We start from the raw sequence: 83,647 nt of genomic DNA on the forward strand, positions 1-83,647 counted from the left end.
GGACCGGCTGTACTACGGCGAGCGCGCGCAGCCGTACCAGGTCCTGCGGGCGCTCGCGGGGCGGGTGCGGCAGGTGGTCGATCCGGCCCGGCTGCCGGAGGCGCTGTGCGCGACGGTCGCCGAGGAGCTGCGACTGCCGGGAGTCACCCTCGCCGTCACCACCCGGGCCGGCCGGCGCACGCTCGCCACCGCCGGCCGGCTGGACGGCCGGACGCGGGGCTTCGCGCTGGTGCACAACGGACTGCCGATCGGCGAGCTGACCGTGGGGCTGCGGGCGGGCGAGGAGCGGCTGGAGGCCAGCGACGTCGACATCCTGCGCTCGCTCGCCGACCAGGCCTCGCCCGCCGTCGCGTCGCTGCGGCTCCAGGAGGACCTCCAGGCCAGCCGGGAACAGATCGTCGCCGGGCGGGAGGAGGAGCGGCGGTGGCTGCGGCGGGACATCCACGACGGGCTCGGGCCGGCACTGGCCGGCCTGCGGCTGCGGGTGGACGGCGCGGCCTCCACCGCCGACGAGGAACTGGCCGCAACCCTGCGCGGGATCGCGGAGGGCCTCGGGATGGCCATCACCGAGCTCCGCCGGATCACCGACCGGCTCGGGCCCGCCCCGCTCGGCGAGCTCGGGCTGGCACGGGCGGTCGAGCAGTTGGCGGCCACCTTCAGCGGGACCGGCCTGGCCGTCACCGCGGAGATCGAACCGGAGCCGCTGCCGGAGCTGCCGGCCGCGGTGGAGGTCGCGGCCTACCGGATCACCGCGGAGGCGCTCAACAACGTGCTGCGGCACGCCAGGGCCAGGTCGGCACGGGTGCGGTTGCGGGTCGACGGGGAGGCGCTGGTGCTCACCGTGCAGGACGACGGGGTCGGGTACCGGGAGGGCTCCGCGGGGTCGGGGGATCCGGACGGCGGTCGTGGTGGCGGGGTGGGGCTGCGTTCGATGGCGGACCGGGCGACGGAGATCGGCGGCAGTTGCGTCGTCCGGCCGCTGGCGCGGTCCGGTGGGACGCAGGTGCTGGCGGTGCTGCCGCGCTCGACGGGGACGGGCGGCGGGGAGCAGGCGGCGGACGCGGGCGGCACGACCGGCTGACGGCTTACGGCTGACGGTTGACGGCGGCGGCCGGCGCGGCTGACGCGATCGGCGGCGGCCGACCGCAGTCGGCGCCCCCGGCGCTGGTTGCGCCGGGGGCGGTAGGGGGCGGGTGGGGGGCGGTGGGCGGCGGTGTGGTGGGGCTACTGGTCCGGGTCCGGGACGTCCCTGCAACCGCCGGGCGGGCAGCCGATGTGGCCGTCCGCCGCCTGCGAGCCGCCGCCGGCGCCGGAGTCGGTGCCGGTACCGGAGCCGGACGCAGAGGTGGCACAGGCGTGGCGCAGCACCGTGACGACCGCGATCACACCGGCGATCACGGAGGCCAGGCAGATCGTCCTGGTCACACTGTTCATTGCCATGAGGGGGTCCTCCTGATTCTTCCGAACGGCCGATCCGATCGCTCGATCGCCCTGCCTCAACTCTGCGGACGTCCGAGCCCCGACCGCATGGGCTCGGTGTCCCGGCCCGGTCCCGGAACCGCGTCCAGCAGGGCGATGTCCAGCAGGCCGATCCGGCCGAGGACGGCAGTGACCGGTCCGCCCGCGCCGGCCCGCAGGACGTACCGCTCCCCGGCCCGGACGTACACCAGGTCACCGGGGAGGAGGAGCGCTTCACCGCCGTCACCGCCGAGGAGGCCGCCGGCACCGGAGAGCGGCAGCAGGAAGGCGTCCGCCGCCGGTTCCGCGCACGGCCGGAACTCGGCGCCGGCGGCCAGTCGAACGGTGTCCACGGCGATGCGCCGAACGGGGCCGTACGCCCCCGTGCCACCGCGTTGGGCGGGTACGGCCGCGGCGGACGGGACGGGACGGACGGTGAGCACGGCGGCCGGTGAGCCGGGCAGGGCGGTGAGCCGGTGGCTGCTGCCCGGCGGGTGGTGCAGCAGCTGGCCCGGGAACAGGACCCGACCGGCCGCGGACAGCCGGCCGGAGAGCACCACCGTCGCCGACTCGACGGACTCGCGGGGGCGTTGCGCCAGGTGGAGGCCGGGCGGCAGGGTCTCGACGGTGAGTGCGGCGCGGACACCGGGCCGCCGGTCGGGATCGATCAGCCGTTGGAGGACGGGGGCGGTGCGGGGGACGGCGGCGGGGACGAGGATCACTGGGACCTCCGGGGGGCGTCAGGGGCGGTTGCGGCGCTCGGCGCGGCGTCGGGCGAGGGCGGCGCGGGTCCCGGCGCGGTGCAGGGGCGCCGTCAGGGTGAGGCAGAGCAGCTCCGCGCCGAGCGGTCCGGCCTCCAGGTGCAGGGCGTGGCCGCGCCGGGCCAGCAGCAGGTCCCCGTCCGAGGCCAGGTGGTCCGGTTCGCCGGGGAGTCGGCCGACGACGGCGGCGCCGCGCAGCACGTGGAGGACGGTCTCGGCGTCGGGCCGGCCGGGCAGCTCGTGGCGGGCGCCCGGGCTCAGCCGCAGGTGGTCGAAGGACTCGCAGGCGCTGGTCAGCACGGTGCGGCGGGCCAGCGAGCGGATCCGGACGCGTTCGCCGTTCGGGCCGAGGAGGACCATCGCGGAGCCGGTGTCGGTGGTGACGATCACTTGGGGTCACCCCCTTCGGGCGGGGCCTCGCACCCGCCGGGCGGGGCTCCGGTCAGGGCGGGCGCGGCCAGGACGGCGTGGAAGTACTCCAGCCCGGCCGTCCCGGCGGTGAGCACGGTCCGCGAGCCGAGCGGGAGCACCACGGCGGTGCCCTCGACCAGCGGAAGGCCGGCGTCGGGGTGGTCCGGGTGCACGGCGTCCTCGGGCAGGGCGGCGAGGCCGGAGCCGGCGGTGACGTACAGCGCGTGCTCGACGCCGTCGGCGGTCACCGCGGCGCTGCGGCCCGGTTCGAGCCGCTGCAGGCCGACGGCCCGCAGCGGGCCGGCGAGCAGGCGGCCGGGGTCGACGGCGCCGCGGCGCCGCAGGTCGGTGATGACGGTGCCCGGCATGGCGGGCGCTCCTTCCGGTCGAGGGCGGCTCTGCTGTCCGCCTCTGCGGACCACCGTCCGCGGCCCGGTGTCCCAGTCGCACGGGGGTGCCGTCCCGTCCCGATCCCGGCCGTCCGCCCGGCGCGTCCCGGGCCCTCGGCGGCGGCTGTCCCGGGGCGGGCCGGGGTCGGCCCCGGGAGGCCGCCCGGCACCGCCGTCGGTCCGTCCCGGCCCCGGCGCGCGCGCCCGGGAGCGGCGTACCGGATCGGCGTACGGTGGAACTCGGAGGCCGTGTCATGCCCGTCACCGGAACCCGCTTCACCGACCGCACCGACGCCGGCCGCCGGCTGGCCGCCCGGCTCGGCCCGTCGGGCGGCGCCGACACCGTCGTGGTGGCGCTGCCGCGCGGCGGGGTGCCGGTGGCCGCCGAGGTGGCGCGGGCGCTCGGCGCGCCCCTGGACATCTGCGTGATTCGCAAGCTCGGCGTGCCGTACCAGCCCGAGCTGGGCATGGGGGCGATCGGCGAGGACGGCGTACGGGTGCTGAACGAGCAGGTCATCCGGCTCGCCGGGGTCACCGACGACCAGCTGGCCGCGGTGGAGCGGCGGGAGCGGACCGAGCTGGAACGCCGGGCTCGCCGCTACCGGGGCGACCGTCCGCCCGCCGACCTGCGCGGGCGGACGGTGGTCGTGGTGGACGACGGCATCGCCACCGGCTCCACCGCCAAGGCCGCCTGCCGGATCGTCCGGGCGCGCGGGGCGGCCCGGGTGGTGCTGGCCGTCCCGGTGGCGCCCCGGGACTGGACGGACCGCCTGGCCGAGGTCGCCGACGAGCTGGTCTGCGTCGACACGCCGTCCCCGTTCTACGCCATCGGCGAGTTCTACCGGGACTTCTCGCAGACCGGCGACGAGGAGGTGCTGCGGCTGCTGGCCGAGGCCCGCGGCGACGGGCCTGCGGAGGCCGCCGGGGTCGACGGCGAGGTGGAGCTGCCGGCCGCCGGGGTCCGGCTGGCGGGCCGGCTGACCGTCCCGGCCGGGGCGCGCGGCGTCGTGGTCTTCGCCCACGGCAGCGGCAGCGGGCGCCACAGCCCGCGCAACCGGCACGTCGCCCGCCACCTGAACCGTGCGGGGCTGGGCACGCTGCTGTTCGACCTGCTCACCGAGACCGAGGAGCCGGACCGGCGCAAGGTGTTCGACGTCGGCCTGCTGGGCTCGCGGCTGACCGCCGTCGCGGGGCAGCTCGGCGGGCTCCCGCAGACCCGCGGCCTGCCGCTCGGCCTGTTCGGTGCCAGCACCGGCGCCGCCGCCGCGCTGCGCACCGCCGCCGACCTCGGCCCGGCGGTGCGCGCCGTGGTCTCCCGGGGCGGTCGCCCGGACCTCGCCGGGCCGCAGGTGCTGGGCCGGGTGGACGCACCGACGCTGCTGCTGGTCGGCGCGCTGGACACGGTGGTGATCGACCTCAACCGGCAGGCCAGGGCCGGGCTGCGCTGCGCCAGCGAGCTGGTGGTGGTGGAGCACGCGAGCCACCTGTTCGAGGAGCCGGGCACCCTCGACCGGGTCGCCGAGCTGGCCGGGGACTGGTTCCTGCGCCATCTGCCGCCCGCCGGGAGCCCCTGACGCCGACTGCGCAGAATTCAGGCGACCACCCCGCCGGGGCAGCGCATTTTGCGCAGCCACGGCCGGGATTTCCTGATCAGCTTGTACACATTGAGCAGTGAAAAGCCGACCTGTTGCCCAACCACCCCGACAGGAGCAAGCTCAGCGCCAGCCGCACCGCCCACCCGATCGCCGTGCGGCCGCGATCCACGCGATCCAGCGGAAGCCTCAGCGTCGAGGCCCAGAGTGGAGGAACGAGCGATGACCCCGCAGTCCCAGGCCCTTGAGTTGACCCCCGAGGAGCGCGAGGCCGGTCTCGACGCCGACCAGCTGCGCCGCCTCGTCGGCCTCGTCGAGCACGACGCCAGCACCGACCCGTTCCCCGTCACCGCCCAGGACGCGGTCGTCTTCGTGGTCGGCAACGCGACCCAGACGGCCCAGTTCTACCAGGTCGTGTTCGGTATGGAGCTGGTGGCCTACTCCGGCCCGGAGACCGGCCGTCGCGACCGCAAGGCCTACGTGCTCCGCTCCGGCTCGTGCCGCTTCGTGATCAAGGGCGGTGTCCAGCCGGACAGCCCGCTGCTGGACCACCACCGCCGCCACGGCGACGGCGTGGTCGACCTCGCCCTGGAGGTCCCGGACGTCGACCGGTGCATCGAGCACGCCCGGGCGAGCGGCGCCACCGTTCTGGAGGAGCCCAACGACGTCTCCGACGAGAACGGCACCGTCCGCCGCGCGGCCATCGCCACCTACGGCGAGACCCGCCACACCCTGATCGACCGCTCCCGCTACCACGGCCCGTACCTGCCGGGCTACGTCACCGCGCAGAGCAGCGTCACCCACCCCGAGGGCACCCCCAAGCGCCTGTTCCAGGCCCTCGACCACGCCGTGGGCAACGTCGAGCTGGGCCGGATGGACGAGTGGGTCCGGTTCTACAACCGGGTCATGGGCTTCGTGAACATGGCCGAGTTCGTCGGCGACGACATCGCCACCGAGTACTCCGCCCTGATGTCCAAGGTCGTCGCCAGCGGCAACCACCGGGTGAAGTTCCCGCTCAACGAGCCGGCCGTCGCCAAGAAGAAGTCCCAGATCGACGAGTACCTGGAGTTCTACGCCGGCCCCGGCTGCCAGCACATGGCGCTCGCCACCAACGACATCCTCACCACCGTGGACGTGCTGCGCGCCCGCGGCGTGGAGTTCCTCTCCACCCCGGACGCCTACTACGACGACCCGGAGCTGCGCGAGCGGATCGGCAAGGTCCGGGTGCCGATCGAGGAGCTGAAGAAGCGCGGCATCCTGGTCGACCGCGACGAGGACGGCTACCTGCTGCAGATCTTCACCAAGCCGATCGGCGACCGCCCGACGGTCTTCTACGAGTTCATCGAGCGGCACGGTTCGCTGGGCTTCGGCAAGGGCAACTTCAAGGCGCTCTTCGAGTCCATCGAGCGCGAGCAGGACCGCCGCGGCAACCTGTGAGCGTCGGGCTCGAACCCGATCTGACGCCCTGACGGACGGCGAGGAGGAGCACGGAGATGGCGTACTACCGGCAGCTGGGCAGCATCCCGCCCAAGCGGCACACCCAGCACCGCACACCCGAAGGCGGGCTGTACTACGAGGAGTTGATGGGCGAGGAGGGGTTCTCCTCCGACTCGTCGCTGCTCTACCACCGGGGCATCCCCTCGGCGGTGGTCAACGCGGTGCCCTGGGAACTGCCGGACCAGTCCACGGTGCCCAACCATCCCCTGCTCCCCCGCCACCTCAAGCTGCACGAGCTGTTCGCGGACCAGGAGTGGAAGTCCGCGGACGTCGTGGGCAGCCGCCGGCTGGTCCTCGGCAACGGCGACGTGCGGATCTCGTACGTCGCCGCCGGGGCCCCCAGCGAGCTGTACCGCAACGGGCTCGGCGACGAGTGCGTGTACGTAGAGTCCGGCGCGGGCACGGTCGAGACGGTCTTCGGCTCGATCGAGGTCGGCCAGGGCGACTACGTGATCATCCCGCGGGCCACCACCCACCGCTGGGTGCCCTCCGGCGACGAGCCGCTGCGCGCCTACTGCATCGAGGCGAACAGCCACATCACCCCGGTCAAGCGCTACCTCTCCAAGTACGGGCAGCTGCTGGAGCACGCGCCGTACTGCGAGCGGGACTTCCGCGGTCCGGTCGGGCCACTCGTGGTGGACACCCCCGGGGACGTCGACGTGCTGGTCAAGCACCGGGGTCCGGACGGGATCTCGGGCACCCGCTACACGGTGCCGCACCACCCCTTCGACGTGGTCGGCTGGGACGGCTGCCTGTACCCGTACGCCTTCAACATCAGGGACTTCGAGCCGATCACCGGTCGGATCCACCAGCCGCCGCCGGCCCACCAGGTGTTCGAGGGCAACAACTTCGTGATCTGCAACTTCGTCCCGCGCAAGGTGGACTACCACCCGCTGTCCATCCCGGTGCCGTACTACCACGCCAACGTGGACAGCGACGAGGTCATGTTCTACTGCGGCGGCGACTACGCGGCCCGCAAGGGCTCGGGCATCGGCCAGGGCTCGATCTCCCTGCACCCGGGCGGGCACACCCACGGGCCGCAGCCGGGCGCGTACGAGCGCAGCATCGGCGCGGAGTTCTTCGACGAACTGGCGGTCATGGTCGACACCTTCCGGCCGCTGGAGCTCGGCGAGGGCGGGCGGGCCAGCGAGGACGCGGACTACGCCTGGACCTGGGCCGGTCGGGGGCCCGGGCGATGAGCGCACCGGCTTTCCCGGGGGCGGTCCCCGAGCTGTTCCGCGGGCTCTTCGACGACGCGGCGGTGTTCCCCCCGGGGAACCTGCCGGTCGCCGAGGCCGTGCCCGCACACCGGGCCCACCGCGAGGCCTGGTACGCCGAAGCGGTCGGCCCGCTCCTGTGCGGGGCGGGCCGCCTGGACGAGTTGACCGCCGCGGCGAGCGACCGGGCGGCGGGCGGACCGGCGGGTGCCGGGGTGCTCAGGGTCGGGCTCGTACTGCCGGGGGGCAGTGCGGAGCTCGGCCCGGCGCTCGACGCCACCGCGCCGTTCGAGCCGGCCGGCGTCGAACTGGCCGGCGTGGAGCTGGCCACCCGGGACGCCGCCGAGGCCGTCGCCGAGCTGGACCGGCTGCTGCCCCCGCACGTGCCGGCCGCCGTCGAGCTGCCGCGCGAACTCCTGCGCGACGACGCCCTGGACGCGGCGCTGGACGTGCTGGTCGACAGCCCGTACCGGGCGAAGTTCCGCACCGGCGGGCTGGTCGCGGAGGCGTTCCCGGACGAGGACGAGCTGGCCGCCTTCCTCACCGGCTGCGCGCAGCGCGGCCTGCCGTACAAGTGCACGGCCGGGCTGCACAACGCCGTCCGGCACACCGACCGCGGGACCGGTTTCGAGCACCACGGCTTCCTCAACGTGCTGCTGGCCGCCCAGGAGACGGAGCGGGCGGCCGCGGCCGCGGTGCTGGCGGAGCGCGACGGCGAGGTGCTGGCCAAGGCCGTTCGTTCACTGAGCGACCGTCAGGTTACGGTGATCCGCAATTCGTTCACCGCGTTCGGCACCTGCAGCATCGCCGAGCCGCTGGCCGACCTGGCCGCGCTCGGCCTGCTGCCGCCGCCCGACCGACTGCCCCAGGAGGACCGTTGAGCACCACCCCCAGCAGCTGGCTCGCCAGTGCCCAGGACTCGCCGTTCGGCGTGCACAACCTGCCGTACGGCGTCTTCACCGCCGACGACCAGCCCGGGCGGCGCCGGATCGGCGTGCGCGTCGGGGACTTCGTGCTGGACGCCGGGGCGGCCGCCCGCGCCGCCGGGGCGCCGTCCGCACTGCTGGACGCGGACTCGCTCAATCCGCTGATGGCGGCCGGCCGTTCGGCCTGGACCCGGGTGCGCACCGACCTGACCACCTGGCTGACGGACGCCTCCTACCGCGAGGCGCTCTCGCCCGCGCTGCTGCCGGCGGACGAGGTCGGCTTGCACCTGCCGTTCGAGGTCGCGGACTACGTCGACTTCTACGCCTCCGAGCACCACGCCACCAACCTGGGCCGGATCTTCCGCCCGGGCTCGGAACCGCTCACCCCCAACTGGAAGCACCTGCCGATCGGTTACCACGGCCGGGCGGGCACGGTGGTGGTCTCCGGCACGCCGGTGGTGCGCCCGCACGGGCAGCGCAAGGCACCCGCCGACGCCGCGCCGGCCTTCGGGCCGTCGCGCCGGCTGGACATCGAGGCCGAGGTCGGCTTCGTCGTCGGCACGCCGTCGCAGCTGGGGCAGCCCGTCCCGCTGGACGACTTCCGCGAGCACGTCTTCGGCGTCTGCCTGCTCAACGACTGGTCGGCGCGGGACATCCAGGCCTGGGAGTACGTGCCGCTCGGCCCCTTCCTGGGCAAGTCCTTCGCCACGTCGGTCTCGCCGTGGATCGTGCCGCTGGACGCCCTCGAGCACGCCCGGGTCGCGCCGCCGGCGCGCGACGTCGAGCCGCTGCCGTACCTGGACGACCGGGGCGGCGAACCGTGGGGCCTGGACCTGGCGTTGGAGGTCCGGCTGAACGGGCACCTGGTCTCCCGGCCGCCCTTCGCCGCGATGTACTGGACGGCCCAGCAGCAGCTGACCCACATGACCGTCAACGGAGCCTCGCTGCGCACCGGCGACCTGTTCGCCTCGGGCACGGTCAGCGGACCGGAGCCGGACACCCGCGGCGCACTGATCGAGCTGACCTGGAACGGCGAGGAGCCGATCAAGCTGCCGGACGGCACGACCCGGACCTTCCTGGAGGACGGCGACGAGGTCGCCATCACGGCGACGGCCCCGGGACCGGACGGCACGGTGGTCGGCTTCGGCGAGGTCTCGGGCCGGGTCAGCGGCTGAGGACGGCGGCCGGTGACAGCTGACGGATGACGGACGGCGGACGACGGCCGGCAGGCTCCGCGCGACGGAACCTGCCGGCCGTCAGCGCGAGCTGCCGCCCGACGCCCGCCCCGACGCCCTGGCCGGCCCCTTCGCCGCGGCCGTCCAGGACATGTCCCAGCGGGCCCGCGACGGCGCCACCGCCGACGACCCGGCCCTCGTCGCCGACCCGGCCCCGCGCGTCCGGCCGGGCCGGCCCGGGACACCCCGGTGATCACGGCGCCCCCACCCCTCCCGGTACGGTGGACGGCGGAGTCCACATCGATCGGGGCACGGGAGCGGAGCCGATGAGCGCGGAGACGGCGGAGGTCCAGGCCTTCCTGGACGGCGACGGCGGTACCGGCGGCGGGCTCGGACGGCTCGTGCTCAACCGCCCGCGGGCGCTCAACGCGCTGACCCACGGCATGGTCACCGCCCTGCGCGCGACCCTGGACGAGTGGGCCGCCGACGACCGGGTCCGCGCCGTCGTCCTGACCGGCTCCGGCGAGCGCGGTCTCTGCGCCGGCGCCGACCTGCGCGCGATGCACCGGGACGTGACCGCCGGCGGGGCCGGCACCCGCGCCTTCTTCCGCGACGAGTACCGGCTGAACGCGCTGATCGCGGAGTACCCCAAGCCCTACGTCGCGGTGATGGGCGGCATCACCATGGGCGGCGGCGTCGGCCTGTCCGCCCACGGCGCGGTGCGGATCGTCACCGAGCGCTCCGTCGTCGCCATGCCCGAGACGCGGATCGGGCTCGTCCCGGACGTCGGCGGCAGCCGGCTGCTCGCCCGCGCCCCGGGCGAGTCGGGCACCCACCTCGGGCTCACCTCGGCCTCGATGGGCCCCGGCGACGCCCTGCTGTGCGGCTTCGCCGACCACTTCGTGCCGTCCGCGCGCATCCCCGAGCTGCTCGCCGCCCTGGCCCGCAGCACCGATCCGGCCGCCACCGTCGCCGCCCACGCCGAGCCCGCGCCGCCGTCCGCGCTCGGCGCCCACCGCGAGTGGATCGACGCCTGCTACGCGGCCGACACCGTCGAGGAGATCGTCGAGCGCCTGCTCGACTCCGGGGTCCCGGAGGCGAAGGAGGCCTGCGAACTGGTCCTCGGCAACTCCCCGACCGCCGTCAAGGTCACCCTGGCCGCGCTGCGCCGGGCCCGTGCGCTGCCCTCGCTGAGGGCCGTGCTCGACCAGGAGTACCGCGTCTCCTGCGCCGCCCTGGAGGGCCCCGACCTGGTCGAGGGCATCCGCGCCCAGGTCGTCGACAAGGACCGCGATCCGCACTGGTCGCCGCGCACGCTCGCCGAGGTGGCGGAGGCGGACGTCGCCCGCTTCCTCGCCCCGCGCGAGGGCGACGAACTGGGCCTGGGCTGACCCCGACCCGGGCCGAACCCGACCCGGGGCGAACCCGACCCGGGGCGATACCAACCCGGGCCGACCCCGACCGATCGGGCCCGATCGGGACCCGCCGGGTTCCCGCCGGTTCCCGCCCGCTCCACCACTCGTGACCGGCGTCTCGCATGCCAAGACTGGCGCGATCCGGGGCGCGTCGTAGATCGTTGGGTGGTCAGTGCGCCCGCGCGGCGCCGAGCAGCGGAAAGGGAGTCAACGGCGATGACCGAGACCGAGACCTACGAGACGATCCTGGTCGACCGCAAGGGCCGGGTGGGGCTGATCACCCTGAACCGGCCGAAGGCGCTCAACGCGCTGAACACCCGGCTGATGAACGAGGTCGTGGCGGCCGCCACGGCGTTCGACCGGGACCCGGAGATCGGGTGTCTGGTGATCACCGGCTCCGAGAAGGCCTTCGCCGCCGGCGCCGACATCAAGGAGATGCAGGGCAACCGGTTCCCCGACGTGTACCTGGACGACTGGCTGGGCCCCTGGGACCGGCTCGGCCGGCTGCGCAAGCCGGTCGTCGCGGCGGTGGCCGGATTCGCCCTGGGCGGCGGCTGCGAGCTGGCGATGCTGTGCGACATCCTGCTGGCCGCGGACACCGCGAAGTTCGGGCAGCCGGAGATCAAGCTCGGCGTGATCCCGGGCATCGGCGGCTCGCAGCGGCTGACCCGGGCGGTCGGCAAGGCGAAGGCCATGGAGCTGTGCCTGACCGGCCGGATGATGGGCGCCGAGGAGGCCGAGCGGGCCGGCCTGGTCTCCCGGATCGTCCCGGCCGATCAACTGCTCGACGAGGCCCTGGCCACCGCCGAGGCCGTCGCGGCGATGTCCACCCCGGCGGCGATCATGATGAAGGAGAGCGTCAACCGCGCCTTCGAGACCACCCTCGCCGAGGGCGTCCGCTTCGAACGCCGGCTCTTCCACGCCGCCTTCGCCACGGCGGACCAGAAGGAGGGCATGGCGGCCTTCGCCGAGAAGCGGGCGCCGAAGTTCGAGAACCGCTGAGGACCGGCGGCCCAGGTGACGGCTGGCGGCTGGGACGGCCTGGTCAGCCGTTCGCCGTCACCTGTTCCCCGCCGTCCTCGACCAGCACGGTGGTGAGCCGCGCCAGCCCGCTGCGGGTGGCGGCGACCACGATCCGGTCGCCCGGGGCCAGCCGCCGGGTGCGGTCCGGGACGTTCCACTGCAGGTGGCCGGTCCGCGCCGGGCGGACCGCGATCACCCGGACGCCGCCCGGGTCCTCCAGGTCGTGCCGGTTCAGGCCGATCAGCCCGCTGCCGTCCTCCACCGTCAGGTCGGCGATCAGCAGCACGTGCCGGAACACCGAGAGCGTGCCGCGCACCTCACTGCCCATCAGGGCCGCGGCGAAGGCGGGCGCGGCCAGGTAGGAGACCGACCGGGAGGCCGCGTTGTCCAGCGTCCGGTAGACGTGGGCGGCGAAGTCGTCGTCGAACAGCCGCATCACCACCCGCACCTCGGGATTGCCGTGCCGCGCCTCCAGCGCCGCCTCCAGGTTGGTGGCGTCGTCGCCGCTGACCGCGACCACGGCCCGGCTGTGCCTCAGCCGGGCGCGCCGCAGCTGTTCCTCGAACGGCCCGTCGCCGAGCACCACCGGGATGCCGAGCGCCCGGACGGCGGCGATGCCGCGGGCCTGCGGGTCCCGCTCCATGCAGACCACCGGCACGCCCAGTTCGTGCAGTTGGGTCGCGACACGGGTGCCGACGTTGCCGAGCCCGACGACGATCACGTGGTCCCGGGTGCCCGCACCGGGGTTGCGGGGCAGCCCGCGCCGCCCCGAGCCGAGCACCTCCACCGCGATGGCGGTGGCCACCGGCGCGAAGGTGATCCCGCAGATGGTGATGACCACCTGGGCGACCCGCTGCCAGAGGCCGCCCGTCCCCGTGCCGGCGGCGACGTCGGCCCGCTGGTCGGGCTGGGCGGCGCCGGCCAGGTCGAGCAGCGAGGTGTAGACCGTCCAACCGAAGTCCCGGTTGAGGTACCAGAGCACGCCGAAGGACATCAGGACGGCGGCGAGCGCCGTGAGCAGCACCAGCCGCAGCCGGGCACTGGTGAAGAAGCGCAGGGCGTCGAGCACCCGCCAGCGCAGCCGCCGCACCCAGCTGATCGGCTCCCGTGGTTCGACGGGCAGCGCCTGCAGCGCGGCCCTGCCGCCCGGCGGTTCCTCGGGCCCGGCGGGTGGCACCGGCTCGCGGCGTGCCCGACCGGGCAGGACCGGTCCGTCGTCGCCGAACTCGCTGGCGAGGCGGACGAACTCGGCCGAGCCGCCGTCCTCCTCGGGCAGCAGCCGGATCCTGCCGAGGTCCTGCCGGTCGATCCGGTCGGCGACCATGCAGATCCGGTCGGAGGTGATGGCGTCGTCGAAGGCGATGTGCAGGTAACGCCCGTCGACCTCGACGGAGTTGGGCCGACCGAGCGCGGCGGCGGCGAAGGCCGGGGCAGCGGTGGCGGAGCCGGACAGCGCGGCGCCGTTCCTGAGGAACCGCTGGATGTTCTCACCGAGGCGCTGGTTGAACATCCGGAACACGATCCGGATGTCCGGGTTGTGGTTCTGGGCGCTGAGCGCGGCGTGGATGTTCTCCTGATCGCTGCCCTCGACCAGGGCGAGCCCCCGGGCGGTGCCGGCGGAGACCGCGCGCAGCGCCTCGTCGGTGACGCTGGGGTACTCCACCACGGCGGCGACGCCGGGGAGTTGTTCGATCTGCGGCGCGTGGTCGCGGGTCCGGTCGGTGACCAGGACGACGACCGGGACCTCGTAGTGGTCGACGAGTTCCAGGACCAGCCGGTGCGCCAGCGCGTTGCCCCCGCAGACGATGTAGTGCTGGCTGATCGGCTCGACCGGAGGGGTCCCCCACCCTTCAGACGTCATACCGACGGATGCTATCGCCGGCCGGTGACCGGCGGGTGGCGTTCCGGCGACTGCCGGACGTCATTCGAACGGCCGTGCCCGGCGGGCGGGCCGGGGGCGCGGCGACCAGGCTGGGGTTCGTTCTCCGTTCCGAGCCCGTTCCGAGCCCGTCCCGTCCTCCCGGCCGTGCGCCGCTCCCCCGGCCCGCTCCCGGCCCCAGCCCGCTGTCCGCCTCCGCCCCCTCGAGGAGTACTCCACCGTGGCACCTCCGACCATCACTCCCGACGGCTCCCCGGTCCAGGGCCCGCTCGGAACGCTCGCCAAGGCCGCCTGGCAGGTCCTCCTGGCCGCCGGCGTCGCCTCGCTCGCCCTCGGGATCGTGGTCTTCGTCTGGCCCCGGGAGACGCTGCTGGTGGTGGGCGTGCTGTTCGGCCTGTACCTGCTGGTCATCGGCATCGTCCAGCTGGTCGCCGCGTTCGGCACCCACGTGTCCACGGCCATGCGGGTGCTGGCCTTCATCAGCGGCGCGATCTGCGTGCTCCTCGGGCTGCTCTGCTTCCGGAGCGCTGCGCAGTCACTGCTGCTGCTCGCGCTCTGGATCGGCATCGGCTGGCTGTTCCGCGGCATCACGCAGTTCGCCGCCGCGGTCTCCGACCCGCTGATGCCCGCCCGGGGCTGGCAGGCCTTCGCGGGAGCGGCCAACACCCTGGCCGGTGTGCTGCTGATGGTCTGGCCGGTCGGCTCGATCACCGCACTGACCGTGCTGGCCGGGTGCTGGCTGCTGATCCTCGGCGTGGTCGAGATCGCGACGGCCATCCGGGTGCACGCCCACGCCAAGCAGCTCCCGTCGGGGGCCTGACCGGCCGGGCCCGCGCCCGGCCGGGCCGCCGCGACCGGCCGGGCTCACCTCGCCGGCTACCGGACGCGGCACCCCCGCTGCCGCCCCGCCGTCACGGCCGGGGCGCGTAGCCGAGCCGGAAGGTGGCGGCCTCCAGCCGGTCCGGGCCGAGCCGGACGTCCGTCAGCCGCTCGGCGAGGGCGAACGCGGCCTCGGTGTGCAGGTCGCCGTTCTCCCCGTCCAGTTCGAAGCCGCAGGCCGTCAGCAGTTCCGCGGTGCCCGGCGCTTCGGCGTCCGTGCCGTGCCGCTCGCCGGAGAAGAGCGGCTCGAAGTCCAGCCGGCAGGTGCCCTGCTCCCACCAGTGGAAGTGGTCCACCGCGTTGACGTTCCGGAAGTGCGAGACCAGCCGGGTGCCCTCGGCGAGCCGGGGGACGACCTCGTTCAGGCTGCCGAGGTAGCCGTACGGCTCGACCGCGAGGGCCCAGCCGTCGAGTTCGGTGACGGCGACGAGGATGCGCTCCTCGTCCGCGTCGAACAGCTCCTCGGCCTCCTCGTCCTCCCCGTCCTCGAAGGCCTCCCAGGCGGCGAGCACCGCGTCGAGCCCGGTGACCTCCCGGCCGGTCAGGGCGTCGAAGCGGCGGAGCAGTTCGCTCGCGTCGATGCCCTCGACCTGGGTGAGGCAGTAGGCCTCGCCCAGGGCGGGGTAGCGCTTGTCGAACCAGGTGTAGTCGGCGGCGTGTGCGGCGGTCATGCGCAGGATGCTGCCACAGGCCACCGACAGCCCCCGCCGCACCCCCGGACGGCTGTTCCGGGGGAAATTCCGGGCGGCTCTCCCGAGCACCGGACCCGTCGCTCACCCGGGAGCTCGCCCGAGGGCTCGCCCGATCGTCAGTGCCACGCCGGCGCGTCGGTCCCCCAGCGCCCGGGCGGACGGGCCCAGTCGGCGGGGCCGCCTTCGTAGCCGATGGGCGGCAGGGCGTGCCGCAGCCGGCCGTACGCCGAGTCGGTCTCGGCGAGCCAGCGTGACGGGTCGTAGGGTTCGGCGCCGTGCCGCGCCCCGGCGGGCGCGTCCGGCTCGATGCCGTGCAGCAGCCACGAGGCGGTGCCGGCCAGGGAGAAGCGCAGGTGGCGGCCGCCGGGGCGGCGGGTCCGCTGGTCGGTGAGGGCGCGCAGGACGGCGGCGGCGATCAGGTAGCCGGTGCCGTGGTCGAGGGCCTGGGCGGGCAGGACGCCCGGGTGGCCGTCGGGTCCCGCCTCGTGGGCGGCGATGCCGACACCGGCCTGGACCAGGCTGTCGAAGCCCCGGCGGCCGGACCAGGGCCCGGACCAGCCCCAGGCGCAGAGCTGGGGGACGATCAGGTCGGGCCGGCGGGCGAGCAGGGCGTCCGGGGCGAGGCCGTGGGCGTCGAGGGCGCCGGGGCGGTAGGCGGTGACGACGACGTCGGCGGTGGCGAGCAGGCCCTCGAAGACGGCGCGGTCCCCGGGCTCGGCCAGGTCGAGGCAGGTGGAGCGCTTGCCGAAGCCGGTGTCCGCGTGGGCGTCGTCGGCCTCGGGCAGCCGGGGCGAGTCGATCCGCAGGACGTCGGCGCCGAGCAGGGCGAGGGTGCGGGTGGCGACCGGTCCGGCGATGACCCGGGTGAGGTCGAGCACCCGGACGCCGGCGGCGGGCCGGTCCACCGGGGCCGCCCCGAGGGGACGGGCGGTCGCGATGCCGGAATCCCGGGACTCCACCAGGGGGTGCACGGTCGCACTCACCGGCGCGACCGCCACGGCGAGCGCCCCCGCTGCGTACGCGCGCTCCTGCACCTGCTCGGCCGGGAGCTTGCCGAGCACCGCGGCGAGCTGCTCGGGCCCGGCCTCCGGGTCGAGGTCGAGGGCGGCGAGCAGCCGGGCGCGGTGGTGCGGATAGTTCGCGTGGGTGCGGACCCAGCCGTCGGCGGTCCGCCAGAACCCCGAGTGCGGGGCGAAGTTGACGGGTGCGCGGCCGCCGACGGTCAGGTGCCGCTCGCTGACGAACGCGGTGGCGACGGCCCCCTCGTCCACCCGGACGGCCGGGACGGACCCGCCGGAGCGGTACGCGGCCAGCTCGGCGGCGGCCAGCGAGCAGGCGGCCACCGTCGCCCGGGCGAGCCGGCGCACCGGCAGTCCCGAGGGCAGGACGTCCTGCGGGCCGTGGAAGCCCACGCGCGCCAGGAGCTCGGCCGGTCCGCCGAGCGCGGCCCAGGCGTCGGCGGTCGGGCGGTCGGTGGGCTCGGGCTCGCCGGCGGGAACGGAGCCGGTCTCGGGTGCGGGCTCGGACGCGGACGCGTGCTCGGACGGCATCGGACGATCGGTCATGTCCCGCATTCTGCTCCGCTTCCCGGTCCCCCGCCGTGACGCCCGCCACCAGGCCCCCGGCACGAGGCGGTCGGTGGGCGGTCGGTGGGCGGCTCGCTGCCCGCCACCGGGTCACCGTCTCCGTGTGCCGGGTGGGCGCACCTCGGCACGGATCCGGACTGCCCGCGCGGCAGGGGCTCGAAGCCGCACCGGGGTTCGGAACCTGCCCGGGGCCGTGCGGACCGGGTCCCGGGGCCGGGGCTCAGAAGGTGAAGCGCAGCGAGCGGATCCGGTGGTCGAAGCTGGACGGGACGAGGTCCGGCTCTCCGACGGACCGGACCGCGGGCAGCCGGGTGTACAGCTCGCGCAGCAGCACCGCCATCTCCTGTCGGGCCAGGTGGGCGCCGAGGCAGTAGTGCGGTCCGCCCCCGCCGAAGCCGAGGTGGGGGTTGGGGCTGCGGGTGATGTCGAAGGCGTCCGGGTCGGGGAAGACCGTCTCGTCGCGGTTGGCCGAGCCGTAGTAGAGCGCGACCTTCTCCCCGGCCCGCAGCAGCGGGCCGCCCGGGCCGCCCAGCTCGTGGTCCATGGCGAGGGTGCGGCGGAACTGGATGATCGGCGTGGAGTGGCGCACGATCTCGTCCACCGCGCCGTCGAGCCGTCCGTCCAGGTCGCCGAGGAGCAGGGCACGCTGCTCGGGGTGCGCGGTCAGCAGGTGCAGGCCGTGGGACAGCGCGTTGCGGGTGGTCTCCACCCCGGCGACCAGCAGCAGGGTGAAGAAGGCGCCGAGCTCTCGGCCGGTCAGCCGCCGGCCGTCGACGTCGGCGGTGACCAGTGCGGAGATCAGGTCCTCGGCCGGCCGGCGGCGGCGCTCTCGACCGATCCCGGCGACGATGCCCTGCATCCGGGCGAGCGCCGCCAGCCCGCGGCCGGGGACCCGGAGCCGGCGGCGCGGGCGGGCCACTCCGATGTCCGCGGAGCTGCGGTCGACCAGCGCGAGGATGGCCCGGCGCGGCTCCTCGGGGATGCCCATCATGGTGCAGATCACCTGGAACGGGAGCTGGGCGGCGACCGCGCCGACGAAGTCCTCGGGCCGGCTCCGCTCGACCTCGTCCACCAGGGCGGTGGCGATCCGGTGGACGTCCTCCTCGACCCGGCCGAGCAGCCTCGGGGTGAAGGCCTGCGAGACGATCCGGCGCAGCTGCGCGTGGCGGGGCGCGTCCAGGTTGACCATCGAGTCGCCGAAGAGCACCCGTACCCAGCGGGCCGGCTCGGGGGTGGTCACGCCGGGGCCGGAGAGGAAGACGGCGGGGGTGCGGCTGGCCTCGACCACGTCGGCGTGCCGCACGAGCGCGTGGAAGCCCCGGCCGGTGGCGCGTTCGCCGAAGTACGCCGGAGCGGGCCGGCGGCGCAGCTCGGCGAAGGCGGCGGACCGCACGGCGGCGGGCAGCTGCCAGAAGCGGGGGTCGGCGAGGTCGGGACCGGAGCCCGCCGAGCCGGACGCTGCGGGGTTGGGCACCGCGGGGTCGGCGGAGGTCGAGGGGGAAGTCTCCGCCGGGGTGTTCATCAGGTGCCTCCTGCGTCGGTCCGTTGGGCGCCGCCCGGGACGCACATGGCGTGGCGACGTGTGCACAGTTAGTGAGCACGGGGTGTGTGCTGTCAAGCCGCATCGACCGAGCCGCCGAAGGGTGGTATGAGCGGTTGATCGGCTCACCCGCCGTCGCGGGAGGCCGCTGCCCGACCCGGCAGGGCCGCCGCCGAGGGCCCGGTCCGCCGGGCCGCCGCCGAGGGGTCGGGCATGGTCTCACGCGACGGAACCGGCCAATACCGGAGGGTGCGGTCCGAGGCCGACAGGGCGGGTGCGACGATGAGTGCCATCGTGATGACCGACCGGATCCGCCTGCTGCGCGCCGCGGTCTTCGCCGCGCTGTGCGTGGCGATGGCCGCCACGGCGCACGTCGCCATGGGCGGGGCCGGGGTCTCGCCGGCCGTGCTGCTCGGCGCGCTCGCGGCGGTCCTCGGGCTGACCTGGCTGCTGGCCGGGCAGCGGCGCGGGCTCCGGGTGATCAGCGCCTGGATGGTCGTGGCGCAGAGCGCGCTGCACCTGCTGTTCGAGCAGGCCGGGTCGTCCGGCCGCGGGAGCGGTGCCCTCGGCCGGCTCTCCGGCACGGACTGGACGGCCCTGCTGCTCTGCAACCCGGCCCGGGTGCCGGGCGGACTCTCCCCCGTCGAGCTGGCGAGGATGGCCGGGCTCGACCCGGACGCCCCGCCGACGACCGGCGCTCTGCCGCCGATGGCGGGGATGCACCACGGCTACGGGGCGGCGGCCGGCGCGGCCGACGGAACGGCCGCGGACACGGGTGTGTCCGGGATGACGGTCATGTCCGGAACCATGGACATGCCCGGCATGTCGCACGCGATGCCCGCGGGGGCGTCCGGCGGGGTGCCCGACGGCGTGGCCCACGGACTCCCCGGGGGCGTGTCCGACGGCATGGCCCACGGAATGGCCCACGGCATGTCGCCGGGGATGGCCGTCGCCCACGTGCTGGCGGCGCTGGCCTGTGCGCTGCTGCTCTGGCGCGGCGACGTGGCCCTGGTGCGGCTCTTCGAGCTGCTCGGCGCGCTCGGGGGCGTGGTCGCGGGGGCGCTGCTGCTCCCGCTGCTGGCCCTGTTCGCCGGCCCCTTCGGGTACCGTCCGCCGACGCCGCCCCGGCCCGCCGACCGACCGGTCCGGCTGCCCCGGTCGGCGCTGCTCAGCCATGCCCTCGTCCGGCGCGGGCCGCCGGCGTTCGGTCTCGCCTGCTGACGCGCCCGCCGCGCTGACCCTCGACCGGTTCCGGTCGATTCCCGGCTGACCGGCCGATCCCGGCCGACCCCAGCCGATCCCGGCCGTTGCCGGGACTCCCGTGGCGGGCAGGTCGCCCCGCCGTGCCGCACCGCCCGGCCCACCGCCGCAGCGCCTCGTGCCGCTGCGCCGCCGTGGGGCGGGCGCACCGCGCCGTCGGGGCTCGGGCCCGCGTTCGCCGACGCCTCCCGCGCGGGGCGCGCCGTGCCACGCGAACGCCCCTGGACGCCTGCGGCACCGCCCTGCGCGGCTTCGCCGCTCCCGCCTTCTTCTCGGGACCCTGCCATGCCTCACTTCGACGGCGCACCGGCTCTGGCCGGCGCCACCGTCCTACCGCTCCACGCCCCCCGCGAGCCCCGCATCCTGCGGCCCCTGCGGAGCGCGAGCGAACGGGCCTTGCTTCCCCAGCCCGGCCAGCAGCCCGGCCGACCACTCCGGCGACGGCCCCTCGGCGGCGCTCGTCCGCACCCGACCGCGCAGCCGTTCGGCGCGCTCCAGCCACTCCCGGCAGCCGGTGCAGCGCGCGAGGTGCTTGTCCAGCCGGGTGTCCGACAGGCCGCTCGGCTCACCGTCCAGCCGGGCGGACAGAGCGGTACGGAATTGCGCGCATCTCATATGCCCATCGTCCCGCACGGTCGTCACTCCGGGACGGGGGCCCGGTCACGGGCCCGGACGGAGGCCCGGGCAGCGGCCCGGACGGGGACTCGCGCGGGAGGCCGTCGTGGATGACGACCAGCTCACCGCGCTCGCGCTGACCGCCCGCTCCGGCCGCGCGGCGGACGTCGAGGCCTTCGTCCGCGCGACCCAGCGGGACGTGTGGCGCTTCGTCGCCCACCTGACGGACGTCCAGTCCGCGGACGACCTCGCCCAGGAGACCTTCCTGCGGGCACTGCGCAGCCTGCCCGCCTTCGCCGGGCGCTCCTCCGCCCGCACCTGGCTGCTGTCCATCGCCCGGCGCACGGTGATCGACCGGTACCGGACGGCCGCCGCCCGGCCGCGCTGCGCGGCGCTGCCGGACTGGCAGGAGGCGGCGGAGCGGCAGGGGGACAGCCGGACGGCGGGCTTCGAGGACGGGATCGCCCTCGGGGACCTGCTCGACCGGGTGCCGGCGCAGCGCCGGGAGGCCTTCGTGCTGACCCAGGTGGTCGGGCTGAGCTACGCCGAGGCGGCCGAGGTCGCGGGTTGCCCGGTCGGCACCGTCCGCTCCCGAGTGGCCCGGGCCCGCGAGGAACTGGTCGCCCGGCTGCGGGCGGCCGAGGCCGGGGAGCTCGCGGCAGCCTGCTGAGCAGCGCCCCTCACCCCCTCCGTGAAAAATTCCCCCAAGTGTTCGGAACCGGAGCCCCCGCGCCCCCGACTGCTGTATTGGACCCCGCCGCCGAGGCGGTGCCCGGTCCAGCAGCGGGGGAACGGAGGACTCCATGTCGGCACAACCACCATCCACTACGGCCGATCTGACGACGGATCAGTCCGAGCAGGCCGACCGGTGGAGCCTGGTCGTGGCCGCCGGGCTGCTCTCGTTCGTCGCGATGCTCGACATGAACGTGGTCAACCTGGCGCTCACCGACATATCCGCCGGCCTGCACGTCTCCCCCGGGGTCGCCCAGTGGGCCGTCCTCGGTTACCAACTCCCCCTCGTGGCCCTGCTCCTGCCCGCCGGGCGGTGGCTGGACCAGGTCGGCACCCGGTCCGCGCTGCTGCTCGCGGTCGGCTGCTTCGCCGGCTGCAGCGTGCTGGCCGCGCTCGCCCCGTGGGCGGGGTGGCTGATCGCGGCGCGGCTGCTGCAAGGCGCCTTCGGAGCGGTGCTGTTCGTCCTGATGCCGGTCCTGGCGGCGACGTCCGTCCGGCCCGAGCTGCGCGGACGGGCGATGAGCGTGCCCGCGACGCTCGGCCCGCTCGGCGCCGTCACCGGTCCGGTGGTCGGCGGCCTGCTACTGGACCACCTCGGCTGGCGGGCGGTCTTCCTGGTCAAGCTGCCGGTCTGCCTGGCGGCCGTCCTGATCGTGCGGCGGGACGCCCCGCGGCGCGGAGGACTCCGCCCGCCGGACCGCAGGTCGCTCGGGGACGCCACCCTGATCGGCGCCGCGGTGGCCGCCGTCCTGCTCGCCCTCACCCTGGCGCCGCGGGCCCCGCAGTGGCTGCTGCTGGCGCTGCCCGCCGTACCCCTGGCGCTGCTGTGGCTGCGCCGCCCCGGCGGACGGCCGGTGGCCGAGGTGCTGCGGGCAGCCGGGACCGCCGGGGTGAACGCCTCGGTGCTCGCGCTCGCCGCCGGTTTCGCGGCCTGCCAGTACCTGCTGGTGCAGCACCTGCGCGGGCCGCTGGGTGAGAGCGCCACCACCACCGCACTGACCATGCTGGCCTTCCCGCTCGGGATGGTGCTGGCCGGTCGGCTCGGCGGCCGCCTGGCCGACCGCTGGGGTGCCCGGCCGACGGCCCTCACCGGCGCCGCCGTCACCACGGTCGGACTGGCGCTGCTCGTCCCGGTGGGCGCCGACTGGTCCGCGCCCGGCATCGCCGCGCGGCTCGCCGTCGCCGGTGCCGGGATGGGGCTCAACGGCGGCCCCACCCAGGCGCTCGTGATGTCCGCCTCCCCGCCCGCGAAACTGGCCACCGCCGGCTCCACCGTCCAACTCGCCCGCAGCCTCGGCTTCGCCCTCGGCCCGGCCCTGGCCACCGCCGCGGCCCTGGCGGGCGACCGCGCCACCACGGGCACCCGTTCGGGCATCGCCCTCGCCGCCGCGGTCGCCGCCACCGCCGTGCTCCTGCTCGCGCTGCACCGACGCCCGCAGACCGCGGCGGCAGCACCCGTATCCGCACCACCGGAGGAAGTCCACCCATGACCGACACCGTCCACGACCCGGCCACGACCGGGCCCTCCCCCGAGGCACCGCGCTGCCCGTACGGGCACGACCGCGACGCCCCCGGGCCCGTCCCGCTGTACGGCCCGGCCTACAAGAGCGACCCGTACCCGCTCTACCGCCGGCTGCGCGAGACCGGGCCGGTGCACCGGGTGGAGTTCCCCAGCGGCATCCACGCCTGGCTGGTCACCGGCTACCGGGCCGCCCACGCGACCCTCAACGACCCCCGCCTGGGCAAGAACCACCGCCTGGGCAACGAGAACTGGCGCCGGCTGGCGTCGATCATGCCCGAGCCGCAGCACTCCCAGCTCCAGGTCCACCTGCTGCACCAGGACCCGCCCGAGCACACCGCGATGCGCCGGCTGGTCCTGGACGCCTTCGCCCCGCGCCGGGTGGAGGCGCTGCGCCCGCGGCTGCGGGAGCTCGCGGACGCCCTGGTCGACGGGCTGCCCGCCACCGGCGGCGCCGACCTGGTAGCGGGCTTCGCGGCCCACTACCCGTTCCGGGTGCTGGCCGAAGTCATCGGCCTGCCCGAGGACCTGGCGAGCCGGTTCGACCGCGACTGGGGCAAGGTGGTGCAGCCCGTCGGGCCGCAGGACCCGGGCCGGCCCGCGTACGAGGCGCGGCTTCGCGGCCTGCAGACGTACATCGCCGACGTCGTGCAGCGCAAGCGCGCCGACTCCCGGGCCCCCGGCTGGGCGGAGGACGAGGACCTGCTCGGCCGGCTGGTCGCGGCCCACGACGAGGGCGGGCTGAGCCGCGAGGAGCTCGACTCGATGGTGTTCCAGCTGCTGGTCGCCGGGCAGGAGCCGGTCACCAACCAGATCACCACCATGCTGATCACCCTGCTGCGCCACCCCGAGCAGCTCGCCGCACTGCGCGGGAGCCTCGACGAACCCGGCCGGCTCGCCCGCGCGGTGGAGGAACTGCTGCGCCACGACGCCGCGTTCGAGCTCACCACCTGGCGGTTCTTCGCCGAGGACAGCGACCTGTTCGGCACCCGCGTCCCCGCCGGCGACTCGGTGATCGTCTCGCTCTGCGCCGCGAACCGCGACGGACTGCAGTTCCCCGAGGCCGACAGCCTCGACCTCGACCGCACCCCCAACGCCCACCTGGCCTTCGGCCACGGCATCCACTACTGCCCGGGCGCGGCCCTGGCCAGGGCCGAACTCCAGGTCGCCGTCGCCACCCTGCTCAGCCGGCTGCCCGGGCTGCGCCCCGCCGACACGGCCGGGGACGGCCTGGACGAACTCGCCTGGATCCCCGCCGTCCTGGCCCGCGGGGTCAACCGGCTGCCGGTCGCCTACGACCGGCGCGTCTGAGTACCCGGCGTCCGAGTACCCGGCGCCTGCGCCCACGCCCGCGAACCGGGCAGCCCCCCGCCGGCCTCACGCAGCCGGCTCTGCCCGCCCCACGCCCGTACGCCCACCCGCCCGTCCGCCCCAATCCGTGGAGGAGAACCGATCATGCCGCTCGTCGGCACCGCCCCCGCCGGCAGCAGCACCGCCGGCACCACCCCCGCCGTCACCCGCACCGCCGAGCAGCGGTCGACGGCCCAGCTCGCCGCCCGCGTCCTGAGCCTGCTGCTGCCGCACCGCCGCGCCTCCGATCCGGATCTCGACGCCCGGCCCGAACACTTCCCCTTCCAGCTCGCCCAGTTGGCCGACATCATCGACGCCGGCGAGCCGATCGTGTTCACCCTGCCGGGGTTCCCGTGCAAGTCGCCGAACCCGGCGAAGGTGCTGGGCCACCTGCCCGACGAGGGCGAACGGCTGTCGCTGACCTTCCTGGACGACCTGTGCGCCCGGATAGGCCGGATCCACCCGCCCGGCGCGCGGATCCTGATCTGCTCGGACGGGCACGTCTTCGGCGACCTGATCAACGTCTCCGACGAGCACATCGACGAGTACTCGGACGCGTTGACCGCGATGATCGAACGCGAGGGGCTGCGCCACCTCGCCACCTTCGACCTGCGGGCGGTGCTCGGCGACCTGCCGTACGACGAGAAGCGTGCCCTGGTGCACGAGCGGTACGCGCCCGGTGTCGAGGAGTTGCGCGAGCAGGTCCTGACCGAGGAGGAGACGCTGCGGCTCTACCGGGGCATCACCCGCTTCCTCACCGAGGACACCGCCGACTTCCCGGGCACCAGGTCGGCCCTCCAGCGGGAGTGCCGTCGCCGCGCGTACGGGGTGATCCAGCGCAGCCGCGCCTGGGGCGAGTTGATCGCCGAGCAGCACCCGCGGGCGGTCCGGCTGTCCATCCACCCGCAGCCGGCCGGGGCGCCGAAGTTCGGCATCCGGCTGCTGGCGGCGGCCGACGCCTGGATGACGCCCTGGCACTCGGCGGTGCTCCACCGTCCGGACGGGACGTGGGAGTTGCGACGCAACGAGGAGGCGGCGCGGCTCGGCCGGCTGGTCCTGCGCGAGGGCCGGCCGAGCCACTACGAGAGCGACGGCCACGGGAGGCCGCAGAGCGGCGGGAGTCGCTGGAGCCCGTCTCCGGACCGGGCCCTGGACGAGTAGTTCCGATGTCGGGCCGTGGTCGTGGGTGCAGTTTCGGGCCCCGGTAGCCGGGCCGGTCGGGCAGGTGGGGAAGCATCCCGCGCAGATGGGCACGGGCGGGAGCGGATCCAGCGCGCTTCGGAGTGGAACCCGAGCAGGGCCTGGGCCACAGCGAGGCAAAGTAGTTCGGAGTCCGTCAGCCGCGGTGGGCGGCCCAACCACGGTGCTCGGGGCAGGTGATCACCGATCGGCACGTGGAGTGCCGTCAGGAGGGTGTCCAGCTCTTCGGTCGTCACAACCCGGTGCCGGACACCCTTCCTCCACGTCCGGAGCAGAACCCGCAGACCCAGCCGACCTCGGAACTGCTCGTCTAGCCCGGCGCGACGGCGTCCGCAGGGCTGCGGTGGTCGAAGGCGATCAGCGGATCGCCGGTGAGCGGGTGCTCGACCACGGCGGCCCGGACGCCGAAGACCTCGGCCAGCAGGTCGGCGGTCAGCACCTCGCGCGGTGGCCCGGACGCCACCAGGGTGCCCCGGTGCAGGACGTGCAGCCGGTCGCAGACCGAGGCCGCGGCGTTGAGGTCGTGCAGCGCGACCAGGGTGGTGCGGCGCTGCTCCCGGAGCAGGGCGAGGAGTTCGACCTGGTGCCGGACGTCCAGGTGGTTGGTCGGCTCGTCCAGGACCAGGACGTCCGGCTGCTGGGCGAGCGCACGGGCGAGCAGCACCCGCTGCCGTTCGCCGCCGGAGAGTTGGGCGAACCGGCGGTCCGCGGCCTCGGCCATGCCGACCCGGGCCAGCGCCTCGGCGGTGATCCGGTGGTCCTCGGCGTCGTCGGCCGCGAAGGCCCGCTTGTACGGGGTGCGGCCCATCGCGACCACCTCGCGCACGCTCAGCTCGAAGTCGCCGCCGCGCTCCTGGGGCAGCGCGCCGATGTGCCGGGCGGACTGCGCGGGCCGCAGGGCGGCGAGGTCGCGCCCGGCCAGCAGCACCCGGCCGACGCTCGGCCGCAGGTGCCGGTAGACGGTGCGCAGCAGGCTGGACTTGCCGCTGCCGTTGGGCCCGACCAGCCCGGCGATCTCGCCTTCCGCGGCGACCAGGTGGACCCCGGCCAGCACCGTCCGGCCGGCGAGGGCGACGCTCAGGTCCTCGATGGCGATCCTCAACTGCGCTCCAGTCGTCGGTCCAGCAGGTAGAGCAGGGTGGGCGCGCCCAGCACCGCGGTGACGACGCCGATCGGAAGTTCCTGGCCGTCCAGGGCGGTGCGGGCCACGGTGTCGACGACGACCAGCAGCACGGCACCGGTGAGCGCGGAGAGCGGTAGCAGCCGCCGGTGGTCGCCTCCGACGAGCAGCCGGCAGACGTGCGGCACCATGAGCCCGACGAAGCCGATCGCGCCGGAGACGGCGACCAGCACGCCGGTGAGGACGCTGGTGACGACGAACACCTCGCGGCGCAGCCGGGTGACGTCCACGCCGAGTCCGGCGGCGGTCTCGTCGCCCATCAGCATCGCGTTGAGTCCCCGGGCGCGGGCCTGGAGGAGCGCCAGACCGGCGGCCACCGCCACCGCCGGGACCGCGAGTTGGGCCCAGACGGCACCGCCGAGGCTGCCCATGAGCCAGAACAGCACGCCCCGGGTCTGCTGTTCGTCGCGGGTCTGCAGGACGAGGTAGCTGGTGATGCCGCCGAGGAACTGGGCGATGCCGATGCCCGCCAGGACCAACCGCAGCGGGGAGAACCCTCCGCCGCGCCGGGCCATCAGCCAGACCAGGGAGAAGGCGGCGAGCGCGCCGGCGAACGCCGCCAGGGAGACGGTGAGGCCGAGCGCGCTGCCGAAGGAGAGTTCGACGCCGAGGGCGGTGCCGAGGACGATGGTGGCGACCGCCCCGAGGGAGGCCCCGGAGGAGATGCCGAGCAGGTAGGGGTCGGCGAGCGGGTTGCGGACCAGGGCCTGTACGGCGGTGCCGACCAGGCCGAGCCCGGCGCCCACCACGGCGGCCAACAGGGCGCGTGGCACCCGCAGCCGCCACACGATGAGGTCGTGGGTGCCCGGGCCGGGGGCCCGTCCGGTGAGGTGGTGGGCGACCACGGACCAGACGTCGCCGGGCGGGATGTCCACCGAGCCGAGCGAGACGGCGGCGGTCAGCGCGAGCAGCAGGGCGACGGTCAGCACGGCGGCCAGCGGCCCGGCCCGCAGGGTGCGGGCCGGGCGCGGGGCGGCAGCGGCGGCGGCGGTGCCAGTGGCAGCCGCGGTACCGGCGGACGGGGCCGGAGTCACCGTCTACTGACCGTTCTTGACGAGGTCGGGGTGGACGGCGGCGGCGATCTGCCGGACGGCGTCGGCGTTGCGCACCCCGGCGATGGTGGTCACCTCGGAGCCGAGCCGCACGAAGTGGCCCTCCTGGACCGCCTTGAGGTCCTTGGTCGCCGGGAAGCTCCGCAGGAACGCCTCGGCGTCGTCGAAGGCCTTGCGGGTGGCTTCCTCGGTGCCCCGGTTGCGCACGGACAGCTGGATCCAGTCGGGGTTCCTGGCGACGACGTCCTCCCAGGAGCCGGTTTTGAAGTCGGCGTCGCAGTCCGCGAACACGTTGCGGGCCCCGGCCAGGGTGATCACGGCGTTGGCGACCTGCCGGCCGCAGACCGCCACCGGCTGCTTGGTGCCGGCGTCGAAGTCGAAGACGAAGTAGCCGGGCCGCTTGTCCTCGGGCACGCCGGCGAGCGCGGTGCGGACCTCGCCGATCCGCTGCTCCATCCCGCTGACGAGTTCCTCGGCGCGGGCGGCGGTGCCGGTGACCGCCCCGAGCCGACGGAGGTCGTCCTCGATCCCGGCGAGGTCGGTGCGCGGCGCCTTGGCGGCCTTCGGGGTGCCGGCGCAGGCCGTCGACAGCAGGTAGACGTGCTGGATCCCGGCCGCCGCGAACTCCTCCTCGCTGGGCCCGGTGGCGCCGCCGCCCATCACCGGCATCGCGCCGAAGGTGTCGACGTACAGGTCGGCGCCGGAGCCGAGCAGCTTCTCCTTGGGGATGGTCTTGTCGCCGAGCACGGGCACCTTCGCGCCCTGGTCGGCGAGGTCGGCCGGCAGGGTGCCCTTGCCGGGCGGGAAGCCGGTGCCGATGACCCGGTCGCCCGCGCCGAGGCGCAGCAGCATCTCCAGACCGGCCGCGTTGCTGGTGACGATCCGCGCCGGGCTCTTGGCGATCACGGTCTCCTTGCCGGCGCAGTCGGCGACCTTGACGGGGTACCCCCCGGCCGGGGCGGCCTGGGCGGTGACGGAGGCGTTCCCGCCCCCGCCGCCGCTTCCGCAGGCCGTGGCGAACAGGGCGACGGCGGCCGCGATACCGCAGACAACGCGAGGACGCATGACAACTCTCCTGGTCGGTGATCGTGCTGCGGGCCCACGCTGCGGACCCGGACCAGGTAGTCGGACGGTATGCCCGACCGGTTCCCGCCGGATCTCCGCTTTCCGCCACCGACCGGCCTCCCACGACGGCTCGACGTGGCGGGCGGCGCCCGGCGCGTAGGGTGGCCGGATGGCCGAACCCACCGCGCCGCACGACGACCTCGACCTGCCCGTACCGCTCGGACCGCACCCGCCGCGCCGGGTGGTCTCGCTGGTGCCCTCGCTGACCGAGGCGGTCGCCGCCACCGCCCCCGGTCTGCTGGTCGGCGCCACCAACTGGTGCAGCCACCCCGCCGACCTGGCCGTCAGCCGGATCGGCGGCACCAAGAACCCGGACGTACCGGGCGTCCTCGCCCTGGGACCGGACCTGGTGCTGGCCAATGACGAGGAGAACCGGCGCCCCGACCTGGACGCGCTCCGGGCCGCCGGGGTGCCGGTGTGGGTCACCGACATCCGCACCCTGGACGACGCGTTCCGCTCGCTGGACCGGCTGCTCACCACCGCCTGCGGGCTGCCCCGCCCGGCCTGGCTGGACGAGGCGGAGGCGGCCTGGCGCGACGTGCGACCGGTGGCGGACGGTCCGCGGGCCGTCGTGCCGATCTGGCGCCGCCCGTGGATGGTGCTCGGTCGCGACACCTTCGCCGGGGACCTGCTGCGCCGCCTGGGCGTGCGGCTCGTCCACGCCGACCACCCGGAGCGCTACCCCGCCGTGCCGCTGCCCGAACTCCTCGCCGAACGGCCGGACTTGGTGGTGCTGCCGGACGAGCCGTACCGCTTCACCGCCGCGGACGGCCCGGAGGCGTTCCCGGGAGTTCCGGCGGCGCTGGTCAGCGGACGGCACCTGACCTGGTACGGCCCCTCCCTGGTCACCGCTCCGACGGTGCTGCGGGCGGCGCTCGACCACCCGTTCACATCGGGCTCGGTAGGCGCATCGTAGGATGACCGCCACTCGCCGGACCACCGGCGACAAGTGGGGGGAACCACATGAAGCCGAGCACCGTCCGGCGGGCACTGATCCTGGTGTCCGCCACCGCCGTCTCGACCGCCGTCCTCACGGGCTGCGGCACCGAGCACACCGACGGCCGCCAGAACACGGCGGCCGCCCCGCCGACGGCCGCGACCGCCACGCCGGCCGACACGCCCAGCGCGAGCCCGTCCGCGAGCGCCGCCCCGACGCCCACCGACTCGGCGACGGGCGCCCCCAGCGCCTCGCGCAGCGCAAGCGCGAGCCCCGGGGCGGGCAGGTCGGCGAAGGCCTCACCGAGCACCCAGCCGGGCAACGCCAAGCCCGCCGCCGGCAACGCGGCCGCCGCGCCCACCACCCAACCGCCGGTCGCCAAGCCCGTCATCGCCGCGCCCGTGCCGACCGCCAAGCCCGGCGCGGTGGCGCTCCCGCCGCCGCCCGCACCGCCGGCGCCGCACGTCCCGCCGCTGCAGAGCGGCTGCCAGCCCAGCAAGCCGCAGCCCGACGAGCCCAAGGCGGCCGTCGCCGCAGCCCTGACGGCGGCGGCGGGCCAGGCCCGGTCGCTCACCCTCAGCTCGGGCGGCACCGACAAGCTCCCGCCGCTGCCGGTCAACCTGGTCAAGGCGATCGCCTGGCAGGAGAGCGGCTGGCAGTCCGGCATCCTCGCCTGCGACGGCGGGATCGGCACCATGCAGGTCATGCCGAACACGGTCAGCTGGATGAACGGAAAGTTCGGCACCACCTCCGATCCCAAGACCCTCACCGGGAACGTCCAGCTCGGCACCCAGCTGCTCGACTGGCTGGTCGCCTACTACGCCGACTCCTCCTTCGGCGGCAAGTACGACCTCTCCCCCGACCCGGCCACCGGCAAGACGCCGCTGCTCGACCTGGTCATCTCCGCGTACAACGCGGGCGCGGGCAACGTGCACTACAACACCGTCACCGACCCGGCCACGGGCGAGGTCGTCGGCAGCCTGGTCATTCCGAACCCGCAGTACGTGGCCAACGTCAAGGCACTGATGTCCGGCCAGCCGTGGAACAAGGCGGGCTGACGACCTCCGGCGGCAGGGCCCGGGACGCGTGCGCGTCCCGGGCCCTGCCGTGTGCCGTCCGGCGCCGAGGGCGGCTCCGTCGAACTCAGTCGTACTCGGCCGTACTCGGCGATGCTGAGGCGTGCCGAGCCGTGCCGGGGCGTCAGCCGCGCGCGGCGGCGACGGCGGCGCCCAGCGCCTCCTTGATCCGGGGACCGAGGCGGGCGAAGCCCAGCTCCTTCATGGCGGCCCGGAGCAGTTCCTCCTCGCTCCGCTCGGTGCCGTCGCCGTCGATCCAGCGGACGACGGCGAGCAGTTCGTCGGCCGAATAGGCGGTCACCGGGCGGCCGGGGGTGAAGTCCGGCTTCTCGGGACGGCCTGCGGGAGCCTCGGCAGCGGGCTCCGGCTCGACGGACCCGGCCGCATCGGACTCGGGCTCATCGGACTCGGACTCGACGGACTCGGACTCGGACTCGACGGCGGGCGCCTCGACCTCGGCGGTCGCGACCTCGACCGGCTCCGGCTCGACGGACTCGGGCTCGACGACCGCAGCCTCGGCCTCCGGCTCGGCGTCGGCGTCGGCCACCTGCGCCTCGGCGGTCCCTGGCTCGGCGGTCAGGTCGGTCTCCGCCTCGGCCTCCGGCTCGGCGGCGGTGCTGTCCTCCGCCACCTCGGCAACGATCTCGACCTCGGCGGCGGCCTCGTCCGAACCGTCAGCGTCCTCCTCGTCCGCAGCCTCGGACTCGGGAACGGCGGCGGTCGCGGCGGCCACCAGGTCGTCGGCGGCCGGGGATGGTGCCGGGAGGGACACCACGGCGGCCGGGGCCTCCTCCTCCGTCACCTCCGTCACGGCGGCGGCCGACTCGGTCCCGGTGGCTTCGGCCACCGGGTCGGACGGCGCCTCGACTGCCTCCGCACCGGTCCCGGCGTCCGCCTCGTCCTCCACATCCACCGCGTCCTCGGCGTCAGCGTCAGCGTCAGCCTCGGCCTCGGCATCAGCCTCGACCTCGGCATCAGCATGGGCGTCAGCCTCGACGTCGACGACGGCCTCGGCATCGGCATCGGCATCGGCATCGGCATCGGCATCAGCCTCGACCTCGGCATCGGCCTGAGCAGGCACCGCAACCGGCGCTTCCTCCACCAGCCCGTCACGCTGACCGCCGGCCAGGGCCTGACGCGCCGCAGCCTCGGCCTCGGCATCGGCCTCGGCGTCCGACTCCTGACCTCCCTCGTCCTGAACGCCCACGTCGTGGCCGTCCGACTCCTGACCGCTCGCCTCCGGCAGACCCGCCTCGGACACGCCCGCCCCGGACACGCCCGCCTCCGGCCCGTCCGCCTCGACGCCCGTCGGCTCCTCGGCACCGACGGCCCCGGCCGACCCGGTCAGCCCGTCCCGCTGCCCGCCCGCCAGCGCCTGACGCGCCGCGTACGCGGCCTCGGCGGCGCGGCGGTCGGCCTTGGCGGCGGTCAGCTCGGCGAGCAGGTCGCCGAGGCCGGCGGCCTCCAGGGTGGCGCGCAGGCTGCGGATGGTGGGCAGCCGGTACAGGGTGCCCTCGTCGGTGGCGAGGCGCTCGACCAGCTCGACCAGCTCGGCGAAGGCGAGCCCGTCGAGGTCCTGGTCGGGCAGCAGGCGGGCGAGGCCGCGCAAGCCGGTGTTGATGGTCTCGAAGGCCTGGGCGGTGCGGTCGACCAGGGCGCCGTCGGCGGGCACGACCGGGAGGGTGCCCGCCGGGGCGAGGGCGGCCCAGGCGCGGCGCTCCACCTCGGCGGAGGTGAGCGCCTCGTGCAGGTCCTCGCGGCGGATCCGGCGGTCGGTGGCCAGGGCGGCGGCCTGCTTGCGCAGCGAGCGGCCGCGCAGCCAGGAGAGCTTGACGCCGTTCTCGCGGCGCCAGGCGCTGTCCGCGGTGGCGGCGGCCAGGGCGGCGAGGTCGGCGTCGTACGCGGCGGGGGTGAGGGTGGCGGAGGTGCGGTGCACCCGCTGGAGCAGTTCGACCAGCAGCGCGGTCTTGGCGACGGTGTCGGGCTCGTCGAGCTTGACCTCCGCGGCCAGCGCGGTGACGGCCTCCCAGGTCTGCTGGAGGTCGCTTCCGCGCAGTTCGGCGAGGACGGTGGACGCGGCGCGGGCGTCCTCGGGGGTGGCGACGGTGTCGACGGCCGCGTACCAGGCGTGGGTGTCGGCGCTGAGGGTGAAGGCGCCGAGTTCGGCGTAGCGGCCGAGGTCGTCGCGGAGGTCGGGCTCCGCGGCCGCGTCCTGGGGGTCCTTGACGTCTGCGGCGTCGGCGACGTCGGCCGGGTCGGCTGCGTCGGCGTTGCGCGAGTGAAGCACTGTCATGTGTGGTCCGGTTCTGGGCGTCGACGGCGGGGCTGGCGGGGAGGGCGCGACGGACCGGGTGCGCGGGGTGCCCCTGGGGCGGGGCCGGGGGCGCGCGGTCGGGCCGCCGGTTGCGGAGGCCAAGAATACGGGTGCCCGTTCGAGCCTTGCACGCACCCACCGCCGGACGGACCGGTGTCGCGTGCCCTACCGCCCGCCTGGCCGCTACCCGGGAGGGCTGCCCGGGTGGCCCGTGGCTGGTCCGGACGGGTGGCCGCGGTGCTCCGTCCGGGGTGGACGGGGCCTCCGGAGCCCGTCCAGCGGCACCTTGCGGGCGCTGCGGGCCGGTCGGCCGAGGGGCGGTCGGTACCCGGCCCGACCGAGGGTGGGGGTGTCGACCGGCGCGAGGTACTCGTGCAGCGCGGTGCGGTGCCACCACGCGCCGGTTTCCCGCAGTTCGCGCCATCCGGTGAACCGGTAGAGGTAGAGGGTCGCCCGGACGTGGGTCGGCGGGGCGTCGGGGAAGGGGTTGTGGCGCAGCAGGCGGAGGGTCGCCGGGTCGCCGGCCAGCAGACGGGCGACGAAGGGCAGGAACCAGGGGCGTGCGTAGGCGGGTGAGATGCCGGCGAACCACATCAGCCAGTCGAGCCGCAGGTGGTAGGGGGCGTACTGGCGCGGGAGCCGGCGCACGTCGCCGGGCTTGCCCTTGAAGCCGTACTCGCGCCAGACGGTGTGCGGGGTGAGGACGGCCTCGTCGGTGCCCTCGACTACGACCTCCTGGCGCAGCCGGTTGACGCTGCCGAAGGCGCCGTAGGTGTTGACGAGGTGGATCCGGTTGAAGGAGCGGTTCATCGCCTGGCCGCGGGAGACCATGTTGGCCACCGGCCAGTAGCTGAGCACCGCGACGGCGACGGTCACGGCGATCACCAGCGCTTCGTACCAGAGCGGCGCGCCGGGGTAGTGGCGGGCGTGCACGGGCAGGCCGAGGCGGGCGGGTTCGACGGCGGCGAGGGCGAGCACGACGGTCAGCCAGTTGAGCCAGGCGAAGTTGCCGGAGGCGATCAGCCACAGCTGGGTGACGAGCACGGCGCAGGCGGCGTAGCTCGCGATCGGCTGCGGGAGCAGCAGGCAGACGGGTACGACGAGTTGGACCGCGTGGTTGGCGGCGGCCTCGACCCGGTGCAGCGGGTCGGGCAGGTGGTGGAAGAACCAGCTGAGCGGTCCGGGCATGGGCTGGGTCTCGTGGTGGTAGCGCAGGCAGGTCAGGTCCCGCCAGCAGGAGTCGCCGCGCAGTTTGATCAGTCCGGCGCCGAACTCGACCCGGAAGGCCAGCCAGCGCGTCAGCCACAGGACGAGGGTGGGCGGGGCGTTGTCGGCGTTGCCGAGGAAGGCGGCCAGGAAGCCCGCCTCGAGCAGCAGGGACTCCCAGCCGAAGGAGTACCAGGTCTGGCCGACGTTGACGATGGAGAGGTAGAGCGCCCAGAGCGCCGCCCAGAGCAGCACGGAGGCCCAGAGCGGCACGGCGTCGCCGAGCCCGGCGGCGACGGCGGCGGCCAGGGCGGCGCCGGTCCAGGCGACGGCGGCGAAGAAGCGGTCGCTGTAGTGGAGGTGGAACAGGCTCGGGGAGCGGCGGAACGGGACGCGGGCGGTGAAGCGGGGCACCGGCAGCATGCCGTCGGCGCCGATCAGGGCGCGGAACTGCGCGGCGGCGGCCAGGAATCCGATCAGGTAGAGGCCGGCGAGCAGGCGTTGGACGAGCAGTCGGCTCAGCCAGTAGTCGGGGGCGGCGAACCAGTCCATGCGGCCCATGCCTACCATCGGCGGCCCGCCGCCGGGCCCGGCCGGGGTGCGGGGGGGCGGGCGGTTCACCCGCTCGGCCCGGGGGCGGCGGGCGGGTGGTGCGGGGCAGGGGGTCCGGAGCCGCCGCGGCGGCGCCAGCGGTCCCTCGGCGGGGCACCGCCCGGACGGCAGTGTGGCGGGGAGCCTCTCCACGGGGGTGAGAGGCGCCCCGCCACGGGGGGTGGTCGGTGCGGTGGTGGAGCGATCCGCCGGCCGGGTGCGGTGCACCTGCGGGCGGGTGGTCGGCCGTTCAGCTCGGCAGGACGTGTCCGGACCCGCCGTTGACTCCCGGGCGACCGGTCCCGGGGGCGGCGCCCGTCTGCTGGAGCCGGTCGACCAGCAGCGCGGCCAGCGTTCCGAGTTCCTCCTCGGTGCGGGACTGCGCGGTGACGTCCATGCCGACGGTGAGGACGCCGTTGACCTGGCCGGTGCGTACGGCCCGCATCGGGGTGCAGGTGAAGCTGAAGACCTGCTGGATGCGCTGCGCCTCGGGGCGGGCCTGGATCCGGACGTCGTTGAGGACGGTGGTGCGGCCGGTGTGGTACGCCTCGGTGACGGCCTGCTGGAGTCCGGCCGCGCCGAGCTGCGGGTAGGCCGCGCCGACCGAGCCGTAGGCGACCGGGGCGCCGAAGGTCTCGGCGTGCTGGGCGTTGGCGTAGCGGATCTCCTGGCCGGGCCCGTCGGTCAGCATGATCGGGAACGGGGAGCCGTCGAAGGCGGCGAACATCTCCTGCTGCTGGGCGAGCAGGTTGTCGCGCAGCCGGATCTCGGAGAGCAGCGCCTCGGCGAGGTGCTGGATGTCGCGCAGCCGCTCGCGGCCCCACTGGCGCGGTTCCCGGTCGAGGACGCAGACGGTGCCGATGACGGTGTTGGTGTCGTCGACGAGCGGGGCTCCGAGGTAGGCCCGGACGCCGAGTTCGTCCACGACCGGGTTCCCGGCGAACCGGGGGTAGGCGAGGATGTCGTCCAGCGCCAGGGGCGAGCGCTGGGCGACCACGTGCGGGCAGAACCCGTGGCTGAGCGGCATCTGGCGGGTGGGGAGGTCGAAGGCGATGCCCCGGTCCGCCCAGGAGGCGCCGTCCTCGTGCGCGGTTTCCGTCGAAGTTGGCGGGATGTAGAGCCCCCGGAACATCTGGCGCTCGTCGTTGATGAAGTTGACCATCGCGATGGGGGCGCGGGTGATACTGGCTGCCAGGTGGGCGAAGCGGTCGAAGGCCTCGTCCGCGGACGGGTCGTTGAGACCCAGGCTGCGCAGTCTGCGGGTTCGCTCGGACTCCCCGGCGGCACCCGGGAACTGGCCTTGAGTGCTCATCACATCAGTCATGGCGCACATGTAATCAGACATCCGGGCGCTGCGGTGGAACCGGGACCGGCCGGCGGTCACTGCTGATGTTCAGTCAAAACCGCATGTGAGCGGCCGACCGCAGGCTGTGGAGCGGAGGAAGATCACTTCCCCGCGGGCACCGCAGCGAAACTCGCTCGAAAAAGGACGCGCCGAATCCCGCCAATCCAAGATCAGATCTGTGTAAGCCGGCACGTCCATATGACAATGAGCCCTGCCGAAGACACGGACGGTAGTCCCCGACCCTCCGGGAACCCGCCCCAGGATCCGCATGCACCCCGGTTGCGAAGGAGCGATCGGCCCGCCCCACCCCCTCCACACCCCCACCGATCCCCTCGGGGGAGCGGCCGGAGCGGCATCGACGGCATGAACGGAGGCACGACACCCACCGGAACGAGAGGACGAGAGCATGGCGATGGACTACTTCACCGACGAACGGCACGAAAGCCTCCGCGCGGAGGTCCGTGAGTTCGCGGAGAAGGAGGTGCGTCCGCAGGTGGCCAGGATGGAGTCCGACCGGGAGGTGGAGATCGACCTCGCCCGTGAGATCGCCCGCCGGGGCTGGATCGGCGTCACCATTCCCCGGGAGTTCGGCGGCCTGGGCCTGGGACACCTCGCCAAGACCGTCATCGTGGAGGAACTGGCCCGGGTCAGCGGCGCGATGGGCGCGGTGGCACAGGCGTCGCAGCTCGGCGTCGCCAAGGTCCTCCACTTCGGCTCGGACGCACAACGACGGGAGTGGCTGCCGAGGTTCGCGTCCGGAGCGGCGCTGCCGACCATCGCCGTCACCGAGCCGGAGTCCGGCGGCCACGTGCTGGGCATGTCCGGCACCGCCCGCCGCGAGGGCGACGAGTACGTGCTCAACGGCCGGAAGGTCTTCGTCGGCAACTCCCACATCGGCGACGTGCACGGCGTGGTCCTGCGCACGGGTACCGGCAGCCGGGGCCTGTCCGCCTTCCTGGTCGAGAGCGACCGGCCCGGCTTCCGCACCGGATCGATCGGCACCCAGGGCGGTCTGCACGGCTTCAGCTTCGGTGAGCTCGTCTTCGAGGACTGCCGCATCCCGGCGGCGAACCGGCTCGGCGAGGAGGGGCTCGGCCTCGACGTCGCCTACTCCTCCTCCACCCTGTACGGCCGGCTGAACCTGGGGGCCGTCGCGCTCGGCATCCACGTGGCGGTCGTCGAGGACACCGTGCGCTTCGCGGAGGAGCGGATGCTCTACGACCGGCCGATCAACCAGCTGAACAGCATCGCGCTGAAGCTCGGCGAGATGCAGTCCCGACTGATGACGGCCAAGCTGGCCGCCTACCACGCCTCCCACCTGCTCGACCGCGGCAAGGCCTGCGACGCGGAGCTGATGAACGCCAAACTCGTCAACACCGAGTACGCGATGGACTCGGCGCGCCAGGCGATGGAGATCTTCGCCGCCCGCGGCACCCAGGAGGAGCACCACATCATCCGCTACCTGCGGGACGCCACCCACGTCTACGCCCCGGCCGGCACCTCGGACGTGCAGAAGCTGCGCCTGGGACAGGTGGCTTCGGGCACGTACGGCAAGCAGTGGTCGGCCGAGCTGTCCGACGTGACCAGCTGGGCGTGGACGGAGCTCAACCAGCTGGAGGCGCAGCGCGCGGAGCGGCGCGGCCCCCAGCGGGACGAGCTGCGCAACGAGCGGCGCGGCGTCCAACGGGAGGAGCGGCGGGACGAGCGGCGGGTGCGGGCCGCCCGGGTGGTGCCGATCTCGCTGGCGGGCTGACCCGGCCCGTTTGACCTGTTCCTGACGGTGTTCCCGGGGCGCGCCCGCCGCCGCCCCGGGAAGCCGCTCCGACTCTTCGCGACCGCGGCGACCTGCGGCGTTCCGTCGGCGAACCCTTCCGCCGGGCGCCGCCGACGGCACCATCGGCCGTTCACATATCGTCAGTTGATGTTGCTAACAAGGCACCTGGGGCTGATAGGTTTCCTGCCGTCGGCGGCCGTAGCTGCACCCGCTCGGACGGTGACACGGCGTCACCCCGTCCGGCGGACCCGGCCTCGGCGCCCAGAAGCCCGCCCGGGCCGCACGGGCCGACCACGCCGTTCGGACCCGCGACCCGGCCCCGCAACTCGGCCCTGCGACAAGGAATCAGATGCCAGGCATATCGGCCCCCCGCACGGGCCACCGCGCCGGCCGGTCCGGCTCCCTCCGCAGCTCGATCCTCGGCCTCGTGCTCCTCCCCGGCCTGGGCCTCGCCGCCGCCTGGGGCTACGCCGCCTACCTGCTGCGCGACGCCGGGCACCGCACCGCGTTGCTGGCCGGCACCGCCGTCGTCGTGGTGGTCCTGCTGGTCAGCGCGATCCGCGCGGCCAGGGTCGCCCGGGCCCTGTCCGCCCGCCTGGCCGGCCTGCGGGCCGACACCTTCGCGCTCGCCCAGCGCGAGATCCCCGAGGTGGCCGACCGGCTGCGCGCCGGGGAGACCGTCCTCGTCCCGCCGGCCTGGGCGCCGTCCCGGCGGATCGGCGACGAGGTCCAACAGGCCTCCGACGGCCTGGCCGCCGTCCGCCAGGCCGCCGTCGCGGCCATCGTCCACCAGGCCCAGGGCCGCGAGGGGACGAAGAAGGTCTTCCTCAACATCGCCCGGCGCACCCAGATCCTGATCCACCGGCAGATCAGCATGCTCGACGCGCTGGAGCGCGAGCACGAGGAACCGGAGCTGCTGCGCGAGCTGTTCGCGGTCGACCACCTGGCCACCCGGATGCGGCGGAACGCCGAGAACCTGGTCATCCTCGGCGGGGCGCTGCCGGCCCGGCGCTGGCGCAACGCGGTGCCCGTGGTCAACGTCCTGCGCAGCGCCGTCTCCGAGACCGAGAACTACTCCCGCGTCGTCGTCCAGGGCGTGCCCCGGGTCTCGCTCAGCGGGCAGGCCGTCGCCGACGTGATCCACCTGGTCGCCGAACTGATCGAGAACGGCACCACCTTCTCCCCGCCGTACACCCAGGTGCAGGTCTGCGCCCAGGAGGTCCCCAAGGGCCTGGCGGTCGAGGTCGAGGACCGCGGCCTCGGCATGACCGAGGAGGAGTACGAGCGGCTCAACGAGTACCTGGCCAACCCGCCCGAGCTGGACGTCTCCGCGCTCGGCGACGACCTGCGGCTCGGCCTGTTCGTCGTCGCGCGGCTCGCCGCCCGGCACGCCGTCCAGGTCACCCTGCGGCCCTCGCCGTACGGCGGCACCCGGGCCGTGGTGCTGGTGCCGGCGGTGCTGCTGGAGCAGGCCGAGCAGCCGGCCGCGGTGCCCGGGCTGCCATCCGGCGCGCGGGTCACCCGTACGCCGGTGCCGGAGCAGCGGCCCGCGGCGGACGGCGGGCCCAGCGGCCCTTCCGCGCCCGAGGTGGACACGCCCCCCGCGCCGGCCGGACCCCTCGCGCCGGCCGGACCCGTCGGACCGGGCGATCCCGGGACCGCGGGCGGTGGTGCGGTCGCCGGCGAGCTGCTCGGACGGCCGGGCGGGGACGGCGACACCGCCCCCGCCGGCGGCGGGCTGCTCGGACGGCCGGGCGGGGACGGCGACACCGCCCCCGCCGGCGGCGGGCTGCCGGTGGGCGCCGAGATCCCCGGACTGCCCGGCGCCGTGGTGGTGCCCCGGCCCGTGCTGCCCCGGCCGTACGACCTCCCGGACGATCCGTCGGAGCCCGGCCCGGCGGAGCCCGGCACCGCTCCGCTCCCGGCTTCCGGCGGGGGCACCGGGGACGCTTCCGGCCCTGCCGCCGGGCCCGGCCCCGGCACCGCCTCCGCCCCCGCTCCGCACCGGGCGGACGGGCTGCTCGCGGACCCGGCGGCCGTCTTCGACGGGGTGCCCGCCGACCGCTCGGTGCCCAGCCACGCACGCCCCCGGGAGGAGCAGGTGGCGCAGGGCCCGGACGGTGAACTGCGCACCCCGCGCGTCCTGCCGCAGCGGGTCCGCAACGCCAGCCTCGCCGAGCAGCTCCGCGAAGCCCACGCGCCCGGCGCGATGCTGCCGCCGGTGCCGCCGGCGCCCTCGTCGCCGCAGGCCTCGCCGGCCCGGCCGTACGGGACGCACACCGCCCCCGACGGTTCCCGCCACGACGGCGCCGACGGTGACCCCTCCCCGGCGCGCTCGCGCGCCACCATGGCCGCCATCCAGCGCGGCACCCGGAGCGCCCGCGAAGCCGGTGCCGAACCGGGCGCACCAGCCGTGCCCCCCGACCTGGCGGAACGTTCCGCCACTCAGGACGTCCGCGGGACCGCCCCCGGGACCGCCCCCGCGCAAGCGCCCGCCGCCCAGGAAGCCAAGGAACAGCAGTGATGACGCAGCACACCGAGACCCAGCGCGACCTCAACTGGCTGCTGGACCAGCTGGTGGCGCGGGTCCCCGAGACCCGGCACGCCATCGTCCTCTCCGAGGACGGCCTGCTGGTCGGCATGGACCAGGGACTCGACCGGGCCGACGCCGAGCACCTGTCCGCCGTCGCCTCCGGCCTGCAGAGCCTCGCCCGCGGCGCCGGGCACCGCTTCAACGGCGGCCGGGTCCGGCAGACCGTGGTCGAGATGGACCAGCTGTTCCTGTTCGTGACCACCGCCGGGCAGGGCGCCCGGCTCGCCGTCCTCACCAGCGAGCAGGTGGACGCCGGGCTGATGGCCTACGAGATCAACATGCTGGTGAAGCAGGTCGGGCAGTACCTGACCGCGGCGCCGCGCAGCGACGCGGGCCAGGTCGGCGCGGGTGGCGGTGCGTGACCACCGCCGACGCCGACGAGGGCTGGTTCTACGACAAGGACGCCGGCCACCTGGTCCGTCCCTACGCGATCACCAACGGGCGCACCGGCCCGGTCCGTACGGGCTTCGCGCTGATCACCCTGGTGGTCACCGCCGACCCGCGCACCGACACCAGCCGGCTGGCCCCCGAACCGGCCGCGATCATCGACCTGTGCCGCGAACGCCCGCTGGCCGTGGCCGAGATCGCGGCCACCCTGGACCTGCCGGTGAGCGTGGTCAAGGTGCTGCTGGACGACCTCGCGGAGGCCCGGCTGATCCTCACCCGGGCCCCGGTCCAGCTGGCCGAGGCGCCGGACATCTCGCTGATCCAGGCCGTGATCGAGGGCGTCCGCCGGCTCTGAGCGGCGGACCGGCCCCGCACGCGACTCCCAGTTCCCCTCCAGGAGACCCGAATTGACGATCAAGAGCCTGGTGCCGGGCGCGGTCAAGATCCTCGTCGCCGGCGGTTTCGGTGTCGGGAAGACCACGATGGTGGGCTCGGTCAGCGAGATCGAACCGCTGCAGACCGAGGAGCGGATGACCCGCGCCAGCGTCGGGATCGACAGCCTCGACGGCATCCAGGACAAGTCCACCACCACGGTGGCGATGGACTTCGGACGGATCACCCTCCGCGAGGACCTGGTGCTCTACCTCTTCGGCGCGCCGGGGCAGTTCCGGTTCTGGTTCATGTGGGACGACCTCGCGCTCGGCGCCCTCGGGGCGATCGTCCTCGCGGACACCCGGCGGCTCGAGACCAGCTTCGCCGCCGTGGACTTCTTCGAGCAGCGGGGCATCCCGTTCGCGATCGGCGTCAACTGCTTCCACGGGCGGCGCGAGGCCAGCCCGGAGGACGTCCGGCGCGCCCTCGACCTCGGGCCGGAGGTGCCGGTGGTGCTGTGCGACGTCCGGGAGCGGGCGTCCAGCAGGGAACTGCTGCTCGCCCTGCTCGACCGGGTGCACCGGGAGGCGCTGGCCGCCGGACGGCGGTGAGGGCGGGCCGTCGCGGTCGGGCCGCCGCGGTCACGCCTTCGTCGGCGTGAGCTCGGTCAACGCGTCGACCAGGGTGGACAGTTCGGGCACCTCCGCGGCCTGGGCCAAGGTCGCCTCCAGGGTGGCGTCGTGCACCGGCCGGGCGGCCTCCAGCAGCGCACGGCCCGCCGCCGTCAACTCGGTGTAGATACCCCGACGGTCGTCCGCGCAGAGGTAGCGGCTGAGCAGCCCCCGGTCCTCCAGCCGGGTCACCAGCCGGGTGGTCGCGCTGCTGCTCAGCGCCGCCGCGCGGGCCAGCTGCTGCATCCGCATGTGCCACCCGTCCTGCCGGGAGAGGGCCTCCAGCACGGTGTACTCGACCACGGAGAGCTGGTGCCCCGCCTGGAGCGCCTTCTCCAGCGCGGTGTCGATCAGCCCGTGCAGTGCGGCGAGCGTGCGCCAGCCACTGGCCCGGACCTCGGCGGCGTCGTCGCGGATCCCCATGGCTCGCCTTCCCTTCGCGTTCACCCGTACGCCCCGTTGCGTCTTCTGTTCGACAGTATCCCAGTTGGCGCGGATTATCTGACTCTGCAATTACTTCGGTTCCGGGCGGCACCAAGGCGGCACGCAGCGGCACCGGCGGCCGGAGCGCGGCCGGGTGGTGCTAGCGTCGCGGCGGCGGCGCGTCGGCGTCCGCCCCGGACGAGATGTGCGCCGTACCCGGCCCGCGAAGACGACGCACCGAGGAGACGTCATGGCCGCCCGCACGCCGATCGCCCGCCCGCTGGACGTGCGGTGGATCCACGGCTCGCCGTCCGCGAAGCACAACACGGATCCGGACATCCACGTCCACGAGTACGACGAGCACACCGTCATCCTGCGGCAGAACAAGGCGGTCCACTACGAAGCGCCGTTCCTGTTCCTGCTGTTCGGGGCGGAACGGGCGGTGCTGATCGACACGGGCGCCACGGCCGAGCCCGAGTACTTCCCGCTGCGCGCGACCGTCGACGGCCTGGTGGCGAGGTGGCTCGCCCGGAACCCCCGGGAGGACTACCCCCTGCTGGTGCTCCACACCCACCCGCACGGCGACCACATCGCCGGGGACGGCCAGTTCGCCGACCGGCCGGTGACCACCGTGGTCGGCGGCGACCGGCCCACGGCCTGGGCGTACTTCGGCTTCGACCGGGCCCCGGAGGCCGTGGCCCGGGTCGACCTCGGCGGCGGGCGGGTGCTGGAGTGCCTGGCCACCCCCGGCCACCACGAGGCGGCGGTCACCTACTACGACCCGTGGACGGGCTTCCTGCTCACCGGCGACACCGTCTACCCGGGCCGGCTCTACATCGACGACTGGCCCGCCTTCGGGCGCACCGTCGAGCGGCTCGTCGAGTTCGCCGGCAGCCGCCAGGTCACGTACGTGCTCGGCTGCCACATCGAGATGACCCGCACCCCGGGCGCCGACTACCCGGTCCGCACCACCTACCAGCCGGACGAGCCCCCGCTCCAGCTCACCGTCGACCACCTGCACCGCATCCGCGCCGCACTCGCCGAACTGGGCGAGGGGCCGCGTCGCCACGCGCTGGACGACCTGATCCTCTGGCCCACCGACTGAGCGGGCCCGGGCCCGGACGCGCCCGTCACCCGGGCCGGGCGAGCGGCCGTCAGTGCGCGGCCGGGGGCGGGGTGAGTCCGGCGCAGCCGCGGAGGCCGTCGCGGCGCTTGAGGGCGGCTTCGGCGGCGGCGCCGGTGACCGGCTCGGGGATGCCCTTGTCGTCGATGGTGGCCGGGGTGAAGGCCTCGCCGGTGACCTTGCCGTCGGCGGTCAGGGTGAGGGTGGTGACGCCGGTCTCGTTGGAGTTGGGGTAGTTGGACGTCCCGTACCAGAGGAAGTTGCCGAAGCCGTACCCGACGTAGGTGTCGCCGAGCATGCCCGAGCCGACCATGGTGTGGGCGTGGGTGCCGACCACGGCGGTGGCGCCGGCGGTGGCGAGCTTCTTGGCGACGGCGGTCTGGGCGCTGGTCGGGCAGGCCTTGCCCTCCTCGCCCCAGTGCAGGTAGACGAGCACGACCGGGGCCTGGCGCTTCGCCGACTCCACCGCCTTGACCAGGGCGGGGACGTCCAGCGCCGAGGCGATGCCCGGCTTGTTGGCGCCGGCCCGCCACTTCTGGTTGGTGATGTCCTCGACCTGGCTGGCGGCGACAACCGCGACCTTCACCCCGCGCACGGTGGCGGTGTACGGCGCGTACGCCTCGGTGGCGTTGCGTCCGACGCCGATCACCGGGATCGGCGAGGAGCTCTTGGCGGCGAGGGTGTCGGTGAGGCCGTCGGCGCCGAAGTCGACGGCGTGGTTGTTGGCCATCGAGACGACGTCCACCCCGGAGTCCTTGAGCACGGACAGCGCCTTGGGCGAGGTGCGGAAGGTGTACGTCTTCGGCTCCGGCGCACCGCGGCCGGTGATCGCGGTCTCCAGGTTGAGGACGGACAGGTCGGCGTCGGCGAGGGTGCGGGAGATCGGGCCGAGCGCGGGCTCGGGCGGCTGCACCGACAGCCGGGCCTCGGTGCGGCCCTCGAAGTGGACGTCCCCGGCGAAGGCGACGGTGATGCTGCCGTCGGGCCGGGGCGCGCCGCCCTTGGTGGGGGCCGGGGCCGCGCCGGAGGACGGGCCGGCGGAACCGGAGGGCCCGGCCGTCGCGGCGCCCGCGGGGGAGGCCGGGGCGGGCGGCGGGTCGTCCGGTCCGCAGGCGGCGACGGCGGTCAGCCCGACGAACAGCGCGACGGCGGCCGCGGCACGGCGCATGAGTGGTTCCCCCCGGAGGATGGTGCAAGAGCGGTCAGCCTACGCCACCGAATCGGCACCGCTTCAGCTCGCCCCCGCAACCTTTCGGACACAAACGCGCAGCGGCGGCTCGGTCCCGGGCGCCGGCGGACGGCCCTCCCGGCCGGCCCCCGCCGCACCCGGCCACCGCCGCACCCGGCCACCGCGCCCCTGGCGACCCGGCGGGCCGAGGGGCGGCGTTGGACCATGGAGGGGAGGCAGAGGCCCACGCCGGAGGTGGTTCCGAATGGCCGACTTCCCACCGCAGTACCGGACGGCGACCGCGGAGGCGCGGCCTCCGGACGCCACCCGCGGCACCGCCCCGGACGCCGTGCACGGCACCGCCCCGCACGCCGCCCCGGACACCGTGCGCACCAAGGACTGGCAGCTCAGCCTGCACGTGGTCGAGGACGCCGACACCACCCGGGTGCACGCCGTGCTCGACGCCGACGGCACCGTGCTGCGCAGCGACGCGCTGGCCCGCCGCAACCCCCGCGACGACCCGGACCCCCGGGTCGGCGACGAGTTCGCGGTCGGCCGCGCCCTGGTCGACCTCGGCCACCAGCTGCTGCGCGCCGGCGTGCACGATGCCACCGACCCGGCCGAGGAGTGAGCGCGACGGCCACCGCGGGGAACGGCCCGCCCGACCCGCCGCCGCTCACGCCCGGATCGCACCTGCCCCGCGCCGTACCCGACCGCCGCACCCGCCCGACTTACCCACCCCGCGCCGCACCCGACCGCCGCACCCGCCGGCCCGCCGTGTCCCACGGCGGAACACCCGGACCGAGCAAGACCCGGCCGGGTACGCCATGCTGAACCGCGACGCCCCGAACCGGGCGCGCCGCAGCGGAGGAGCGCACCCCACCCATGACCACCCCGTCGACCGACGCGCCGCCCGACCCCGACTTCACCCCGGCCCAGCGCGCCCGCGGCCGGGCGCTGCGCCGCGCCCAGCTGCCGTGGCTGCTCGGCGGCCGGGTGGCCGGCCTGGCGCTGACCCTGGTGCTCGGCCTGAGCCCGGCCGGCGCCGCCCTGGTGACCGCCACCGGCCGCTGGTTCGGCGGCTCCCGCACCGCCGTCGCCCTCTCCGGTGCAGCGGCGTTGCTGCTGCTCGGCCAGGCGCTCCAGCTGCCGTTCGGCGCCAGGGTGCGCTCCGTCCGGGCGCGCTACGGACTGGTGACCCAGGGCTGGGCCGGCTGGGTGGTGGACGTGCTGCGCGGGCTGGCGCTCGGCCTGCTCCTGGTCCTCCCGCTCGCCCTCGGCCTGTTCGCCCTCACCGGCTGGTCGCCGCAGCACTGGTGGCTCCCGGCCGCCGGGGCGGCGGCCGTGCTGACCGCCGCCCTCTCCTTCCTCCACCCGCTGCTGATCGAGCCGGTGTTCAACCGTTTCGCCCCGATGCCGCCGGGCGAACTGCGCACCGCGCTGCTCGAGCTGGCCGGGCGGGACGGCGTGCGGGTGCGGGACGTCCTGGTCGCGGACGCCTCCCGGCGGACCACCGCACTGAACGCGTACGTCTCCGGGCTGGGCGCGACCCGCCGGATCGTCGTGTACGACACCCTGCTGTCGACCGCCGAGCCCCGCGAGGTGGAGCTGGTGGTGGCGCACGAGCTGGGCCACGTCAGACACCGCGACGTGCCGCTCGGGACGGCGCTGGGCGCGGTCGGCGCGGCCGTCGTGGTGGCCGTGCTGGGCTTGCTGAGCACCTGGCGCCCGCTGCTGGACGCCGCCGGGGTCGATGACGCGGGCGATCCGCGGGCGCTGCCGCTGCTGGCCGCGCTCGCCGCGCTGGCGGGTGCCCTGTCCGGCCCGGCGCAGTGCGCGGTGAGCCGCCGGATCGAGGCGAGGGCGGACCGGCACGCACTCGAACTGACCGGTGATCCCGGACAGTTCATTGCGATGCAGCGAAGGCTTGCGCTGGCGAACGTCTCCGATGTCGACCCGCCCCGGGTGCTTGAGCTACTGTTCGCCACTCACCCGAGTGCGACCCGCAGGATCGCGGCCGCCCGCGCCTGGCAGGCCGGACCGGGGCGGACGGCGGGCGGGACGGCGGGCGGGACGGCGGACAGGACTGCGGGCGGGACGGCGGGCGGACCGGTGGACGGACCGGCCGGCGGATCGGCGAGCCGGACGGCCGGCGGCGGCACCGGCGAGGCCGTCGGCGGAACCACCCCGGGCCCGGTCGGCGAGCCGCGCGCGACGCCGGGCAAATCTGTTGTATAGTGCAACAAATTTCGAGGAGGTAGGAACGCCGTGCCCGGCCGCGAGTCGTCCATCGACACCATTCAGCGCGAGCTGACCGCCTTCGCCCGCCGTGCCCGGCACAAGGCCTCCCAGCTGCACCCCGACCTCTCCCTGGTCACCTACAGCATCCTCGACCTGATCACCGAGCGCGGCGGCTGCCGGGCCGCGGACGTGGCCGCGCACTTCATGCTCGACAAGTCCACCGTGAGCCGCCAGGTCACCGCGCTGGAGAAGCTCGGCCTGCTGCGCCGGGAGGCCGACCCGGACGACCAGCGGGGCCAGATCCTGCGCGCCACCGAGGCCGGCCTGACCCTCCTGCGCGATGCCAACGAGCAGCGGCGCGCGGCCTTCACCACCCGCTTCACCGACTGGTCCGACGAGGACGTCGCCCGCTTCGCCGCCTACCTGGCCCGCTACGGCGCGGAGGAGTAGGCCGGGGGCCGGTCACGGCCGCGCGTCGCCACCCGGCCCGCGCCCGCACGGCCCGAGCGTGCCCGCCGAGGGCGCCGCCCCGGGCACCATCGCCCGGGGTGCGCCCCACCGGCCCCACGGTGTACAGAGGAGGGGTGCCCCTCCGGCAGCGTCCCGAAGAGCCGCGTCCTCGCGCCCGCCGCCGCTCCTGGCGACCTGACCGCCGCGCGCTGACGGCGCTGCCGCTCGCGCTGATCGTCGTGATCACCGTCGTCGACATCCTCTCCCCCGCCCAGGTCCACCTGGGCCCGCTGCTGATCGTCGCCCCCGCCCTGACCGCCTCCATCGCCGGCCCCCGTGCCACCGCCGGGGTCGCCCTGCTCGCGCTCGCCGCGCTCACCATCATCGGCGCCGTCCGGGACGGCCTGACCAGCATCAACATCGAGAGCCAGCTCGGGGCGCTAATCGTCGTCTCGGTCCTGATCGTCGGACTGCGGGTGCTCCGCGACCGGCACGAACGGGAGCTGGCCCGGGTCCGGTCGGTCTCCGAGGCCGCCCAGCGGGTCCTGCTGCGTCCGCTGCCCGAGCGGCTCGGGCCGCTGCACCTGGCCTCCGTCTACCTCGCTGCCGAAGCCGAGGCGCAGGTCGGCGGCGACCTCTACGCGGCCGCCCGCACGGCCACCGGCACCCGGCTGCTGGTCGGCGACGTGCGCGGCAAGGGCCTGTCCTCGCTCGGCGACGCGGCCCTGCTGCTCGGTGCCTTCCGCGCCGCCGCCCACCTGCACGCGGACCTGCCGGACCTCGCCGCCTACCTGGACGGCAGCGTCTGCTGGGACCTCGCCCAGTTGGCCGAGCAGTCCCGGCAGGCCCGGCTGGCCCGCCCGTCGCTGCGCCAGGGGCAGCAGGAGGCGCCCGACGAGGGCGGCGAGTCCTTCATCACCGCGGTGCTGCTGGACATCCCCGACGACGGCTCGCCGGTCCGCCTGATCGACTGCGGCCACCCGCCCCCGCTGCTGCTGCGCCCCGAGGGCATCACCGCCGTGGCCGCCCGCCACCCGGCGCCCCCGCTCGGCCTCGGCGAGCTGGCGCCGGTGGAGTACGAGGTGGAGACCTTCCCCCTGCGCCCCGGCGACCGGCTGCTGATCTACACGGACGGCGTGATCGAGGCCCGGGACGCCCAGCGCCGCTTCTACCCGCTCACGGAGCGGGTGGCCGCCTGGCAGGCCGAGCGCCCCGCCGCCCTGCTGAACCGGCTGCGCCGCGATCTGCTCGCCCACGTCGGCGGGCGGCTGGACGACGACGCGGCGATGGTCGTGGTCGAGCGGCTGCCGTAGCGCGCGCCCCTCGGGAGCGCCGCGGGGACGCCGGGAGGCGGGCTCAGGGCTCGTACGGCAGCTGCGGCACGTCGAAGCAGTTCTCGGTCATGGCGGGCACCTGGGTGACCCAGCCGCCCCGCCCGCCCTGCGCGGAGTCCTGCCAGCGGGCCGCGTTGAGGCAGGCCCTGGTCGGGCCGGTGGGCGGGGGCCGGGGGACGAAGGAGGCGGGCAGGATCAGCCCGCGCGCGTCGTAGGGCTCGGCGCGGTTCATGAAGGCCTCGACGCACCCCCGGGTCGGGGCCGCGCCGCAGGAGTCCAGCGCGTCGGTGAGCCACTGGGCGCCGGCCCACCCCTCCAGTTCCCAGGCGGACAGCCGGGCGGCCCGGTCCGGGTAGTAGCGGGCCATCGCGGTGCGGAAGTCCCGCACCGCCGGGTACTGCTCGTCCTCGTAGTCGAGGCTGGAGGAGGTCGCCCAGAGCGCGTTGCGGCAGTTCGGCGAGGAGGCGTAGTCGGTGCGCACCGACTCGGACCAGTTCTGCACGTTGGTCACCTTCGCGGCGACGGTGACCCCCGCCTCGTCCAGCGCCCGGCAGAGCGCCGCGTTGCCCCGGGTGTCCATCGCGTCGAACAGCAGCTGCGAGCCGTCGGCCCGCACCGCCGCGGCCACCGCCTGGAAGTTCGGCAGCGCGAAGTCGACCGTCTGGAGCAGCACCCGGTAGCCCTCCGCCTCCAGCCCGGCCTTCAGCTGTCCGGCGTAGCGGGCGGAGTCGGACTGGTTGTAGGCGACCACGGCGGCGCTGCTCGCGCCCAGGCGCTGCTTGAAGAAACGGAACACCTCGGTGCTCTGGTACAGCGTCCCGTTCCAGCCGACCGCCCGGCCGTCGCGCGGGGCGGCACTGCCGTAGATCCCGTACAGGTGCGGCCAGCGGTCGTACGCGGTGCCGATCGGCTGGCCGCCGATGTCGGGGACGGCCCTGCCGCTCACGTACGGCGCGCCCGCGTAGTCCAGCACGCTGCCGCTGACGAAGGCGAAGACGTGCGCCTGGTCGATCAGCCGGTGCACGCAGTCCTGGTTGCCAACACCGCTGCCGCCGTCGTCGCAGGTCACCAGCTTGACGGTGCGCCCGTGCAGGCCGCCGTGGTCGTTGAGGGCCTGGAAGAAGGCCTCGGCGCCGTAGCGGGGGCCGCTGAACACCTCGCTGCCGACCGGGCTGGTGAGCGAGGTGACGATGCCGATCCGGATCTCGGTGGCGGTGACGCCGGTGTCGGACGCCGGGTTGCTGCCCGAACCGGCCGTGCCGCCGCCGGTGCCGCCCGACGGTCGGGCGCGGGCGGTGAAGTCGGCCTCCGGCAGCCGGGTGCCGCACCCGGTGAGGGCCGGTGCCAGGGCCAGCAGGGCCGACAGGGCCGCTGCCGAGGCCCGCAGCGGAACGCGGGCGGGCCGCCGGCGCGGGATCGCGTCGGCGGCCCGGCGTCGCGGCGGGACGGTCGGCGGCGCGGTCAGCTGCATCCGGGGACGGGCGTGCCGCTGGCTCCGCCGGCCTGGGTGAGCAGGCCGCACAGGGTGGCACGGGAGACCTTCCAGGTGCCGTTCTCCAGGACGGACTGGCCGGTCGCACTCGGCTCGACCTCGTTGCCCTGGAGGAAGAGCGCATAGGTGACGGTCGCGTCGGCGGCGTCCGTGAAGGCGACGTCGTTGACCTTGGCCTTCACCTGGCCGACCCGCGGATCCTGCGAGAAGCCCTGGAGCACGGGGAGCAGCGCGTCACCGCCCTGGAGCAGCTTCGCCTTGTCGGCGATCGGGGTGGCGGGGTCGAAGAACCGCTCCCAGTTGGTGGTGATCTCCGCCTTCGCGGCGGCCGGATCGGCGGGGGCGGTTCCGGTGGCCCCGGCTCCGGCGCTTCCGCTCCCGGTCGCGCCGGCGCTCGCACTCGCACTGGCGCCGGTGCCGGCGCCGCCGGTGGCGCTCACGCTCGCGCTCGCCGAGGAGGGGGCCGAGGAGCCGGACGAGCCGCTGCTGCACGCGGCGGCCGAGCACACCAGCAGTACGGCGAGCAGGCCGCCCGCCGTCCGCCGGAGGGGGCCGCCGCCCTCGTGGGTGCCGCTTCGCGTCACGTGCATGGTGATCCCTCTCGGCTTCGCCGCCCGGGCCGGTCGCGCGGTGGGCCCGCCCTCGCTGTCCCGGATGCTGTTCCAGGCCGATCCTGGAAACGTCTCAAGTGACACCATGAAGGCGGATCCATGGACGAATCGCAATCCGACGGAGAAATCACCCGTACCGACCCGAGGGTTTCCCCCGTCCGGCGCGGTGCCCGGCTGCTGCGGAGCCTCCGCGGCGGGCGCGAGTGGGCCGGCTGGCTGCTCGTCGCGGTCGGCGCGGTGCTGTGCGTGCTCGGCTGGTACGGGGTCTCCGGGGAGCGGTTCGTCGAACAGCAGGTCCCCTATCTGGCCTCCTCCACCGTCCCCGGCGCGGCGCTGATCGTGGCGGGCGTGCTGCTCGTGGCGCTGCGGCAGCCGCCGCCGCGCGGGGACCGCGGCGACCGTGCGGACCTGACCGACCGCCGGGTGGAACGGCTGTACGACCTGCTGGTGGAGCCCGAGGCCACCCCGCCACCCGGCGGCCCGGCCGACGGGCGGGGCTGGCTGGCCGTCCCGGAGGGCACCCGCTACCACCGGCCGGACTGCCCGCTGGTCATCGGCAAACCCCGGGCCGGGGCCGTGGACGCGACCGCCGTCCGCGAGCGGCGCCTGACACCCTGTCCGCTCTGCTCGCCCGACTCCCCCGCCACCCCTCCGGGCGAACCCGCACCACCGGGCGGCTGACCCGATGGACACGCTCCTCGCCGCCACCCCCGACTCGCTCGGCCTCACCGTCGACCTCGCCCTCGCCGGGCTCACCGTCGGCAGTGCCGCCGCGCTCAGCGGCATCGGACTTGTCGTCTGCCACCGCGCCACGGGGGCGCTCAACATCGCCCAGGGCGCCCAGGCCATGGCCATCGCCTACCTGCTGCGCGACCTCGTGGTGGTCCGCCACTGGCCGATCTGGCCCGCCGTCGCCTGCTGCCTGCTGGTGGTCGCCCCCGCGCTCGGCGTGCTGCTGGACGTCCTGGTCCACCGCCCGCTCCAGCGGCGCGGCGCCGGCCCGGCGGAGACCATGGTGGCCGGGCTCGGCGTGTTCGTCCTGCTCATCGGCGTGGCCGTGCTGCTGTGGGGCTCCGCGCCGCTGGCCGGAGCACCCTCCCCGTTCGGCGGCGCCCCGATCCGGCTCCCCGGCGGGCACCCGCTGCGGCCCGACACCGTCGCCCAGCTCGCCGCCATCCTCGTGCTCGGCCTCGCCGTCGCTGCCACCACCCGGTGGACGCGCTTCGGCCTGCGGCTGCGCGCGGTCGTCGACGACCGTCGGCTGGCCGCCCTCACCGGGGTCGACGCCGACCGGGTCTCCGCCGCCGGCTGGGCCTTCGGCACCTTCACCGCCGGGCTGGTCGGCGTCGCGCTCGCGCCGTACCTGCTGCTCGACCCGTACGGGCTGCCGCTGCTGGTGATGGAGACCATGGCCGTCGCGGTCGCCGCCCGGCTGCGCAGCCTGCCGGTCGCCGTCGCCGTCGGGCTCGGGCTGGGCATCGCGCAGGCCGAGCTCACCCGGCTGCGCCCCTCCGGGCAGCTGCTGCCCCTGGTCGAGGCGGTGCAGTCCAACCTGTTCGTGGTCGCGCTCCTGGTCGCCGCGCTGCTGGCCGGTCCGAGGATCACCGGCGAGCCGGGCGCGGCCGCGCCGCTGGCGGCCCGTCACCCCGGGACCGGCCCGGGCGGCGGCGGGAGCGGCACCGGCCGTGGCGGCGGGAGCGGCACCGGCCGTGGCGGCCGTGGGGGCGGCGGGCGGCTCGCGGTGGCGGTCTGCCTGGTCCTGCTCCTGCTGCCGTTCGGCTTCCGGGGCAACGACCTGCGCAGTGCACTGGCCGTGCCCGCGCTCGCCCTGGTGCTGCTGTCCGTCGTGGTGGTCACCGGGTACGGCGGCCAGATCTCACTCGGCCAGGCCGGCTACGCGGGCCTCGGCTCCCTCGGCACCGCGCTGCTGATGTCCGGTCGCATCCCCGGCCTGCCGCCGCTGCCCGCCGTCCCCGCGCTGCTGCTCGCCGTCCTCGCCACCGCCCCGCTCGGCCTGCTCACCGGTTGGCCCGCGATCCGCCGCCGCGGGCTCGCGCTCGCCCTCGTGACTTTCGCCGTCGGCACGGCGATGAGCCGCTTCGTCTTCGAACAGCCGTACGCGACCACCGGTCTCGTCCTCGACCGCCCCTCCTTCCTGACCGGCGACCGCGCCTTCTACCTCGCCGAACTGCTGCTGCTGGGCCTCGGGCTGCTCGCCGTCCGCGGTCTGCACCGCGGCCGGACGGGCCGCGCGCTGACGGCCATGCGCGACCACGAGGCCGGGGCGGTCGCGGCGGGCGTGGACGTCCCGGGCCTCAAACTCCTCGCCTTCACGGCGGGTGCGGCCCTCGCCGCCCTCGGCGGCGGCCTGATGGGCATGGCGGGGCGCGCCTTCGACGCCGCGTCCTTCGACCCGGTGCGCGGGCTGCTCTGGTTCGCCGCGGTGGTGGTCGCCGGGGCCGACAGCGCGCTCGGCGCGGTCCTGGCGGCCGCCCTGCTGATCGGCCTCGACGCGGGCACGGTCGCGGGCGTCTCGGCCGTGGCCGTCGGCGCCCTGGCCGCCGCCATCGGCCGCCTGCCCGGCGGACTGACCGCCCTCCCACGGCGGCGCGGCCCCGGACGCGGCAGCACACCGGCTCCGCCGCTGCCGCCGTCCCGGCTCAGCCCGACGGGGCGGCGGGTACGGGAGGCACTGGAGCGCCGGCTGTGAACGCCTCGCCGACCCGGGCCGCTTGGGGTGCCGCAGGCCGCGGGGTGGCGGCCGGCCCCCGTCGGACGTCATCCGGCCGCCGTCCACGGCCGCACCGCACACCGCGCCGGTGGCAGCCACTCCCATCCGGCGCCGCTCGGACGCCGCATCGCACCGCCCCAGCCCCATCCCCGCCCCCGGCCCGCAGCGCCGGCGACCGCGAGATGACCAACTGCCGCATGCCGCACCACCACCCGGCCGTCCGGCGCGGGCCGCCACCCCCAACCCGCCGCCCACCACCGACCCACCCCCACGGCACCACCACCCAACCGGAAGAGCACCCCCCCACTCCCCGCCCACACAACCGAAGGCCCGCCGTGAACTCCACCCCCGCCCCCGGCCCACAGCGCCGGCGACCGCGAGATGACCAACTGCCGCATGCCGCACCACCACCCGGCCGTCCGGCGCGGGCCGCCACCCCCACCCGCCACCCACCACCGACCCACCCCCACGGCACCACCACCCCAACCCGAAGAGCACCCCCACTCCCCGCCCACACAACCGAAGGCCCGCCGTGACCTCCACCCCCGCCCCCGCCGCCCGGCTCACCGCCCGGGGCCTGGTACGGCGTTACGGCGGCATCGAGGCCGTGGCCGGGGTGGACCTGGTGGCGCCGGCCGGGCGGATCACGGCGCTGATCGGGCCGAACGGGGCGGGGAAGAGCACCCTGTTCGACTGCCTCGCGGGGACTGCCCGGCCCGACGCCGGGCGGGTGCTGCTGGGCGGGCGGGACGTGACCGGGGTGCCGGCGCACCGGCGGGTGCGCCTGGGCCTGGCGCGGACCTTCCAGCAGATCGCCGTCTTCCCGACCCTGTCGGTCGCCGACAACGTCCGGGTCGGGGCCGAGCAGCGCGGGGGCCGGACGGACGCCCGGGCGGCCGCCGGGCGGACGGACCGGGCGCTCGGGTTGCTGGGGCTGCGAGGCATCGCCGCCGAGTCGGCCGGGGCGCAGCCGACCGGTGTGCTGCGGCTGGTGGAACTGGCCCGGGCGCTGGCGGGCGGGCCCCGGGTGCTGCTGCTGGACGAGCCGGCGGCGGGCCTGGACGCCGTCCAGACGGCCCGTCTGGTGACCGTGCTGCGCGACCTCGCGGGGCGTGGCATGGCACTGCTCCTGGTGGAGCACGACGCCGAGCTGGTGGCCGAACTCGCCGACTCGGTCTACGCGATGGCGGCGGGTCGGGTGGTCGCCGCCGGTCCGACGGCGGCCGTCCTGGCGGACCCCCGGGTCGCCGGGGCGTGGGGGTCGTCGACGTGACCGCCCGCCCCGCCCCGCGCGGCCGCCCCTTCGGCGACCCGGACGCTCGCGGGGTGGTCCGATGACCGTTGCCGCCGCCCTGCGCGCCGCCCGGGTCCGGTACGGCCCGCTGGAGGCGCTGCACGGCGTGGACCTCGCCTTCCCCTCCGCGGCCGTCAGCGTCCTGCTCGGCCGCAACGGCGCCGGGCGCACCAGCGCCCTGCACGCCCTCGCCGGGCTGGTGCCGCTGTCGGGTGGGCGGGCGGTCTGGCGGGGGCGGGAGGTCACCCGGCTCTCCGTCCACCAGCGGGTGCGGCTGGGGCTCGTGCTGGTGCCCGCCGAGCGCGGGGTGTTCGGCTCGCTCAGCGTCGCCGAGAACCTCGGCCTCGGCGGCCCCGGTCGGGACGAAGTCCTGGAGCTCTTCCCCGAGTTGACCACCCTGCTGGGCCGTCGCGCGGGTACCCTGTCCGGCGGCCAGCAGCAACTGGTGGCCATCGGGCGGGCGTTGGCGGCCCGGCCCGGCCTGCTGCTGCTCGACGAGCCCGAGCGCGGGCTCTCCCCCGCCGCCGCCGCCCGGTTGCACGCCCGGCTGCTGGCGGACGCCGCCGGGGGCCGTACGGTGGTGCTCACCGGCCAGTCGCTGCCGTGCACGCTCGCGGGGGCCGCGGTGGTGTACGTGCTGCACCGGGGCGAGGTGGTCTTCGCCGGTGAGCCGGGGGAGCCGCTCCCGGGGCGGTTCACGCTCTCGCCGTGACCGCGGCCCCGGTCCGTACGGTCGCTCGGCTGCACCGTCCGTACCGCCGCGCGGCCGCACGACCCCACCGTCCGTACCGCCGATACGACCCCACCGTCCGGCTGCCGCGCGGTCCGCCGGGCTACGGCCGGTACACGTAGGGCGTGGTGGTGCTCAGCTGCACGAAGCCGAGGCGCTGGAGGATGGGGCGGCTCTGGTCGCTCGCGTCGACGTAAAGGTACTCATAGCCGAGCTCGGCGGCGCGTCGGGCACGGTGGGCGACCAGGGCGCGGTAGACGCCGCGACCGCGCCAGGCGGGCACCGTGCCCCCGCCCCAGAGACCCGCGAAGCCGGTACCCGGGTTTAGTTCCATCCGGGCCGCGCTGACCGGTTGGTCGCCGGCCAGGGCGAGGACCATGGCGATCTCCTCCGAGCCCTGCCGGAGGTGGTCCAGCAGCCGCTCGCGCAGACCGGGCGAAGGGGTGCCGAAGGCCTGGTCGTGGGCCGCCACCATGAGTTCCACCCCGGCCGGGTCGGTCACCGGCTCCAGCCGGACGCCGTCGGGCAGCGCCGGGTCGGTCGGCAGGTCCGCGATTCGGGCGACCATCAGCGCCTCGTCCGGTCCGGCGGTGAAGCCGGCCGACCGGAGCCGTCGGCCGAGGTCGGCGGGGCTGTCGTAGGTGTACGCCTTCCATTCGAACTCCCGGCCCAGGGCCGTGAACCAGCGCACCTGTGCGGCGATGGCCGCGTCCGCTCCGGCGGTGTCCAGGGCCGACCAGAGGACGCCGTTCCAGTCGTGCTCCCCGCCGACCTGGCGCAGCACGGCGCCGTCACGCTCGACGCGCACCCCGGGGCCGTCCGGCCGGGCGCCGCGCCTGACCCGCTCGTCGAAGAGGGCGAGGACATGATCACGATTCATCCGAGGAGTCCACCACGGCCCTCCGCCGGGCGCCACCGGTTATCGGGACGGCGCCACGACCCCGAACCCCTTGCCCGTTCTCCGCCCCCACCCGCCCGCCTCCTCCCCCGGTTCCGCCCGCCCCCGGTCCGCCCGTTCCGAGCCGGATGCCCCTCACTCGGCCGCCCGGACACCCCGTGATCACGGTCAAGGTCTGCCGGGCACCGGCCGGGGGCGGACTCACAGGTCCCAGCGGCGCCCGGCCGCCCACTTCTCCACCGTCTGCCAGTGGATCTGCGGGTGGGCGGCGTGCAGGGCGTCGATGTCGACGTCGAGGCCCGGGTCCTGGAAGTAGCGGAACATCGCGGCCAGGTCGTGGGAGTGGGTCTCCACGACGGCGAGCGGCACCTCCTCGCACCGGATCGGGCGGCCTGCGGCGGCGGTGATGGCGGCGGCGATCTGCTCGCCGGTGCACCACTGGGAGGCGAGGTCGACGCGCCGGCCGGTGTAGGCGTCCGGGTGGGCGAGGACGTGGGCGGCGAAGGCGCCGATGGTCTCGGTGGAGATCACCGGCAGCGGGACGCCGGGCGGCATGGGAAGGTGGAAGACGCCCTCGCGGAGGGACCGGAGGGTCCAGTCGTTGGCGTAGTTGTCGAGGAAGGCGGCCGGGCCGAGGACGGTCCACGGCAGGTCGAGGCCGGCGAGGTGCTGTTCGATGCGCTGCTTGGTGTCGAAGTGCGGGATGCCGGTGGAGCGGTCGGCGTTGGTGGCGGAGGTGAGGACGACGTGGCGCACGCCGGTGGCGGCCGCCGCGTCGAGCAGGGCGGTTCCCTGGCGGACCTCGGTGTCGAGGTCCGTCCCGAAGGGGGTGGACATCGCGAACAGCGCGCCGGCGCCGTCCAGGGCGGCGGTCAGCGAGGCCGGGTCGTCGAAGTCGGCGAAGACCGGTTCGGCGCCGAGGGAGCCCAGTCGGCGGGCGGCCGGGGAGCGGGGGTCGCGGGTCAGGGCCCGGACGGTGCGGCCGGCGCGCAGCAGCGCGCGGGCGGTGGCCCCGCCCTGGGCGCCGGTGGCGCCGGTGACGGCGACGGGGACGGGGAGCTCGATTATCTGCGTCATGCAGATAAAGCTACGGAGAATTGACTGCCCCGCGCAACTGTTTATCCGCAGCCCGGCTACCCTTCCCCCATGACGCCCACCCGCGACGAACTGATGGCCCAGCTGTGGCCGGTCTCGCGCCGCTACCTGGCCTCCTACGTGCTGTTCAACCAGGCCGTCGCCGACCACCTCGGCATGCACCCCACCGACGTCCAGTGCCTGAACCTGCTCACCCTCGAGGACGGTCCGGTCACCACCGGCCGCATCGCCGAGCTGACCGGCCTCACCAGCGGCTCGGCGACCCGCCTGGTCGACCGGCTGGAGAAGGCGGGCCTGGTGGCCCGCCAGCGGGACACGGCGGACCGCCGCCGGGTGCTGGTGGCCGTCCTCCCCGAGGCGCTGACCCGCTTCGGGGAGGTCTGGCGCACCCTCGGCGCCGACTGGGCCGCCGTCTTCGCCGACGACAGCGAGGACGAACTCGCCTTCCTGCTGCGGCACATGAACCGCACGGTGGAACTCGGCCACCGCCAGATCGCCCGCCTCAGCGGGACCGGCCCCGCCTGACCGCGCCGGCCGGGCCCGGGAAGGCCCTACCGCTACGTCTTCCGCAACTCCGGCGCCGGGGCCCCGATCAGCAACCGCCGCACCGCGTCCCACCCCGCCCGCAGCGCGGCCGCGCAGGCCCGGGTGTCCGAGCCGAGCAGGCGCAGCCACGCGCCGCTGTCCTGCGGCAGCACGCTGACCCCGTACAGCAGGCCGCAGTCGGCCAGCGCCCCGTGCAGCACGTCCGCGATCCGCGCGGCCGGGGCGAGCGGGCTGACCACGTACAGGCTGGACATCACGTCGTGCCCGCCGAGCACGGCCGGGCCGGTCGTACCGCCGCCGGGAGGCACCAGCCGCACCGTGTCCAGGGCGACCAACTCACCGTCCGGACGCAGTACTTCGAGGTCCGAGGCGAACACCTGGTAGGCGTTCCGTTCGCCCCGGGCGAGCCGGCCGGCCAGCACCGTCTCCCCGGCCACCACCGTCGCGTCGGCGTCGACCGCCAGCACCGTCCGCTGGTACAGGCGCGAGTCGACGAAGGGGATCACCGGCTCGGGCAGGTACTCGACGTAGCAGCCCGGCCCGGCCGACAGGTTGAACAGCTGGGTCGCGTAGTCGTGCTCCATCCGGTAGACCTTGGTGGCCGCCTGGGTGGTCAGGTGGACGGCCGTGCCGGCACCGCAGCGGACGTCCGTGCGCAGCCGGTCGGCCTGCAGGATCCCGCCGCCGGTGGACATCAGCAGGGTGACGGCGAGGTCGGGGCGGGCCGGGTCGAAGTAGAGCGGGCGCATGATCTGCAGCGGCGACTTCTGGTAGTGGCCGGTGAGTTCGGTGCGCCCGGCGATCCGCTCGAAGGCCAGCTCCAGCAGGCCGACCTTGCCGGGACGCCCGACCGCCAGGGTGTCGGGCGTCCCGGCGTACCGCCGGACCTCGTACGGGACGCGGTCCGGCGCGTAGTGCCGGGGGTCGAGCCGGGGCACCGGCCGCTGCGCCGCCACGGTCACGCGGGGACCTTGCGGTAGGTTTCCAGGAAGCTCGCGATCTCCTCCAGGCCCTCCCCGGTCAGGCAGTTGGTGAGCACCACCGGGCCGCCCTCGCGGACCCGCCGGGCGTCGGACTCCATGACGCCGAGGTCGGTGCGGACGTACTGGGCGATGTCGATCTTGTTGATGACCAGCAGCTCCGACTCGGTGATGCCCGGCCCGCGCTTGCGGGGCATCTTCTCGCCCTCGGCCGTGTCCAGGACGAACAGGAAGAGGTCGACCAGCACCGGGCTGAAGGTCAGGGTCAGGTTGTCGCCGCCGGACTCGAACAGCAGGGTGTCGACGTCCGGGAAGCGTTCGAGGATCTCGGCCCCGGCCGCCAGGTTCATCGTGGGGTCGTCCCGGACGGCGGTGTGCGGGCAGGCTCCGGTCTCGACGCCGACGACCCGTTCGGGGTCGAGCACCCCGGCGAGGGTGCGGCGCACGTGCTGGGCGTCCTCCTGGGTGTAGATGTCGTTGGTGATGACCGCCGGGCGGTGGCCGCGCGCGATCAGCACCGGGACGAGCGCCTCGATCAGCGCCGTCTTGCCGGAGCCGACCGGGCCGCCGATGCCCACCCGGAGCACGTTGTCGGTCATGCTGTCTCCCTTGCTCGCTTGGTCGTTCGCTCGTTCACTCGTCGTCTCGTCCGCTCGCCGCTCGTCCGCTCGCCGCTCGTCCGCTCGCCGTTCGTCCACTCGTTGTCTCGTCCGCTCGCCGTTCATCCGCTCGTCCACTCGTCGTTCGTCCGCTCGCCGCTCGTCCGCGTTGCGGCTCTCAGCTCGCGAACAGCCGGGCCTCCGCCCGCTCGTGCCGTCCGGACATCGCGTCCGCGACCGGTACGCAGCCGCCCAGGTCCGCCGACTCCCGCACCAGGGCCGCCGCCACCACCTCCTGGATGACCGGCGCGGCCGCCCGCAGCACCACCTGCGCCCTGCGGTGGTCGGTCAGCCGCAGCCGCAGCGCGGCGCCGACGAAGCTGGTGCAGAAGGCGAACAGATCGCCGGCGACGGCCTGTTCGACGGGTACGGCGGCCGAGGCGTAGGCGACCCCGGCGGCCACCGCCTGGCAGCCGGGGGCACGCTTGGCGGCGACCAGTCCGGCGTACCGGTCCAGCGGCTCGCCGCCCAGTGACTCCCGGGCGATGTCCAGGAGTTGGCGTCCGGTCCGGGTGGCGGCCAGGCGCAGCTCGCGGTTGAGCTTGGTGGCGTGCAGCCGCCGGTCGGTCTCGGCCAGCAGCTCCCAGTCCCCGGCCGAGGCGGCCCGGTGGGCCAGGGCCAGCGCCGTGGCGTCGGAGGGGCCGACGGAGTGCCGCAGCAGGTCGGCGAGCAGCGCGGGCACGGTGTCGGGGGTGACGGCCTTGGCCTGGGCGTAGCCCTCGAGGCCGTGCGAGAGGGTGTAGAAGCCGCTGGGGAAGGCGGAGTCGGTCAGCTGGAGGCTGACCAGCAGGGCGTCCAGGCCGGGAGCGGCGCCGCTCACGTGAGGTAGAACAGGTGGTTGAGCGGCAGTTCGCGGGCGGGCTCGATGGTGGCCGGCTCGCCGTCCAGGGTGACCTTGTACGTCTCCGGGTCGACCGCGATCTTCGGCAGCGCGTCATTGCGCACCATGTGCTGCTTGCCCACCGATCGGCACCGCCGCACCGGCAGCACCGTGCTGGCGAGGCCGAGTTCGGCCGGGACCCCGAGGTCGACGGCGGCCTGGGACATGAAGGAGACCCTGGTGGCCTGCCTGGCCCGCCCGTACCCGCCGAACATCGGGCGGTAGTAGACCGGTTGGGGGGTGGGCAGCGAGGCGTTCGGGTCGCCCATCAGCGCCCAGTTGATCATTCCGCCCTTGATCACCATCTTGGGTTTGGCACCGAAGGAGTTGATCGGCCACAGCACGATGTCGGCCAGCTTGCCGGGCTCCAGCGAGCCGATGTGGTCGGCGGTGCCGGAGGCGACGGCCGGGTTGATGGTGAGCTTCGCGAGGTAGCGCAGCACGCGGAAGTTGTCGTTGCGCTCGGTGTCGCCGGCCAGCTTGCCGCGCTGCTCCTTGCAGTGGTGGGCGGTCTGGAAGGCGCGGGTGAAGGACTCCCCGATCCGGCCCATGGCCTGCGAGTCGGAGGAGAAGATCGAGATCACGCCCTCGTCGTGCAGGACGGTCTCGGCCGCGATGGTCTCGGCGCGCACCCGGGAGTCGGCGAAGGAGACGTCCTCCGGGATGTCGTGGCTGAGGTGGTGGCAGACCATCACCATGTCCAGCAGCTCGTCCACCGAGTTGACGGTGTAGGGCAGGGTCGGGTTGGTCGAGGACGGCAGCACGTTGGGCTCGCCGGCGATCCGCATGATGTCGGGGGCGTGGCCGCCGCCCGCGCCCTCGGTGTGGAAGGTGTGGATGGTGCGGCCGTCGATCGCGGAGAGGGTGTCCTCGAAGTAGCCGGACTCGTTGAGGGTGTCGGTGTGGATGGCCACCTGCACGTCGTACTCGTCGGCGACGCTCAGCGCGCTGTCGATCGCGGCCGGGGTGCTGCCCCAGTCCTCGTGCACCTTGAGGCCGCACACCCCCGCCTCGACCTGCTCGCGCAGCGCTCCCGGTAGCGAGCCGTTGCCCTTGCCGAGCAGGCCCACGTTCACCGGGAGGTCCTCGACCGCCTGGTACATCCGGCCGATGTTCCACGGGCCGGGCGTGCAGGTGGTGCCGTTGGTGCCGTCGGACGGGCCGGTGCCGCCGCCGATCAGGGTGGTGATGCCGTTGCTCAGCGCCTCCTGGACCTGCTGGGGGGCGATGAAGTGGATGTGGGTGTCGATGCCGCCGGCGGTGGCGATCAGGTGCTCGCCGGAGATCACCTCGGTGCCGGGGCCGATCACCAGTCGGGGGTGCACCCCGCTCTGGGTGTGCGGGTTGCCGGCCTTGCCGACGGCGGTGATGAAGCCGTCCTTGACGCCGATGTCGCCCTTGACGACGCCGAGCACCGGGTCCAGCACGACGACGTTGGTGATGACCAGGTCCAGCGCGCCCTGGACGGCGGTGGCGGCCGGGTCCTGGGCCATCCCGTCGCGGATGCCCTTGCCCCCGCCGTAGACGGCCTCGTCGCCGTAGTGGCCCTGGTTGTGGTCCTTCTCGATCTCGACCACCAGGTTGGTGTCGGCGAGGTGGAAGCGGTCGCCGACGGTGGGGCCGAAGAGGTCGGTGTACTGCTTGCGGGACAGGACGGCCATCAGCGGTCGCCGCCTTCCTGGTGGCTCTCGGTGTGGAAGTCCGCGCGGGGGCGGTCTTCCTTGTGGTCGAGGTTGGTGCCCTTGAAGCCGAGCGCGATCGCCCGGTCGATGGCGCGGGCGCGGGTGGCGGGCGCGGTGACACCGCCGTCCACGAGGTTGCTGAAGCCGACCAGGCGGCGGTGGCCGCCGAACTCGGCGAGCGTGACGTCCCTGGTGTCGCCGGGCTCGAAGCGGACGGCGGTGCCGGCCGGGATGTCGAGGTGCTTGCCGAAGGCCGCGTTCCGGTCGAAGTCGAGGGCGCGGTTGGCCTCGAAGAAGTGGTAGTGGGAACCGACCTGGATCGCCCGGTCGCCCGTGTTGCTGACCGTGATGACGGCCTTGGCCCGGCCGGCGTTGATCTCGACCGGTTCGTCGCCGTACAGGTATGCGGCGCCACCAGACATGGCTGGCCTTCCTCTCTGCCGGTTCAGTGGGGGGTGAACGTGGGGGTGTCTGCGCGGGGGTGGCCGTGGGGGTGGGTCTGGGGGTGGCCGTGGGGGTGGCCGTGGGGGTGGCTCTGGAGGTGGCCGTGGGAGTGGTTGTGGGGGTGCGGGTGGGAGCCGGCGTCGCCGGGCCCGTGGCTGTGGGCGTAGCCGTGTCCGTGCTCCGCGTCGAGGCCGGCCGCGATGCCGTCCTCGCCGTGTCCGAGCAGGTGCAGCGCCGCCGCCGTGCGGGCCGCGACCACGCCGGCGACCGCGGACGGCCGCAGCAGCGGCCCGCCGTCCCGTACGCCCGGCAGGGCGGTGCGCAGCGCCGGTCCGAAGGAGGCCGGGACGGCCGTCACCGCGGCCGCGCCGAGCAGCCGGCAGCGTTCGGCCCCCTCGGCGGGCTCCGGGTCACCGCCCGTCAGGGCCACCTCCACCCAGCGGTGGTGCCCGTACTGGCGCACCAGCCGGGCGATCCGGAACAGGTCGGCGTCCTCGAAGGGGCCGGCCGCCGGGGCGGTGATCAGGACGGCGCCCCCGCCGTCGGTCCGGGTGCCGCTCCCGGTCCCGGTTCGGGTGCCGCCTCCGTTTTGGGCGGCGTTTCCGGCGGCGGCGTTTCCGGCGGCGGCGTTTCCGGCGGCGGCGTTTCCGGCGGCGGCGTTTCCGGCGGCGGCGCGCCCGGCGGTGCCGTCTCCGGTTCGGGTGGCGCCCCCGGCGGCCGTGCGCAGCCAGCCGACGAGGTGCTCGGCGGCGCCGAACGGCGCGGTGAGCGCGAGCCGCTCCCGGCCCTCGCCGGCCGCCAGCCACCGCAGGGCGCGGGCGGTGTCGGCGACCAGCCGGGGGTCGCGTCCGAGCGTCATCGGCACGACGCACACCGGGCCGCCGGTGGCCGCCAGCGCCGACCGTACGGCCTCGACGAGGTGCCGGCCGGCGGCGGCCGCGGCGTGCACGGCGGGCCCCGCCCCGCCGGGTCGGTGGCCCACCAGCGCGGCCAGGTCGCGGCCGCCGTCGCTCTCGTGGCCGCCGGCCAGCACCACGGTGGCGGGCCCGGACCGGGCTGCCTGACGTGCTGCCATGGTTCAGGCGCCGACCGGGTCGTGGCAGGAGACCAGCTTGGTGCCGTCCAGGAAGGCGGCCTCGACCTGGAGCAGCGGCAGCATCTCCCGCACGCCGGGCATGACGTCGGCGCTTCCGACGACCTGCTTGCCGATCTCCATGCACTCGGCGACGGTGCGGCCGTCCCGGGCGCCCTCCATGATCGCCTCGCTGATCAGCGCGCAGGCCTCGCTGTAGTTGAGTTTGACGCCCCGGTCGCGGCGTTTGCGCGCCAGATCGGCCACGACGTAGATGTAGAGCTTGTCCATCTCACGCGGGGAGAGATTCACGGGAACCACTCCTCCTTTCCGAGGATCCGATGAACGGCGAGGGAGTTGGACGGCGGGGAATGCGTGCGGCGCCCGCCGGGGATCAGGCCCGGCGCAACCGGGGAATCGCCGGCACCGCCGCCAGGAACAGCATGGTGGTCAACACGAACGGCCAGGTGAAGGCGTGGCCGCCGAAGGGCGCGGAGATCGCGTCGAGCGCCGGGGTCAGCACGGTCGCCGTGGCCGCGCCCACCACGGCGTAGGCCGCGCTCCAACCGTCGGGCACGACGAACACCCCGCACAGCGCCAGTGCCACCAGCACGCCGCTGTAGCCGAGCAGCCCCTGCTCGACGGCCTCGGCGGGCGCGTCGAACGCCCAGGCGGTGACCAGCCCGGTGGCGCTGCCGCCGCAGGCCACCAGCCCGGCGAGGCGGCTGGCGACGAACAGCCCGGCCAGGAACAGCAGGCCGACGTACCACTGGGGCATGAAGAAGACCTGACCGATGTTGGCGAGGAACCCGTGCCACACCTGCTCCCAGCCCAGCCCGGCCCCCTCGGCACCCGGCCCGCCCAGCGCGGCCGGTACGGGCAGCGCGGCCGGTCCGGCGTCCTCGTGCCACAGGCGCCGGAAGCCGGGTGCCGCGACCGTGACGGCGGTGGCGACCAGGCAGAACGGCGCGGTGAGCGCCGGCAGCCGCCGCCCCTCCAGCAGTGTGCCGAGGCCGGCCGCGACCACCACGGCGACGGCGGAGCCGAGCACCGCGACGGCGACCGTGGCCGGGTGGCCGGGGCCGAGGAAGACGGCACAACCGAGCGCCACCAGGCACCCGTTGTAGCCCGCCAGCCCTGCCTCGACGGTCTCCCGCCGCAGCCCGAGGGCGTACCCGACGGCGGTCGAGACGGCACTGCCGAGCAGACCGTAGAGGCCGTACGGCCAGCCGGCCGCGAACAGTGCGGCGACGAAGAGGAGCCCGCACACGGCGGACGGCATGAAGTCGACCTGGGCGACACCGCGCAGGACTTCGCGGACTAACGTGACGGATATCGGCCGGGCAGCCCCGGCAGCGCTTTCGGGTGCTCCTTCGGAAACACCTTCCCCACCCTTTTGTCGAGCCATACAGCGCACCAATTCCCGGTACGGACGAGGGGGCTCGGGAGTTCGCTCGGGAGCCCGTTCGGCGATTCGCTGGGAACCGTACTCCTGCGGATTGCCGAGCGGGACAGGCGCAGGAAGTTACGCCAAATCGACGCTGAGTGACGAGGCGGCCGCTGAGCTGCAACATTCTGTTGAAAATTCGAGCCGGGCAGGTGGTTGCCGAGGGCAATTCTTTGCGAAGTTTTACTCGCTGCCGACAAGTCCATGAAGGTGCTCATGCCAACAGATCCACGACAAAGCCCCCCGGCCCCGACAAACCGGGCAACCCTGCTGGACGAACACTGGGAGACGCAGCCCGAACCGTGAAGGAACCGTGCACGATCAGGGTGGCAATCGCGCCGGATTCCGTCAGCCGTCCGCACCCGCCTTCCGGCCCAGTCGGCGGAGCAGGAAGCTCTCCGAGGAGTCCAATTCGAAGTCGGGCACCGCCAGGTGGCCCCCCGGATTCGCGTGCAGCGTCTTCTCCGCCGAACCCAGCGCACCGAACACCGCCAAGGCCCCCTCCCGCGGCACCAGTTCGTCGTCCCACTGGATCAGGAACTCCACCGGCACGCCGACCCGCCGCGCCGCCTCCACCTGCGAGGCGTGGCCCGTCAACCCGAACACCGCGGCGGCGATCCGGGAATCGGCCGCCGCGAGCGGGATGCCGATCACACTGCCCAGCGACAGCCCCCAGTAGCCGACCGGACCCAACTCCCCGTCGGCCTCCTCCTCCAGTGCGTCCAGCACCGCCCGCCACTCCGGCACGGCCCGCTCGGCGAGCGCCGCCGTGTGCCGCGCCACCCAGGCGCTGATCGGGCGCCCGGCCGCCAGCAACTGCCCGATCTCGGTGGCGAATCGCTCGTCCTGCGCGGTCCGCTCCCGCTCACCGTGCCCGGGCGCGTCCAGCGATACCGCCGCCCACCCGTACCGCGTCACGCACCGGTGGGCCCGCTCCACCACCCCCGGCCCCAGCTTGTGCTGGCCGCCCCCGTGCCCCAGCAGCACCAACGGCCGTGCCCGGAGGGACGATCCGGCCGGCTGCCAGAGCACGCCGGGCACTCCGTCGAGGACGAAGCCCCGCTGGGTGACGGCGGGCGGGCTGGCGTCCGGAGCGGCGCCGGGGGTGAAGCCCGCGCTGGAGTCCGCGCTGGAGTCCGGGGTGAAGTCCGCACTGGAGTCCGAGGTGAAGTCCGAGGTGAAGTGCATCTCCTCATCATGGCGCCACACACACGTTCGAGCCCAACCCTTTCGCCGCCCTGGCCGATGGTCACCACGCAGTACGCGCAACGCGAGCCAGGGCGGGCGGGGCCGCTTCGGGCCGGCTCAACGCACCACGTCGAAGACCTGCTTCTGCACGCCGTTCGCGTAGACCGCGTGCTCGACCAGCTGCAGCTTCTGGGTGTCCTTGTCCGTGGTGCTGAACAGGCGCTTTCCGGCACCGAGCAGCAGCGGGTAGATGAGCAGGTGGTAGCGGTCCACCAGGCCCGCGTCCGACAGGGCCCGGTTCAGGGCCGCGCTGCCGTGCACGATGATCGGGCCGCCCTCCGTCTCCTTCAGGGCCGCGACCTCGTCGAGGGAGCGGAGGATGGTCGTCTCGCCCCAGTCGGAGACCAGGGCGTCGTCCGCGAGGGTGGTGGAGACGACGTACTTCGGCAGCGTCTTGTAGCGGGCGAACTCCGGCATGGCCGGCCACACCGGACTGAACGCCTCGTAGCTGACGCGGCCCAACAGGACCGCGGCGGCCTCCTGCTGCTCCCGCTCCTTGAGCTCGAAGGCCTCGGGGACGAACTCGACGTCCTTGAAGGTCCATCCCGAGTTGCGGTAGCCGGGTTCACCGCCGGGGCCCTCGACGACGCCGTCGAGCGAGATGAAGGCACTGGTGATCAGGGTGCGCATGGTGGTTGTCGCTTCCTCGCGTGGGTGGGTGGGGGTGGGGTGGGTCGGGCTGGTGTGCGGGTGGTGCGGGGTGCGGGGTCCGGGTGGCGCGGGGCCCGGGTGCGGGTACGGGAGCGGTCGGGTTTCCGGGTCAGCCCAGGAGCTCGGCCAGCCACCGCTGCCAGGCGGCCTCGACGCCCTCCGGCGCCGGGCCGAAGAGGTGATGGAACATCAGGACCATGCCGCCGCCGTGGTGGAAGGTGTACAGCGCGTCGGCGGAGCGGACCTCGAAGCGCTCGTCGTCCGCCCAGACCACCTCGCCCTCCAGCGACGGCAGACCGGCCGGCTCGGCGTGCACCGACGCGCCCACGGCGAGCGGGAGCGGCAGCGCGAGGGCGCGTGCGAGCAGCGTCCGCACCTCCGCCTCCGCCCGGCCGCCGGACGGCGCGGCGGCGAACACCGGCACGGCGGTGCGGCCGCGGAAGTGGACGAGGTACTCGTGCAGCGTGTGGAGGTGGAACGGCCAGCCGCGGCGCAGCGCGTCGTACTCGTCCTGCCAGTCGTCGCCGAGCAGCCCGCTGTGGACCACACGGAGCACCGTACTGCCGCCGTCCCGGCCCTCGACCAGGTACTCGAAGGCCATGAAGCGGCCGTCCTCACCGGCGGCCGTACGGGTGGCCAGCCGCTTGCCCGGCTCGTAGGCGGTCACCACCGCCTCCTCGCGGTGGCCGCCGACCTCCATCACGGCGGCCCCGCCCTCGCGCGGGTCCAGCTCGTTGCGGCCCATGAACCAGGAGTCGATCCCCGGTCCGGTGGCGATCGCCTCCCAGACCTCCTCCGGGCTCACCGGGAGGGTGGTCTCCAGCTCGATCTCGAACGGGTGGGTCATCGCGGGTCCTCCTGTGACGCGGGCGGTGCGGGTGCTGCGGGCGGTGCGGGTGCCGCGGGCGGCGGGGTGGCGGGGATCTGGTGGAGTCCGACCACCACCCGGTGCGTGCGTCCCCCGGGGGCGGACTCGTCGTGGTACCGGCTGACCAGGGCCGCGACGGCCTCGGACAGTTCCTCGGCGAAGGCCGCCCGGTCGGCCGCCGAGGCGAACCGCACCTCGGCGTCGATCCCGAAGCTGGCCACCCGCTTCCCGGCCCGGGAGGCCCCGGTCAGCAGCGCCCCGACCTCCTGCACCAACCGGGATCCGAGCGCCAGCAGCCAGCGCGCGGACAGCTGGTCGGGCGAGCGCGACGGGTCCGGGCTCACGGCGGCGAGGACGCTCGGCGAGATCACGTACGAGGCCGCGGTGGCGCGGTACACCCGTTCGGTGACGTTGCCCTTCCGCCGTTCCTCGGCGAGTTCGACGAGCTGGTGCCGCTCCAGCTCCTTCAGGTGGTAGTTGACCTTCTGCCGGGGCAGCCCCAGCCGGGTGGCCACCATGGCGGCCGACCCCGGCTCGGCCAGGGCGGCGAGGATCCGGGCCCGTATCGGGTCCAGGGACGCCTCGGCCGCAGCGGGTTCTTCGATCACAGCAACATCGAGCACGGTTCCAGCGTCACACCGACAAGGAAATTTGTCAAGGACAGTTTGTTTGTCGGCGCGCCGCCCCGAGGGCGTTCCCCACGTTCATCCGGGCCGCCCAGTGGCACCGCCTCCCCGGGGCCGCCCAGCCCTGAGCAGGAAGTCGACCCCGCCGACTTCCCACTCCCGAAGCCCACCCCGCCCCCGCACGCACCCCCACCCACCGCGCCGAAAGCCCCCGAGCAGACAGCCGACCCCACCGGCGAACACGCACGACCACCCCCCAACCACCCCACCGCAACGAAAAGGAGCAGGAAGTCGGCCCCGCCGACTTCCTGCTCCCAAAGCCCACCCCGCCCCCGCAGGGCACCCCCACCCACCGCGCCGAAAACCCCAGAACATGAAGTCGACCCCGCCGACTTCCCACTCCCAAGCCCAGACCACCCCGCGCGCCCCCACTCACCACGCCGAAAACCCCGGAGCAGGAAGTCGGCCCCGCCGACTTCCTGCTCCGAGCCCGCGGCTACCGGCCCGCCAGGGACTCCTGGAGGAAGGCCTTGAGCAGTTCCGTCACCTCGGCCGGGCGCTCCAGGTTCGGGAGGTGGCCGGCCCAGGGGAGTTCCTGGTGGCGGGCGTTCGGCAGGAGGGCGGGGAGGGACGCGGCGATCTCGCGGAAGTCGGGGACGTCGTGGGCGCCGCCGACGGCGAGGGTGGGGGCGGTGACGCGCGCGAGGTCGACGTCCTCCTTCTGCGGGCCGACCGTGGCCGCCAGCTGCACCTCGAAGTTGTGGCGCTGCATCCGCCGGACCAGTTCCCGGGTCGGCTCGTCGGCCTCGGGGCCGAGCCAGGTGCGGACGTTGAGTTCGACGGCGCCGTCGATGTCTCCGGCTTCGAGCAGTTCCTCCTCCTCGGCGTCGAGGGCGAGGAGGGCGTCGCTCGGCTGGTGGCCGGGCTTGGCCGCGCAGAGGAGGGCGAGCGCGGAGACCGCCGCCGGGCGGAGCGCCGCGATGGTCAGGGCGATCCGGCCGCCGTAGGAGGCGCCGACGAAGGCGGCGGTCTCGATGCCGAGGTGGTCGAGCAGGGACAGCACGTCGGCCGAGGCGCTGTACGGGGCGTCGGCGAGCGGGGTGTCGCCGAAACCGCGGAAGTCGCAGCGGACCACCCGGTAGCCGGCGTCGACCAGCGGCTGCCACTGCGGGTCCCACATGCGTCGGTCGCAGACCGAGGAGTGCAGGAGAACGACCGCCGGACCGGCGCCTGATACGTCATGGGAGATGATCATTCGCCGGATGCTAACCGGGCCACCCGCAGCGCGCGAGCCCATTGGCGCCGGCTGGGGGGCGAACGCTCCCCAGCCGCACGCGTGGGTGGTGGCCAGCCGGCGCCCTACGGTGCGGCCGGGTCGAGCAGCAGCCCCGCCGCCGCGGCCGCCCCGTCCGTGCGGATCCCGCCCGCGACCTCCGCCGCCCGGGCGGCGACCTCCGGGGTCAGCGCCTGCTCGAGCGCGGCCGACAGGGAGTCCACCGTCGCGGCGGGGCCGTCGTGGGCCGCGCCGATGCCCAGGGCGGCGACGCGCTCGGCCCAGTACGGCTGGTCGACGATCTGCGGCACCACGACCTGCGGCACCCCGGTCAGGGCCGCGGTGGTCGTGGTGCCCGCCCCGCCGTGGTGCACGACGGCGACGACCCGACCGAACAGGGCCTGCTGGTTGACCTCCCCGACGGTGCAGCAGTCGTCCCCGCCGTCGGCCGGTGCCAGGTCCGCCCAGCCCCGGGCGAGCACGATCCGCCGCCCGTGGGCCCGGGCGGCTTCGACCGCCACCTGCCCGGCGTCCGGCGCGCCGTGCAGCGGCATGCTGCCGAAGCCGACGTACACCGGGGGTTCGCCCGCGTCCAGGAAGGCCGAGAGTTCCGCGGGCAGCGGCCGCTCGTCCGGCAGCAGCCAGGCGCCGGTCTGCACGACCTCGCGCTCGGCGGGCTGCGGCCAGGGGGCGAGCAGCGGGTCGGTGGCCAGCCAGGGGCGGTCGGTGAACACGTGGTCGCGCACGTTCACGACCCCGGGGAGGCCGACCGACGCCCGGTGGGCGTTGACCTGTTCCCCGAACAGGGCGTTCATGGTCAGGATGTTGTGCTCCCACAGCTCCCGGTTGTCGGTCGTCCCGGCCGGGTAGGGCCGGCTGGGGAACTCGAACGGCCGGTGGTGCGGGGACGGCAGCATGGTCGGCTGGAGCGCGACGTACGTGAAGCGGGCGCCCACCCGCTCGGCCGCCGACTGCGCGCCGGCCACGGCCGGGAACAGCCCGGTCGCCACCACCGCGCCGCCCGGCTCGGCCACGGCGGCCACCGCTTCGTGGAACTGCCCCACCAGCATCGCCACCCGCGAGGGGAAGTCCACCGGTGCGGAGGACGCACCGCTCACCAGCGCGCGGACGGACTCCCCGACCGGCACCGTCTCCACCCCGAGGGCGGCCAGCCGCTGGGCGGATTCCTCGTCCGGCGGCGCGCACACCCGCACCTGCGCGCCGCGTTCCCGCAGGTGCACCGCGAGGGCCGCCAGTGGTTGGACGTCACCGCGCGACCCGTACGTGGACAACACCACTCGCATCCCGTGCATCTCCCGTTCCCCCAGGTCCGCCCTGGAGTCGGAGATTCTGCGGGATCACCGGGGCCTTGCCGCAAGACCCCCCGTGCGCTGTACGTTGGTAGTGGCGGGGGCGGGTGTGTGGCGTGGGACCCCGCCGGGCGCCGCGTCGGGCCGTCAGTTCCGCAGCGCCGCCAGGACCTCCCCGACCAGCGTCCGCACTCGCTCCACGGTCGCCGTCAGTGCCTCGGTGCTCTCCCCCGCGGCACCCAGCAGGCTCCGTACCCGCGGGCCGAACTCCTCCGGTGCGGCGCTGAGTTGCTCGGCCACGGCGAGTGCGCCCTTCTCGTTGAGGCACCAGCGCCGGTCGTGCGCGTACAGCGCCTGCACCAGGACCCCGACCGCCCGGGCGAGGCAGAGCGTGACGTACAGGGTGTCGCCGCGCTTCGCGCCCTTGGCAGCGACACCGACCAGGAACTCCGCCTCCCAGGCGCCCGCCGTCAGCGCCTCGCGCAGCGGCTCGGGGTATGTCGCGGCCTGCTCCTTCAGAGCCGCCAACTCGCCTGCGGGATCGGCGAGTACGACGCCGTACGCGATCTCGCCCGGGTAGCAGGGGGACCAGAAGCCCAGCGGGTGACCGGCCTGGACGCCCACCTCGTAGCGGCCCTCACGGCAGTCCGCCCACACCCGCTCGACCCGGTCGAGATCCCGCAGGATCCAGTCGACGGCGGCCCCGTCGACCTGGAGCCACGCCCCGCCGTTCACCCACGGCCCCCAGCCGCCCGGCCCGGCCACCTCGACGTCCGGCCCGGCGAGCGCGCGAAGGGCGTCCAGGTCCAGCGGGTCCCGGTAGTAGATCCCGAGGTCCCAGTCCGACTCGGGGCGGTGTTCGCCGCGCGCCCGGCTCCCACCGAGCATCACCCCGACCACGCCGGGTACTTCGGCCAGTCGGCCCGCCATGTGCTCGATGGTCGCTCGCATGGCACCGAGTCTGACGCCCGCCCGGCACCCGGGCCAGCGCATTCCGGGCGCGGCGACCGGTTCGGCGGTGGTCCCGGCGAGGAGGACGCCAGGAGGAGGCGGCCACGAGCCGTGCCCCGGGACCGGTCGGACCGGTCCGGGGGCACGCCGTGCTCCTGCGCGCCGCGGTTTAGTAGCAGCGGTACTCGTGGACGGGCAGGGTGGACTTGATGCCCGCCGAGTTGTAGAAGACGACGCTGTAGTCGCCGTACTGGAAGCCGTTGGGGGCGACGAACTTCTTGGTCAGCGTCTGGATGTAGGTGCCGCCGTCGGCGTTGTTGGAGTAGGAGGACGGGCAGCCCTTGCCGGCCAGGTTGGCCGGGCCGCCGGCCGCGAAGGCCTGTCCGGAGACGCCGAGGGCGAGTGCTCCACCGAGGGCGAGGGCGGCGGCGGTCTTCAGGATGTTGCGCATTGCTCTCACGTTTCCCTTGTTCGCTGTGCCAGGGACCACGCCGGGCCGGTGTCGACTCCCGTTTCCGGCGGCGCGCATGATCTTGGCTCAGCTCCACCTGACCGTCAATGGTCTGGACCAAATTGGTCTAGAGCAATTTCCCCGCCACCGCGGGATCAGGCCTCCGGGGTGACCGCGCTCGGGGTGCCGGCCGTCACGCGGAGCAGTTCCCCGTACGTCATCGGCACGACGGTGTGCGGGTGCCCGGCGGCCGCCCACAGCACGGGGTACTGCTGCAGGGCGGTGTCGACGACGGTGCGCAGCGGGGCCGGGTGGCCGGTGGGGGCGACGCCGCCGATGGCCTGGCCGGTGGCCTCCCGGACCTGGGCGGCGGAGGCTCGGGTGATCGTGCCGGCGTTCAACCGGGCCGCCAGGTAGGCGGTGTCGACCCGGTGGGCACCGCTGGTCATCACCAGCAGCGGTTCGCCGTCGCACTGGAACACCAGGCTGTTGGCGATCGCGCCGACCTCGCAGCCGAGTGCCGCGGCGGCCTCGGCGGCCGTCCGGGCGGAGTCGGGCAGGACGACGATCTCACCGGCGACACCGGCGGCCGCCAGCGCCTCGGCGACCGCGAGGCTTCGGGCAGGGAGGGGGGAGTTCATCGCCCCATCATGCCTCCGCTCGCCCGCGCCCGCGGCGTCAGCCCGTGCGCCCTCGCCGGCACCCGCACCCGCGGCGTCAGCCCGCGCGCCCGCGCCGGCAGCCCGCGCACCCGCACCCGCACCCGCGCCGGCACCCGCAGCCCGCGCACCCGCAGCCCGCGCACCCGCACCGGCAGCCCGCCCGGCGGCCGCCCGCCCGGCCGCGCTCAACACCGCCCGCACGCCCGCCGTGAGCACCGAGGCGTCCCGCCCGGCGCCCCACACCACGTCGAGGCGCGGGTCGGCGACGCGTGCCACCCGGCGTCACACAGTCTTCACACCCACGCCACCCGCCGTACGCGCGCCGCGTTGACAGTGTGTCAAGCGGCACTGACCCCGGCCGCTTCGGACCCGAACGGTCAACACGCGGGTGACATTGTGTCGGGTCGGTGGACAAGCACTGCCCAGGCAGCGAACGGGCATTCACTCCAATCACACGGTATGACTAGTATCGCTTCGTCATAAGCCCGTGCCCGGACGGCCCGCGCCCCATCGGTCGGCCGCCAGCCCCAAGGAGTCTGCTCTGCGCGCGCGTGCGAATCGGCGACCCCCGACGCCGAAGGCCCCCCGCAGGCGGCCACGCCTGTCCCTGCGGACGGCGCTGCTCGTCCTGGCCGTCGTCCCCAGCCTGGCGCTGGTCACCCTGTGGGCGGTGACCAGCGGTGAGACGGTCTTCGACTTCCAGCGCCAGGCCGCCCAGGGGCTGCTGGCCCAGAAGGCCGGCCAGCCGTCCAACATCGTCTACTACAACCTCCAGGAGGAGCGCCGGCTCAGCGCCGAGGCGCTCGCCCGGCCCGGCTCCAACACCGACCAGCTGCGCCGCCAGCGGCAGTTGACCGACGACGCGGTGCGCCAGTTCCAGGCACTGTCCGGCGAGACCGCCGACAGGGCCCCGGACGACGTCCGCACCGCCGTCGCCGAGGCCCGCCAGGCCATGGGCAAGCTCGCCGAGCAGCGCGCCGCGGTCGACCGCGGCGCGATCGACCAGCAGACGGTGTTCGCCTACTACACCGACCTGATCAGCGTCGACCTGCGGCTGTTCACCGCGCTCAGCCACGTCGACGCCGGCGAGGTCACCTGGGTCTCCAAGACATTGGTCAACTCCTTCTGGGCCAAGGAGATGCTGGCCCGCGAGGACGCGATCCTGGCCCGCGGCTGGCCCGCCGGGCGCCTCAGCACGGCCGACTACCAGCAGGTCCAGCAGCTGATCGGGGCCCAGGACCACCTGTTCACCGTCCAGGTCGTCCCCTACGTCCCGGACGGCGAGGCCGGCGCCTGGCACGACCTGATGAACGGTCCGGCCTGGCAGGCCAAGGCCGCCGTCGAGCAGCAGCTCACCAGGCCGACCGCCGCCGACGCCAACGGCACCGTCCGGCTGCCGGCCGTCCAGGACCAGTGGCGCCAGGCCGTCGACCAGCTCAATCCGCAGCTGGTCAAGGCGATCGAGACCCGCACCAGCGCCATCGTCGAGGTCGGCAAGGGCACCATCCTCGACCTGCTCACCCGGGTCGTGCTGACCACCGTCGTCGGCCTGGTCGCCGTCGTCGCCGTCGTCATCGCCTCCTGGCGGATCAGCCGCTCGCTGCGGCGCCGGATCAAGGAGGTGCAGACCCAGGCCGAGGAGATGGAGCGCACCCTGCCCGAGGTGGTCGACCGCCTCGGTCGCGGCGAGCAGGTCGACGTCGAGGCCGAGACCCGCGCCGTCACCACCGGCGCCCACGGCAACGGCACCGACGAGCTCGCCCGGCTCGGCCAGTCGCTCAACCTGGCCCGCTCCGCCGCCCTGGAGGCCGCCGTCCGGCAGGCCGAGCAGCACCGCGGCTTCGAGCGGCTGCTCCAGCGCATCGCCCGCCGCACCCAGCTGCTGATCGGCCGCCAGCTGCGCAAGCTGGACGAGCTGGAGCGCCGGCACGAGGACCCGGAGGTGCTGGAGGGCCTGTTCGACCTCGACCACCTCACCGCCCGCCTGCGCCGCTACGAGGAGAACCTCGTCATCATGGCCGGCGGCCAGCCGCAGCGCCGCTGGCGCAAGCCCGTCCCGCTGCTGGACGTGCTGCGCTCCGCGCAGGGCGAGGTGCAGGACTACCGCCGGATCATGATCGACGTCGAGGGCCACCCGTGGCTCTCCGAGCGGGCCGTCGGACCGGTCGCGCACGTGCTGGCCGAGCTGATGGAGAACGCCACCACCTTCTCCAAGCCGCCCACGCCGGTGGAGGTCCGGGCCGCCATGGTCGGGCGCGGGCTCGCGGTCGAGATCGAGGACCGGGGCCTGGGCATGGACCCGGACCAGTACGACGCGGCCAACGAGCTGATGAGCCGGCCGCCGCGCACCGACGTGCTGGCCCGGGCCGACGACATCCGGCTCGGCTTCTACGTCGTCGCGCGGCTCGCCTCGCTCACCGGACTGAAGATCGAGTTCCGGCCGTCGGCCTTCGGCGGGACCCGGGTGGTCGTGCTCGTCCCGGACGAGCTGGTCATCGACGGCGACACCGGACTGCCGGACGCCGCGCCCGTCGAACCGATCCCGCTCGTCCGGCGCTCCCGCCGGGCGCTGCGGTCCGCCTCCGACGAAGCACCGCAACCCGCCCTGCCGGTGGGACCGCCGGTCGCGCCGGTGGACTCCTTCGGGCCGGCGGCGTCCTTCCCGTCGGCCGCCGGGCACGTCGCCCCGCCCTTCCAGGAGCCGCCCCTCCCGGAGCCGCCCTTCCAGGACCAGGCGTTCGCGGACCAGGCGTTCGCGGACCAGGCGTTCGCGGAGCGGCCGTTCGTCGAGCAGGCGTCGGCGGAGCGGGCCGTGCAGGGCCAGCCGGTACCGGAGCAGGCCCACGGGCAGCAGCCGTACGGGCACCCGCACGAGCAGCCCATCGAGCACGGCTCCGCCGCCGACTCGTCACCCGCCTACGAGGCCCAGCCGGCGCACGCGCAGCCGGTACCCGCCCAGTCGGCGTATGCCCAGGCCCCGACCGTCCAGGCGGTGTATGCCCAGGCCCCGACCGTCCAGCCGGTGCCGGGCACCACCCAGCCCGCGCCGGACGCCGCCCCGCCCGCACCGGACACCCCCGCCTACCCGGACATCGCCTACGCCCGGGTCACCGAGGCGGAGGCGCCGTACGCCGACGAGCAGTACCGCCCGGCCGACCACTACCGGCTGGCCGAGCGGCGCCGGCGCCGGGAGTACGCCTCCGCCGTGCCGGTGAGCCCGGTGGAGGGCGGCCAGCCGCCGCTGCCGCAGCGGGTCCGCCAGGCCAGCCTGGCCGCCGAGCTGCGGGTGCCGCCGCCCCGCCCGCAGTGGGCCGACCCGGCCGCCGGTCAACCCGCTTCCGGGCAGCGCACCGCCGGGCAGCTCGCCGCCGACCCGTTCCACCGGCCCGACCAGCCGGAGCGCTCCGGGCGGCCGGTGCGCCGCTCGGGCGCGACCATCGGCGCCTTCCAGCGCCAGTCCCGCGCCGCCCGGGCCCAGGACAGCGGTGAGCACCCGCTGCCCCGGGCCGCCACCGCCGCCCCGTCGGCTCCCCCCGGCACACCGGCCGGTCCCCCCGCCTCCGCGTCCGCCCCGTCCCCCTGGGCCCTGCCGACTGCGGAACCCCGAACGACACGAACGGATGACCAGTCATGAACCGCACGACCGCCACCCACCAGGACCTGGACTGGCTGCTGGACGGACTCGTCGACTCGGTGCCCGGGACCCGCAACGCCGTCCTGCTCTCCGATGACGGCCTCGTGGTCAGCCACTCCCGGACCATCGAACGGGCCGACGCCGAGCGTCTGGCCGCCGTCGCGACCGGTCAGCAGTCACTCGCCCGCGGCGTCGGCCAGCTCTTCGACGGCGGCCCGGTGCACCAGGTGATCGTCGAGCTCGCCGAGTGCTGGCTGTTCGTCATCGCCGCCGCGCAGGGCACCCACCTGGCCGTGGTCGCCTCCCAGGAGGTGGACGCCGAGGTGATGTCCGTCGCCATGCACACCCTGGTGCAGCAGGTCGGCCAGAAGATGACCACCCCGGTCCGCGCCGAGGGAGCGCCCGCCTCCTTCGACGTCTTCGCCAGCCGGAACCGGGGCTGACGCCGCGTGGGCCCGTACGGCGAGCCGGGGGACGGCTGGGTTCGCGGCCGGTTGCCGCACTGGAGCGAACTGGAGGACCCCGAGGCGGAGGACGAGACAGGCGTCATGGTGCGCCCGTACACGATCACCCGGGGGCGGACGGCACCCGAGCGCGACGACCTCACCCTGATCACCGTGCTCACCACGGTCGACGAGGAGGCCGACGCGGCCCTGGCGCGGGGCAGCCGCGCCGGCGCCCGCGGCCTCCAGCCCGAGCACCGGCTGATCCTCGACCGCTGCCGGCGCCCGGCGGCCGTCGCCGAGGTGGCGGCCGGCCTGGACCTCCCGGTCTCGGTCACCAAGATCCTGCTGGGCGACCTCGTCGCCCAGGGCCTGCTGAAGGCCCGGGCGCCGCTGTCGGTGGCCCGCGCCGCCGGGGGCGTGGACCTCGGCCTGCTCACGGCCGTACGCGAAGGACTCCGGAGACTCTGAACATGGCAACGCCCCACTCCAGCAGTTCCGTTGACGGGATCGGCGCCGCCCCGGCCGCCGTCAAGATCCTCATCGCCGGCGGCTTCGGCGTCGGCAAGACCACCCTGGTCGGCTCGGTCAGCGAGGTCGCCCCGCTGCGCACCGAGGAGTACCTGACCACGGCCAGCGTCGGCGTGGACGACCTGGCCGGGGTCGACCAGAAGGACACCACGACCGTCGCCCTGGACTTCGGCCGGATCACCGTCAGCCCCGAGCTGGTGGTCTACCTGTTCGGCACGCCCGGGCAGGAACGGTTCTGGTTCATGTGGAACGACCTGGTCAACGGCGCCCTCGGCGGGATCGTCATCGCCGACACCCGGCGGCTGGACACCAGTTTCGCGTCCATCGACTTCTTCGAGAGCCGGGGCATCCCCTTCGTGGTGGCGATCAACTGCTTCCACCACCGCAACACCCGCACCCCGGACGAGATCCGGGCCGCACTCGACCTCGACCCGCAGGTGCCGATGCTGATCGGCGACGTCCGCGAGCGCGACTTCGGGCGCGACCTGCTGCTCGCCCTGGTCGACCACCTGATGGACCTCGCCGCCGTCGCCCCCGCCGGCTGAAACCCCCTCCCCCGTACCGGAGTCGCCCCATGACCACACCCCTGCGCGTCCTCGTCCACGGCGGCGGGATCGGCGGCCTCACCCTCGCCACCGCCCTCGCCCGCCGCGGCCACCACGTCCAGGTCGCCGAGGTGCGCGACCGGCTGGAGGCGCTCGGCGTCGGCATCATCCAGCCCTCCAACGCCCTCCACGTGATGCGCGAGATCGGCGTGCTCGCGGAGTGCCTCGCCGTCGGCTTCGAGTGGGAGGTGCTGACCATCTGCGACCCGGCCGGTGCCACCCTCGCCCGGATCCCCCAGCCCCGGATGGGCGACGCCCCCTCCAACAACGGCATCCCGCGCCCCGCCCTGGCCCGGGTGCTCGCCGACGCCGCCACGGCGGCCGGCGCCGTCGTCCGCTTCGGGACGACGATCGAATCGGTGAAGGACGACGGCGAGGGCGTGGACGTCACCCTCGGCGACGGCCACGCCGACCGCTACGACCTGGTCGTCGGCTTCGACGGCATCGGTTCGCCGCTGCGAAGGCACCTGTACGGCCAGAGGTACCTGCCCGAGTACACGGGCTTCGCCAACTGGCGCGTCACGCTGCCCCGTTCACCCGAGGTCCAGGGCGTGGTGATGTCCACCGGCAACCTCCGGGCCAAGGCGCTTCTCACCCCGATCAGCGACGACCTGATGTACCTGGGCTCGGTGTTCGCCGAGGCCGAGGACTTCCGGCCGGATCCCGAGCGCGCCCACGAGCAGCTCCGGGAGCGGCTGGACGGCTTCGGCGGCCCGATCGCCGAGGCCCTCGCCCAGGTCACCGACCCGTCGGCGGTCGTCTACTCCCGGATTTCCCAGGTCACCGTCGAGGACCCCTGGCACGTCGGAAGGATCGCCCTGGCGGGTGACGCCGCCCACGCCTCCACCCCGCACCTCGCCCAGGGCGCCGCGATGGCCGTCGAGGACGCCCTCGTGCTCGCCCAGAGCCTGGACGCGGCGGACGACGTCCCGGCGGCCCTCGCGGCCTGGGAGGAGCGCCGCCGCCCGCGGGCGATGTGGGTGCAGGCGATGTCCCGGGCGATCCTCAAGCAGGAGACGGGGACGCCGACCACGCCGGAGGAGGACGAGCTGCTGAAGATCGGCATCCCGGGCGCCGCCCACGTGCTGGTCAAGCCGTACTGATCAGCTTGCGCCGCTTCCAGACCGCCGCCGAGACCCGGGCCAGCAGGCGGGCCGCCGGGTCGCCCCGGTCGGCGCCCGAGGCGAGCGGGCCGGTGTAGCAGACCGCGATCAGGTACGGCGGGCAGTCGTAGGGGTGGACCAGGCCCACGCAGTGCCGGGCACCCGGGATCCAGCCGTTCTTGAAGGCGATCCGGGTGCCCGGCGGCAGACCGGCCGCCAGGTCCACCCGGAAGGAGTTGTCCTCGAGCAGGGCGAGCAGCTCGGGCTCGTCGGCGAGCGAGTGCAGCAGCCGCACCAAGTCCCGGGCGCTGACCAGGTTGTGCACGCCCGCGTCACGCGCCGCGTAGTCCTCGATCCCGCGCGGGCTGGCGCTCCGGGTGGCTCCCGCCCGCCGCCACACCTCGGCGACGGCTCCGGGCTCGGTGCGGGCCAGGCAGAGGTTGGTCGCGAGGTTCGAGGAGTGGGTGATCATCCGCTCGGCGAGCAGGCGGAGCGGCACGTGGGTGCCGAGGAGTTCCCAGGGCAGCGGATCGCTGTCCCAGTCGGGATCGTTGGCGAACTCCCCGCCGACGGCCGAGCGGTGCCGGTTCACCACCGGCACCTCGGCATCGAGATTCACCCCGCTGCGGGTGAGTGCGGCGAGCACCGCGACCTTCATGGTGCTCGCAGCATCGTGCAGTTCGTCCGGCGCACGCGTGAACACCGGCTCCGGATCGCTCGCCCAGGGGGCCACCACCACGGACAACATGGCGGCAGGATAGAGGAGATCCGGTCAGACCTCGGCCGTAGCGGCGAACGACACGAACGCCTTCCACGCGGCGGGGTCGAACGCCAGCTCCGGACCGCTCCTGTCCTTGGAGTCACGCACGTGGACGACCCCGTGGCCCTCGGCGACCTCGACGCACTGGGCCTCCTCGTTGGTGCTGTAACTGCTCTTGAACCACGCCAGCTCGGTCATGCCTACCGCTCTCCCAGAATCGCTTCGATCAGGGCCAGGGACTCGCTCAACCCCAGGGCTTGGGCCCGGAGACTGCTGTACCGTGCGGCCATATTACGGACTTCCACCGGATCCGTGATCAATCGATTCACGTGCTGCACGGCTGCGTACGCGATTTGGGGACGATTGGGCGGGGTGAGAATGGTGAACGAGCCACCCATCCCCGCGTGACTCATCCGATCTAGCGGCATGACCTGGAGTTCGGGACCTCGCATCTGCCCGACCTTCAGCAGGTGTTGAAGCTGCACCTTGTGGACGTCCCACCCGCCCAACGGACGGCGCAACACGCTCTCGTCGATCACCCATGTCACAACCGGCAGGGGCCAGCGGCTCAGGATCTCCTGCCTGGCGAGCCTCGCGTCCGTCCACTCGTCGATCTGCTCGGACGAAAGCAGAGGTCGCCGCATCTCGTACAGCGCCCGGATGTACGCCTCGGTCTGGAGCAGTCCCGGGATGACCATCGTGCTGTACTCGTGGATTTCGGCCGCCCTCGCCTCCTCGGAGGTGAACGCCTTCGAGAACGCCGGATGACGCTCGCTGACCCGGATCTTGGCCTTCATCACATCGTCCGCGACGACCCGCAGCGCGCCGCCCGCATCGAGGAGATCATCGATCACTGTCAGATACTCGACCCTCGGCGTCCGAACTCCCCGCTCGATCGCGCCGACCAGGTCTTCGCTGTAGCCGGACATCTTGGCCAGCTGCTTCTGCGTGATTCCGGCTCTCTCACGGAAGAACTTGATCAGCTTCCCGACCGCGCTGTAAAACTCCGCGACCCCGTCGGAGTTCTCCGCCGTCTCGCCGTCATCGATGACCGTCCGCTCAGCGCCACCCACGGCAATCACCCCACCTTTCGACCGGGTGGCCCGCGCCACCCGACATGTCAACACTCCGCATCCGTACAAGCACTGTCCGTGCCCGCCGAACGCCTGGTCAGCGTACGTCCGCGCCGCCACGCTTCTTCCCATGACGACCGAAATCCCCCTCGACAGCCCGCTCCTCCACACCACCACCCTGGCCGCCACCCCCAAGGGGGCGGCCATCTGCCGGCGCATCGCCAGGCGCCAACTCACCGCCTGGGGGCTCAACTCCACGCACACCGAGTCGTTCCACTCGGCGCTCCTCGTCGTCGCGGAACTGGCCGCGAACGCGATCACGCACGGACGCGTTCCGGGGCGCGGCTTCGAGCTGCACCTCGCGCTCACCACCACCGCGCGCCGGGGCACCACCCTCCGCATCGCGATCAGCGACCCCCGGGGCGACCGGATCCCCCTGCTCCCCACCACGCTCACCCCCAACGCCCAGTCCGGGCGCGGCCTCACCCTGATCCATGCGCTCTGCGACCGCTGGGGCACTCTCCCCCGACACCCCAACGCCAAGACCGTCTGGGCCGAACTCGACCTCACCGCCCCCGATGCAGCCTGAACCCCGCCATAGCGGAGGGGACGCGACCCTCTGCACCCTTCTCCCGTTCGCGCTCCTGCTCGCCCTGTTCGCCTGGGCGGCCCACCCCCTCACCGCCCGCCACCCTGACCGCCCCCACCCCCGTCCCGCTTCGACCCCGACCGCCACCCCGGAGCCCTGACAAGGAGTGGGAAGTCGGACAGGCCGACTTCCCACTCCCACCAGGGGTCGACCGGCCCTCGACAGCCGTGGCCACCACGACGCGACACGGGCAGCGTTCACATCAGACCATTGCAACGCCCCATCCCTCCACGCCCATTGCGTTCAGCCCGAACCCGTTGCAACGATCCGCTAATTCGCCCTACTGAGCGGCAGATTCAGGCAACGCAACGACGTTGACGGTTTCACAAACGCAATGTAGCTTTTAGCTCGTTCGAGAAACCGGAACAACCACTCAGGGGGGCCCACCATGGGCGCGAGCAACAACGGCTTCACCGACGCGGGGCTGCGCAGGCTGCACGACGTACTGGCGCGGCACATCGACTCCGGCGCGGTGCCCGGCGCCGTCGCGCTGGTCGGCCGGGGCGACCGGACGCACGTCCTGGCGCTCGGGACGATGAACCACGGCGGCGGCGAGCCGATGCGCCGGGACACGATCTTCCGGATGGCCTCCACCTCCAAGCCGGTCACGGTGGCGGCGGGGATGGTCCTGCTGGACGAGTGCCGGCTGCGACTGGACGACCCGGTGGACCCGTGGCTGCCGGAACTCGCCGACCGGCGCGTGCTGAAGCGGATCGACGGTCCCCTGGACGACACCGTGCCGGCGAAGCGGCCGATCACCGTACGGGACGTGCTGACCTCCACCTTCGGTCTCGGCATGGATATGACGGCGCTGGGCACCCCGATCATGAACGCCGTCTTCGAGCAGGGGCTCACGCCCGACCTGCCGACGCCGATGCCCGAGCCGGACGAGTGGATCCGCCGTCTGGGCACGCTGCCGCTGATGCACCAGCCCGGCGAGCAGTGGCAGTACCACATCGCCAGTGACCTGCTCGGCGTGCTGGTGGCCAGGGTCACCGGCCGGCCCTTCGAGGAGTTCCTGCGCGAACGCGTCTTCGGCCCGCTGGGCATGACCGACACCGGTTTCCACGTGTCCGCCGACCGGATCGACCGGCTGCCGGACCTCTACGCCCCCGATCCGCAGAGCGGGGAGTTCCACGTCTGGGACGAGGCGGCGGACGGGCGCTGGAGCAAGCCGCCGGCGTTCCCGGGCGGTGGTGGCGGGCTGGTGTCCACCGTCGACGACTACCACGCCTACTTCCGGATGCTGCTCGACCAGGGCGTGCACGGCGGCGAGCGGATCCTCTCCCGGGCCGCCGTCGAGCTGATGACCACCAACCGGCTCACTCCCGAGCAGACCGCCGCCCGCACCGCCCTGGCCCGCGACAACGTCCACCTGTCCCACGGCCAGGGGCAGCACGGCGGTTGGGGCTTCGGGATGGCGGTGCGCACCTACCGGGGGGACTACGCCCCGGTCGGCCAGTTCGGCTGGGACGGCGGGAGCGGCACCTCCACCTACGCCGACCCGCGCACCGGGCTCGTCGGCATGGTGCTCACCCAGACCGGCATGTCCGTCCCGAACGCCGCCCGGCTGATCCACGACTTCTGGACCACCGTCTACCAGGCGATCGAGGACTGACACCGGCTCGGGAGAGAACGGAAGAGGAGTGGGGGGGGGGGGGCCCCCCCCCCCCCCCACCCCCCCGGGCCTGGAGAGAAAAACAGAGGGGGGGGGGGGGGGGGGGGCCGCCCCCCCCCCCCCCCCCCACCCCCCCAACCCCGGGGCGCGCC

The 83,647-nt window shown here is 74.7% G+C and carries 80 protein-coding genes and 1 riboswitch (1 of these 81 cut by a window edge); of the genes, 39 read left to right on the forward strand and 41 right to left on the reverse strand.

Annotated features, from left to right (window positions below; translation table 11 throughout):
* Positions 1–1,081 carry the 3' portion of an ATP-binding protein gene (locus tag ACGF07_RS12975; protein WP_392897952.1) on the forward strand. 1,064 nt of this gene lie to the left of the window's left edge, so 1,081 of the gene's 2,145 nt are visible here — the last part of the coding sequence; the start codon falls outside the window, past its left edge; its stop codon occupies positions 1,079–1,081.
* A 143-nt stretch (positions 1,082–1,224) separates the two neighbouring features.
* Here ACGF07_RS12975 and ACGF07_RS12980 read toward each other — a convergent pair whose 3' ends face one another.
* Genes ACGF07_RS12980 through ACGF07_RS12995 form a run of 4 tightly spaced genes read right to left on the reverse strand, consistent with a single transcriptional unit; the run spans position 1,225 to position 2,998 of the window.
* Positions 1,225–1,440: a hypothetical protein gene (locus tag ACGF07_RS12980; RefSeq protein WP_392897955.1), complete on the reverse strand. Its 216-nt coding sequence runs from the start codon at positions 1,438–1,440 to the stop codon at positions 1,225–1,227.
* A 56-nt stretch (positions 1,441–1,496) separates the two neighbouring features.
* Positions 1,497–2,180, reverse strand: coding sequence for a hypothetical protein (locus ACGF07_RS12985; protein WP_392897958.1), 684 nt, complete (start codon positions 2,178–2,180; stop codon positions 1,497–1,499).
* Between the two features lie 18 nt (positions 2,181–2,198).
* Positions 2,199–2,609: a hypothetical protein gene (locus ACGF07_RS12990; protein WP_392897960.1), complete on the reverse strand. Its 411-nt coding sequence runs from the start codon at positions 2,607–2,609 to the stop codon at positions 2,199–2,201.
* Positions 2,606–2,998 carry a hypothetical protein gene (locus tag ACGF07_RS12995; RefSeq protein ID WP_392897963.1) on the reverse strand — a complete coding sequence of 131 codons (393 nt, stop codon included), beginning with the start codon at positions 2,996–2,998 and terminating at the stop codon, positions 2,606–2,608. The genes ACGF07_RS12990 and ACGF07_RS12995 overlap by 4 nt, the downstream gene beginning before the upstream one ends.
* Before the next feature lie 275 nt (positions 2,999–3,273).
* Between ACGF07_RS12995 and ACGF07_RS13000 the strand changes: the two genes are divergently transcribed.
* From ACGF07_RS13000 to ACGF07_RS13030, 7 genes are all read left to right on the forward strand, one after another.
* Positions 3,274–4,593, forward strand: a complete 1,320-nt coding sequence (locus tag ACGF07_RS13000; RefSeq protein ID WP_392897966.1) for a phosphoribosyltransferase family protein — start codon at positions 3,274–3,276, stop codon at positions 4,591–4,593.
* A 240-nt stretch (positions 4,594–4,833) separates the two neighbouring features.
* Entirely contained in the window at positions 4,834–6,048 is a 1,215-nt protein-coding gene (hppD, locus tag ACGF07_RS13005) for a 4-hydroxyphenylpyruvate dioxygenase (protein WP_392897969.1), read from the forward strand.
* A 56-nt stretch (positions 6,049–6,104) separates the two neighbouring features.
* A complete protein-coding gene (locus ACGF07_RS13010) occupies positions 6,105–7,307 on the forward strand; it encodes a homogentisate 1,2-dioxygenase (RefSeq protein ID WP_392897971.1) in 1,203 nt (400 codons plus the stop codon).
* Positions 7,304–8,206 carry a hypothetical protein gene (locus ACGF07_RS13015; protein ID WP_392897974.1) on the forward strand — a complete coding sequence of 301 codons (903 nt, stop codon included), beginning with the start codon at positions 7,304–7,306 and terminating at the stop codon, positions 8,204–8,206. Before ACGF07_RS13010 ends, ACGF07_RS13015 begins: the two co-directional genes overlap by 4 nt.
* The gene (gene fahA, locus ACGF07_RS13020; RefSeq protein ID WP_350736301.1) at positions 8,203–9,426 is read left to right on the forward strand and encodes a fumarylacetoacetase; all 1,224 of its coding nucleotides are present in this window, start codon (positions 8,203–8,205) and stop codon (positions 9,424–9,426) included. The genes ACGF07_RS13015 and fahA overlap by 4 nt, the downstream gene beginning before the upstream one ends.
* A 326-nt stretch (positions 9,427–9,752) precedes the next feature.
* Entirely contained in the window at positions 9,753–10,817 is a 1,065-nt protein-coding gene (locus ACGF07_RS13025) for an enoyl-CoA hydratase/isomerase family protein (RefSeq protein WP_392897977.1), read from the forward strand.
* A gap of 240 nt (positions 10,818–11,057) precedes the next feature.
* Positions 11,058–11,843 (forward strand): enoyl-CoA hydratase, encoded by a 786-nt coding sequence (locus ACGF07_RS13030; RefSeq protein ID WP_392897980.1) that lies wholly within the window; start codon positions 11,058–11,060, stop codon positions 11,841–11,843.
* A 43-nt stretch (positions 11,844–11,886) separates the two neighbouring features.
* Here ACGF07_RS13030 and ACGF07_RS13035 read toward each other — a convergent pair whose 3' ends face one another.
* On the reverse strand, positions 11,887–13,725 hold the full coding sequence (locus tag ACGF07_RS13035) for an NAD-binding protein (RefSeq protein WP_392897983.1): 1,839 nt from the start codon (positions 13,723–13,725) through the stop codon (positions 11,887–11,889).
* Positions 13,726–13,963: 238 nt separating this feature from the next.
* On the opposite strand from ACGF07_RS13035, the gene ACGF07_RS13040 reads away from it, so the two are divergent.
* Positions 13,964–14,563 (forward strand): HdeD family acid-resistance protein, encoded by a 600-nt coding sequence (locus ACGF07_RS13040; protein WP_350736288.1) that lies wholly within the window; start codon positions 13,964–13,966, stop codon positions 14,561–14,563.
* A 91-nt stretch (positions 14,564–14,654) separates the two neighbouring features.
* Here the strand turns inward: ACGF07_RS13040 and ACGF07_RS13045 are convergent, their stop codons facing one another.
* The 3 genes from ACGF07_RS13045 to ACGF07_RS13055 all read right to left on the reverse strand — a co-directional run bounded on the left by ACGF07_RS13045 (position 14,655) and on the right by ACGF07_RS13055 (position 18,422).
* Positions 14,655–15,293, reverse strand: coding sequence for a DUF6461 domain-containing protein (locus tag ACGF07_RS13045; protein WP_392897986.1), 639 nt, complete (start codon positions 15,291–15,293; stop codon positions 14,655–14,657).
* A 137-nt stretch (positions 15,294–15,430) separates the two neighbouring features.
* On the reverse strand, positions 15,431–16,879 hold the full coding sequence (locus ACGF07_RS13050) for a CoA transferase (protein ID WP_392897988.1): 1,449 nt from the start codon (positions 16,877–16,879) through the stop codon (positions 15,431–15,433).
* Between the two features lie 241 nt (positions 16,880–17,120).
* Positions 17,121–18,422, reverse strand: a complete 1,302-nt coding sequence (locus tag ACGF07_RS13055; RefSeq protein WP_392897991.1) for a cytochrome P450 — start codon at positions 18,420–18,422, stop codon at positions 17,121–17,123.
* A gap of 300 nt (positions 18,423–18,722) precedes the next feature.
* On the opposite strand from ACGF07_RS13055, the gene ACGF07_RS13060 reads away from it, so the two are divergent.
* Positions 18,723–19,661: a hypothetical protein gene (locus tag ACGF07_RS13060; RefSeq protein WP_392897993.1), complete on the forward strand. Its 939-nt coding sequence runs from the start codon at positions 18,723–18,725 to the stop codon at positions 19,659–19,661.
* Positions 19,662–20,030: 369 nt separating this feature from the next.
* Here the strand turns inward: ACGF07_RS13060 and ACGF07_RS13065 are convergent, their stop codons facing one another.
* The gene (locus ACGF07_RS13065) at positions 20,031–20,315 is read right to left on the reverse strand and encodes a zf-HC2 domain-containing protein (protein WP_392897995.1); all 285 of its coding nucleotides are present in this window, start codon (positions 20,313–20,315) and stop codon (positions 20,031–20,033) included.
* Between the two features lie 106 nt (positions 20,316–20,421).
* Here ACGF07_RS13065 and ACGF07_RS13070 point away from each other — a divergent pair, with 106 nt between their 5' ends.
* The 5 genes from ACGF07_RS13070 to ACGF07_RS13090 all read left to right on the forward strand — a co-directional run bounded on the left by ACGF07_RS13070 (position 20,422) and on the right by ACGF07_RS13090 (position 25,430).
* The gene (locus ACGF07_RS13070) at positions 20,422–20,985 is read left to right on the forward strand and encodes a sigma-70 family RNA polymerase sigma factor (RefSeq protein WP_350745031.1); all 564 of its coding nucleotides are present in this window, start codon (positions 20,422–20,424) and stop codon (positions 20,983–20,985) included.
* A gap of 133 nt (positions 20,986–21,118) precedes the next feature.
* Positions 21,119–22,537, forward strand: a complete 1,419-nt coding sequence (locus tag ACGF07_RS13075) for an MFS transporter (RefSeq protein ID WP_392897998.1) — start codon at positions 21,119–21,121, stop codon at positions 22,535–22,537.
* Positions 22,534–23,877 carry a cytochrome P450 gene (locus tag ACGF07_RS13080; RefSeq protein ID WP_392898001.1) on the forward strand — a complete coding sequence of 448 codons (1,344 nt, stop codon included), beginning with the start codon at positions 22,534–22,536 and terminating at the stop codon, positions 23,875–23,877. The genes ACGF07_RS13075 and ACGF07_RS13080 overlap by 4 nt, the downstream gene beginning before the upstream one ends.
* Positions 23,878–24,021: 144 nt before the next feature.
* Positions 24,022–25,077, forward strand: coding sequence for an L-tyrosine/L-tryptophan isonitrile synthase family protein (locus ACGF07_RS13085; protein ID WP_392898004.1), 1,056 nt, complete (start codon positions 24,022–24,024; stop codon positions 25,075–25,077).
* Positions 25,078–25,292: 215 nt separating this feature from the next.
* Entirely contained in the window at positions 25,293–25,430 is a 138-nt protein-coding gene (locus ACGF07_RS13090; protein WP_392898007.1) for a hypothetical protein, read from the forward strand.
* On the opposite strand, the gene ACGF07_RS13095 is transcribed toward ACGF07_RS13090, so the two are convergent.
* The 3 genes from ACGF07_RS13095 to ACGF07_RS13105 are packed head-to-tail and all read right to left on the reverse strand — an operon-like array spanning position 25,427 to position 28,413.
* Entirely contained in the window at positions 25,427–26,218 is a 792-nt protein-coding gene (locus ACGF07_RS13095) for an ABC transporter ATP-binding protein (RefSeq protein WP_350745038.1), read from the reverse strand. The two genes, ACGF07_RS13090 and ACGF07_RS13095, sit on opposite strands and share 4 nt — an antisense overlap.
* Entirely contained in the window at positions 26,215–27,330 is a 1,116-nt protein-coding gene (locus ACGF07_RS13100) for a FecCD family ABC transporter permease (protein ID WP_392898010.1), read from the reverse strand. Before ACGF07_RS13100 ends, ACGF07_RS13095 begins: the two co-directional genes overlap by 4 nt.
* A gap of 3 nt (positions 27,331–27,333) precedes the next feature.
* Positions 27,334–28,413 (reverse strand): ABC transporter substrate-binding protein, encoded by a 1,080-nt coding sequence (locus ACGF07_RS13105; protein ID WP_392898012.1) that lies wholly within the window; start codon positions 28,411–28,413, stop codon positions 27,334–27,336.
* Between the two features lie 169 nt (positions 28,414–28,582).
* On the opposite strand from ACGF07_RS13105, the gene ACGF07_RS13110 reads away from it, so the two are divergent.
* Together ACGF07_RS13110 and ACGF07_RS13115 are read left to right on the forward strand one after the other, a co-directional pair.
* Entirely contained in the window at positions 28,583–29,389 is an 807-nt protein-coding gene (locus tag ACGF07_RS13110; protein WP_392898015.1) for a helical backbone metal receptor, read from the forward strand.
* A gap of 47 nt (positions 29,390–29,436) precedes the next feature.
* Positions 29,437–30,468, forward strand: a complete 1,032-nt coding sequence (locus ACGF07_RS13115; RefSeq protein ID WP_392898018.1) for a transglycosylase SLT domain-containing protein — start codon at positions 29,437–29,439, stop codon at positions 30,466–30,468.
* A gap of 142 nt (positions 30,469–30,610) precedes the next feature.
* Here ACGF07_RS13115 and ACGF07_RS13120 read toward each other — a convergent pair whose 3' ends face one another.
* From ACGF07_RS13120 to ACGF07_RS13130, 3 genes are all read right to left on the reverse strand, one after another.
* Positions 30,611–32,779 carry a hypothetical protein gene (locus ACGF07_RS13120; protein ID WP_392898020.1) on the reverse strand — a complete coding sequence of 723 codons (2,169 nt, stop codon included), beginning with the start codon at positions 32,777–32,779 and terminating at the stop codon, positions 30,611–30,613.
* 204 nt (positions 32,780–32,983) lie between these two features.
* On the reverse strand, positions 32,984–34,558 hold the full coding sequence (locus ACGF07_RS13125; RefSeq protein WP_392898022.1) for a lipase maturation factor family protein: 1,575 nt from the start codon (positions 34,556–34,558) through the stop codon (positions 32,984–32,986).
* Positions 34,559–34,847: 289 nt separating this feature from the next.
* Positions 34,848–35,921 carry a GAF domain-containing protein gene (locus tag ACGF07_RS13130; protein WP_350739530.1) on the reverse strand — a complete coding sequence of 358 codons (1,074 nt, stop codon included), beginning with the start codon at positions 35,919–35,921 and terminating at the stop codon, positions 34,848–34,850.
* Positions 35,922–36,348: 427 nt separating this feature from the next.
* On the opposite strand from ACGF07_RS13130, the gene ACGF07_RS13135 reads away from it, so the two are divergent.
* The 5 genes from ACGF07_RS13135 (at position 36,349) to ACGF07_RS13155 (ending at position 41,679) form a co-directional block, all read left to right on the forward strand.
* Positions 36,349–37,695: an acyl-CoA dehydrogenase family protein gene (locus tag ACGF07_RS13135; RefSeq protein ID WP_392898024.1), complete on the forward strand. Its 1,347-nt coding sequence runs from the start codon at positions 36,349–36,351 to the stop codon at positions 37,693–37,695.
* Positions 37,696–38,065: 370 nt separating this feature from the next.
* The gene (locus tag ACGF07_RS13140; RefSeq protein ID WP_392898026.1) at positions 38,066–40,240 is read left to right on the forward strand and encodes an ATP-binding protein; all 2,175 of its coding nucleotides are present in this window, start codon (positions 38,066–38,068) and stop codon (positions 40,238–40,240) included.
* Positions 40,240–40,671, forward strand: a complete 432-nt coding sequence (locus tag ACGF07_RS13145) for a roadblock/LC7 domain-containing protein (protein WP_350739535.1) — start codon at positions 40,240–40,242, stop codon at positions 40,669–40,671. Before ACGF07_RS13140 ends, ACGF07_RS13145 begins: the two co-directional genes overlap by 1 nt.
* Positions 40,668–41,051 (forward strand): DUF742 domain-containing protein, encoded by a 384-nt coding sequence (locus ACGF07_RS13150; RefSeq protein ID WP_350739538.1) that lies wholly within the window; start codon positions 40,668–40,670, stop codon positions 41,049–41,051. Before ACGF07_RS13145 ends, ACGF07_RS13150 begins: the two co-directional genes overlap by 4 nt.
* A gap of 52 nt (positions 41,052–41,103) precedes the next feature.
* The gene (locus ACGF07_RS13155; protein WP_392898030.1) at positions 41,104–41,679 is read left to right on the forward strand and encodes an ATP/GTP-binding protein; all 576 of its coding nucleotides are present in this window, start codon (positions 41,104–41,106) and stop codon (positions 41,677–41,679) included.
* A 30-nt stretch (positions 41,680–41,709) separates the two neighbouring features.
* Here the strand turns inward: ACGF07_RS13155 and ACGF07_RS13160 are convergent, their stop codons facing one another.
* On the reverse strand, positions 41,710–42,162 hold the full coding sequence (locus tag ACGF07_RS13160; protein WP_350739544.1) for a MarR family transcriptional regulator: 453 nt from the start codon (positions 42,160–42,162) through the stop codon (positions 41,710–41,712).
* Between the two features lie 171 nt (positions 42,163–42,333).
* Positions 42,334–42,401: riboswitch (guanidine-III (ykkC-III) riboswitch) on the forward strand.
* A gap of 11 nt (positions 42,402–42,412) precedes the next feature.
* Here ACGF07_RS13160 and ACGF07_RS13165 point away from each other — a divergent pair.
* A complete protein-coding gene (locus ACGF07_RS13165; protein ID WP_392898033.1) occupies positions 42,413–43,267 on the forward strand; it encodes an MBL fold metallo-hydrolase in 855 nt (284 codons plus the stop codon).
* A gap of 49 nt (positions 43,268–43,316) precedes the next feature.
* Here the strand turns inward: ACGF07_RS13165 and ACGF07_RS13170 are convergent, their stop codons facing one another.
* Positions 43,317–44,453: a CapA family protein gene (locus ACGF07_RS13170; protein WP_392898036.1), complete on the reverse strand. Its 1,137-nt coding sequence runs from the start codon at positions 44,451–44,453 to the stop codon at positions 43,317–43,319.
* A gap of 265 nt (positions 44,454–44,718) precedes the next feature.
* Between ACGF07_RS13170 and ACGF07_RS13175 the strand changes: the two genes are divergently transcribed.
* From ACGF07_RS13175 to ACGF07_RS13190, 4 genes are all read left to right on the forward strand, one after another.
* A complete protein-coding gene (locus tag ACGF07_RS13175; protein WP_392898039.1) occupies positions 44,719–45,084 on the forward strand; it encodes a dsRBD fold-containing protein in 366 nt (121 codons plus the stop codon).
* Between the two features lie 254 nt (positions 45,085–45,338).
* Positions 45,339–46,691: a M48 family metalloprotease gene (locus ACGF07_RS13180; RefSeq protein WP_392898042.1), complete on the forward strand. Its 1,353-nt coding sequence runs from the start codon at positions 45,339–45,341 to the stop codon at positions 46,689–46,691.
* Between the two features lie 30 nt (positions 46,692–46,721).
* The gene (locus ACGF07_RS13185; protein WP_350739559.1) at positions 46,722–47,144 is read left to right on the forward strand and encodes a MarR family transcriptional regulator; all 423 of its coding nucleotides are present in this window, start codon (positions 46,722–46,724) and stop codon (positions 47,142–47,144) included.
* A 134-nt stretch (positions 47,145–47,278) separates the two neighbouring features.
* A complete protein-coding gene (locus tag ACGF07_RS13190) occupies positions 47,279–48,457 on the forward strand; it encodes a PP2C family protein-serine/threonine phosphatase (protein ID WP_392898045.1) in 1,179 nt (392 codons plus the stop codon).
* 43 nt (positions 48,458–48,500) lie between these two features.
* Here ACGF07_RS13190 and ACGF07_RS13195 read toward each other — a convergent pair whose 3' ends face one another.
* Both ACGF07_RS13195 and ACGF07_RS13200 read right to left on the reverse strand, forming a co-directional pair.
* Positions 48,501–49,949 (reverse strand): ABC transporter substrate-binding protein, encoded by a 1,449-nt coding sequence (locus ACGF07_RS13195; RefSeq protein WP_392898048.1) that lies wholly within the window; start codon positions 49,947–49,949, stop codon positions 48,501–48,503.
* Entirely contained in the window at positions 49,940–50,560 is a 621-nt protein-coding gene (locus ACGF07_RS13200; protein WP_392898050.1) for a hypothetical protein, read from the reverse strand. Before ACGF07_RS13200 ends, ACGF07_RS13195 begins: the two co-directional genes overlap by 10 nt.
* Before the next feature lie 120 nt (positions 50,561–50,680).
* Here ACGF07_RS13200 and ACGF07_RS13205 point away from each other — a divergent pair, with 120 nt between their 5' ends.
* The 4 genes from ACGF07_RS13205 to ACGF07_RS13220 all read left to right on the forward strand — a co-directional run bounded on the left by ACGF07_RS13205 (position 50,681) and on the right by ACGF07_RS13220 (position 55,318).
* On the forward strand, positions 50,681–51,262 hold the full coding sequence (locus tag ACGF07_RS13205; RefSeq protein WP_350739567.1) for a hypothetical protein: 582 nt from the start codon (positions 50,681–50,683) through the stop codon (positions 51,260–51,262).
* A gap of 4 nt (positions 51,263–51,266) precedes the next feature.
* The gene (locus ACGF07_RS13210; RefSeq protein WP_392898054.1) at positions 51,267–53,291 is read left to right on the forward strand and encodes an ABC transporter permease; all 2,025 of its coding nucleotides are present in this window, start codon (positions 51,267–51,269) and stop codon (positions 53,289–53,291) included.
* 553 nt (positions 53,292–53,844) lie between these two features.
* Complete coding sequence (locus ACGF07_RS13215) at positions 53,845–54,585, forward strand: ABC transporter ATP-binding protein (protein WP_392898056.1); 741 nt, start codon at positions 53,845–53,847, stop codon at positions 54,583–54,585.
* Positions 54,586–54,646: 61 nt separating this feature from the next.
* A complete protein-coding gene (locus ACGF07_RS13220) occupies positions 54,647–55,318 on the forward strand; it encodes an ABC transporter ATP-binding protein (RefSeq protein ID WP_392898058.1) in 672 nt (223 codons plus the stop codon).
* A gap of 121 nt (positions 55,319–55,439) precedes the next feature.
* Here the strand turns inward: ACGF07_RS13220 and ACGF07_RS13225 are convergent, their stop codons facing one another.
* Together ACGF07_RS13225 and ACGF07_RS13230 are read right to left on the reverse strand one after the other, a co-directional pair.
* Positions 55,440–56,216, reverse strand: a complete 777-nt coding sequence (locus ACGF07_RS13225; RefSeq protein WP_392898061.1) for a GNAT family N-acetyltransferase — start codon at positions 56,214–56,216, stop codon at positions 55,440–55,442.
* A gap of 219 nt (positions 56,217–56,435) precedes the next feature.
* Complete coding sequence (locus ACGF07_RS13230) at positions 56,436–57,311, reverse strand: NmrA/HSCARG family protein (protein WP_392898063.1); 876 nt, start codon at positions 57,309–57,311, stop codon at positions 56,436–56,438.
* Between the two features lie 69 nt (positions 57,312–57,380).
* Between ACGF07_RS13230 and ACGF07_RS13235 the strand changes: the two genes are divergently transcribed.
* Positions 57,381–57,854 (forward strand): MarR family winged helix-turn-helix transcriptional regulator, encoded by a 474-nt coding sequence (locus ACGF07_RS13235; protein ID WP_392898066.1) that lies wholly within the window; start codon positions 57,381–57,383, stop codon positions 57,852–57,854.
* Positions 57,855–57,886: 32 nt separating this feature from the next.
* Here ACGF07_RS13235 and ACGF07_RS13240 read toward each other — a convergent pair whose 3' ends face one another.
* The 17 genes from ACGF07_RS13240 to ACGF07_RS13320 form a co-directional block, all read right to left on the reverse strand.
* On the reverse strand, positions 57,887–58,837 hold the full coding sequence (locus ACGF07_RS13240) for an urease accessory protein UreD (RefSeq protein ID WP_392898069.1): 951 nt from the start codon (positions 58,835–58,837) through the stop codon (positions 57,887–57,889).
* Positions 58,834–59,454: an urease accessory protein UreG gene (ureG, locus tag ACGF07_RS13245; RefSeq protein ID WP_350739584.1), complete on the reverse strand. Its 621-nt coding sequence runs from the start codon at positions 59,452–59,454 to the stop codon at positions 58,834–58,836. The genes ACGF07_RS13240 and ureG overlap by 4 nt, the downstream gene beginning before the upstream one ends.
* Before the next feature lie 178 nt (positions 59,455–59,632).
* A complete protein-coding gene (locus ACGF07_RS13250; RefSeq protein ID WP_392898073.1) occupies positions 59,633–60,334 on the reverse strand; it encodes an urease accessory protein UreF in 702 nt (233 codons plus the stop codon).
* A complete protein-coding gene (ureC, locus tag ACGF07_RS13255; protein ID WP_392898076.1) occupies positions 60,331–62,055 on the reverse strand; it encodes an urease subunit alpha in 1,725 nt (574 codons plus the stop codon). Before ureC ends, ACGF07_RS13250 begins: the two co-directional genes overlap by 4 nt.
* Positions 62,055–62,498: an urease subunit beta gene (locus tag ACGF07_RS13260; protein WP_392898078.1), complete on the reverse strand. Its 444-nt coding sequence runs from the start codon at positions 62,496–62,498 to the stop codon at positions 62,055–62,057. Before ACGF07_RS13260 ends, ureC begins: the two co-directional genes overlap by 1 nt.
* A gap of 23 nt (positions 62,499–62,521) precedes the next feature.
* Positions 62,522–63,595, reverse strand: coding sequence for a cobalamin biosynthesis protein CbiX (locus ACGF07_RS13265; protein WP_392898080.1), 1,074 nt, complete (start codon positions 63,593–63,595; stop codon positions 62,522–62,524).
* 3 nt (positions 63,596–63,598) lie between these two features.
* Positions 63,599–63,904: an urease subunit gamma gene (locus ACGF07_RS13270; protein WP_350739600.1), complete on the reverse strand. Its 306-nt coding sequence runs from the start codon at positions 63,902–63,904 to the stop codon at positions 63,599–63,601.
* Between the two features lie 82 nt (positions 63,905–63,986).
* Positions 63,987–65,000 carry an urea transporter gene (locus tag ACGF07_RS13275; protein ID WP_392898082.1) on the reverse strand — a complete coding sequence of 338 codons (1,014 nt, stop codon included), beginning with the start codon at positions 64,998–65,000 and terminating at the stop codon, positions 63,987–63,989.
* A gap of 387 nt (positions 65,001–65,387) precedes the next feature.
* Positions 65,388–66,227, reverse strand: coding sequence for an alpha/beta hydrolase (locus ACGF07_RS13280; protein WP_392898085.1), 840 nt, complete (start codon positions 66,225–66,227; stop codon positions 65,388–65,390).
* Between the two features lie 117 nt (positions 66,228–66,344).
* The gene (locus ACGF07_RS13285; RefSeq protein ID WP_392898088.1) at positions 66,345–66,917 is read right to left on the reverse strand and encodes a dihydrofolate reductase family protein; all 573 of its coding nucleotides are present in this window, start codon (positions 66,915–66,917) and stop codon (positions 66,345–66,347) included.
* Between the two features lie 130 nt (positions 66,918–67,047).
* Positions 67,048–67,785, reverse strand: a complete 738-nt coding sequence (locus ACGF07_RS13290; RefSeq protein WP_392898090.1) for an SRPBCC domain-containing protein — start codon at positions 67,783–67,785, stop codon at positions 67,048–67,050.
* The gene (locus tag ACGF07_RS13295) at positions 67,782–68,429 is read right to left on the reverse strand and encodes an ArsR/SmtB family transcription factor (protein WP_392898093.1); all 648 of its coding nucleotides are present in this window, start codon (positions 68,427–68,429) and stop codon (positions 67,782–67,784) included. The genes ACGF07_RS13290 and ACGF07_RS13295 overlap by 4 nt, the downstream gene beginning before the upstream one ends.
* A gap of 499 nt (positions 68,430–68,928) precedes the next feature.
* Entirely contained in the window at positions 68,929–69,687 is a 759-nt protein-coding gene (locus ACGF07_RS13300; RefSeq protein WP_392898096.1) for an alpha/beta fold hydrolase, read from the reverse strand.
* A gap of 104 nt (positions 69,688–69,791) precedes the next feature.
* A complete protein-coding gene (locus ACGF07_RS13305) occupies positions 69,792–71,009 on the reverse strand; it encodes a glycosyltransferase (RefSeq protein WP_392898254.1) in 1,218 nt (405 codons plus the stop codon).
* A gap of 153 nt (positions 71,010–71,162) precedes the next feature.
* The gene (locus ACGF07_RS13310) at positions 71,163–71,966 is read right to left on the reverse strand and encodes a nucleotidyltransferase domain-containing protein (RefSeq protein WP_392898099.1); all 804 of its coding nucleotides are present in this window, start codon (positions 71,964–71,966) and stop codon (positions 71,163–71,165) included.
* 169 nt (positions 71,967–72,135) lie between these two features.
* Positions 72,136–72,417, reverse strand: a complete 282-nt coding sequence (locus tag ACGF07_RS13315; RefSeq protein ID WP_350749696.1) for a hypothetical protein — start codon at positions 72,415–72,417, stop codon at positions 72,136–72,138.
* Positions 72,418–72,572: 155 nt separating this feature from the next.
* Positions 72,573–73,058 carry a YbaK/EbsC family protein gene (locus ACGF07_RS13320; RefSeq protein ID WP_392898101.1) on the reverse strand — a complete coding sequence of 162 codons (486 nt, stop codon included), beginning with the start codon at positions 73,056–73,058 and terminating at the stop codon, positions 72,573–72,575.
* 691 nt (positions 73,059–73,749) lie between these two features.
* On the opposite strand from ACGF07_RS13320, the gene ACGF07_RS13325 reads away from it, so the two are divergent.
* The 5 genes from ACGF07_RS13325 to ACGF07_RS13345 all read left to right on the forward strand — a co-directional run bounded on the left by ACGF07_RS13325 (position 73,750) and on the right by ACGF07_RS13345 (position 79,395).
* Positions 73,750–76,713 carry a nitrate- and nitrite sensing domain-containing protein gene (locus ACGF07_RS13325; RefSeq protein ID WP_392898103.1) on the forward strand — a complete coding sequence of 988 codons (2,964 nt, stop codon included), beginning with the start codon at positions 73,750–73,752 and terminating at the stop codon, positions 76,711–76,713.
* Positions 76,710–77,156, forward strand: a complete 447-nt coding sequence (locus ACGF07_RS13330; RefSeq protein WP_350749751.1) for a roadblock/LC7 domain-containing protein — start codon at positions 76,710–76,712, stop codon at positions 77,154–77,156. The genes ACGF07_RS13325 and ACGF07_RS13330 overlap by 4 nt, the downstream gene beginning before the upstream one ends.
* A gap of 105 nt (positions 77,157–77,261) precedes the next feature.
* Positions 77,262–77,627, forward strand: coding sequence for a DUF742 domain-containing protein (locus ACGF07_RS13335; protein ID WP_350749755.1), 366 nt, complete (start codon positions 77,262–77,264; stop codon positions 77,625–77,627).
* 2 nt (positions 77,628–77,629) lie between these two features.
* Positions 77,630–78,232 carry an ATP/GTP-binding protein gene (locus ACGF07_RS13340; RefSeq protein WP_392898105.1) on the forward strand — a complete coding sequence of 201 codons (603 nt, stop codon included), beginning with the start codon at positions 77,630–77,632 and terminating at the stop codon, positions 78,230–78,232.
* A gap of 29 nt (positions 78,233–78,261) precedes the next feature.
* Positions 78,262–79,395 carry an FAD-dependent monooxygenase gene (locus ACGF07_RS13345; RefSeq protein ID WP_392898108.1) on the forward strand — a complete coding sequence of 378 codons (1,134 nt, stop codon included), beginning with the start codon at positions 78,262–78,264 and terminating at the stop codon, positions 79,393–79,395.
* Here ACGF07_RS13345 and ACGF07_RS13350 read toward each other — a convergent pair.
* From ACGF07_RS13350 to ACGF07_RS13360, 3 genes are read right to left on the reverse strand one after another with little or no spacing between them, the layout of a single operon-like run.
* Positions 79,382–80,143: a serine hydrolase gene (locus ACGF07_RS13350; RefSeq protein WP_392898111.1), complete on the reverse strand. Its 762-nt coding sequence runs from the start codon at positions 80,141–80,143 to the stop codon at positions 79,382–79,384. The genes ACGF07_RS13345 and ACGF07_RS13350 overlap by 14 nt on opposite strands.
* Positions 80,144–80,167: 24 nt before the next feature.
* A complete protein-coding gene (locus tag ACGF07_RS13355) occupies positions 80,168–80,353 on the reverse strand; it encodes a DUF397 domain-containing protein (protein WP_392898114.1) in 186 nt (61 codons plus the stop codon).
* Positions 80,354–80,355: 2 nt separating this feature from the next.
* Complete coding sequence (locus tag ACGF07_RS13360) at positions 80,356–81,228, reverse strand: Scr1 family TA system antitoxin-like transcriptional regulator (RefSeq protein WP_392898117.1); 873 nt, start codon at positions 81,226–81,228, stop codon at positions 80,356–80,358.
* Positions 81,229–81,358: 130 nt separating this feature from the next.
* Here ACGF07_RS13360 and ACGF07_RS13365 point away from each other — a divergent pair, with 130 nt between their 5' ends.
* Complete coding sequence (locus ACGF07_RS13365; RefSeq protein ID WP_392898119.1) at positions 81,359–81,817, forward strand: ATP-binding protein; 459 nt, start codon at positions 81,359–81,361, stop codon at positions 81,815–81,817.
* A 448-nt stretch (positions 81,818–82,265) separates the two neighbouring features.
* A complete protein-coding gene (locus tag ACGF07_RS13370; RefSeq protein WP_392898121.1) occupies positions 82,266–83,495 on the forward strand; it encodes a serine hydrolase domain-containing protein in 1,230 nt (409 codons plus the stop codon).
* The last annotated feature ends 152 nt before the right edge of the window (positions 83,496–83,647 follow it).

Source organism: Kitasatospora sp. NPDC048194 (genome assembly GCF_043202455.1).
Classification (GTDB): Bacteria; Actinomycetota; Actinomycetes; order Streptomycetales; family Streptomycetaceae; genus Kitasatospora.

Bases quoted from the DNA above. Each gene is read 5' to 3' on its own strand.
- ACGF07_RS12980 (WP_392897955.1), bottom strand. From the start codon at position 1,440: ATGGCAATGAACAGTGTGACCAGGACGATCTGCCTGGCCTCCGTGATC.
- ACGF07_RS12995 (WP_392897963.1), bottom strand. From the start codon at position 2,998: ATGCCGGGCACCGTCATCACCGACCTGCGGCGCCGCGGCGCCGTCGAC.
- ACGF07_RS13000 (WP_392897966.1), top strand. From the start codon at position 3,274: ATGCCCGTCACCGGAACCCGCTTCACCGACCGCACCGACGCCGGCCGC.
- hppD (WP_392897969.1), top strand. From the start codon at position 4,834: ATGACCCCGCAGTCCCAGGCCCTTGAGTTGACCCCCGAGGAGCGCGAG.
- ACGF07_RS13010 (WP_392897971.1), top strand. From the start codon at position 6,105: ATGGCGTACTACCGGCAGCTGGGCAGCATCCCGCCCAAGCGGCACACC.
- ACGF07_RS13015 (WP_392897974.1), top strand. From the start codon at position 7,304: ATGAGCGCACCGGCTTTCCCGGGGGCGGTCCCCGAGCTGTTCCGCGGG.
- ACGF07_RS13025 (WP_392897977.1), top strand. From the start codon at position 9,753: ATGAGCGCGGAGACGGCGGAGGTCCAGGCCTTCCTGGACGGCGACGGC.
- ACGF07_RS13030 (WP_392897980.1), top strand. From the start codon at position 11,058: ATGACCGAGACCGAGACCTACGAGACGATCCTGGTCGACCGCAAGGGC.
- ACGF07_RS13035 (WP_392897983.1), bottom strand. From the start codon at position 13,725: ATGACGTCTGAAGGGTGGGGGACCCCTCCGGTCGAGCCGATCAGCCAG.
- ACGF07_RS13045 (WP_392897986.1), bottom strand. From the start codon at position 15,293: ATGACCGCCGCACACGCCGCCGACTACACCTGGTTCGACAAGCGCTAC.
- ACGF07_RS13050 (WP_392897988.1), bottom strand. From the start codon at position 16,879: ATGACCGATCGTCCGATGCCGTCCGAGCACGCGTCCGCGTCCGAGCCC.
- ACGF07_RS13055 (WP_392897991.1), bottom strand. From the start codon at position 18,422: ATGAACACCCCGGCGGAGACTTCCCCCTCGACCTCCGCCGACCCCGCG.
- ACGF07_RS13060 (WP_392897993.1), top strand. From the start codon at position 18,723: ATGAGTGCCATCGTGATGACCGACCGGATCCGCCTGCTGCGCGCCGCG.
- ACGF07_RS13065 (WP_392897995.1), bottom strand. From the start codon at position 20,315: ATGAGATGCGCGCAATTCCGTACCGCTCTGTCCGCCCGGCTGGACGGT.
- ACGF07_RS13075 (WP_392897998.1), top strand. From the start codon at position 21,119: ATGTCGGCACAACCACCATCCACTACGGCCGATCTGACGACGGATCAG.
- ACGF07_RS13080 (WP_392898001.1), top strand. From the start codon at position 22,534: ATGACCGACACCGTCCACGACCCGGCCACGACCGGGCCCTCCCCCGAG.
- ACGF07_RS13085 (WP_392898004.1), top strand. From the start codon at position 24,022: ATGCCGCTCGTCGGCACCGCCCCCGCCGGCAGCAGCACCGCCGGCACC.
- ACGF07_RS13105 (WP_392898012.1), bottom strand. From the start codon at position 28,413: ATGCGTCCTCGCGTTGTCTGCGGTATCGCGGCCGCCGTCGCCCTGTTC.
- ACGF07_RS13110 (WP_392898015.1), top strand. From the start codon at position 28,583: ATGGCCGAACCCACCGCGCCGCACGACGACCTCGACCTGCCCGTACCG.
- ACGF07_RS13115 (WP_392898018.1), top strand. From the start codon at position 29,437: ATGAAGCCGAGCACCGTCCGGCGGGCACTGATCCTGGTGTCCGCCACC.
- ACGF07_RS13120 (WP_392898020.1), bottom strand. From the start codon at position 32,779: ATGACAGTGCTTCACTCGCGCAACGCCGACGCAGCCGACCCGGCCGAC.
- ACGF07_RS13125 (WP_392898022.1), bottom strand. From the start codon at position 34,558: ATGGACTGGTTCGCCGCCCCCGACTACTGGCTGAGCCGACTGCTCGTC.
- ACGF07_RS13130 (WP_350739530.1), bottom strand. From the start codon at position 35,921: ATGACTGATGTGATGAGCACTCAAGGCCAGTTCCCGGGTGCCGCCGGG.
- ACGF07_RS13135 (WP_392898024.1), top strand. From the start codon at position 36,349: ATGGCGATGGACTACTTCACCGACGAACGGCACGAAAGCCTCCGCGCG.
- ACGF07_RS13140 (WP_392898026.1), top strand. From the start codon at position 38,066: ATGCCAGGCATATCGGCCCCCCGCACGGGCCACCGCGCCGGCCGGTCC.
- ACGF07_RS13145 (WP_350739535.1), top strand. From the start codon at position 40,240: ATGACGCAGCACACCGAGACCCAGCGCGACCTCAACTGGCTGCTGGAC.
- ACGF07_RS13160 (WP_350739544.1), bottom strand. From the start codon at position 42,162: ATGGGGATCCGCGACGACGCCGCCGAGGTCCGGGCCAGTGGCTGGCGC.
- ACGF07_RS13165 (WP_392898033.1), top strand. From the start codon at position 42,413: ATGGCCGCCCGCACGCCGATCGCCCGCCCGCTGGACGTGCGGTGGATC.
- ACGF07_RS13170 (WP_392898036.1), bottom strand. From the start codon at position 44,453: ATGCGCCGTGCCGCGGCCGCCGTCGCGCTGTTCGTCGGGCTGACCGCC.
- ACGF07_RS13175 (WP_392898039.1), top strand. From the start codon at position 44,719: ATGGCCGACTTCCCACCGCAGTACCGGACGGCGACCGCGGAGGCGCGG.
- ACGF07_RS13180 (WP_392898042.1), top strand. From the start codon at position 45,339: ATGACCACCCCGTCGACCGACGCGCCGCCCGACCCCGACTTCACCCCG.
- ACGF07_RS13195 (WP_392898048.1), bottom strand. From the start codon at position 49,949: ATGCAGCTGACCGCGCCGCCGACCGTCCCGCCGCGACGCCGGGCCGCC.
- ACGF07_RS13200 (WP_392898050.1), bottom strand. From the start codon at position 50,560: ATGCACGTGACGCGAAGCGGCACCCACGAGGGCGGCGGCCCCCTCCGG.
- ACGF07_RS13205 (WP_350739567.1), top strand. From the start codon at position 50,681: ATGGACGAATCGCAATCCGACGGAGAAATCACCCGTACCGACCCGAGG.
- ACGF07_RS13210 (WP_392898054.1), top strand. From the start codon at position 51,267: ATGGACACGCTCCTCGCCGCCACCCCCGACTCGCTCGGCCTCACCGTC.
- ACGF07_RS13220 (WP_392898058.1), top strand. From the start codon at position 54,647: ATGACCGTTGCCGCCGCCCTGCGCGCCGCCCGGGTCCGGTACGGCCCG.
- ACGF07_RS13225 (WP_392898061.1), bottom strand. From the start codon at position 56,216: ATGAATCGTGATCATGTCCTCGCCCTCTTCGACGAGCGGGTCAGGCGC.
- ACGF07_RS13230 (WP_392898063.1), bottom strand. From the start codon at position 57,311: ATGACGCAGATAATCGAGCTCCCCGTCCCCGTCGCCGTCACCGGCGCC.
- ACGF07_RS13235 (WP_392898066.1), top strand. From the start codon at position 57,381: ATGACGCCCACCCGCGACGAACTGATGGCCCAGCTGTGGCCGGTCTCG.
- ureG (WP_350739584.1), bottom strand. From the start codon at position 59,454: ATGACCGACAACGTGCTCCGGGTGGGCATCGGCGGCCCGGTCGGCTCC.
- ureC (WP_392898076.1), bottom strand. From the start codon at position 62,055: ATGGCCGTCCTGTCCCGCAAGCAGTACACCGACCTCTTCGGCCCCACC.
- ACGF07_RS13260 (WP_392898078.1), bottom strand. From the start codon at position 62,498: ATGTCTGGTGGCGCCGCATACCTGTACGGCGACGAACCGGTCGAGATC.
- ACGF07_RS13265 (WP_392898080.1), bottom strand. From the start codon at position 63,595: ATGGCAGCACGTCAGGCAGCCCGGTCCGGGCCCGCCACCGTGGTGCTG.
- ACGF07_RS13275 (WP_392898082.1), bottom strand. From the start codon at position 65,000: ATGGCTCGACAAAAGGGTGGGGAAGGTGTTTCCGAAGGAGCACCCGAA.
- ACGF07_RS13280 (WP_392898085.1), bottom strand. From the start codon at position 66,227: ATGCACTTCACCTCGGACTTCACCTCGGACTCCAGTGCGGACTTCACC.
- ACGF07_RS13285 (WP_392898088.1), bottom strand. From the start codon at position 66,917: ATGCGCACCCTGATCACCAGTGCCTTCATCTCGCTCGACGGCGTCGTC.
- ACGF07_RS13290 (WP_392898090.1), bottom strand. From the start codon at position 67,785: ATGACCCACCCGTTCGAGATCGAGCTGGAGACCACCCTCCCGGTGAGC.
- ACGF07_RS13300 (WP_392898096.1), bottom strand. From the start codon at position 69,687: ATGATCATCTCCCATGACGTATCAGGCGCCGGTCCGGCGGTCGTTCTC.
- ACGF07_RS13305 (WP_392898254.1), bottom strand. From the start codon at position 71,009: ATGCGAGTGGTGTTGTCCACGTACGGGTCGCGCGGTGACGTCCAACCA.
- ACGF07_RS13310 (WP_392898099.1), bottom strand. From the start codon at position 71,966: ATGCGAGCGACCATCGAGCACATGGCGGGCCGACTGGCCGAAGTACCC.
- ACGF07_RS13315 (WP_350749696.1), bottom strand. From the start codon at position 72,417: ATGCGCAACATCCTGAAGACCGCCGCCGCCCTCGCCCTCGGTGGAGCA.
- ACGF07_RS13320 (WP_392898101.1), bottom strand. From the start codon at position 73,058: ATGAACTCCCCCCTCCCTGCCCGAAGCCTCGCGGTCGCCGAGGCGCTG.
- ACGF07_RS13330 (WP_350749751.1), top strand. From the start codon at position 76,710: ATGAACCGCACGACCGCCACCCACCAGGACCTGGACTGGCTGCTGGAC.
- ACGF07_RS13335 (WP_350749755.1), top strand. From the start codon at position 77,262: ATGGTGCGCCCGTACACGATCACCCGGGGGCGGACGGCACCCGAGCGC.
- ACGF07_RS13340 (WP_392898105.1), top strand. From the start codon at position 77,630: ATGGCAACGCCCCACTCCAGCAGTTCCGTTGACGGGATCGGCGCCGCC.
- ACGF07_RS13345 (WP_392898108.1), top strand. From the start codon at position 78,262: ATGACCACACCCCTGCGCGTCCTCGTCCACGGCGGCGGGATCGGCGGC.
- ACGF07_RS13350 (WP_392898111.1), bottom strand. From the start codon at position 80,143: ATGTTGTCCGTGGTGGTGGCCCCCTGGGCGAGCGATCCGGAGCCGGTG.
- ACGF07_RS13355 (WP_392898114.1), bottom strand. From the start codon at position 80,353: ATGACCGAGCTGGCGTGGTTCAAGAGCAGTTACAGCACCAACGAGGAG.
- ACGF07_RS13365 (WP_392898119.1), top strand. From the start codon at position 81,359: ATGACGACCGAAATCCCCCTCGACAGCCCGCTCCTCCACACCACCACC.
- ACGF07_RS13370 (WP_392898121.1), top strand. From the start codon at position 82,266: ATGGGCGCGAGCAACAACGGCTTCACCGACGCGGGGCTGCGCAGGCTG.